Genomic DNA, 111708 nt, shown 5'->3' with positions numbered 1-111708 from the left:
TGGAAGGGCGCCTGGTGGATGATCCGCACGCCAATGTACGCTTGATCCGTCAGGCCATGGCTGAGGTGCTGGCCGAGTTGCCGCCGGCAGCCAGTCAGTTGCAGGGTATGCAGCGGGTGCTGCTGAGCCATGCCTGCAATGCCGATGTGGTGCTGGACCTGCATTGCGATGCCGAGGCCGCGCTGCACATGTATGCCTTGCCGCAGCACTGGCCGCAATGGCGTTCCTTGGCGGCGCACCTGGATGTGAAGGTCGGCCTGCTGGCGGAGGACTCCGGTGGCAGTTCGTTCGACGAAGCCTGCTCGCTGCCGTGGCTGCGCCTGTCGCGGCAGTTCCCTGACGCACAGATTCCCCTGGCCTGCCTGGCGACCACCTTGGAGTTGGGTGGCCAGGCCGACACCGGGCGCCCCCAGGCCGAGGCTTACGCCGAAGGCATCCTGGCGTTCCTGGCCGAACAGGGGCTGATTGCCGGTGAGTGGCCGGCGCCTGGGCGTGAAGCCTGTGAAGCCATGCCGTTTGAAGGCACCCAATTGCTGTATGCGCCGCACCCTGGCGTGGTGAGCTTTCTGCGTCCGGCCGGTAGCTGGGTGGAAGTGGGCGAACCGATTTTTGAAGTGATTGATCCCCTATCCGATCGGGTCAGTACGGTGTGTGCTGGCACCAGCGGCGTGTTGTTCGCCGTTGAGCGGCTGCGTTATGCCCAACCCGGTTTCTGGCTGGCCAAGGTGGCGGGGCGCGAAGCGCTGCGTCACGGGCGCTTGCTCAACGACTGACTGTTTTTGTGAGAACCGACCGCATGTACAAACTTGAAGTCCAAGACCTGCATAAGCGCTATGGCAGTCACGAAGTGCTCAAGGGCGTGTCCCTGAAGGCCGCCGCCGGCGATGTGATCAGCATCATCGGTTCCAGTGGCTCGGGCAAAAGTACCTTTTTGCGCTGCATCAACCTGCTGGAGCAGCCCCACGCCGGCAAGATCCTGCTGAACAACGAAGAGTTGAAGCTGGTGGCCAACAAGGACGGCGCGCTGAAGGCCGCTGATCCCAAGCAGCTGCAGCGCATGCGCTCGCGCCTGTCGATGGTGTTCCAGCACTTCAACCTGTGGTCGCACATGACTGCGATTGAAAACATCATGGAAGCACCGGTGCATGTGCTGGGGGTGTCCAAGGCTGAAGCTCGCGAGAAAGCCGAGCATTACCTGGCCAAGGTGGGCGTGGCACACCGCAAGGATGCCTACCCGGGGCACATGTCCGGTGGTGAGCAGCAGCGCGTGGCCATTGCCCGGGCGCTGGCCATGGAGCCGGAGGTCATGCTGTTCGACGAACCGACCTCGGCGCTCGACCCGGAGCTGGTGGGCGACGTACTGAAAGTCATGCAGGCCCTGGCCCAGGAAGGCCGCACCATGGTGGTGGTGACTCACGAAATGGGCTTTGCCCGTGAGGTGTCCAACCAGCTGGTGTTCCTGCACAAGGGTGTGGTGGAAGAGAGCGGCAACCCGCGGGAAGTGCTGGTGAACCCGCAATCAGAACGTTTGCAACAATTCCTCTCGGGCAGCCTCAAGTAATCACTGCCGTTATGCACCAAATTAGGTCATGCTGCGCACCGCGCGCCAGATGGTCTAACTTGGTGCTGCCGCCCTTGGCTTCTCACCTTAAGTTTTCGTTTCGGATTGCCCGCCATGACTGCCCATCGAATTGGTTTCCTGATTTGGCCCAGCACTAAAGCCTTGACGCTGGCGCTGGCCGAGGAGGCCTTGCGTGTTGCCCAGCGGGTGCACCCGGAAGTGGTTTATGAGCTGGCTTTCCTGCAGGCCGAGGCGCCAGCCGAAGGCGCCTGGCAACTGCCGGGTGAGCCTTGGGCGGGCAAGCTTGAAGGGTGTCAGAAGCTGTTCCTGCTGGCAGACGAACCGCCTGCGCCAATGAGCTCCGGGCTGAGCAGCGCCCTCAAGCAACTGGTGCGTGCCGGCTGTGTGATCGGCGGGCTGTCTGCCGGGGTGTACCCGTTGGCGCAACTGGGCTTGCTCGATGGTTATCGGGCAGCGGTGCACTGGCGCTGGCAGGACGATTTTGCCGAGCGTTTTCCCAAGGTCATCGCCACCAGCCACCTGTTTGACTGGGACCGTGATCGCCTGACCGCGTGCGGTGGCATGTCGGTACTGGACCTGTTGCTGGCGGTGCTGGCGCGGGATCACGGTGCCGAGCTGGCGGGCGCGGTGTCTGAAGAGCTGGTGGTGGAGCGCATCCGCGAAGGTGGCGAGCGCCAGCGCATCCCGCTGCAAAATCGCCTGGGCTCCAGCCATCCGAAGCTGACTCAGGCGGTGCTGCTGATGGAGGCCAATATCGAGGAGCCGCTGACCACCGACGAGATTGCCCAGCACGTCTGTGTATCGCGGCGTCAGCTGGAGCGGATCTTCAAGCAATACCTCAATCGCGTGCCCAGCCAGTACTACCTGGAGCTGCGCCTGAACAAGGCCCGGCAGATGCTGATGCAGACCAGCAAGTCGATCATTCAGATCGGCCTGTCCTGTGGTTTCTCCTCCGGCCCGCACTTCTCCAGCGCCTATCGCAACTTCTTTGGCGCCACCCCGCGCGAAGATCGCAATCAACGGCGCAGCAGCAGCCCGTTCGAACTCTCCTCCGTACCTTCCGAACGCGGTTGATCCGCCTTCTGTAGTCGCCGGTTGCCGGCGCAAGCGTCCTGACGCCCGCTCCCCGGGCCTGCACCACGGCTAACTACCTGGATAATGACCTTGGGCAAAATGCCCGCTGAATCTGCCGCTAGAGCCCTGCGCAGTTTAAACTGCGCCTTTGCGACGCTATTTGTCGCATTGCCATAAACCCGCTTAAAACCTGGGTTGGCGCTATAAGAAGTTGTCGCTTGGCGACAAGGCCGGGCACAAAACTGTCCTTACAATCCCTCCATCGCTCGCCAGTTTCAGGCGGGTGTTCCTCTTCAGGAGACTCCGATGTCCGTTGAGCAAGCTCCGGTGCAACGCGCCGATTTCGACCAGGTGATGGTTCCCAACTACGCACCTGCGGCCTTCATTCCTGTGCGTGGCGCGGGGTCCCGAGTCTGGGATCAGTCGGGTCGGGAACTGATCGACTTCGCCGGCGGCATCGCGGTCAACGTACTGGGGCATGCCCACCCGGCGCTGGTGGGGGCCCTGACCGAGCAGGCCAACAAGCTGTGGCATGTGTCCAACGTCTTCACCAACGAGCCGGCCCTGCGCCTGGCCCACAAGCTGATCGATGCCACCTTCGCCGAGCGTGCGTTCTTCTGTAACTCCGGTGCAGAAGCCAACGAGGCCGCCTTCAAGCTGGCCCGTCGCGTGGCTCACGATCGTTTCGGTGCCGAGAAGTACGAAATCATCGCCGCGCTGAACAGCTTCCACGGCCGCACCCTGTTCACCGTGAACGTCGGTGGCCAGTCGAAGTACTCCGACGGCTTCGGTCCGAAAATCACCGGCATCACCCATGTGCCGTACAACGACCTGGCTGCCCTGAAAGCCGCGGTTTCCGACAAGACCTGCGCGGTGGTGCTGGAGCCGATCCAGGGCGAAGGCGGCGTATTGCCGGCCGAGCTGGCTTACCTGCAGGGCGCCCGCGAGCTGTGCGACCAGCACAACGCGCTGCTGGTGTTCGACGAAGTGCAGACCGGCATGGGCCGCAGCGGCGAGCTGTTCGCCTATCAGTATTACGGCGTGACCCCGGACATCCTCACCAGCGCCAAGAGCCTGGGCGGCGGTTTCCCGATCGCGGCGATGCTCACCACCGAAGCGCTGGCCAAGCACCTGGTGGTTGGCACCCACGGCACCACCTACGGCGGCAACCCGCTGGCGTGCGCAGTGGCCGAGGCGGTGATCGACGTGATCAACACCCCGCAAGTGCTCAATGGCGTGAAAGCCAAGCACGACCGCTTCAAGACCCGTCTGCTGCAGATCGGTGAGAAGTACGGCCTGTTCACTGAAGTCCGCGGCCTGGGCCTGCTGCTCGGTTGCGTGCTCAGCGAGGCCTGGAAAGGCAAGGCCAAGGACGTGTTCAACGCGGCCGAGAAAGAAGGCCTGATGATTCTGCAGGCCGGTCCGGACGTGGTGCGTTTCGCCCCGAGCCTGGTGATCGAAGACGCTGACATCGATGAGGGCCTGGACCGCTTCGAGCGCGCCGTGGCGAAATTGACCCAAGCCTGATCCTGGGCCGCAGTACTCCTCGGCGCCGGCTTTGATGGCCGGCGTCGAGCCTAATTCCTGTGCCGGGCTGTCCCGGCATTTTTTTCCCTGAGTCGGACGGTTTCCGACCTGTTTTAGAGTAAGGAGTGACACCATGCTGGTGATGCGCCCCGCGCAAATGGCTGATCTGGGCGAGGTACAGCGTCTGGCTGCAGACAGCCCGATTGGTGTCACCTCCTTGCCGGATGATGTGGATCGCCTGAGCGACAAGATCGCCGCAAGCGAGGCTTCGTTCGCCGCTGAAGTGAGCTTCAACGGTGAAGAGAGCTACTTCTTCGTCCTGGAGGACACCGACAGCGGCAAGCTGGTGGGGTGTTCGGCCATCGTCGCGTCCGCCGGCTACTCCGAGCCGTTCTACAGCTTTCGCAACGAAACCTTCGTCCACGCTTCCCGCGAGCTGAAGATCCACAACAAGATCCACGTTCTGTCGCAGTGTCACGACCTGACCGGCAACAGCCTGTTGACCAGTTTCTATGTGGTGCCGGAGCTGGTGGGTTCGCCCTGGTCGGAGCTCAACTCCCGCGGCCGCCTGCTGTTCGTTGCCAGCCACCCGGAGCGTTTCTCCGACTCGGTGGTGACCGAGATCGTCGGTTACAGCGACGAGCACGGTGATTCGCCGTTCTGGGACGCCATCGGGCGCAACTTCTTCGACCTCAACTACGCCGAGGCCGAGCGCCTGTGCGGCCTGAAAAGCCGGACCTTCCTCGCCGAGTTGATGCCGCATTACCCGATCTACGTGCCGCTGCTGCCGGACGCGGCCCAGGAAGCCATGGGCCAGGTGCACCCGCGGGCGCAGATCACCTTCGACATCCTGATGCGCGAAGGTTTTGAAACCGATCATTACATCGACATCTTCGACGGTGGCCCGACCTTGCATGCGCGGGTCTCGGGGATCCGCTCGATCGCCCAGAGCCGCGTGGTGCCGGTGAAAATCGGTGAGGCCGTGAAGGGCGGTGGCCGTCAGTACCTGGTGTCCAACGGCCAACTGCAGGATTACCGCGCGGTGTTGCTGGAGCTGGATTACGCCCCGGGCAAACCCGTGACCCTGGATCTGCAAGCCGCCGAAGCCCTGGGCGTCGGCGAAGGTGCCAGCGTGCGTCTGGTGGCGGTTTAAAGCCTGCTTCCACGACCTGGAAAGCATGCCTGGAAAGCAGCGAGTTTCGCGCAGGCCATAAGCGGCCTGCGTCTGAGGAGATAGCATGATCGTTCGTCCCGTACGCAGCAGCGATTTACCCGCGCTGATCGACCTGGCCCGCAGCACTGGCACCGGCCTGACTACCTTGCCGGCCAACGAGGAACGCCTGACTCACCGAGTGGGCTGGGCGGAAAAGACCTTTCGCGGTGAGGCCGAGCGCGGTGATGCGGACTACCTGTTCGTGCTGGAAGACGACAACGGCCGGGTGGTGGGCATTTCCGCCATCGCCGGTGCCGTCGGCTTGCGTGAGCCCTGGTACAACTTCCGGGTCGGCCTGACGGTCAGCGCCTCCCAGGAGCTGAACATCTATCGCGAGATCCCCACGCTGTTCCTGGCCAACGACCTGACCGGCAACTCCGAGCTGTGCTCGCTGTTCCTTCACGCCGATTACCGCACCGGCCTCAACGGGCGCATGCTGGCCAAGGCGCGGATGCTGTTCATTGCCGAGTTCCCGCAGCTGTTCGGTAACAAGATCATTGCCGAGATGCGCGGCATGTCCGATGAGAATGGCCGCTCGCCGTTCTGGGAAAGCTTGGGCCGGCACTTCTTCAAGATGGAGTTCAGCCAGGCCGACTACCTGACCGGTGTCGGCAACAAGGCGTTCATCGCCGAGCTGATGCCCAAGTTCCCGCTGTACACCTGCTTCCTGTCCGAGGATGCGCGCAACGTGATCGGCAAGGTCCACACCGACACCGAGCCGGCGCTGGCCATGCTCAAGAGCGAAGGCTTCAGCTACCAAGGCTATGTCGACATCTTCGACGCCGGCCCGGCGGTGGAGTGCGAGACCAGCAAGATTCGCGCGGTACGTGACAGCCAGGCGCTGGTGCTGGCCATCGGCACCCCGGGTGACGACGCCACGCCGTTCCTGATCCACAACCGCAAGCGCGAGGATTGCCGTATCACCGCGGCGCCTGCGCGCTTTGCCGCGGGCACCCTGGTGGTCGATCCCCTGACCGCCAAGCGCCTGCAACTCAACGCCGGCGACCAGGTCCGTGCGGTTCCGCTGTCTGCTTCTCGGGAGTCGAAATAATGAGCACGCTGTACATCGCAGGCCAATGGCTGGCTGGCCAGGGCGAAGCCTTCACCTCGGTCAATCCGGTGACCCAGGCGGTTATCTGGTCCGGTAACGGCGCCACCGCCGCGCAAGTGGAAAGCGCCGTGCAGGCCGCCCGCCAGGCGTTTCCGGCCTGGGCCAAGCGTTCCCTGGAAGAGCGTATCGGTGTGCTCGAAGCTTTTGCCGCTGCGCTCAAGGCGCGTGCCGACGAACTGGCCCGCTGCATCGGTGAGGAAACCGGCAAACCGCTGTGGGAAGCCGCCACCGAAGTCACCAGCATGGTCAACAAGATTGCCATCTCGGTGCAGAGCTACCGCGAGCGCACCGGCGAGAAGAGCGGCCCGTTGGGCGACGCCACCGCTGTGTTGCGACACAAGCCCCACGGCGTGGTGGCGGTGTTCGGCCCTTACAATTTCCCTGGGCACCTGCCCAACGGGCACATCGTTCCTGCGCTGCTGGCCGGTAACAGCGTACTGTTCAAACCCAGCGAGCTGACGCCGAAAGTCGCCGAGCTGACGGTGCAGTGCTGGATCGAAGCCGGCTTGCCGGCAGGCGTTCTCAACCTGCTGCAAGGTGCCCGGGAAACCGGCATCGCGCTGGCCGCCAATCCAGGTATCGATGGGTTGTTCTTCACCGGTTCCAGTCGTACCGGCAATCACCTGCACCAGCAGTTCGCCGGGCGTCCGGACAAGATCCTGGCCCTGGAAATGGGTGGCAACAACCCGCTGGTGGTGGACCAGGTCGCCGACCTGGACGCAGCGGTGTACACCATCATTCAGTCGGCCTTCATCTCGGCCGGCCAGCGTTGCACCTGCGCCCGTCGCCTGCTGGTGCCGCAAGGCGCCTGGGGTGATGCGTTGCTGGCGCGCCTGGTGGGGGTCAGCGCGAGCATCGATGTCGGTGCGTATGACCAACAGCCGGCGCCGTTCATGGGGTCGGTGATTTCCCTGGGCGCCGCTCGCGCGCTGATGGAGGCGCAACAGCAACTGCTGGCCAATGGCGCCGTGGCCTTGCTGGAAATGACCCAGCCCCAGGCTCAGGCCGCCTTGCTGACCCCAGGTATTCTGGACGTTACGGCAGTGGCTGAGCGTCCCGATGAAGAGCTGTTCGGGCCGTTGCTGCAAGTGATCCGCTACGCTGATTTCGATGCGGCGATTGCCGAGGCCAACAACACTCAGTACGGCCTGGCTGCCGGTCTGTTGTCGGATTCCGCCGAGCGCTACCAGCAGTTCTGGCTGGAAAGCCGGGCGGGCATCGTCAACTGGAACAAGCAGTTGACCGGCGCCGCCAGCAGCGCGCCGTTCGGTGGTGTGGGTGCTTCGGGTAACCACCGGGCCAGTGCCTATTACGCGGCGGATTACTGCGCGTACCCGGTGGCTTCCCTGGAAACCCCGAGCCTGGTGCTGCCGAGCGCGTTGACGCCGGGCGTGCGCTTGTCCTGATTCGAGAGGCCTTCATGGTCTCTTCGCCGGCAAGCCGGCCCCTGCACAGATCCATAGGGGCCGGCTTGCCAGCGAACGAGCGCACTGCGTTCGCCATGTGTAGATACCGATGCCTATAACAAACAGATTCGTGGAGCCTCGCTGATGAAATCCTATGAAGTCAATTTTGACGGTCTAGTGGGGCCGACCCATAACTATGGCGGCCTGTCCTACGGCAACGTGGCCTCCCAGAGCAACAGCCAGCAGGGCTCCAACCCCAAGGAAGCGGCGCTGCAAGGCCTGGCGAAAATGAAGGCGCTGATGGAAATGGGCTTTCAGCAAGGCGTGCTCGCCCCGCAAGAACGCCCGGACGTAGCGGCTCTGCGCAACCTGGGGTTTGCCGGGACTGACGCCCAGGTCATCCAGCAAGCCGCCAAGCAGGCCATGCCATTGCTGGTCGCCAGTTGCTCGGCATCGAGCATGTGGGTGGCCAATGCCGCCACCGTCAGCCCGAGTGCCGACACGGCCGATGGCCGCGTGCATTTCACTGCTGCCAACCTGAACTGCAAGTACCACCGCAGCATCGAGCACCCGACCACCAGCCGCGTGCTGGGCGCGATGTTCGCCGACCAGAAGCACTTTGCTCATCACGCCGCCTTGCCGGCGGTGGCGCAATTCGGCGATGAAGGCGCGGCCAACCACACGCGCTTCTGCCGTGACTATGGCGAGGCCGGTGTCGAGTTCTTTGTCTTCGGTCGCAGCGCATTCGATACCCGTTACCCGGCGCCGCAGAAATACCCGGCACGCCAGACCCTGGAAGCGTCCCAGGCGGTCGCCCGGCTGCACGGCCTGAGCGAGGAGGGCGTGGTCTACGCCCAGCAGAACCCATCGGTGATCGATCAGGGGGTGTTCCACAACGACGTGATCGCGGTGGGCAATGGCGAGGTGCTGTTCTATCACGAGGATGCGTTCCTCGAGACCGAGAAGATGCTCGCCGAACTGCAGGGCAAGCTGGGCCGGCGCGGCGGCAACTTCCAGTCGATCTGCGTGCCGCGCGCGCAAGTGACGGTGGAAGACGCCGTGCGTTCCTATCTGTTCAACAGCCAGCTGCTGTCCCGCGCCGATGGTTCGATGCTGTTGATCGTGCCGGAAGAATGCCGCGGCAACGAGCGCGTCTGGCAGTACCTGCAAAGCCTCACCAGCTCCGGCGGGCTGATCCGCGAAGTGAAGGTCTTCGACCTCAAGCAGAGCATGCAGAACGGCGGTGGCCCGGCTTGCCTGCGCCTGCGCGTGGCCCTCAACGAAACCGAGCTGGCGGCGGTCAATCCCGGGGTTATCATGACCGCGCCGTTGTACGACACCCTGACCCAATGGGTTGGCAAGCACTACCGCGACCGCCTCAGCGAAAGCGATCTGGCGGACCCGCAGCTGTTGCTTGAGTGCCGGACGGCATTGGATGAACTGACGCAAATCCTTAAACTGGGCGCGGTTTATCCCTTCCAGATCAATTGAAAGCCCGCGCCCGGCTGATCCGGGCGCGCCGCTTCATCCCAGATGAGAACGACCCCCATGAGCGATACCCTGCAGCTGATCCTTGAAGACACCGACGGCACTCAACTGGAAACCTCCTGCACACGCTTCGCCGTGCTGTGGCAGGGCAAGGAAGTGTGGATCCAACAGGACGGCCGCGGCCAGCTGCTGATCGGCGTGGACGTGGAAGAAGGCGATGCGGAATACGCCAGCCTGCTGCTGCGTCCATTGGCGACCAACCTGGTCAGCCTGCAACTGGAAATGGAGCCGGCCGATGCCGGTGACGATGATCACGTGCACGGCCCTGACTGCGGCCACGCTCACTAAGGAAGCCGCGCTATGCTCGCCCTCGGCAAACTGCTTGAACTGACCCTCGCCGGCCGTGAACCGGCAGAGAAGACTCAACTGACTGTCGACGGCGTGCGCATGCGCTGGTTGAGCGAAGGCGCCCTTGAAGTGCGGCCGCCGGAAGCTCGTGACAACGGTCTGGACCTGCTGCTGTCGGCGGGCATCCACGGCAACGAGACGGCTCCCATCGAGCTGCTCGACCGTCTGTTGCACGACATCGCTCGGGGCGATCTGAAGCCTCGCGCACGTATCCTGTTCCTGTTCGGCAACCCCGAGGCCATGCGCCGCGGCGAGCGTTTCGTCGAGCAGGACGTCAACCGGCTGTTCAATGGCCGGCATGAATCGAGCAGTGGTGTTGAAGCCCTGCGCGCCTGCGAGCTGGAGCGCCTGGCGGCGAGTTTCTTCAGCCAGCCGGATCGCCAGCGCCTGCACTACGACCTGCACACCGCGATCCGCGGTTCGAAGATCGAGCAGTTTGCCCTCTATCCCTGGAAGCAGGGCCGCCCGCATTCGCGTCGTGAGCTGGGACGTCTGCGGGCGGCCGGCATGCAAGCGGTGCTGCTGCAGAACAAGCCGTCCATTGTCTTCAGCGCCTACACCTACGATCAGTTGGGGGCCGAGTCCTTCACCCTGGAGCTGGGCAAGGCACGGCCATTCGGGCAGAACCAGGGGGTCAATGTCGAGCGCCTGGAAACCCGTCTCAAACAGATCATCGACGGCAGCGAGCCCGCAGCGGAGCAGGACGGCCTCGACGGCTTGCAGCTGTTCAACGTGGCGCGGGAAGTCATCAAGCACAGCGACAGCTTCCACCTGCATCTGCCGGCGGATGTCGAGAACTTTTCCGAGCTGGAAGTGGGTTACCTGCTGGCCGAGGATATCGCCCAGACCCGCTGGGTGATCGAGGAGGAGGGGGCGCGGATCATTTTCCCCAACCCCAAGGTGAAGAACGGCCTGCGCGCGGGGATTCTGATTGTACCGACCACGGCCGACGGCCTGGCCTGAGGTTCGCCTGCAAGCCGGGCCCCCGCAGGAGCCGGCTTGCAGGCGATGCTGTTAACGCTTAGACCGCAACCGCACGCTGCTCGTTACGGCGCAGGGCGCGTACCTTCTGCAGGGTGTCGGCGCAGGTTTTTGCCGCTTCCTGACCCTTGTGCACGAAGTGCTCGAAGAAAAACTTCTGATGCTCTTCACCCGCATGGAAATGATGCGGGGTCAGCACGACCGAGAACACCGGCACTTCAGTTTCCAACTGCACCTGCATCAGGCCGCTGATGACCGACTGGGCGACGAACTCATGGCGGTAGATGCCGCCGTCCACCACCAGGCCTGCTGCAACGATGCCGCTGTAGCGACCGGTCTTGGCCAGCAGCTTGGCGTGCAGCGGAATTTCGAAGGCGCCACCGACTTCAAAGAAGTCGATATCGGATTCCTGGTAACCCTGAGCGAGCATTTCGGCGACGAAACCCTGGCGGCTCTGATCGACGATTTCCTTGTGCCAGCAGGCCTGGATAAACGCGACGCGCTCGTTGGGGTGGTGTTTGCTTTTGCTATCGATTGCGGTGGGTTGCATCTGTTCTGACTCCTGTTTGTATGAAAAACAGGGCGTATATGAATCGAATGGGATTTAAGGGTGCGCGCAGAACACTCGTGGATTTCCCACGAACTGCCCGGCAACGGCCCTTTGGCGCCAATCCCGTTCTCTCTTCATCCGGACTATGACCGTCGGCCCCGGAATCACACCGGGTCTGCTGACCTTGTCGTCACCAGTGGGCAAGCCACCCGTACCGCCAAGCGCTCGCGGGCTATGCGCATTGCGCGCAATTACCGCCGGTGGGGAATTGCACCCCGCCCTGAGAACGTTTGCCCGCAATTCGTTGCGGGCGGTGAGTTTTTAACACAGATTTGGCGGGGAAGCACCGCGCCTTTTGGATAATGTTCATCGGATTTTTCATCCTGTGACGCAAGGTTTTCTACAGTTGCTGCTTGATTAATCGCCCGTGGGGCCGCAGTAATTCGTTTCGAAAGGGAATTCCCCCTGTTCAAGCGTGGACCTTGGTGTCCCCCGTAGCCGGAGCCTGATGTGATGAGCGTGATCGATCTTCGTAGTGACACCGTGACCCAGCCGACCCTGGGCATGCTCGATGCCATGGCCAGCGCCCCCACTGGGGATGATGTGTACGGCGAAGATCCGACGGTCAATCGGCTGGAGGCCGAGTTGGCGCAGCGCCTGGGCTTTGCCAGGGCGCTGTTTGTGCCCTCGGGCACCATGAGCAATCTGTTGGCATTGATGGCCCACTGCGAGCGCGGCGACGAGTACATCGTCGGGCAGCAGGCCCACACCTATAAATATGAAGGCGGTGGTGCCGCGGTGCTGGGGTCGATCCAGCCCCAGCCGCTGGAAGTGCAGGGCGACGGCTCGCTGGACCTGTCCCAGGTCGCCGCGGCGATCAAGCCCGACGACTTCCATTTTGCCCGGACCCGCCTGCTGGCCCTGGAAAACACCATGCAAGGCAAGGTGCTGCCCCTGGCCTACCTGGCCCAGGCTCGTGCCTTTACCCGTGAGCACGGTTTGGCCCTGCACCTGGATGGCGCGCGGCTGTACAACGCGGCAGTCAAGCTGGGGGTCGATGCACGGCTGATTACCGAGCATTTCGATTCGGTGTCGGTGTGCCTGTCCAAGGGCCTTGGCGCACCGGTGGGTTCGGTGTTGTGCGGCTCCGTGGAACTGATCGCCAAGGCCCGGCGCCTGCGCAAGATGGTCGGTGGTGGCATGCGCCAGGCCGGCGGGTTGGCGGCGGCCGGCCTGTATGCGCTGGACCATCAGGTGCAGCGCCTGGCAGATGACCATGCTCATGCGCAGTGCCTGGCCGATGGTTTGCGGCAGCAGGGCTACAGTGTCGAGCCGGTGCAGACCAATATGGTCTATGTGCAGATGGGCGACCGGGCCGAGTCGCTCAAGGCGTTCGCCGCCGAGCGGGGGATCAAGCTCAGCGCCGCATCCAGGCTGCGCCTGGTCACTCATCTGGACGTCAGCTCCGGGCAAATTGAGCAAGTGCTGAGCACTTTTGCCGAGTTTTCCCGTAACTGACAGTGTTCTCCGTCCAATTGACTGTTTGTATCGTACAAACACGCTGTACCAAGTGATTAACGCCGATATAATGCGGCCCTTTGCCGTCGTTTCGTCTGTTGACGTTGCGCACAGGCCTTTGGCCGCAGTCTCCGTGGAAGAACCTAATGAAAAGCGCAGAAATCCGTGAAGCCTTCCTCCGCTTCTTCGAAGAGCAAGGCCACACCCGTGTAGCCTCCAGCTCCTTGATCCCAGGCAACGACCCCACCCTGCTGTTCACCAACGCGGGGATGAACCAATTCAAGGATTGCTTCCTGGGCCAGGAAAAGCGCGCTTATACCCGCGCTGTCAGCAGCCAGAAGTGCGTCCGCGCCGGCGGCAAGCACAACGACCTGGAAAACGTCGGTTATACCGCCCGTCACCACACTTTCTTCGAAATGCTGGGCAACTTCAGCTTCGGCGACTACTTCAAGCGTGATGCCATCACCTTCGCCTGGACCTTCCTGACTTCCGACAAGTGGCTGAACCTGCCGAAGGAAAAGCTCTGGGTCACGGTGTACGCCAGCGACGACGAGGCCTACGACATCTGGACGAAAGAGGTCGGGGTGCCGGCCGAGCGCATGGTGCGCATCGGTGACAACAAGGGCGCGCCATACGCTTCCGACAACTTCTGGACCATGGGCGATACCGGTCCATGCGGTCCATGCACCGAGATTTTCTACGATCACGGCGCCGATATCTGGGGCGGCCCACCCGGCTCGCCGGAAGAAGATGGTGACCGCTACATCGAAATCTGGAACAACGTGTTCATGCAGTTCAACCGCACCGCCGATGGCGTGTTGCACCCGCTGCCAGCGCCGTCGGTGGATACCGGCATGGGCCTGGAGCGGATCAGCGCGGTGCTGCAGCACGTGCATTCGAACTATGAAATCGACCTGTTCCAGAGCCTGCTGGACGCAGCGGCCAAGGCCATCGGTTGCACCAACGATGCCCAGGCCTCGCTGAAAGTGGTGGCTGACCATATCCGTTCCTGCGGTTTCCTGATTGCCGACGGCGTGCTGCCGTCCAACGAAGGTCGCGGTTACGTGCTGCGCCGGATCATTCGCCGCGCTTGCCGTCACGGCAACAAGCTGGGCGCCAAGGGCAGCTTCTTCTATCAGATCGTTGCCGCCCTGGTCGCCGAGATGGGGGAAGCCTTCCCTGAGCTGAAATCCCAGCAGGCGCATATCGAGCGCGTGCTCAAAGCCGAGGAAGAGCAGTTCGCCAAGACCCTGGAGCAGGGCTTGAAGATCCTCGAGCAGGACCTGGCCGAGCTCAAGGGCTCGGTGGTACCGGGCGACGTGGTGTTCAAGCTGTATGACACCTATGGCTTCCCGATGGACCTGACCGGCGATATCGCCCGCGAGCGCAACCTGACCCTCGACGAGGAAGGTTTTGAGCGCGAAATGGAAGCTCAGCGCGTGCGTGCTCGCTCCGCCAGCTCCTTCGGCATGGACTACAACAGCCTGGTCAAGGTCGACGTGGCCACCGAATTCACCGGTTACCACGCCACCAGCGGCTCGGCGAAAGTGGTTGCTCTCTATAAGGAAGGGCAATCGGTCGACGTATTGAGCGAAGGCGAAGAGGGCGTGGTGATTCTCGACCAGAGCCCGTTCTACGCCGAGTCGGGCGGCCAGATCGGTGATTGCGGTTACCTTCAGGCCGGCAATGCGCGTTTCGATGTGCGCGACACCACCAAGACTGGCGGCGCTTTCCTTCATCACGGCGTGCTGGCCAAGGGCAGCCTGATCGTGGGTGCTCCGGTAGAAACACAGGTCGACGCCGATGTGCGTCACGCAACGTCGCTGAACCACTCGGCCACCCACTTGCTGCACGCTGCGCTGCGCCAGGTACTGGGCGAGCACGTTCAGCAAAAGGGCTCGCTGGTGGACAGTCAGCGCCTGCGTTTCGACTTCAGCCACTTTGAAGCGATCAAGCCTGAGCAGATCAAGGCCCTGGAAGACATCGTCAACGCCGAGATTCGCAAGAATACGGCGGTGGAAACCGAAGAAACCGACATCGATACCGCCAAGAAGAAGGGCGCCATGGCGCTGTTCGGCGAGAAGTACGGCGACAGCGTGCGCGTGCTGAGCATGGGCGGCGACTTCTCGGTGGAGCTGTGCGGTGGCATCCACGCCAACCGTACCGGCGACATCGGCCTGCTGAAAATCACCAGCGAAGGTGGCGTGGCTTCGGGCGTACGGCGGATCGAAGCGGTCACCGGTGCGGCGGCCCTGGCGTACCTGAACGCGGCGGAAGAACAACTCAAGGAAGCGGCGACCCTGGTCAAGGGCAGCCGCGACAACCTGATCGACAAGCTGTCGGCAGTGCTGGAACGCAACCGCTTGCTGGAGAAGCAGCTCGAGCAGTTGCAGGCCAAGGCCGCCAGTGCGGCGGGCGATGACCTGTCTGCGCAAGCGGCAGACATCAAGGGCGTGAAAGTGCTGGCCGCGCGTCTCGACGGCCAGGACGGCAAGGCGCTGCTGGCGCTGGTGGATCAGTTGAAAAACAAACTCGGCCGCGCAGTGATCCTGCTCGGCAGTGTCCATGAGGAAAAGGTCGTACTGGTTGCCGGTGTAACCAAGGACCTGACTGGCCAACTCAAAGCCGGTGATTTGATGAAGCAAGCCGCTGCGGCAGTGGGCGGGAAGGGCGGTGGTCGTCCAGACATGGCGCAGGGCGGCGGTGTTGATGCTGCTGCACTGGATGCCGCACTGGCCCTGACCGTGCCGTTTGTCGAGCAGGGTATTTAAGGCGCCGAGCCGGGCCCGTCGTCTAGTGACGGGTCCTTGCGCTGTGCAGTTTGATTGTTTAACGGGCGCCCCTTTACGGGCTGAGGCGGCTTAGAAAATGGCTTTGATCGTACAGAAATTTGGAGGCACTTCGGTCGGCTCTGTCGAGCGGATCGAGCAGGTCGCCGACAAGGTGAAGAAGTTCCGCGAAGCCGGCGATGACCTGGTGATTGTGCTGTCGGCGATGAGCGGCGAAACCAATCGCCTGATCGATCTGGCCAAGCAGATCAGTGGCGAAGCCAAACCGGTTCCCCGTGAGCTGGATGTGATCGTCTCCACCGGCGAGCAAGTGACTATCGCTTTGCTGGCCATGGCGTTGATCAAGCGCGGTGTTCCTGCGGTGTCCTACACCGGTAACCAGGTGCGCATCCTCACTGATAGCGCTCACAATAAAGCGCGAATCCTGCAGATTGATGATCAGAAGATTCGTGGCGATCTGAAAGCCGGCCGTGTGGTTGTGGTTGCCGGTTTCCAGGGCGTTGACGAGAACGGCAACATCACCACGCTGGGGCGCGGCGGCTCCGATACCACCGGTGTGGCGCTGGCTGCGGCCTTGAAGGCTGATGAGTGCCAGATCTACACCGATGTGGACGGCGTCTACACCACCGATCCGCGAGTGGTGCCCAAGGCTCAGCGCCTGGACAAGATCACCTTCGAAGAGATGCTGGAAATGGCCAGCCTCGGTTCCAAGGTGCTGCAGATCCGTGCGGTCGAGTTTGCTGGCAAGTACAACGTTCCGCTGCGCGTGTTGCACAGCTTTCAGGAGGGTCCGGGCACCCTCATTACTATTGATGAAGAGGAATCCATGGAACAGCCGATCATTTCCGGCATCGCTTTCAACCGCGATGAAGCCAAGCTGACTATCCGTGGCGTGCCAGACAATCCTGGCGTGGCCTTCAAGATTCTTGGCCCGATCAGTGCGGCGAACATTGAAGTCGACATGATCGTGCAGAACGTTTCGCACGATAACACCACCGACTTCACCTTCACCGTACATCGCAATGACTACCTGGCGGCCCAGACCGTGCTGGAGAACACCGCACGTGAAATCGGTGCCCGTGAAGTGGTGGGTGATACAGACATTGCCAAGGTATCGATCGTTGGTGTCGGCATGCGCTCCCACGCGGGCGTTGCCAGCCGCATGTTTGAAGCCCTGGCGAAGGAAAGCATCAATATCCAGATGATCTCCACTTCCGAAATCAAGGTTTCAGTGGTGATTGAAGAGAAGTACCTGGAGTTGGCGGTGCGTGCCTTGCACACCGCGTTCGAACTCGACGCTCCAGCCCGACAGGGCGAGTGATGCGTGTTTGAAAGGGGCGCGGTCTGACCGCGCCCTTTGTGTTTTTGATCGGCGCGGGAGAAAACTGTTCTTTTGCCCGTGCTAGTCAATACTTAGGCGTGTAGGACTGCAGCCGACCCGGTTGTAGGCCGACACCCTTTTTTTTGCAGACTGTAGTCCCTGAAAATGTAATGCGTGAGGAGATAGGTATGCTGATTCTGACTCGTCGGTGCGCAGAAAGCCTGATCATTGGTGATGGCGAAATCACTGTGACCGTGCTCGGCGTCAAAGGTAATCAAGTGCGTATTGGTGTCAACGCCCCCAAAGAAGTGGCGGTTCACCGTGAGGAAATTTACCTGCGGATAAAGAAAGAGAAGGACGAAGAACCAAGCCATTAATTTTTATCGTTTTTTTTGTTTGCAAACGGGGAGAAAGCTGGTTAATATACGCCCCGTGTTGCGGAGAGCTGGCCGAGTGGCCGAAGGCGCTCCCCTGCTAAGGGAGTACACCTCAAAAGGGTGTCGGGGGTTCGAATCCCCCGTTCTCCGCCATTATTTGCTTAGTACGTTGTAATCTGGCTTCTTCTGTAAGTTGTTGAAATTACTAGAAAAAGTGCTTGACAAGAAGATTTAACGGCCTATAATGCGCGGCAACAAATGCACTCGTAGCTCAGCTGGATAGAGTACTCGGCTACGAACCGAGCGGTCACAGGTTCGAATCCTGTCGAGTGCACCATTTAAGAGTTAGTTGCAGCGATGTAGTTAACTTGGCTTCAACCAGTTGTGGTCTGGTCTAAAAACACAAAATGCACTCGTAGCTCAGCTGGATAGAGTACTCGGCTACGAACCGAGCGGTCACAGGTTCGAATCCTGTCGAGTGCACCATACATCAGGAAGCCCGCATCGAAAGATGCGGGCTTTTTGCTTTCCGGATTTTATTTCTTTCCTTTTTATCCTTTTGCCTGCTTGGGCAGGAACGGCTTTGCTCGGTGGAAGTCGAATGCACCGTCTGCAAGTCCGGCTGCCGACTTTTTTATGCGGCTGTGTGTTTTCTTTTTGGTGCGTCGCAGTTTCATAGATTCGGACGTTGCTCAGGTTTATGCCGCAAGCGCTTGTTCTTGCCGCGATTTTTTAACGTTTAAAACCGTCAAGCGGTGTATCATTGCGCCCGTCAGCCCCGCCGGGGCTTGTGGAATACCTCCATGGACTTACCCAGTAGTTACTCAGTATCCCGTTTTCACAATCATGAACTGACTGATTGATCCTTCCGGCGTGCTCCTCTGCTGGGAGTGGAGTTCGCCTATGACCGAAGTAGAAGTAAAGAAAACGCAGGAAAGCCTGCAAGACCGCCTCGCTCAAGTCGTTGAGCTGCTGCAGCGCCAGCGGGTGGTTGAAGACCTGACCCACCGTCAGGAAGGCCATCACCATGATCGGGTCGAGAACCTGGTCCATCGGCAAAATCTCGTCGAATTGCAGCGCAAGCTCGATGACCTGCACTCCGCCGACGTCGCTTATATCCTTGAAGCCTTGCCTCTGGAAGAGCGTCTGACCGTTTGGCAACTGGTCAAGGCCGAGCGCGACGGCGACATCCTTCTCGAAGTATCCGATTCCGTACGTGAAACCCTGATCGCCGACATGGACGATCATGAGCTCCTGGCGGCTGCCAAGGAGATGGACGCTGACGAACTTGCTGACCTGGCTCCCGAGCTGCCGCGAGACGTCGTCCATGAGCTGATGGAAGCCCTCGATGGCCAGCAGCGTGAGCGCGTCCGCTCCGCGCTGTCCTATGACGAGGAGCAGGTCGGCGCGCTGATGGACTTCGAGATGGTGACGATCCGCGAGGATGTCAGTCTCGAAGTGGTCCTGCGTTACCTGCGCCGACTCAAGGAGCTGCCAAGTCATACCGACAAACTGTTCGTGGTGGACTACGACGGTGTGCTCAAGGGGGTGCTGCCGATCAAGCGCCTGTTGGTCAATGACCCGGACAAGCAAGTCGCGGAAGTCATGGCCAGCGACCCGGTGAGCTTTCATCCGGATGAGGATGCCTATGATGCGGCCCAGGCGTTTGAGCGTTATGACCTGATTTCGGCCCCGGTAGTCGACAAGAACGACAAGCTTATCGGCCGTTTGACCATCGACGAAATGGTCGACCTGATTCGTGAGGAAAGCGAGACCGAAGTCCTGAATATGGCCGGTCTGCGTGAAGAGGAAGACATCTTTGCCTCGGTCTGGAAGTCCCTGCGCAACCGTTGGGCCTGGTTGGCAATCAATCTGATCACCGCATTTGTAGCATCCCGAGTCATTGGTCTGTTCGAAGGCTCTATCGAGAAATTGGTGGCCCTGGCGGCCTTGATGCCCATTGTTGCGGGCATTGGTGGCAACTCGGGCAATCAGACCATCACCATGATTGTCCGGGCGATGGCCCTGGACCAAGTGAGTACCGGTAATACCTCGCGCCTGATGCGCAAAGAACTGGCAGTGGCCTTGATCAATGGCCTGGTCTGGGGCGGCGTGATCGGTGCTGTGGCCTACATGCTCTACGGGAGCTGGTCGCTGGGGGTGGTGATGACCGCTGCCATGACCTTGAACCTGCTGCTGGCGGCGCTTATGGGAGTTTTGATCCCCATGACCTTGGCGCGTCTGGGGCGTGATCCGGCCATGGGTGCCAGCGTGATGATCACTGCGATGACCGACAGTGGCGGCTTTTTCATCTTTCTCGGTCTGGCGACGATCTTCCTGCTCTGAGCCATTCCCCCTACTGGTTTACCCACGAAGCGCCTAAATGGCGCTTCGCTGCTTTTGTGGGGCAAAAAAAAGCCAGCAACTAGGCTGGCTTGAGCTTGCGGTATGCAATCAGGTGGCGTCTGCGGCCATTTCAGCGTCATGGGCGATCAGCGAAACCAAAGCGTTTTGCTGGCGATGTGACAGTTGGCGGAAACGTTGAAGCAGTTCGCGTTCATGCAAGGACAACTCGGGGCTGTCCAGGCGCATGCTCAACTCTTCACCCAAAGCACCTTCCTGAATGAGACTCTGTTCCAGGCGCGCGATGATTTCGGAGTTCATGCTGCGGTGATGATTGCGAGCCACCTCGGCAATGCGTTCACGCATCCCGTCGGGTAGACGTACGACGAACTTGTCAGCCGTACGGCTGGAATAAATTGCCTGTTTCAATGGGCGCATATATTTAACCGGTTAGTTCAGGGGAGCGGTTCTCGGAATTGGCCGCGGGCTGTCTTTTAGGACAAGCCTGAATGCCAAATGTTCAACCTGAATTGTTAAGAGGCCCGCATCATGCCTCAAAATTGCCAGATCCTTGGCGTCAATTCTGTGACAAATATTGAACTGGATAAAGGCGTTATGCCAGCACCAATTATCAGAAATGCGGACTGGTTTGAAAAGCTCGCCGGGTCCGCGTGGTTGGCCGCATTCTTCCATCCATCGAGAGTGTCAGTGCATTGGCGAAGGTGCATGCTGTGCGGGTAAAGGTGTAGTCCCTACCTGTTAGAGAATAGTGGCAAATGGCCGATTTACTAGTTGTGCTGTGCGGAGCTGCGACTGATGCCGGGTAGATTGATCTATTTGATGGGGCCTTCAGGGGCCGGCAAGGATAGCCTGATTGATGCTGCCCGGCAGCCTTTAAGTGCATTGGGTTGTGAGGTGGCGAGAAGGGTGATCACGCGTTCGGCTGAATCCGTGGGGGAGGAGGCGCTGGAGGTTACAGCCAGGGAGTTCGAGCAACGTGAAGAACAGGGAGATTTTGCCTTGTCCTGGAAAGCCAATGGCCTGGGGTATGGGATTCCCGTGGTGATCGATAGCTGGTTGGAGCAGGGGCGCCATGTCTTGGTTAATGGCTCCAGAGGTTATTTACCCAAGGCGCGGCAGCGTTATCCAGATTTGATTCCGATAGTTCTGACGGTTGATGGCGAGGTATTGCGCCGTCGGCTACTGCGTCGAGCCAGGGAAAGCCTGCCGGAGATCGAGAAACGTCTACAGCGCAACCAGCAGTTCTCCAGTGCCAAATGGCTTGATGAGGAGGGCGTTGTGCGCCTGGACAACTCCACTGAGTTGGAAACGACCCTGGAGCACCTGCTGGGCATATTGCGTGAGCATGGGATCAGCGCAGTACCGGATCGAATTTGATCTTGCGTCCGGCCAGCAGTGCCAGCAGGAACAAGCCGAACAGTGAGCCGCTGATGATCAGCAGCGCGCTTCCGATGGGGTCTTCAGGCAGGAACAAAGCAGCAATAGTGCTGAGCAGTGTCAGAACAAGCAGGCTTTTGGCTGCGGTGGACATAAGTGGCTCCTGAAGTCTTGATCTCAAAATATCCAGCGTTCGATCGGTACGATGGCTGTTTGTTGCGCGACTTTACCCTGAGTTACCCGGGTCACTTCGCCCGGCTTGAGCGGGGTATTCATGACCGCCAACTGGGGCGTTGGGCGTAGCGGGTAATGGGTGACTGATGGCCCGGAAGGGGCAGCGTTTTCTGCAGGCTGAACGGAAAAGGCCACTAATACAGCGATGGCAATCGCATTCAAGAGCAACAGGGCGCTGTTCATGGGCGTCATCTCCTCAGTGGTGTACCCACTGATAAAGCAGCCCGCGTGCCAAGAGTTTACCTGGCAGTAAATCCTTTAAAAACAACAAGTTGTGTTGTTGTTAAAAGTTCTTCGAATTGCATTTTGCAATGATGGCTTTTTGCAGTGATGCAATTTGCACGATGCGCGCAGCAAGCTTGGGCGAGTGCCTGGCGCTTCGTGCAAAAAGCCCTATGGATCACATGACAAATGCAGCCTTGGCCGTTAACATGCACGCCGTCCTCCGCGCCATGCAGCACTTGATGCGCGCCGTTTTGTCTCAGTAGCTCAATTGGATAGAGCATCCCCCTCCTAAGGGGAAGGTTGGCAGTTCGAACCTGCCCTGGGACACCATCCATCCAATCCTCTTCACTGCGCCACCGGAGAAAACGCCGGTAATCCTTGCCAGGCCACCCCGGCCCAGGCTCCGCTGCCGGGCATCAGCAGCTGGCTCAGGTTCGCTTCATTGAACGCTTTACCCAGCGAGTCGGCTCGAAACGCCGCGACCCACTGGGCGCGCCCCTGCATGAAAGCCCGGCCGAAGTCTTCCCAGTCGTTGAAGCAGTCCTGGGCTCGTTGGGCGTTGAGGAGCATGATTCGCCAGCCGCACTCGGTGTCGATCCAGCCCATCAGCATGGCGCAACGAACAAAGAATGCGCTGCGTACACAGGCGAAGGCCATGGCCGCTCGTGGGGCGTCGCTGGCATTCAGGCTGTGCAGGTCAACACGAAACCACTGGCGTTCCAGGGTGCTGTTCAGGTGTGCACTGACTTCAGCGTCAGTAGCATTGCTGCGAAAGCCGATCTGATGCAGCAGTTGGGCCCTGAGGGTGCTTTTCGCCTCATCCGTGAAGTGCGTGGTATCGGGGTCGAAGAACCCGGTCATTCCGGTCGCGTCGACCATGGGTTGCGCCAGGGTCAGTGCCCAGCGCTTGCGTGGAGTGAACACCACCAGGGAGGTGGACGCCGGGCGGTGAAAGTGACGCCAGCCCAACCAGGCGGCAAATAGCACGACAATCGCCGTCATCATCTTGGTTTCACCTGCTTCTGCTGTGCCATGCCGTGATTTCTTCTGCTTGCTGAGGGGACATGTCGGCCCAGCTCACGCCTTCGGTCCTGAACAGCGGATCGTCGGCCTGGCGTTGTGGCCAGGGGCTTTTCTTGAAGATATGGCGGGTAGCGTACTTGACCGCCGGCGCCAGGGGCGCCACCTCCAGCAGCAAGTCGGACTGACGGGCCGCGACCAGCCATTCGACCATGGCCGAAGGCGCGTCCAGCCGGTTGAACAGCTGCGGGTAGCGCGCCACCAGGCGCGTCTGAGCCTCGGCGTCGTTGACCTCCTCGATGCGCAACCAGCCGGCCTCGGTGCGCACGATGCCGATGGCAATGCAGTCGGTCGGGGTCTGCTGGTCGGTATCCAGGCTGTTGAGAAAGCGCAGTAGGTCCTGGAAGTAGCGTTCGATGGGCGGGCGGTTCTGCTTGCCTTTGACTTGCTCCACGGTCAGGGCGCCGTCGTCCTGGATGATCAGGCTGATGGTGATGTGGGGCTGGCCCTGGGCATCGCGCAGGCTGAACACGCGCATGCCTTGTTGCTCCACCGCTTCGGCGTAACGTTCACCGTAGCCGCCGGTCAACGCCCGGCGGTTGGCGAACTGTCCCAGGCAGTGGCGCATCACGTAGCTTTCGAAGGCCATCTCGGCCCGCAGCAGCGGGCTCTCCGGACGCAGTTCGACCCAGGTGTGCTCTGTGCAGGTAACGGCGACATTCAGGGCTGCGGGAGAGCTCTGGCGCCAGCCCTGGTCGACCCGGGCGACCATCTGCGCGTGTTCTTTTTCCCACAGTGCCAGGGCTTGCGGGCAGGTGATGCGCTCCAGCTTGCCCTCCAGTGCCGTGCCTTTGCGCGAGGTCAGGAACTCCACCAGTTGCGCTTCCTGCTGCAGCAGCAATGGTGCCTGCGGGTCGACCCAGACCAGGGGCGCCACGGCCTTGCTGGCCTCTTCGGCTGCTGCCTTGGCGGCGCTGTCGAAATACCCGCTCACCCAGGCCGGCGGCGCATCGCTGCCCAGCGCCGCACAGGCGTCATCCAGGGTCTGGATGCGCCGCGCGGGTTCGAAGTTGCCCACCAGGTGGCGATAGAAGTGATTCAGCAGCCAGCTCTGCACGGCGTTTTCGTCGCCGCGCTCCTGGCTGCGCTGGGTGATGCCGCGTTTCAGCTGATCGGCATTCAGCAGGTTGCGCGGGGCGTAGCTGGGGCTGCGTTTGTCGGCGCTTACTTCCATATCTGCCACCAGTTTTTCTTGCCAGCCGGTTGGGCTGGGGCTTGCAGCTCGCTGAGGATTTCCTCGATCCGGGCGCGGCACTTGATGTCGTAGTCATCGTCCGGGGCGCACAGCGCCAGGGTGCGTGCGCAGTAGTCAATGGCTTCGGCCGTGCGCCCGCGGGCCTTGAGGAAGTCCACCGAGCAGGCCATGACCGAGACTTCGTTCAAGGACAGGACCGCCGGCTCGTAACGCTGCCAGAGGCTGTCGGCGTTGTCCGGATGGGCGTGGGCCAGGTAGCGCGCGACCTGGAGCCGGGCGAACAGCGCCGAGCTGTCCAATTGCGGGTCGCTGACACCTTGCTCTTCCTGCCACTTGAGCAGGCGTTCGAGCCAGATCAGGATTTCATTGTCGCGATCGAGCTTGTACAGGGCGAACGCCACCGAGGCGACGTACTCATTCGGGTCGTGGCGGCTGTAGCCGAACTCCGCCGAGTAATGCCAAAGCTGTTCGGCCGCATCGATGATGCCGGGCAGGTCTTCCAGGCTGATACGCGCACTGAGCAGGCCGTTGTAGTGCTCGGCAAACGGGCTGGCGGCGATGCCGCGGGTGTGCAGTTCGATGGCGTCTTCGTAGCGGATCTGGTTGTAGTAGCGATAGTTGATCGCCAGGTTGTTGCAGAGCATGGAATACAGGTGCGCACAGGCGTCATAGGGGTGGCCGCTGCCGCTGGCAAAGTAGCGTTCCATGTGGGCCTGGCCTTGCTCGTAGGCGTCTTTCTGCACCTCGCGCAGGAGCGAATAGGCTTGGTCTCGGGCGTCCCTGGGCAGCTTGTCGGCTTCGCTCTCTGCCAGATCTTCGATGCTCAATGCGTAGTTGTAGGCATATTTGCCGCACGACAACACCGGCTTGGGCGCTTTCAGTGCCTCGATCACCCCCAGGCTGTTGACCCGAGCGGCAAACAGCGAAAACGCGCTGCGGTTGTCCTGCATGCGGCCTGCCTGGATGGCGTTCTGCAGCAGGCTGGCCTCGGTGGCCGCGTCGATCAGGCCGCGCTCTGCGTCATGTACGGCGGCCAGGCGGGTGATCCAGGGCTGCTCGGGGGCACGCCGCAGGGCTTCGGCGCGGGCTTCGGCAAACAGTGCGTCGCGTGTCTCCAGATCGTCCATGGCCTGGTGCAGGGCGGCCAGGAGCGGGGTGGTAGCGGGCTCGGTGGTTTCGATGTTCGGCAGCGCCGCGAGAAAGCTCTGCAGTGCGTCCTCGGTGATGCAGGCGCGCATCACGCAGATCGGCCACCATGCACTGCGCTCTTCGGGGTCTTGCAGGCGGTTGAGAACCAGGCGGGCGGTGGCTGGCCAGAGCTCGGTCTGCCTGTCATAGATGTCGATGAAGGCTCGAAACCCGGCCTCGTCGATGCGTCCGGCTTCCATCAGCCAGGGCAGTTCGTACTCGATGAAGTTATTGCCGCCGTCGGAATCCAGGCTCAGGGCCGCGGCATGGCAGACTTTCAGCGCTCCGGCCAGGTCGCCCTGGGCGTGCAGGGCGCGAGCGGCCAGGCGCGCGGTGCGCACTTCCCACTCGCGGCGCTGGGGCAGTGAGCGGCCAGCCGTCAGCTGGGCGATGGGTTGTTCGAACAACGCCAGGCGCAACGGGATGATCTCGATCAGCGAGTTGCCCAGCCACAGCCAGTCACCTTCGTCGATGTCCTGGTCGGGGCCGGCAGTGCGTACCGCGTTGACGGCTTCCAGGGCGGCGCTGCGGGCTTCTTCATCGCGATCGTGGTAGGCCAGGACGCGGGCACGACGTTGGTACTGGTCGGCGGCATCCCAGGCTCGCAGCGCCACGCGGGCAGGGTTGCCCAGGGTCAGGGCGTAGCGCACCTCGATGGTTTTCAGTGCCACTTCGCAGCTACCGCCTTCCAGGTCGTCGAAGATCCGATAGCGACGGTAATGCTCGACATTGAAGTCCAGGGTTTGCGTGGCCATCTGCTCGAGTTGCCCGAGCACTTCCAGCAGGGTCGGCTGGTCATCGAGGTAGCTCGCGATCCGCAGGCGCAGGATGGCCAGGTTCATCGTCAGTTCGGCGCGGGCCGGCTCATGGGTGGCTTGCAGCAGGGCGCCGCCGTCCTGGTCGATGACTGCCCGGGCAGCGGCTGAATCACCGGCCTGCATCCACAGGGTATGCAGGCGATCGATGGAAACCAGGGAGTCGGCTTGCAGTGGTTGCGCCTGTAACTGGGCTAGCAGGGCATCGGTTTGCTGTTCCTGCTGTTGTGCTTCAAGGCGGTCCATGAACTGTTCCAGTTCAATGCCGGTAATCACACTGCTGTTATGCGCCATCGTTAACTCCATTTGATAATGACTTGCGCATCGTGTGATGCACTGCCTGGCAGACCGGCATTTCCTCGTCGATGGTGCCGCCGTCGGGGTCGTGCCGATCCTTCGACTCCCGGGTTGCAAGCTTGTGGTGCTTGTAACTGACGGACCTTTTGTTACCTGGCCGGCCCGCTGTATCACAGGGGCATTTGCGGCCAAAAACGAGTGAGGCTTTGAGGCGCAGCACGCTATCAGGTGATGTTTCAGAATCCAAGGTTTCAGCGTCAGAACGCGTCTCTTTTGCACAAGTTTTCACACGCCGGCAGACGTGTGCGCGGTCAGGCAGTAAATGCCGCTCGTCGCCTATAAGGGAATGCACAACCCGGCCGATAACTTCAGTGGACAAATGTGTACCCAACCACCGAACGGGATGACCGGCTGACTGGAAAGTGCTTGATAGCCCGTAGCCAGCAGCTATTATCTGCGCGCCAAAACAGGCTGCGAAGCGGGGTGGGGCCTGTTGTCTTTGGACTGATCTTTTTACTTGCCTGGAATCTTCGATGCTGGCGTACCACCAAAAGAGCTTTTTGATCGTCGATGATTTCTCGGACTTCCGCAGTTCGGTGCGTTCGATGTTGCGTGAGCTGGGCGTCAAGGATGTGGACACCGCCGACACCGGCGAGCAGGCCCTGCGTATGTGCGCGCAGAAACGCTACGACTTCATCCTCCAGGACTACCACCTGGGTGACGGCAAGAAAAACGGTCAGCAAGTGCTTGAAGACCTGATGCTGGAAAAGCTCATCAGTCATGAGAGCGTGTTCCTCATGGTGACTGCCGAGAGCAGCCAGGCCATGGTGCTCAGCGCTCTGGAACACGAGCCCGACGCCTACCTGACTAAGCCGTTCAATCGCTCCGGCCTAGCCCAGCGCCTGGAGCGCCTGCAGCAGCGCAAGACCCTGCTCAAACCGATTCTGCAAGCCCTTGACCGGGGGAAACCGGTGGAGGTGCTCAACGCCTGTATCGCCCTGTGCAAACAGGATCCGCGTTATGCGCCGTTGTGCCTGCGTTACCGGGCGGACGCCTTGCGCGATATGCATCAGAACGAAGCCCTGGAGCGTCTGTACAACAGCATCCTGGCCGACCGCCCGTTGCCCTGGGCCTACGTCGGGCTGGGGCGCCTGCTGTTCAAGCGCGGGCAGATTGGCGAGGCCAAGGCGGTGTATGAAAAAGCCCTGAAGGCCTTTCCGATGATGCCGGGCCTCTACGACGGGCTGGCGGATGTGCTGGTTGCCGAAGGCGATACCAAGCGCGCCCAGAGCGTGCTGGAAGAGGCGGTACGCCTGTCGCCCCTGGCCGTGCGGCGCCAAGCGCTGCTGGGCAAGCTGGCCATGGCCAACGAAGATTTTGATAGCGCTTCCCGGGCCTATCGTCAGGCGGTGTCCCAGGGGGCGCAGTCGCGCTTCAAGGACCCGGAAAGCAACCTCGGCCTGGCCCATGCGCTAATCAGCAAGGGCAGCGAGAAGGGCCTGGACACGCGCACCCGGCTGGAAATCAACCAGACCCTGAGTGCCGTGGCCAAGGAAAACCCGACTGACCCGGGCCTGCAGATTCGCGCGCGGCTGATGAAGGCCACCAGCCTGTTGCTCAATGATGCGGAAACCGCGGAGAAACTCACCGAGCAAGCGTTGCTGCGCCTGGACGGCATGGAGCAGTTCATGAGCCCGGAGGCCGCGCTGCTGGTGGCCAAGCAACTGCAGATGCTGGGGCAGGCCAGTGCTGGCGCGTCGATGCTGAAGAACTGCGCGGAGATCTACGGTGATGATCCCAAGGTCATGCAGAACATCGCCAAGCTGACTGACGACCCGACTATCCTCAGTTCCTCCAATGCGGCGGCGGATATCAACCGTCAGGGCGTGCGCAGCTACAAAGGTGGCAATCTGGTGGAGGCGCGGGAGCTGTTCCGCAAGGCGCTGGCCATGCAGCCGAAGAACATCAGTATTGCACTGAACATGGCTCAGTCGCTGTTGCATGGCGCCGACGCCAACCCGGATGCGGCACTCCTGGAAGAATGCCGGGCGTGTCTTAAATTGGTGGGCATGATGCCCGATACCGACGCGCGATATCCGCGCTATCAGAAGCTGCGAAGCAAGGCGTTTGGCGAATGATCGAACAGCAACAGGCACTCGACTTTTCCACGGTGATCGCCTCCACCGTACATGACATGAAAAACTCCCTGGCGATGCTGATGCAGGCCCACGCTCAATGGCTGGCCCGCTTGCCGGAACAGCAAGGTGCGGCGGAGCAAGGCGTGATCGACTTCCAGTTCGCCCATCTCAACGGCATGCTGGTGCAGTTGCTGGGGCTGTATAAGCTGGGGATCAACCAGTTGCCGTTGCAGCCGGCCTACCACGAGCTGGATGACTTCATCGAGGCGCAACTGGTGAGTCATCAGGATGTGTTCAAGAGTCGCGGCATTTCAGCTACCTATGAAGTCGATCCATTGAGCCCTCTGGGGTTTTTCGATCGGGAGCTGATTGCCTCGGTACTGGCCAACTGCATCAACAATGCGCTTCGTCATGCGCGCCATGCTCTGCTGATCACCGTCAGCGACGAGGAGGGGCAGGTGGTGCTGTCCATCAATGACGATGGCGAAGGCTATCCACAGGCGATGATCGAGCGTCAGGCCGACTACGTGCAGGGCATCAATCAAAGCAGTGGCAGCACCGGGCTGGGGCTGTACTTTGCCGGGCGTATCGCCGAGCTGCACCAGCGCAACGGCGTGTGTGGGCACACCCGCATCAGCAACGGCGGCCCGCTGGGCGGCGGTCTGTTCAAGCTCTACTTGCCCTGAGCGGCCAGTGCTGCGGGCCGTGCATCAGCCCAATGGCTGCCCGGCCCGGCACTCGAGTCAACTTGTCGATACCGCCTTGGCTTCCTGGCTCGGGGCGGCCAGCTGAAACCTGCCGGCGCCGCGCCAGTGCCGCAGTGAAACCCGTCGTTTCAACCCTGCGCAGAACACTTGCCGTGTCCGCTGGACGCCGGTGGCAAGGCCTCCCGCCGCGGGCTCTCCCTTCATTTGACGCAGGCAACCTGCCGAACCCGTTCGCTTGCCTCGAGCGCCGCACGGCATTGACCTGTAACAAGGTGGGGTGCCCGCTTGCCGGGCGGGCAGGGACGGGGTTGGGGATTTTGTTCGCGCCTGCTTGAAATCCTGAACGGGTGGTGCGTATTTTGTACGGGTCGCCGTTCGCGGCTCGTATAACAACAAGGATTGAGTCATGACAACCGATGGCCACAGTTCACTCGCCGAGCGATTGACGGGCATTGATGAGATCGAATGTGTCACCGCGGATTTGAATGGCGTGCCGCGGGGCAAGGTAATGACCGCCGAGGGGTTCCTCGAAGGGCGGCGCTTGCAGATGGCCCGGGGGGTGCTGCTGCAATGCATCATGGGCGGGTATCCGCCAGCACGTTTCTACGGCAGCGACGACGGCGACCTGGCGCTCAATGCCGACCCTCGACAGATCCATCGCCTGCCCTGGAGCGAGACGCCCCGGGCATTGGCCATTTGCGACGCCGATGAGCTGAGCGGCGAGAGTTCGCGGCTTTCTACCCGTGGCCAGCTCAAGCAGGTGATTGCGCGTTATGCGGCTCTGGGCCTGGCGCCAGTGGTGGCGACCGAGCTCGAGTTCTTCGTGTTCGCGCCCAATGACGATCCCGGCCAGGCGTTCCGGCCGCCGGTCGGCCTGGATGGTCGACGCGAGGACGGCCATTCGGCGTTCAGTGTCAGCTCCAACAACGGCCTGCGGCCGTTCTTCCAGGAAGTCTATGCAGGCATGGCCGCCCTGGGCCTGCCCCGCGATACCTTCATGCACGAGATGGGCGTCAGCCAGTTCGAGATCAACCTGCTGCACGGCGATCCGTTGCTGCTGGCGGATCAGACTTTCCTGTTCAAGCACCTGCTCAAGGAAGTGGCGCTCAAGCACGGTTTGATCGTGGTCTGCATGGCCAAGCCCTTGGCTCACACGCCGGGCAGCTCGATGCACATTCACCAGAGCCTGGTGGAGATGGGTAGCGGACGTAACGTTTTCAGTGATGACGCGGGGCAGCCCACGGCGATGTTCCGGCATTTCATCGGTGGCCTGCAGGCCGGGCTGGCGGAATTCACCGCCTTGTTCGCCCCCAACGTGAATTCCTATCAGCGCTTGTGCCATCCTTACGCGTCGCCGAACAATGCCTGCTGGTCCCACGACAATCGGGCCGCGGGCCTGCGGATTCCGGCCAGTTCACCGGTGGCGCGACGGGTGGAAAACCGCCTGCCGGGAGCGGATGCCAACCCGTACCTGGCCATTGCCGCAAGCCTGGCAGCAGGTTTGCATGGCATCGAGAACGAACTGGAGCCCACGGCGGCCATCCAGGGCGAGTTCGAAGTACCGGACCATCTTTCGCTGCCTTGTACCTTGCATGCGGCGCTGGAGCGTCTGAAGCGTAGTCAGTTGGCCAGGGAACTGTTCGGCAACGAGTTCATCGAAGGCTACATCGCTTCGAAGTCCATGGAGTTGACCAGTTTCTTTGATGAAATCACTCCCTGGGAGCGGCGTGTGTTAGCGGCCCAGGCATAACCGAACCGTCGCAGGTCGGGCCCCCGATTGCTGGGGCCCGACACCTCATTCAAGGAGCCGCTCGGAACGCCGATGCGCCAAATCTGGAAATCCTTTCGAGCGCTTTATTTCGCGTCGTTGATGATGCTGATCGGCTCCGGCCTGCTCAGCACTTATCTGGCCCTGCGCCTGGCTGCCGATCATGTCGACGGCCTGTGGGTGGGGGCCTTGATGGCGGCCAACTATTTCGGCCTGGTCTTGGGTGGCAAGCTGGGGCACCGGCTGATTGCCCGGGTCGGGCATATCCGCGCTTACGCCACCTGTGCCGGGATCGTCGGCGCGGCGGTGCTGGGGCATGGGCTGGTGGACTGGCTGCCGGCCTGGCTGGTGCTGCGGATGATCGTGGGCCTGGGAATGATGTGCCAATACATGGTCATCGAGAGCTGGCTCAATGAGCAGGCCGACGCCAAGCAACGTGGGCTGGTGTTCAGCGGCTACATGATCGCCTCTTACCTGGGGCTGGTGCTGGGGCAACTGATTCTGGTCATGCACCCGGCCCTGGGCCTGGAGCTGCTGATGCTGGTAGCACTGTGCTTCGCCCTGTGCCTGGTGCCGGTGGCCATGACTCGGCGCATCCACCCGGCTCCCTTGCGCCCGGCACCCATGGAGCCGCGCTTCTTTATCAAGCGCGTACCGCAATCCCTGAGCACGGTGCTGGGGTCGGGGTTGATCGTCGGTTCGTTCTACGGCCTGGCGCCGCTTTATGCGTCGCAGCAAGGCTTGAGTACCGAGCAGGTGGGCCTGTTCATGGGGAGCTGCATTTTCGCCGGGCTGGTGGTGCAGTGGCCGTTGGGCTGGCTCTCCGACCGTTATGACCGGGCGCTGCTGATCCGCTGTTTCGCCTTGTTCCTGGCCGTGGTGGCGCTGCCCCTGGCGATCCTGCCCTCGGTGCCGTTGGAGGTGCTGTTTGTCCTGGGCTTCCTGTGTTCACTGGTGCAGTTCTGTCTCTATCCGTTGGCGGTGGCCTTCTCCAATGACCATGTGGAAGGGGACCGACGGGTATCGCTGACGGCGATGCTGCTGGTGACCTATGGCGTCGGGGCGAGCATTGGTCCACTGGCGGCCGGGGTGCTGATGAAGCTCTTCGGCAGCCAGATGCTCTACGCCTTCTTCAGTTTCTTTGCCTTGGTGCTGGTCTGGCGAATCCGGCCGAAGGCCGTGACCAATATGCATCAAGTGGACGATGCGCCGCTGCACCACGTGGCGATGCCGGACAGCATGTCCAGTTCGCCCTTGGTGGCGGCCCTGGACCCGCGGGTGGACGAGCAGGTGGTGCAAGACCAGATGCAGACCGCGCCAGCAGTGGATACGGCGTCTGTCGAGCCTCAGGAGCCTGAGGCGGTCGATGAGCAGGAGCCACCAGAGGAGTGTGCTCGGGATCACCTCAGCGGGGGGCGCCCCTGAAACAAAAAAACGGGCAGTTGCCGCAAGGCGCTGCCCGTTTTCATTGGTGTCTGTTGATCTTGATCAGAGGTCGTCTTTGTCGAAGCGCCGTGCTTCACGCTGCAATTGATAGACGAAGCGCTCGACCTGACGCTGTACCAGGCCGCTCATGTTGTGAAAGCGTACACCGGCAAAGGTGGTGTCGATGCGTTCTTCGTGGTGCAGGTAACGCAGTTCAACCGGGGCTGTCATGCTGCCGAAGGGCAGGGCGGCGATGAAACGCTCGTAGACCTGGCCCAGTTGCAGGCGCGAGGAGATGTCGCCATCGAAGCGCAGCTTGCAGCCAGTGGCGGAAATATCCAGCAGCTTGCCGGTGAGGGGCGACTTCAGCTTTTCGCCGCTGAGTTCGATGTCTACCAACTGAGCCAGCTTGAGTGCGGCGCGAAAGGCATTGCGGCGCTGGTGGTAGACCACTTCGTCCGGCAGGGTGGTGCGATAGCAGCGACCGCCGTTGGATTCGTCGAGAGTTGGCAGGCCGTTGCTTTCCCAGGCGATGCGTACGCCTTCATGAAAGCCTTCGACGCGAAATGGCTCGCCCGCCAGCATGAAGCGCTCACCGTCGCGGGGAATCATTTCGTCGAGAGCGATCATGTTGCTGTCGCGGTCCACTTCCACCAGATAGCTTTGGAAGCGTTGGCTGCGCTCGTGGAAAGTGATGATCAGCGGGTCATGGCTCTCTTGCAGCAACCGCAGGTTGGAGGAAATTTCCAACGCAGTGGTGAGCACCTTGGGTGGCTGCGGAGCATCTTCCGCATTTGAGGCGTTGAACACGGTTCATCAATCTCCAGACAAAATACAACTACACGCAGGAGCTGGCATTTTGCCAGCATGTTTCACGGCTTGGTAGCGCGCGCTCATTTTTGAGGCTTAAGCCTGACTGAGTGGGCGGGGCTTCGCAAGCATTGAGGTAGAGCCGCGGGCGTCGTAAAGGGCTGGAGGTTCGCCGCCATTGAGGATTTTCAGCTGGTTGGCGGTGGTGGCCTGTTGAATCTGGATCGAGCGGCCATTGAGCTCGTTGGTGGCTTGGCAATCGGCTAGCAATCGGGTCAGCAGATCGCTCTGTTCGAGCAATTGCGCGCCCAGGCTGGAGTGGCTGGCGAGTTGCTCAAGACCTTCGCGATTGGTTGGCAGATTCAGGCTGGCGAGGATTTGCGTGCGCTTGCGGCCATGCTGTTCCAGCAAAATGACCAGGGATTGCTTCTGCGCCAGGATGTCTTCGAGCAGCGGCATGTCGCGACCGTGCAGGGCGATGGATTCGGCTCTGAGCAGCTCCAGCAATTGTTGCGCTGGAGCAAGGTCATCATTGATCAGTTGCAGTAGATTGGTGTCGTGCATGGCTGGCCTTGGGGATTAAGCGTCCAAAAGCCTGGCGCAAGCCTGGGGCTAGCGCTGGGCTTCGAAGTTAAGCAGTTTGCTGGCTACGCGGTTGCTGTCGACCTTATAGCTGCCATCGGCAATCGCTTGCTTCAACTCGGCCACTCGGGCTTTGTCGACAGCAGGCTGGTCGCGCAGCTTGTCAGTGACTTTCTGCAACTGTTGAGCCTCATTGCTCAGGTGTACCGATTCCCCGCTTTTGCTGGTTTCGGCTGCAGTCGTCAGCGGCACGGATTTGCCGGCATCACCGGTTTCCTTGCTAGTGCTGGTGCGCGTACTGCCTGTCAGTGAAGGGGAGCTGTTTAAACGGCTGAAGTCGATGACCATGATGAAGAAAACCTCTGGGTATTTGGACGCTTGCCATGTTTTCGGCCATACCCTGAAAAACTTTAGGCTCGATTATCGACAAGCCCGCGCAGGTATCTGCGACCCTTTAGCGGTCACAGTTTAGGGAACGAGTGGGTTGAACGCCAGCTATCTACATGGCTACTTCCACTTGCCCTGGGGCGGTGATGCGCGCCTTGATCACCCGTTGTGAATTGAGGTTCTTGACCCGAATCTGCTCGCTCATGCCGCCGTTGGACAGTGCTTCGCCCGGCATCCTGACATTCAGGGTGCCACTGCGGGCCGATATCACTACCTGATCACCCTTGCGCACGACTTCCGCCTGCTCCAGATGAGCCAGGGTAATGAGCTGATCGGCGACCATTGGTCGGACAAGTTTCTGACCAATGGCTTGCTCCACCGAGGTCAGGTATCCCTGATTGCTCTGGCTGATGTCCCGTTCACGCATCACTACGTCTTCCGGCTCGATGATGCCTGCGCGCTTGAGCGGACGCGTTGTCGTGACCACTTCACGAAACAGCTTGACCTGCGCCGGCACGAACACGGTCCAGGGCGAGGCGCCTTCACAGCGAACTTTGACGGTGACCCGTCCCAGCGGTTGGGCCGGACTTTCCAGGGTGGCTGTCAATTCCTTGTCGCAGGCAGGCATGTGCATCCGCGGATCCAGTTGGTTGACCTGGATTTCATAGCGACCTTCCGTTTGACTGGTAGCCAGGTAGTCTTCTACCGTGAATTCAAGAAACCCTTGAGTGACGCCGATAAGTAGATCAGGCAGGGTGACCGAATCAGCAACGGCAGGGCCGCCGGAGTTTAAGATGCATAGAGCTGACAGTCCGCACAGCAATCTGCGGTAGCGGGATGTCAGGCGTCGGAAAAATGTCGTTTTGGCGTTCATAACAGTTAAAAAGCAAGCGCCGTGCCGTTTAGCAATGAGCGTGCGTCGGATCTTAAAGCTTTGGGGAGTCTGGGCATGGCTGGTGTAATGGATTCGGTAAACCAGCGCACGCAATTGGTTGGGCAGAATCGCCTGGAGTTGCTGCTGTTCCGTCTGGACGGTGGGCAACTCTACGGGATCAACGTATTCAAGGTTCGCGAGGTGCTGCAATGCCCCAAGCTGACCTTGATGCCCAAATCCAGTCCTGTGGTGTGCGGTGTCGCGAATATTCGAGGGGCGACCATTCCGATCCTGGATCTGGCAATGGCGACGGGTTCTGGTGGGCTGCAGGATCAGAGCAATCCGTTCGTTATCATCACGGAGTACAACACCAAGACCCAGGGGTTCCTGGTGCGCTCGGTGGAACGCATCGTCAATATGAACTGGGAAGAAATTCACCCGCCACCCAAGGGGACCGGTCGCGATCACTACCTGACCGCGGTGACCCGGGTGGATAACCAGTTGGTCGAAATCATCGACGTGGAAAAGATATTGGCGGAAGTCGCGCCAACCTCGGAATCGATTTCGGCGGGCGTGGTGGATCTTGAAACGCAGCACAAGGCCGTTTCACTGCGAGTGCTGACCGTTGACGATTCGTCGGTAGCGCGCAAGCAGGTTACCCGCTGCCTGCAGACGGTGGGTGTCGAAGTCGTGGCGTTGAACGATGGCCGGCAAGCGTTGGATTACCTGCGCAAGCTGGTGGATGAGGGCAAGAAGCCGGAAGAGGAATTCCTCATGATGATTTCCGACATCGAGATGCCCGAAATGGACGGCTACACCCTCACGGCCGAGATACGTAACGATCCACGCATGCAAAAGCTGCATATCATCCTGCATACTTCGTTGTCAGGGGTGTTCAATCAGGCGATGGTGAAGAAGGTCGGTGCCGATGACTTCCTTGCCAAGTTCCGTCCTGATGACCTGGCATCCCGGGTGGTTGACCGGATCAAAGCAGCAGATCACAGCTAAGGGCGCGAGCCCTGGCGGACATAGATTTAAGAGGCGGCAGCAATTGTCTACGGGTAATTTGGATTTTGAACAGTTCCGGGTCTTCCTGGAAAAAGCCTGTGGTATTTTGCTCGGGGAAAATAAGCAATATCTGGTCTCGAGCCGTCTCAACAAACTGATGGAACAGCAAGGTCTAAAAACCTTGGGTGAGCTGGTTCAGCGGATTCAGAGCCAGCCGCGCAGCGGTTTGCGCGAGATGGTTGTGGATGCCATGACGACTAACGAAACCTTGTGGTTTCGTGACACCTATCCGTTCGAAGTGTTGAAGAACAAGGTGCTTCCCGAGGCTATCAAGGCCAGCCCCAACCAGCGTTTGCGAATCTGGTCGGCGGCTTGTTCTTCGGGGCAGGAACCGTACTCGCTGTCGATGTCCATCGATGAGTTCGAGCGCAGCAACATGGGGCAGTTGAAGATGGGGGTGCAGATCGTTGCCACCGACCTGTCCGGGACCATGCTCAATAACTGCAAGACCGGCGAATATGACAGCCTGGCTATTGGCCGTGGTTTGTCGGCCGAACGGCTGCAACGCTATTTCGACCCCAAGGGGCCGGGGCGCTGGGTGGTCAAGGCGCCAATCAAGAGTCGCGTGGAGTTCCGCTCGTTCAACTTGCTGGACAGCTACGCCAGTCTTGGCAAGTTTGACATCGTGTTTTGCCGCAACGTGTTGATCTACTTCTCGGCGGAGGTCAAGAAGGACATCCTGATGCGCATCCACAGTACCCTGAAGCCTGGCGGCTACCTGTTCCTGGGGGCCTCCGAAGCCCTCAATGGCCTGCCGGATCATTACCAGATGGTGCAATGCAGCCCGGGCATCATCTACCAGGCTAAATAGCCGGCACATCGCAGCACCGAAAAAGGAGGCCCATGGGCCTCTTTTTTTGTGCCTGCAATTGTTTGGCGCGCAGGGCTGAAAGCGGCAGGGCGGTTGCCGCTTTGCCGGTGTTTCGCGGAAATCCATTGCCGCTTTTCTGGCATTGCCGCTTTGCCGCCACCGGCAAAGCCTTGAAATACGGGGCTTGAGGACTTGGCACGTAGCTTGCTATATCCGAGTTACGAAAAATCAGGTCACCCAAAGGTTTCCGTCATGAGCATCAGCTTCGATAAAGCGCTCGGTATCCACGAACAGGCCCTTGGCTTTCGCGCCAAGCGTGCCGAAGTTCTGGCTAACAACATCGCCAACGCCGATACCCCGAACTACAAGGCTCGGGACCTGGACTTTTCTGCCGTGCTCGCCGAGCAGAATCAGAAGGCCCAGAACGGCACCTTCGCGTTGAACATGACCAACACCCGGCATATCGAAGCCCAGGGCTTGAGCAGTGGTGATGAGTCGCTGCTGTATCGCACCCCAATGCAACCCTCGATCGACCAGAACACCGTGGATGCACAGCTGGAGCAATCGAGCTATGCGCAGAACTCGGTGGATTTCCAGGCCAGCTTCACGCTGCTCAACAGCAAATTCAAAGGGCTGGTTGCAGCCCTGCGCGGAGAGTAATCCATGTCCCTCGCCAGTGTTTTCAATATTGCCGGTAGTGGCATGAGCGCTCAGACCACCCGTCTGAACACCGTCGCCAGTAACATCGCCAACGCCGAGAGCGTGTCGTCGAGCATCGATCAGACCTATCGTGCGCGTCATCCGGTATTTGCCACCATGTTCCAGGGCGCGCAGAGCGGCGGCAGCGATTCGCTGTTCCAGAACCAGGACGCTGCCGGTCAGGGCGTACAGGTCCTGGGTGTGGTCGAAGACCAGAGCAACCTTGAAGCCCGCTACGAGCCGAACCATCCAGCGGCTGACGCCAAGGGTTATGTCTACTACCCCAACGTCAACGTGGTGGAAGAGATGGCTGACATGATTTCCGCCAGCCGCTCGTTCCAGACCAACGCTGAAATGATGAACACCGCCAAAACCATGATGCAGAAGGTCCTGACCCTGGGTCAGTGATAAGGGGCGAAGACCATGAGCGTTACTGACACCACCAACGCCCCATCCCTCAAGGATGTACTGGCCAACTCGTCGAAGAAGACGGCCACTACCAGCGCCGACGGCCTGGCGGCAGCGACGAACAGCGCCACCGGCAAGCAGAGCCTGGGCAAGGATGCATTCCTCAAGCTGCTGGTGACCCAGCTGAACAACCAGAACCCGCTGGATCCGCAGGACAACAGTGCGTTCGTTGCCCAGTTGGCGCAGTTCTCCACCCTGGAAGGGATCACGACCCTCAATACCTCGGTGAACTCGATCACGGGTAACTACAAGTCTTCCCAGGCACTGCAGGCTTCGTCCCTGGTGGGGCGTTCGGTGATCGTGCAGACCGGCACTACCCAGGTCGACACCAGCAAGAGCATGACCGGCTCGGTCACCGTGCCATCCAGCGTCAGTTCGGTCACCGTGACCGTCACCGATAAAGATGGCAACACCATCAAGACCATCGACATGGGCAGCCAGAAGGCCGGCAACGCCAGCTTCGTCTGGGATGGCACCAAGACTGACGGCACCAAGGCGGATCCGGGCAGCTACAGCTTCAAGGCCAGCACCACCATCGATGGCAAGGGCACTGATTTGATCACCTACCTGCCGGCGACGGTTAACAGTGTGACCATCAGCCAGACCGGCGGCGAGTTGATGTTGAACCTTGCCGGCATGACCAGCCCGATTGGCCTGTCCAAAGTACAAACCATTGGTATCTAGAGCCGACTAACCGGCACAAGGAGTGGAATATGTCTTTCAATATCGGCCTTAGCGGTCTCTACGCTGCCAACAAACAGCTGGACGTTACCGGCAACAACATCGCCAACGTCGCCACCACCGGCTTCAAGTCCTCCCGCGCGGAGTTCTCCGACGTCTACTCGGCCACCAAGCTGGGCAGCGGCACTCAGGTGGTGGGTAACGGTGTGCGCCTGTCCAACGTTTCCCAGCAGTTCACCAACGGTGATATCAACAACACTGGCAACGTGCTGGACATGGGCATCCAGGGCCAGGGCTTCTTCGTGCTGAGCACCAACGGCTCCCTGACCTACACCCGTGCCGGTACGTTCAAGACCGACAAGGATGGCTTCATCACCAACAGCGATGGCACCGCTCGCCTGCAAGGCTATGCCGTGGACGCTAACGGCAAGATCATCAACGGTGTGTTGACCGACCTGCGGATCGATACCTCGAACCTGGCGCCCAAGCCAACCGACTCGATCTCGTCGACCATCAACCTGAACTCCGATGCCGATCCGATCAACGTCAACCCAGTGGCGCCAGCTCCGGCTTATGTGTTCGATCCGACCAAGAACACCACCTACACCAAGCAGTTCAGTACCCCGGTGTATGACACCCAGGGCAACAAGCACGTCATGGATCAGTACATGATCAAGACGCAGAACCCCAACGAATGGCAGACCTACACCCTGATCGATGGTCGCAACCCGGATGGTACGGCTTTCACCATGGCCAACCAGGCGCCGATCACTATCAAGTTTGACTCCTCGGGCAAGCTGCAGACCCTGACGCCGCCTGTTGCACCAGCCGTCAGCCAGTTCACTGTCAATGGCAACAATATCGCCATGACCGCCTGGACGCCGGGTGATGTGGTCAATGGTGTCTTCGTTCCCAATGGTGCGGCGCCTGCACCGGGCGGCGTGAAGATCGATATGACCAAAACCGGTTCGGTATTCGGCGATACCAACCGTTCTGTGATCGCGCAGAACGGTTACTCCACTGGTCAGATCTCCAGCCTGACCATCGACGGCACTGGCGTGATGCTGGCCAACTTCAGCAACGAGCAGACCAAGCCGATCGGCCAGATCTCTCTGGCCAGCTTCACCAACGAGCAAGGCCTGCAGCCAGTGGGCGGCACTCAGTGGAAAGAGACCTACGCGTCCGGCATTCCTGGTTATGACGCGCCGAAGACCGGCACCCTGGGAGCGATTCAGTCCAACTCCCTGGAAGAATCCAACGTCAACCTGACCAACGAGCTGGTCAACCTGATCAAGGCCCAAAGCAACTATCAGGCGAACGCCAAGACCATTTCTACCCAGAGCACCATCATGCAGACCATCATCCAGATGACCTGATGCCGGTTGCTTGAAGCGCTGTACCAAAAGCCCCTCATCGAGGGGCTTTTTTGTGCCTGCCCGATAACCCCTCGCCCTTGTGGAAGCTGGTTTGCCCGCGAAGGCGGCTCTGCATGGGGATGTGGTTGTTCACCGGCAAGCGGGCTGGAAGGGGGGGGCAAAAGAAAACCCCCGATAAACCGGAGGTCTATCGGGGGTTGTGGCAGGTGCCCGAGGGCACCTGTCAGCTCAGCTTATTGGCAAGCTTCGCAATCCGGCTCGTCGATGGCGCAAGCCTTCGGCACTGGAGCAGGGCCGGCAGGCGCGGCCAGGACCGAGTCGTCACCGTGGTTGCCGCCGCTGGAAACAGCGTTCAGCTTGCCGGTGTTGATGGTCGACTTCTCGGTGCTGGTGGCGGCCAGGGCGCGGAGGTAGTAGGTGGTTTTCAGGCCACGGTACCAAGCCATGCGGTAGGTCACGTCGAGCTTCTTGCCCGAAGCGCCGGCGATGTACAGGTTCAGCGACTGAGCCTGGTCGATCCACTTCTGGCGACGGCTGGCGGCGTCGACGATCCACTTGGTTTCCACTTCGAAGGCGGTCGCGTAGAGCTCTTTGAGCTCCTGCGGGATGCGCTCGATCTGCTGCACCGAACCGTCGTAGTACTTCAGGTCGTTGATCATCACCGAGTCCCACAGGCCGCGAGCTTTCAGGTCGCGAACCAGGTACGGGTTGATCACGGTGAATTCGCCCGACAGGTTGGATTTCACATACAGGTTCTGGTAAGTCGGTTCGATCGACTGCGATACGCCGGTGATGTTGGCGATGGTCGCGGTCGGTGCGATGGCCATGATGTTGGAGTTACGAATGCCTTTCTGCACGCGGGCACGTACCGGCGCCCAGTCCAGGGTTTCGTTGAGGTCCACATCGATGTACTTCTGGCCACGGGCCTCGATCAGGATCTGTTGCGAGTCCAGCGGCAGGATGCCTTTGGACCACAGCGAGCCCTGGAAGGTCTCGTAGGCGCCGCGCTCGTCGGCCAGGTCGCAGGAAGCCTGGATCGCGTAGTAGCTGACCGCTTCCATGGACTTGTCGGCGAACTCGACGGCAGCGTCGGAGCCGTAGGCGATGTGCTGCAGGTACAGCGCGTCCTGGAAGCCCATGATGCCCAGGCCGACCGGACGGTGCTTGAAGTTGGAGTTCTTCGCTTGCGGCACCGAGTAGTAGTTGATGTCGATCACGTTGTCGAGCATGCGCACGGCGGTGTTCACGGTGCGTTGCAGCTTGGCGGTGTCCAGCTTGCCGTTGACGATGTGGTTCGGCAGGTTGATCGAGCCCAGGTTGCAAACGGCGATCTCGTCCTTGTTGGTGTTCAAGGTGATCTCGGTGCACAGGTTCGAGCTGTGGACCACGCCCACGTGCTGCTGCGGGCTGCGCAGGTTGCACGGGTCTTTGAAGGTCAGCCATGGGTGGCCGGTTTCAAACAGCATGGAGAGCATCTTGCGCCACAGGTCTTTGGCCTGGATGGTCTTGAACAGCTTGACCTTGCCCGGGTACTCGGTCAGGGCTTCGTAGTACTCGTAGCGCTCTTCGAAGGCCTTGCCGGTCAGGTCGTGCAGGTCCGGTACTTCGGACGGCGAGAACAGGGTCCACTTGCCGTCGTCGAAGACACGCTTCATGAACAGGTCGGGGATCCAGTTGGCGGTGTTCATGTCGTGGGTACGACGACGATCATCACCGGTGTTCTTGCGCAGCTCGATGAACTCTTCGATGTCCATGTGCCAGGTTTCCAGGTAGGCACACACAGCGCCCTTGCGCTTGCCACCCTGGTTCACGGCTACAGCGGTGTCGTTGACCACTTTCAGGAATGGCACGACGCCCTGGGATTTGCCGTTGGTGCCCTTGATGTAGGAGCCCAGCGCGCGAACCGGTGTCCAGTCGTTGCCCAGGCCGCCGGCGAATTTCGACAGCATGGCGTTGTCGTGGATGGCGCCGTAGATGCCCGACAGGTCGTCCGGAACGGTGGTCAGGTAGCAGCTCGACAGCTGGGGACGCAGGGTACCGGCGTTGAACAGGGTCGGGGTCGAAGCCATGTAGTCGAAGGACGACAGCAGGTTGTAGAACTCGATGGCGCGGTCTTCACGCTGCTTCTCTTCGATCGCCAGGCCCATGGCCACGCGCATGAAGAAGATCTGCGGCAGTTCGAAGCGGATACCGTCCTTGTGGATGAAGTAACGGTCGTACAGGGTTTGCAGGCCCAGGTAGGTGAACTGCTGGTCGCGCTCGTGGTTGATCGCCTTGCCGAGTTTTTCCAGGTCGAATTCAGCCAGCACCGGGTTCAGCAGTTCGAACTCGATACCCTTGGCGACGTAGGCCGGCAGCGCCTTGGCGTACAGGTCGGCCATTTCGTGGTGGGTGGCGCTTTCGGCCACTTCGAGGAAGCCCAGGCCTTCGGCACGCAGGGTGTCCATCAGCAGGCGGGCGGTGACGAACGAGTAGTTCGGCTCGCGCTCGACCAGGGTGCGGGCAGTCATCACCAGGGCGGTGTTGACGTCTTTCAGGGCCACGCCGTCGTAGAGGTTCTTCAGGGTTTCGCGCTGGATCAGGTCGCCGTCGACTTCTTCCAGGCCTTCGCAGGCTTCGCTGACGATGGTGTTCAGGCGGCCCATGTCCAGGGGCGCGAAGCTGCCATCGGCGCGGGTGATGCGGATCGAAGGGTGGGCTTGCACCGGCTCTTCGCTGGTGGAGCGGGTCGCACGTTCCTTGGCGCGGGAGTCACGGTAGATCACGTAGTCACGGGCGACTTTCTGCTCGCCGGCGCGCATCAGGGCCAGTTCGACCTGGTCCTGGATTTCTTCGATGTGGATGGTGCCGCCCGAAGGCATGCGACGCTTGAAGGTTGCGGTGACCTGCTCGGTCAGGCGCGCCACGGTGTCGTGGATTCGCGACGAGGCGGCGGCGGTGCCGCCTTCAACTGCGAGGAACGCTTTGGTGATCGCGACGGTGATCTTGTCATCGGTATAAGGAACGACAGTGCCGTTACGCTTGATCACGCGCAATTGGCCAGGTGCGGTAGCAGACAGATCCTGAGTGGAATCGGCGGCCTGCGGCGCATTGGCCTGCGAGTTCTCGCGAGTTGTGTCGGTTTGCATGGGTGTCTCCACGTTCTCTATGTTTGTTTGGGCACCGTTTGGGTGCCCACCGTTCCGTCCTGAAGCACTACATCCGGCTGCGGCCGGGCATAACAACTTCGGGACAGTTCAGGAAGGGGGCTATAGGCGCCGCTTCCATGCCGAAGTCATGGGTGCCGAGCCGGAGCTCGGCACCTTATTCCTGGTGGGTGACAGTCTCGTTGCTGCAACACCCGTACCGCTTTCTCCTGGACAAGGTGGAAAACGGTGCCATCCGCACGCGCGGTGTTGGTCTTCTGAAATAGCGATTGGTTCCACCAAACGGGGCAAGAAAAGGGCTTGAGTTTCTCGTCTGAATTGTGTTTGGTTTTTTGTGCAAAACCCTAGATATAGGGATTTTTAGCCGCCGGGCTACAAGATAATGCGTTTTGGGGGCTGATTGCAACGTACTGCCTGTGGATAAGGTTGTGCGTAAATTGTGTATGGACTGGGTAAAACTCACGCAGCCCGCAGTCCCAGTGCATGGAACCGTTTGTCACTGTTTTTTACCGTCGAAAATTGCCTTGGGCGGATTTTTGCGGGCGCGAACCCTATCACAAAAAAACGCCCTGACCGAATCGTTTTAGCCGCTTGTGTGAGCGCCTGTGCCGGTTGCTACAATCCGCAGCGATCGACCGGGGTTGCCCGGCCGTTCCCATGGCAAACCAGCCCGCTTTCTCAACGAGTGTTATCCGCCTTTTTCATGACAGAAAGACGCGGCCTTTGTGGTCGACGGGAAGCTGGCAATAGAACAAGAAGAGGTCGTGTGTGGAACAGGAAGCCTGGCAGGTACTGATTGTCGAGGATGACCAGCGTCTGGCTGAGTTGACCCGTGAATATCTCGAAAGCAATGGTCTGCAGGTGGCGATCGAGGGCAACGGCGCCCGGGCGGCGGCGAGGATCATTGCCGAGCAGCCGGACCTGGTGATTCTCGACCTGATGCTGCCGGGTGAAGATGGCTTGAGTATCTGCCGCAAGGTCCGGGATCGTTATGACGGAGCCATCCTCATGCTCACCGCCCGTACCGATGACATGGACCAGGTCATGGGCCTGGACCTGGGCGCCGACGACTATGTCTGCAAGCCGGTGCGACCGCGGCTGTTGTTGGCGCGCATCCAGGCCCTGTTGCGGCGCAGCGAAGCGCTGGAGCCGGCCGTGGAGAAAACCCGCCGCCTGCAGTTCGGCCCGCTGGTGGTGGACAACGCCCTGCGCGAGGCCTGGCTGAGCGATGCCGGGATCGAGTTGACCAGCGCCGAGTTCGACCTGCTGTGGCTGCTGGTGGCGAATGCCGGGCGGATCCTCTCCCGCGAGGAAATCTTCACCGCCCTGCGCGGCATCGGCTATGACGGCCAGGACCGCTCCATCGATGTGCGAATCTCGCGCATCCGCCCGAAGATCGGCGATGACCCGGAACACCCGCGGTTGATCAAGACCATTCGCAGCAAGGGGTACCTGTTCGTTCCCGAAGCCGCTGCCGACCTGCTCTCGTGAACTCGATCTTCCTGCGTATCTATGGCGGCATGTGCGCCGCGCTGATCCTCGTGGCGCTGCTCGGGGTGCTGGCCCTGCACCTGTTGAACCAGGTACGCAGCGAGCAGTACCGCGAGCGGCTGGCTCACGGGACCTTTTCGTTGATGGCGGATAACCTGCAGCCGATGAGCGAGATCGAGCGGCGCCGGGCGTTGGCGGTGTGGGAGCGCCTGCTGGGCATTCCCCTGAGCCTCAAGACCTTCAGCCAGACCAGCCTGGACAGCAGCCAGCGTAGCCGGGTGCTGCGTGGCCAGGCACTGGTGGAACAGACCGGGCCATTCGCGGCACGGGTCTATCGCCTGGTCAGTGAAAAGGAACAGTTGCTGCTCAGCGCCGAGGTGCAGCAGATCAGCGAGCAACTGGCTCGGGCGACGATCTATCTGCTGGCGGACGAGCTGGTGCGTTATCCGGTGGCGGAGCAGCCCCAGCGCCTGGCTGCCTTGAAAGAGGCCAAGGGCTTTGGCTTCGGTATGCAGTTGTCGACCCTCGATGCCGCCGACATGGACGAGGATCAGCGGCGCCGGGTGGCAGAGGGCGACACGGTCATGGCCCTGGGCAAGGGCGGCGATTCGATCCGCGTCTTCGCCGGATTGGTGGGCACGCCCTGGGTGCTTGAGATCGGCCCGCTGTATCAGATGAATCCTTATCCACCGCAATGGTTGGTATTGATTGCCGTGCTGGGGCTGAGCCTGATCGGCCTGATCGTCTATTTATTGGTGCGGCAACTGGAGCGGCGGCTCAGGGGCCTGGAGTCGGCGGCCACGCGGATCGCCAAGGGCAGCCTGGAGACCCGGGTCCCGGCCCGTGGTGCAGACTCGGTCGGAAGGCTGGCGGCGGCCTTCAATGGCATGGCCGAGCACTTGCAGCGGTTGCTGGCGATCCAGCGCGAGCTGGTGCGGGCGGTCTCCCACGAGCTGCGCACACCGGTGGCGCGGCTGCGTTTCGGCCTGGAGATGATCGCCTCGGCGAGCACCGACCAGGCGCGGCAGAAGTACCTGGACGGCATGGACAACGACATTCAGGACCTCGACCGGCTGGTGGACGAGATGCTCACCTACGCCCGTCTGGAGCAGGGCTCGCCGGCCCTGAACTTCCAGCGCATCGACCTCGATGCCCTGATCAATCAGGTGATCAGCGAACTGGCCCCGCTACGGGCCAACCTCAAGGTTCAGCGTGGCCTGTGCCTGTCCGCTGCCGAGTGCGACGGCGCCTGGATCGAAGCGGAGCCACGCTACTTGCACCGGGCTTTGCAGAACCTGGTGAGCAACGCGATGCGCCATGCCGAGTCCCAGGTGACGGTGAGCTATCAGGTGGGCCAGTTGCGCTGCCGGGTGGATGTCGAGGACGACGGCCCCGGGGTGCCGGAACATGCCTGGGAAAAAATCTTCACCCCGTTCCTGCGCCTGGATGACAGCCGCACCCGCGCTTCCGGCGGGCACGGGCTGGGGCTGTCGATTGTGCGGCGGATCATCCATTGGCATGACGGCCGGGCCCTTATCAGCAGAAGCAAGAACCTTGGCGGCGCCTGCTTCAGCCTGACCTGGCCAAGGCACCAGGAACCCCGCTGAGGCGCTTCCTGGCTCAGGCCTTGATGGCGACCAGGCTCAGCAGGTGATGGTCGTTCACGGCGAATTGCCCTTGCAGTTCGCAGCCTTGTTGCCACTCCTCGGACAGGTCGGTCAGCAGGCGCATCCGTACCGGGCCTGCGGGGGACCATTCCAGTACCTCGGCATGCTCGAAGTAGAAGCGCTTCTGCACCAGCGGGTACAGGGCCTTGAACAGGCTTTCCTTGATCGAGAAGGTCAGGGTTACCGCCAGGGCGTGCAGCGCCGCTGGCAGCTGGTCGCGGCGCTGCAGTTCGGCTGGGGTCAAAATCTGCTCGGCCAGTTTGCTCGCGCGTTCGTCGCTGAGCAGGTGCTCCAGGTCCATTCCCAGGGCTCGCCAGTGTTGCTTGTCGGCGACGATGGCTGCGGCGTGCCCGTTGCTGTGGGTGATCGAGCCGCAGATATGTGCGGGCCAGATCGGCGCTCGGTCTTCGCCTATGGGCGGCACCCAGTCCAGTTGCTGCAAGCGCTGCAAGGCGGCCCGGGCGCACAGGCGTCCGGCGAGGAACTCGGCCTGGCGCTTGGCTACCGAGCGCTGGATGCTCGGTGGCGCCTCGATGCCAGCGCGCTGGAAATCATCCGCAGCCAGTTGCCCGGGGTCGAACCGGGTGCTCAGCCAAAGGGCTTGGGGCAAGACGTCCGGCAGCGGCCAGGCAGCGTCCAGTGGGGTGCAGCAAGCGGGGAGAGGGGGAAGAGCATTCATGGCCGCTAGTGTGCCGGGTTGCTGCGATCGAGGGTAGTCGCGCGTAGCGCAAAGGGTTGCCGCAGAGCATCGGCGGCAACCCATGGCAGGCTGTTCTGTCGCCCTGTTTGCTATTGAAGCGTGCGCTGGCGGCGGCACTGTCTTTGAGTGCGGCCTGCATGAAGGCCATGGCGTCCGTCGGGTGCTCGGTGTGCTTGCCTTCGCCGTACATGTCGATGGCCAGGGCGCTGTAGCCCAGGGCCGCGAGGTCGCGGGCCCGGCGCTTGGCGCAATCGTTGAGCCCCCACCAAGAGCAGGCGCATGGGCGGAACTCCAGTTGAAAAGGCGTCAGGACAGCCTAGTCGATCTGGTTCAGGCGAGGTTAAGGATGTGTTCAGGGGGAGTTCAGGGCGGGCTGTTTACTCTGGCCCGGTACCCAAATAGCCAATAGCGCAAAGGAAACTTCCTATGACTTCATTGAAAAAACTGTTCCTGGCCTTTACCGTTTTCGGCGCCAGCGCCGCCGCCCATGCCGCTGACAGCAACTTTGTCGGTTTGAGCTTCGGCCAGACCAGCAACAAGATCGATAAATCCAGCCAGCTCAACAGCAACCTTGGCCACCCCAACGCCGACGGCGTGATCGGCAAGGACAACACCTGGGGCATACGCGCTGGGCAGCAGAATGACCAGGCTCGCTACTACGCGACTTACGATTATGTTTCTGGCTCGCACAACGGCATTAAACTGCGTCAGCAAAACCTGCTGGGCAGTTACGATATGTTCCTGCCGGTGACCAGCAGCACCAAACTCTTTGGCGGCGGCACAGCCGGCCTGACCAAGCTGACTCAAGAATCCCCGGGTTTCAGCCGTGACAGCGATATCGGTTATGCGGTGGGGGTGCAGGCCGGTGTCCTGCAACAGGTTTCACAGAACACCTCGGTGGAGCTTGGCTACCGTTACCTGCGCAGCAATGCCGGGACCGAGATGAGCGAGCGCGGTGGCAGCAAGCAGGGTTCGCTGAGCCTGAACAGCAGCGCCCAGACCTACCTGTCGGCCAACTATGCTTTCTGAATAAGCGGCCTGGCCTGAACCGCGCCGGATCGTGCCTTGGGCACGGTCCGGCGTTGGCGCATTAATCATCCGGGCGCAAGGGCGCCCCTGGAGATGTCGAATTTTGCCTGGGAGAGCGTTATGAAGTTGCTGGTCGTCGAAGATGAGGCGCTGTTGCGTCATCACTTGCAAACCCGCCTCACCGACAGCGGTCATGTGGTCGAGTCCGTGGCTAACGCCGAGGAGGCGTTGTATCAGACCGAGCAGTTCAATCACGACCTGGCGGTGATCGACCTGGGCTTGCCGGGCATGGGCGGGCTGGACCTGATCCGCCAGTTGCGCGCCGCCGGCAAGACATTTCCGATCCTCATCCTCACTGCGCGCGGTAATTGGCAGGACAAGGTCGAAGGCCTGGCCGCCGGTGCCGATGACTATGTGGTCAAGCCGTTTCAGTTCGAGGAGCTGGATGCGCGGCTCAATGCGCTGCTGCGGCGTTCCTGCGGTTTTACCCAGTCGACCATCATTGCCGGGCCGTTGCTGCTGGACCTGAATCGCAAACAGGCTTCCCTGGATGAACAGCCCCTGGCCTTGACCGCCTACGAATACCGGATCCTCGAGTACCTGATGCGGCATCACCAGCAGGTGGTGGCCAAGGACCGGCTCATGGAGCAGCTGTACCCGGACGATGACGAGCGCGATCCGAATGTCATCGAGGTTCTGGTTGGGCGCCTGCGGCGCAAACTGGAAGGGCCGTCAGGCTTCAAGCCGATCGATACGGTGCGTGGCCTGGGCTACCTGTTCAACGAGCGTTGCCGATGATTCGATCGCTGCGCCTGCGCCTGATGCTGGCAGCCACGACCCTGGCGGTGCTGTTCATGCTGGCCTTGCTGCCAGCCATGCAGGGCGCCTTCAGCCTGGCGTTGCAGGACTCCATCGAGAAGCGCCTGGCTTCCGATGTCACCACCCTGATCAGCGCGGCGCGGATCGAGAACAACCGCTTGCAGATGCCCGCGCAGTTGCCCGACGAGCGCTTCAACCTCGCCGATAGCCGGCTGCTGGGCTACATCTATGACCGCGAAGGGCATCTTGTCTGGCGTTCGCGGGCGACCCAGGAAGAGAACATCAACTACCGGCCGCGGTATGACGGGCGCGGTAATGAGTTCGCCAGGATCCGCGAAGCCAATGGCCAGGAATTTTTCGTCTACGACGTCGAGATCAAGCTGCTGGGGGGCAAGAATGCCGCCTTCAGCATCGTGGCGCTGCAGCCGGTGCGCGAGTACCAGCAAACCCTGGAAGGGGTGCGAGAGAACCTCTACCTGGGCTTTGGCGCGGCCTTGCTGGTGCTTCTGGCGCTGCTCTGGCTGGGCCTGACCTGGGGCCTGCAAGCCTTGCGGCGCTTGAGCCAGGAACTGGACCAGATCGAAAGCGGCACCCGCCAGAGCCTCAGTGAGGAGCATCCGCGGGAGCTGTTGCGCCTGACCGGCTCGTTGAACCGCCTGCTGCAAAGCGAGCGTGAACAACGCAGCCGCTATCGTGACTCCCTGGATGACCTGGCCCACAGCCTGAAAACCCCGTTGACGGTGTTGCAGGGGGTCAGCGAGGACATGGCGCAGCGGCCTCAGGATCGTGAGCAGGCCTGGGTGCTGCAGGCGCAGATCGAGCGCATGAGCCAGCAGATCAGCTACCAGTTGCAGCGCGCCAGCCTGCGCAAGAGCGGTCTGGTGCGCCATCAGGTGCGCCTGCGGCCAGTGTTGCAAAGCTTGTGCGACACCCTGGACAAGGTCTATCGCGACAAACAGGTGCGGGTCTCGTTCGACCTGCCCGAGCGCTGCTACCTGCCGATCGAGCAAGGCGCCTTGCTGGAGCTGCTCGGCAACCTGTTGGAGAACGCCTATCGCCTGTGCCTGAGTTCAGTGCGCATCAGCGTGCGTGAGACCCTTGATGGTTCCGAGCTGTGCGTGGAAGACGACGGTCCTGGCGTGCCACCGGACCAGCGGGCGCGGATTCTCCAGCGTGGCGAACGCCTGGACCGCCAGCACCCGGGGCAGGGCATTGGCTTGGCAGTGGTCAAGGACATCATCGAGAGTTACGGCGCGCAATTGACCCTGGGAGATTCCGCCCTGGGGGGCGCGGCTTTCCGGATTCATTTTCCAGCCCTGTAGCGGGCGCCTTGGCTATTGCTCCCGGGCGCGATAGGCGCCCGGGGTCAGCCCGGTCCATTTCTTGAACGCTCGGTGAAAGGCCGAGGGTTCGGAAAAACCCAGCTGTTCAGCGATCTGTTGCAAGGACAGGTCGGCGCGGCCGAGGTGGTAGATGGCGATGTCACGGCGCAATTCATCCTTCAATTCCTGGAAGCTCGAGCCTTCTTCGCGCAGATGCCGGCGCAGGGTCTGTGGGCTGACGTGCAGGTGCTGGGCGACGCTTTCCAGATCCGGCCAGCGCTCACGGTCGCGGCTGAGCAGGCGCCGCAGTTGGCTGCTCAGGCTGTCGCCTTCGTCCGGGCGCGACAGCAGGTCGGCGGGCGAGCGTTCGAGGAAGTGCTTGAGGGTGCGTTCATCCTGCAACAGTGGCATGCCCAGGTAGCGGCTGTGGAACAGCAGGCTGCTGCGCTCTTGGGTGAACTGCAGCGGGCAGGGGAAAAGCAGGTCGTATTCCGCGCCGTGTTCGGGTTTCGGATAGCTGAAACAGGCCTGTTCCAGGCGGATGCGCTGGCCGATCAGCCAACTGCCGAGGCGATGCCAGATCACCAGCAGGCTTTCGCTGAGAAAGTGCTCAGGGTCCCATAGCTCGGAATCATCCAGGCTCAGCCGGGCCATTTCTCCTTCGCGCGTCAGACTCAGGCGCGGGGCCTGTGGAAACAGGCTATAAAATAATAAGCCGCGATTGAGCGCTTTCTCCAAGGTGCGACAGTGGATCAGCGCGTGGCACATCATGGCGAAGGTCCCGCGTTTGCTCGGAGCGCGGCCGAACCCGAGGTACTCGTCGTCCAGCTCCAGCCACAGTTGCTGCAACAGGCGGGTGAATTGCTCGGGAGCGATACGGGCCTTGGGCTGGTTCAGCAGCTCGAGGCTGATGCCCAGCTGATGCAGCAGGGGCGCGTAGTCGTAGCCGTGCCGACGTGCTCCGCCGAGGGCGGCACGGGCAAAGTGGCTGGCGATGGTGCGTTCGCGCATGCGGGCGGGTCCGTCCAGTGAGTGGCGGATCTTAGCCAGCCCTCTGTAGGGGAACAAGGCGGATATCCGCCAAATTGTAGGACGAGATTGGGCGAGTGGGCGGAAATCCGCCAGCCTCAGCCAGCGCAACGGATGCAAGGATCAGCCCGCACCCCTGATGTCTAAAGGCCTGCAAGGTTTTTTCACAAGGTGGCACGGGCTTTGCGATAGAGCCGGAAGATCTGCCAGCACGCAGCTCGACACAACAAATCCCTCCAGCGCAGGAGGGTTCGCACTTTAGGCACCGCATGCATCGACGGAAGCTGCATGCCGGGGCTCTTGAGGAAACTTGCAATGACGACTCGTCAGCCACTGTACAAATCCCTGTATTTCCAGGTGATCGTTGCCATCGCCATCGGCATCCTGCTCGGTCACTTCTATCCTCAGACCGGTGTGGCCCTCAAGCCCCTGGGCGACGGCTTCATCAAACTGATCAAGATGGTCATCGCCCCGATCATCTTCTGCACCGTGGTGAGTGGTATCGCCGGTATGCAGAACATGAAGTCGGTGGGCAAGACCGGCGGCTATGCGCTGCTGTACTTCGAGATCGTCTCCACCATCGCCCTGCTGATCGGCCTGATCGTGGTCAACGTGGTGCAGCCGGGTGCGGGCATGCACATCGACGCTTCGACCCTGGACGCCTCGAAAGTCGCCGCCTATGTAACGGCCGGTAATGACCAGAGCATCGTCGGCTTCATCCTCAACATCATCCCGGCGACCATCGTGGGTGCCTTCGCCAACGGCGACATCCTGCAAGTGCTGATGTTCTCGGTGATCTTCGGTTTCGCCCTGCATCGCCTGGGTGCCTACGGCAAGCCGGTGCTGGACTTCATCGACCGCTTCGCCCACGTGATGTTCAACATCATCAACATGATCATGAAGCTGGCGCCCCTGGGTGCGCTGGGCGCCATGGCGTTCACCATCGGTGCCTACGGCGTTGGCTCCCTGGTACAACTGGGCCAGCTGATGATCTGCTTCTACATCACCTGCGTGGTGTTCGTGCTGCTGGTCCTGGGGGCTATCTGCCGCGCCCACGGCTTCAGCGTGATCAAGCTGATCCGCTACATCCGTGAAGAACTGCTGATCGTGCTGGGGACTTCCTCTTCGGAATCGGCCCTGCCGCGCATGCTGATCAAGATGGAGCGCCTGGGTGCCAAGAAGTCGGTGGTCGGCCTGGTGATCCCTACCGGTTACTCGTTCAACCTCGACGGTACTTCGATCTACCTGACCATGGCCGCGGTGTTCATCGCCCAGGCCACTGATACCCACATGGACATCACCCACCAGATCACCCTGCTGCTGGTGCTGCTGCTGTCCTCCAAAGGCGCCGCTGGCGTGACCGGCAGCGGCTTCATCGTCTTGGCTGCAACCCTGTCGGCCGTGGGTCACCTGCCGGTGGCTGGCCTGGCACTGATCCTGGGTATCGACCGCTTCATGTCCGAAGCCCGCGCCCTGACCAACCTGGTGGGCAACGCCGTGGCTACCGTGGTGGTTGCCAAGTGGGTCAAGGAGCTGGACGAAGACAAGCTGCAGACCGAGCTGGCTTCCGGTGGTCGGCCGATTACCGACACCCGTGAAACCGATGACCTGGGCGTGGCCGAAGGCCCGGCGCCGAGCATCAAGTAAGGCTGGCTGAAGATAAAGAACCCGCTGCGGCGGGTTTTTTATTGCTCGGTTTTTGAGCGCAACGGTCAGTCCGGCTGACGCTTGCGGTGATTGTTGAGGGCATCGCGGCTGCCTACTCTGTGGGCAGCCGATCAAGAGGAGAGGGCATATGCAAGGGCCGTTGGCGTCACTCAAGGTACTGGATTTTTCCACCCTGTTGCCGGGGCCCTTCGCCTCGTTGCTGCTGGCGGACATGGGCGCCGAGGTGCTGCGCATCGAATCGCCGACTCGCATGGACCTGTTGCGGGTGTTGCCGCCCCACGATGCCGGGGTTTCCGCCAGCCATGCCTACCTCAACCGCAACAAGCGCAGCCTGGCCCTGGACCTCAAGCGGCCCGAAGCGCTGGAGGTGGTGCGGCAACTGGTGCAGGACTACGACATCCTTCTCGAACAGTTTCGCCCGGGCGTGATGGAGCGCCTGGGGCTGGGCTACGAGGCCCTGAAAGCGATCAACCCGCGGCTGATCTACGTCTCCATTACCGGCTACGGCCAGACCGGCCCCTACAGGGATCGCGCCGGGCATGACATCAACTACCTGGCCCTGGCCGGGCTGGCCAGCCAGACCGGGCGCCGCGAGCAGGGGCCGTTGCCCTTGGGAATCCAGGCGGCGGACATCGCCGGGGGCTCGTTGCACGGCGTGATCGGCCTGTTGGCGGCGGTGATCGCGCGTCAGCACAGCGGCCAGGGGCAGTCCCTGGATATCAGCATGACCGACTGTGTGTTCAGCTTGAATGCCATGGCCGGCGCGGGATATCTGGCCTGTGGGGTCGAGCCCGGAATGGAGCAGCAGGTGCTCAACGGCGGCAGCTTCTATGACTACTACCGCAGCCGGGATGGGCGCTGGCTGTCGGTGGGTAGCCTGGAGCCGGTGTTCATGCAGCAACTGTGTCAGGCCCTGGGGCGACCGGAACTGGCGGCCCAGGGCCTGTCCCCTTTGCCCGAGCAGCAACGGGCCCTCAAGGAGGCCCTGCAGGTCGAATTCGAAAAACATGATTTCGCCGAACTGTGCCAGTTGTTCGCCGGCCTCGATGCGTGCGTCGAACCGGTGCTGAGCCTGGGCGAGGCACTGCAGCATCCCCAGCTCAAGGCCCGCCAGCTGGTCAGCCAGGTGCCCCGTGAAGACGGCAGCCTGCAGGCGCAGATGGCCTGTCCGCTGAAATTCTCCGAGGGGTTGGCGCCACCGCGGCATATCGGCGCCAGGCTGGGGCAGCATTCCGAACAGGTACTGGCAGCGCTGGGCTACAGCGCCGAGCGCATCGAGGCGTTGCGCCGCGAGGGGATCATCGCGTAGGCGCCGGTTTGCTGGCGAAGCGCTTCAGCGTCTCTCACTCAACCCGGGTTTCGCCGCTGTAAACCAGGGTCTGCCGACAGCGCCGGCACAGGTAGCGGCGCCCCTGTGCCACCAGCTTGTGGCGTTGTGCGGAGAACGGAAAATCGCTCTCGGCGCAGGGGCAGCGGTAGATGTAGCGCGTCACGCTGCGGCGTTTGACGTCATAGGTATGGCAACGATTGGGGGGCAGCTCGTACACCCCGCGCATGATCAGTTGCCACTCTTCGCCATGGGGCTGGATGCGCTCGCCGAACAGTTGGTGGGCGATCAGGTGCGCCACTTCGTGAGCCACGGTCTGCTTGAGGAAGTCTTCGGTATTTTCCCGGTACAGCTGCGGATTGAAGCGCAGCAGGTTTTCGTGCAAATGGGCGACACCGGCTTTCTGGCCGCGCAACTTGAGGCTGACCACCGGGCGTTTGAAAGGACGTTTGAAAAAGGATTCAGCGAGTTGGAAACAATCTTCGACGCGGGTATTGAGTTGCTCGGGCATGCTTAACGGCTCTCCAGAGCAGGGGAGTATGCCGCAAACAGCGAGGATTCCGAATCGCCAAGGCGCCGAATGGTCATTCGGCCACCGCCGGTATAAGAAGGCCGCCTTGCGGCGGCCTGTGTGGGCAGACAGAGGATTATTGTTGGTGCGGCGTCAGTTGGTGTACACGGGGCCGACGCCCAGGCCCCAGACAATCACGGTGAAGGCCATGATCGCGACCAGTACCACCAGCCCGACTGCCAGTACCGAACTGGAAAACAGGAACCCTTCGTCCGACGGGATGTTCATGAAGGTCGGCAGCCCGACGTAGAGCAGGTAGACCGTGTAGCAGATAGCCGCGGTGCCGACGATCATGCCCAGCCACATGTGCGGATACAGTGCCGCCAGGCCGCCGACGAACAGCGGTGTAGCGGTGTAGGTGGCAAAGGCTACGCAGCGCGCCAGGCTTGGGCTGGCGTCATAGGTTCGGGCCATCCAGTGGATGAATGCGCCCATCACCGCCACGCCACCGAGCATGGCCAGGTACGACATGATGGTCATCCACAAGGCGCTTTCCATGGTCAGCATCACCGGCGCGCGACTGCCGATGACCCAGCCCACCTGGGTGGTGCCGATAAAAGCCGAAATGGCGGGAATCGCCGCGAGGATCAGCGTGTGGGTGAGGTACATGTGGCTGATGCTTTCCTCGGCATCGCCACGGATGTCTCGCCATTCCTGATCGGGGTGGGTGAAGAGTCCTACGACATGATGAATCATGGTCAGTCACTCCTTTATCGTTGCCATCGCCCCCCAACGGAGCGCTTACAGCCAAGTGGCACAGTCAGTATAGGTCTATAAGTGTGTGCGACCTTATGTCGCAGTATAGGGAGGAGTTTTCACCAGATGTGCGCACCTTTAGAGCAAATTGCGCTGTAAATCCCCCGGTTAATCGCTGGTGTGTCTGTCACTGCGGGCCCACCGCCGTTGCTCGGCGGCGCTTTCGCGGGGCAGGGGTTTTTGCGTAAAATGTTCGGCTTTTCGTCACATACCTCGCGGATTTCAAGCGCCATGGGCACTCTTACGGTCAACCAGAACAAACTGCAGAAACGCCTTCGCCGACTGGCGGGCGAAGCGGTCGCCGATTTCAACATGATCGAAGAGGGCGACAAGGTCATGGTCTGCCTGTCCGGCGGCAAGGACAGCTACACCATGCTCGACGTGCTGCTGCACCTGCAGAAGGTGGCGCCGATCAAGTTCGAGATCGTCGCGGTGAACATGGACCAGAAGCAGCCCGGCTTTCCCGAGCACGTGCTGCCGGCCTACCTCAAGGAGCTGGGGATCGAGTACCACATCGTCGAGAAGGACACCTACTCGGTGGTCAAGGAACTGATCCCCGAAGGCAAGACCACCTGCTCGCTGTGCTCGCGCCTGCGCCGTGGCACCCTGTACACCTTCGCCGACGAAATCGGCGCGACCAAGATGGCCCTGGGTCACCATCGCGATGACATCGTCGAGACCTTTTTCCTCAACATGTTCTACAACGGCTCGCTCAAGGCCATGCCGCCCAAGCTGCTGGCCGATGACGGGCGCAATGTGGTGATCCGGCCGCTGGCCTACTGCAGCGAGAAAGACATCCAGGCCTATTCCGACCTCAAGCAGTTCCCGATCATCCCGTGCAACCTCTGCGGTTCACAGGAAAACCTGCAGCGCCAGGTGGTCAAGGAGATGCTGCAGGAGTGGGAGCGCAAGACCCCGGGGCGGACCGAGAGCATTTTCCGTGGCTTGCAGAACGTGATCCCCTCGCAGTTGGCGGACCGCAACCTGTTCGACTTCACCAACCTGCGCATCGACGACAGCGCCACGCCACGTTTCGTCAATGTGCTGAACCTCTGATCCGGCCTCGGTGAATCCGGGCTGCGTTGGCGCAGCCCCGGCATTCAGTTCCCCGCCGCGCGTGGAATGAAGGCGATGCTGCCTTGCGCTGGTTTTTTCGCCAGGCGCTCGCCGTTGGTCGGTGTGGTGCGGATCAACTGATGATCATTGCCCAGATACTCGAGCATCTGCGGTTGGTCGTGGTCCTGCTGGACGAAAATCAGGGTGCGCTGCGGATCCCAGTGCTGGCCGCTGGTCTTGTCCAGCCAGGCCATGAAGTCTGCGCTGCTGCCGTGGCGGGGGAAGTCCTCGGTTTCTGCCACGTAGTAGAACGGGGCCCCCTGGTTCTGCAGGTACATCGGCAGTTTGTTATCGATCTCCACCATGACCATTCGCCATTGGTTCCAGGGCGCGATCCGGCTTGCGGCGGCTCGGGTGTCGGCGCTGAACTGCATCACTCCACCGCCACTGTTGCTCCAGGGATAAGCGACTCCCAGCACCAGCAGCAACAGCACCGCCGCGCAGGAAAAACCGATGGTCCAGCCGCGGGTGCCGGGTTTGCCGGCGGCCTGGCGTAGCTGCAGCCGACGGTTGAGCCACCAGGCGCCGAGCAATTGGGCAAAGGGCACCAGGGGCAGAACGTAATAGCTGCGCCGGCTGCCGCTGGCGGTGAAGAACAGGAACAGCAGCCCGAGGGCCCAGACCAGCCAGCGTTCGTTGGGTTGCAGCTGGCGCCAATGGCGAACCGCCAGCCACAGGCCGAGGATCCAGCAGGGCGCCCAGGGCAAGGTGTAGGCCGGCAGGTAGATCAGGTAGGTGTAGATCGGCCCGACATGGTCGAACGGGTCGAAGAAGCGCACCACGTTCTCGCGAAATACCAGGCTCAGGCCGCTTGCCCCGTAGCTGGGGGCGCCGTACAGGTGCGAAAGGATGAACGGCACCATGTAGAACAGCGCGGCGACGCCCAGCGCCAGCAGCAGGCGCAGGTTCAGGTGGCGTTTCCAGCGCCCCTGGCTCAACAGGTGCGGCAACAGGATCAGCCCGGGCAAGACGAAACCGATCAGCCCCTTGAGCAGCGAAGTGGCCGCCAGCATCAGGAAGAACACGATGTAGCGCCCCAGGCGGGTATCTTCCGGGCCCCGCCAGTACCACCAGACTGCGGCCAATACGCCACACACGGTGAGGATGTCGGCCGTGGCCACTCGTGCCCAGAAGGCGAAATAGAACGTGGTGGCGAGCATCCAGCCGGCGATCAGCCCGGTGCCCTTGTGGAACAGCCGTTCGCCGATCAGGTACACCAGCCAGATGCTCAGCCACGCGGCGATGACCGAGGACAGGCGCAGCGACCAGTGCCCCAGGCCCCCCATCAGCCAGGCGCTGGCGGTAATCAGCCAGTAGGAGGGCAGGGGCTTGTCGTAGTAGGGCGCGCCCTTGAGATAGGGGTCGAAGTAGTCGCCACTCTGCAGCATTTGCAGGGCAATGTTGGCCCAGCGGGTTTCTGGCCCCCAGAGCTCGCGAAAGCCCAGGCCCAGGCCCAGGATCAAGGCGGATACGCCGAGCAGGAGGGCCAGGGCTCCGCGTTCGCTGCGAAAGAGATTCATAAATGGATTTCCAGAGCGGCGGTGGGGAAAGTCGCAGCCATCCAGGGCATTGAAGAATCAAGAGAAGCCAGCGCCAACCATCGTCGGCGCTGTCGATCGAGTGTCAGTGGCGGGTGCCGGATCAGGGTTGGCTCTGTGGCAGGATCAGGATCAGCATGTTGCCTTCCTCATAGCGCTTGCCACCGGGTGGCAGTAGCGCCACTTCCTGGCTTTCCAGCACATCCTTGACCCGCATCACGATGCCGACCGAACCCTGTTTGCGTGCGTCGCTGACCCATTGCCCGACGTCGGCCATGCTCACCTTGCGCTGCGCCGAATCAGCATAAGCCAGGCCATATTTCAATTCGCCCTCGGTGTTGTACAGCGCCACTTCCGGACGTCGCAGGCGCCAGGCCAGGGCCGAGGCAGCGCCCAGGTCGTTGCTCAGCAGGCTCTTGGTCTGCTTGAGCTCCTCGACATGTTCCTTGATGAACTGGTCCGGCATCTGGTTATGCACGATGAGCCCGGGCATGCCCGCCGGCAGCAGGGCCACCAGCAACCAGATGCCCAGGGCCGGCGCCGCCCAGTAGTGCAGGGGCCGGGTGGCCGGCAGCAGGTTGGCGATGATCCAGCCCATCAGCATGAAGAACACCAGGGACAGGCTGAGCATTTCGTTGTGGCCATACACCGGCCGGGTGAGCTGGATGACCAGCAGGGCCACCATGGCCCCGACGCCGATCAGCAGGTTGAGCAGGCTGTTGATGCGAATGGCCCGGCTCTGATTGGCACTGATGCGCTCGATCAGGACGTTGCCCATGAGCACCGCCAATGGCAGTAGGCACGGCATGATGTAGGTCGGCAACTTGCCCCGGCTCAGGCTGAAGAAGGCCAGTGGCAGCAGGAACCACAGCAGCAGGTAGCCGGTTGAAGCCTGGCGCTTGTCTTTCCAGGCCTGCATGAATGTGCTCGGCAGCAGGGCTGCCCAGGGCAGGCTGGAAGCGACCAGCAATGGCAGGTAGAACCACCAGGGGCGGGTATGTTGAGCATTGTCGGCGGCAAAGCGGCGAATGTGCTCGTGCCAGAAGAAAAAGCGCCAGAAGTCCGGTTCATGGGCGTGGATGCTCAGCACCCAGGGCAGGCTGATGCCGATCGCCACCACGACCGCCACCAGGCCATAGCGCAGCAGCTCGCCCAGGCGACGTTGCCAGAGCATGTAGGGCAGGGCGATCAGTACCGGCAACAGCCAGGCCAGGAACCCCTTGGTCATGAAGCCCATGCCGCAGGCAACGCCCAGCGCGGCCCATGCCAGCAGGCGCTCGCGGGTGTTGCGGGCATCCAGGGCGAACCACAGCGCCACCAGGCTCAGGTTGACCCACAGGGTGAATTGCGGATCGAGGTTGGAATACCCGGCTTGCCCGGCAATCAGGCCAAAACTCATGTACAGCAAGGCTGCAGCGAAGCTCTTGCGCGGGTCGTTCCACATGCGGCGGGTGATCAGGTAGGCCAACAGCACGCTCAAGCCCGTGCTGATGGCCGAGGCAATGCGCACTCCAAAGAGGTTGTCGCCAAAGATCGCCTGGCCGATGGCGATCAACCAGTAGCCGGCGATCGGTTTCTCGAAGTAGCGGATCCCCATGAAGTGTGGGGATACCCAATCGCCATTGAGCAGCATCTCCTGGCTGATCTGGGCATAGCGGGTTTCATCGGGAATCCACAGGCCGTGACTGGTCAGTGGCAACAGGTAGAAAAGGCCGAAGGCCAGCAGCAGAAATGGTAACGCCCAGCGCTTGATCATGCTGTTGTCGCTCCTTCACGCAATGTAGTCGTCAGGCGAGGTGCTTGTTCCATAAGCTGGGGGCGTAAAGTGCGGTGCATTGCTGTCCTCGAAGTCAGATAAGGATTTCAACGTTTGAGTTCTATTACTGGAGGGCACGCGCAACTGCGCACTTGCCGTGTCAATAAGTTTGCTCGGGAAGTCCTATGTTTTTCCTCTGCCTGGCAGAGGGCTTTTCAGCTGGTTTTATAATTAAGACCTAATTGCTATTAGTACAAAGCCCGATAAAGTCAACTAATTGATGGGCGTTTATTCTGTCTGTTTGCTTAATGAATTCTATTGTTGTGTTGTTAAAAATAGTTACAGATTTTCCGGCGCATCTTTAAGTACCTGCGGCCAGTTCTTCGCATTCACGATTCCCAGTACTTGCATCTTTCCATCCGCGTTCAAAGTCAAGAACAGTGAGCTGGTGTACTCGCTGGCCAGAGCGTGGGCGAAGCCCAGGCGTTTTTCCAGATCGCTGATGCAACCGCTGTGGGTGACCAGGATCAGGTTGCGCCCCTGGAGCTTGTGAGCCTTGATGTCGCTCTCCAGGCTGCTGCCGCAGGTGACCAGCCATTCCTGCTGCTGGAAGGCTTGATTGAACATGTACTGCGTGGTTTGCAAGGTGCGGGTCATGGGGCTGCTGATGACGTCGGTGTGTTGCATGCCGATGCGACGAAATGCCTGGCCCAGGGCGCTTGCGGTAACGCTGCCAAGTTGTGTGATGCCGTCTGCGGGGCCCAGGCAGGGGTTGGCGGAGCGGTCGCAGCGCTCGGCATGGCGAACCAGGGCAATCACTTCGCCCGCTTGCCAGTGACGATAGACGCCGCTCTTGAGCATCTGGTGGTCCTCGGCCAGGTCTTGGGGGGTGGCAGGCCACAGGACAAAGCCGCTGACCAGGATCGTCATGGCAACGGCGATAAAGCTGAGCAGGAGCTTTGTACGGCGTCGCAGTCTGGCGCTTTTGGCTGGCGAGGCGGTTTGCACAATGTTGGCCACATCGATTACCTGAATATATTGTTCGAGGATTTTTAAATTCGGGTTGGAACCAGTGTCTTGTAATAGATCGACACGCACGCCGCTTCCCGTGCAGCCACCGCAGGCAAGTTAAAGAAAGCCAGGTGGGCGAATGGTGAAAGCAATGTGAAAAAAACGAATGGCGCGCACCTGCCTGTTTAAGAGCAGATGGTTACTGCTCAGGTCTTGGGTATTGAAAATGCGCTGTTACAGGCTTGGAGCCGGTCGTTGCAGACCGCTCCGGCAGTTACTGGGTGGCGCTGTTCTTATCGCTATGACAACCCGGTAGAACTGTAGCTGAGAAAAAACCGCGTGTGGAAAAACCGCGTTTTAGTTCAGCGTTCTGTCAGCTGCCGGCTGGCGCAGGGGGGGCTGCTGCCAGCCGGTATCCGGGGAACCACGGGTTGGCCTGGGAGGGGAGTGGAGGAGGCTCAGTGATTGACGGTGTAGGCAAGCATGGCTGAAAGCTGGCACAACGGCCTGCCACTTTCGGCCTGCCACTGGTTGAACACCTCTTGCACCAGGGCCTGGTCGCGTTTGCTGCTGGGAACCTTGTCGACGATGCCCTGGGCATTCAGGGCCGCAACCACATCCCAGGTTGGAATGAAGGTGTCCTTGCCGACCATGCGCAAGAAGCGTGGGGCCGACAGCCCGCCCATCTGGTTGCCGTGCTTGGCCAGGTACTGCCACAGCCCGGTGATGTCCTGGACCGGCCAGTCGGCGATGAAGGCACCGAAGCTGGTGTGCTGCTTTTCAACATCGAGGATCATCTGCGCGTTGCGCGGGACGCTCTTGAGCTTGCCCAGGTGCCGGATGATCCGGGTGTCCTGCATCAGCCGTTCCAGATGCTCGGCGCCCATCAGCACCACTTTGTCCGGGTCGAAGCCAAAGAACACTTCTTCGAACGCTGGCCACTTGGCGTCCACCAGGCTGTGTTTCAGCCCCGCGCGGAAAACCCGCAGGGCCAGGGTCGACAAGTAGCGATCGGCACTCAGGGAGCGCAGGTAGTCGTTGCTGGCCGGTGTCGGCAGCTGGGCTTCCAGGGCCGCAGCGGAGCCGAAGCGGTTGAGACAGTATTCATTCAGCCATTTGTAATCGTGCATGCCTGCTCCTGGAGGGGCGGTCAGAGAGTCGTTGACCAGGGTTGGGGTCGTTGGCGGCGATACAAGTTCCCCGGGGCCGGGGAACTTGTGCCCGCTTCAGGCCGGGCTGGCGCCTTCGCCGGCGAGCCTGCGATTGAGCTGGAAGCGCCAGCGCACATAGAGCAGCGCCGAGGTGAATACGGCCAGGCTGGCGAACATCTCCAGCAGGCCAAACAGCTGGCGGTTCGGATCGTAGGCGGCCAGCGCGCCCTTGATGAAGTACAGGTTGACCACGAAGCACATCCACGAATGCCCGCGGGCACTGCCGCTGAGCATGCCTGGCGCCATCAACAGCAGCGGTACCAGTTCGATCAGCAGGATCACCCAGGGCCGGGCACCGTGCAGGTCGGCCACCAGCAGGTAATACCCGCACAGCAGGCCCACCAGGCCGAAGAAACAGATCAGGCTGATGATCCGGGCCAGGCGCACCCGGGGTTCCAGCCATTCCACCGGGGGCAGGATCTTCGGCTTCTTAGCCACGGCCGTTCTCCAGTCGCAGGGCGGTCTTCGCCAGCCGCAGGCCCAGGGCCCGGCACAGCGCAATCTCATGCTCGTCCAGCGGGCTCTTGCCGTCTGCGCCGGCATGGTGGCTGGCGCCGTAGGGCGTACCGCCGCCACGGGTTTCCAGCAAGGCCGATTCGCTGTAGGGCAGGCCGGTGATCAACATGCCGTGGTGCAGCAGCGGCAGCATCATCGACAGCAGGGTCGCCTCCTGGCCGCCATGCAGGCTGGCGGTGGAGGTGAACACGCCGGCGGGCTTGCCCACCAGGGCGCCGGTCAGCCAGAGGTTGCTGGTGCCGTCGAGAAAATACTTCAGGGGCGCGGCCATGTTGCCGAAGCGGGTCGGGCTGCCCAGGGCCAGGCCCGAGCAATGCTGCAGATCGTCGAGGCTGGCGTACAGGGCTCCGCTGTCGGGGATGCTCGGGGCCACGGCTTCGCACTCGGTGGAGATCCCCGGGACGGTGCGCAGGCGGGCTTCCAGGCCGGCCTGTTCGACACCGCGGGCAATCTGCCGGGCCATCTCGTTGGTCGAGCCGTTGCGGCTGTAATACAGGACCAGGATATAGGGCGTGCTCAAGGCAGGATCTCCAGCACATTTTCCGGAGGCCGGCCGATGATGGCCTTGTCACCGGCTTCGAGAATGGGACGTTCCATGAGTTTCGGGTGCTCGGCGATGGCGGCGATCAGTTGCTCTTCGCTGAGGCTCTGGTCGGCCAGGTTGAGGCTCTTGTACTCGTCCTCGCCGGTGCGCAGCAGTTGGCGTGCGCTGAGGCCGAGCTTGGCCAGCAGGCTGCGCAGTTGGCTGGCGTCCAGCGGGGTTTCCAGGTAGCGGACCACGGTCGGGGCCAGGCCGCGTTGTTCCAGGAGTTCCAGCGCACCGCGGGATTTCGAGCAGCGCGGGTTGTGATAAAGCGTCAGATCGGTCATGTGCGGGTCGCATCTTGCGTAAGGTGGCGGCTATTCTACCCGCGCGACGGGCTCTCCTGAACCTTGGGAGTCGATAGGTCGCAGCGACCCAGGGTCGGCAGCGTTATTCAAGACATCTTTCAACACAGGAAACAGCGCATGGCAAGGCAATTGGCAGCGGCATTGGCGATCATTACAACCCTGCTGCTGGGCGGCTGTGGCAGCGACTATGGGGTCGACCAATATGGCCAGAAAGTCGCTGCCGAGCGTATCGACAAGCAGTGGCTGGTGCTGAATTACTGGGCCGAGTGGTGCGGGCCTTGCCGTACCGAGATCCCTGAATTGAACGCCCTGAACGAGCAGCTCAAGGGCCAGGCGGCGACCGTGCTGGGGGTCAATTTCGACAATGTGCAGGGGGAAGAGCTCAAGAGCGCCAGCGAGAAACTGGGGATCACGTTCACCGTCCTGGCGCAGAACCCCGCGGAGCGCTTCGAGCTGCCACGCAGCGAGGCGCTGCCGGTGACCTACATCATTGACGACAAGGGCAAGGTGCGTGAGCAGATGATGGGTGAGCAGACTGCCGCAGGCGTACTGGCGAAACTGCAGGCCCTGCGCGGGCATTGATGAGGGGCTGTAGCCGCTGCCGCGGGCACGTCCCGAAGGGGCGCTGGGATGTGAAGCGCCAGGAACACCCTGGTGTTCCTGTTCGCAGTCTCGGCAGTGGCTACCGAAATATCAGCCTTCTTCCAGCCACCAGCGCAACGGCTTGCCTTCGGCAGGCCAGAAGCGCACTTGTTCGATCGGCGAGACATCCCAGCGTTCGACGTTTTCCAGGGCCTGGAGGAAGCGACGTTCCTGTTCCATCAAGGCGGGGGCGCAGAGCTTGCGGGTGCTGCCGACCTTGCCGAAGCTGAGCTTTTCGCCGTCCAGGGAATAAGGCGCGAACCAGTGGTTGCAGCCGCCATTGCCGTAGGCGCGGCCATCCTCACCCAGGGTGATGGTCAAGTGGCTGTAGTCGATCAGCGGACGTTCGCCGATCCATTCCAGGACATAGCTGCGATCCTGCTGCAGCTTCAGCGGCTCGGCGGCGCAGCCCAGCAGGCCGGCCCCCAGTGCCACGGTCAGCATCAGGCGTTTCATTGGCCGGCCTGCTGGCATTTCGGGCAGCGGTGCTGCTCACCCTCGCTGCGCCAGCCAAGTTCGGCGATCCGCGCGCTGGCGGCTGGCTTCTGGGCCTTGTTGCCCAGCTTGGCATCCACCGCGAATTCGAAGTCGAGAGTGGCGTCGCAGCTGTCGCAGTTGACCTGCCACTGGTGAATCGCCAGTTCGCCGAATACCGGGCCACGCGCCACGGCGACCCACTGGCCAACCGGGTTGATCAGGTGGCGCACGGTGTCCACGGTCAGGCGCATGGACAAGTCCTTGCTGCCCTTGAGGGTGACCAGAAGCACATCGTCGGTACGGATCGAACCACCGTTGCCGGTGACTTGATAGCGGCCTGGCACCAGGGCGCGGCATTCGATGAGGGTGTGTTGCGGGTTCATCAGGTTGTAGCGGAAATCGTGTTCGACCATGGGTCCTCCAAATCTGCCGCGTATGCTAGCACGGGCCCCTGCGCCGCAGGTTGCGGGCAGGTGACCTTCGATCAGCCCGCGACGGGAATTTCAGCCGTGGACCCGATTCTGCGGCTGGCCTGCGGCCCAGCTGGCGATGTTGTGCAAGGTGGTGTCGGCAATGGCGGCCAGCGCTTCGCGGGTGAGGAAGGCCTGGTGCGCGGTGACGATCACGTTGGGAAAGGTCAGCAGCCGCGCCAGCACGTCATCCTGCAAGGGCAGGTCGGAGCGGTCCTCGAAGAACAGTTGCGCTTCCTCCTCATAGACATCCAGCCCCAGGTAGCCCAGTTGGCCGCTTTTCAGCGCTTCGATCAGGGCCGGGGTATCCACCAGGCCGCCGCGCCCGGTGTTGATCAGCATTGCCCCGGGCTGCATGTGAGCCAGGCTCTGCTGGTTGATCAGGTAGCGACTGTGCTCGGTGAGCGGGCAGTGCAGGCTGATGATCTGCGACTGGGCCAGCAGCTCCGGCAGCTCCAGGTACCGGGCACCGAGGGCTTCGACGGCCGGATTGGGGAAGGGGTCGTAAGCCAGTAGCTGGCAGCCAAAACCCGCCATGATCCGGGCGAAGGTGGCGCCTATCTGCCCGGTGCCGACAATGCCCACGGTCTTGCCCACCAGGTCGAAGCCGGTCAGGCCGTGCAGGGTGAAGTCACCTTCACGGGTGCGGTTGTAGGCTCGGTGCAGGCGGCGATTGAGTGCCAGGATCAGGGCCACGGCATGTTCGGCCACGGCATGTGGGGAGTAGGCCGGAACCCGCACCACGTCCAGGCCCAGGCGCTGCGCAGCCGGCAGGTCGACGTGGTTGTAGCCGGCCGAGCGCAGGGCAATCAGCCGGGTGCCACCGGCCGCCAGTTGTTCCAGCACCGGGGCGCTGAGGTCGTCGTTGATAAAGGCACAGACCACTTCATGACGTTCGGCCAGGGCCGCGGTGTCCAGGCTCAGTCGGGCGGCCTGGAATTGCAGTTCGATGCCCGCTGGCAGGTTGGCGCCGAGAAAACTTTCACGGTCATAGTTCTGGCTGCTGAAAAGAATCGTACGCATGGCTGCATCCTTGTTCGGGGCGCCCAGCATGCGGGCTGGGCGCCGGGCAGGTCTTGCCCTGGGTCAGGCGTTGATCCGCGCTTCGGTGGCGAGGCGGCCGATGGCGTGGTCCAGTTCATCCAGGGCGGCAAGGGCCTTGCTGTCTTCCTGCTTGAGCAGGGTTTCGCTGCGCTGGCAGGCAGCGCGCAATTGCGGGACTCCGCAGTAGCGGGTGGCGCCGTGCAGGCGATGGACCCGTTCGATCAGGGCGTTCTGGTCGTTGGCGGCTCGCGCGGCCTTGATGGCTTCGCGGTCGGCATCCAGGGACGCCAGCAACATGGCCAGCATGTCCGCCGCCAGATCCGCCTTGCCGGCAGCCAGGCGCAGGCCTTCGTCCTGGTCCAGTACCTGCAATTCCAGGCCCAGTTCAGGGCGGTCGCTGGCCCGCTCCGGGCCCTGATTGCGCAAGGCCAGTCCGGTCCATTTCAGCACCACTTGAGCCAGTTGCCGTTCGCTGATGGGCTTGGTCAGGTAATCGTCCATGCCGCTTTGCAGCAAGGCGCGTTTTTCGTTGGCCATGGCATGGGCGGTGAGGGCGACGATGGGCAGCGGCGTGCCGTGTCGTTCGCTTTCCCATTGGCGGATCGCCTCGGTGCTTTGCCGGCCGTCCATGCCGGGCATCTGCACGTCCATCATCACCAGGTCGAAGGGTTCGGTCTGGATCGCGTTCAGCGCGGCGTAACCGTTATCCACGGCCAGGACCTTGGCGCCCATGTCTTCCAGCAAGGTCTGGATCAGCAGCAGGTTGGCCGGGTTGTCATCGACACACAGGACTCGCGGCGCGCGGCTGGAGAGGGTTTCTTCCGGTTCGCTGCGGGCGCGGCGTGGAGTCACCAGGTCGGACAGGGCCCGGCGCAGCTTGCGGGTGCACGCCGGCTTGGCTTGCAACTGGCTGTGGGGGTTGGGCACCGACAGCTGGAACAGCGTCTGTTCGGTGGTCGGGCACAGCACCAGAACCTTGCAGCCCAGGTGTTCCAGGTCCCAGATATGTTGGCTCAGACGTTCCGGCGACATGTCGTTACTGGTGATGCCCAATACTGCCAGGTCAATCGCCTGGTCGCTCTGGTGCACCCCGGTAATGCCATTGGTCAGGGCTTCCAGGGTGTTGAACGGGGTCACCTCCAGGCCGCAGTCCTCCAACTGATGTTGCAAGGCCTGGCGTGCCAGCTCGTGGTTTTCCAGCACCGCCACGCGTCGCCCGAGCAGCGGCGGGCCGGGCAGGTCCTCGGCGTCATCGCGGGTTTTGGGCAGGTTGAGGCTGATCCAGAACTCCGAGCCTTCGCCGGGCGTGCTGTCGACCCCGATCTCGCCGCCCATCTGCTCGATCAGGCGCTTGGAAATCACCAGCCCCAGGCCGGTGCCGCCGGGTTGTCGCGACAGCGAGTTGTCGGCCTGGCTGAAGGCCTGGAACAGGGCGCGCACGTCCTGGTTCGACAGGCCAATGCCGGTGTCCTGGATGCTGATACGCAGTTGCACGCTGTCTTCGTGCTCTTCTTCCAGCATGGCCCGGGCAACGATGGTGCCTTCGCGGGTGAACTTGATGGCGTTGCTGACCAGATTGGTCAGGATCTGCTTGAGCCGCAGCGGGTCACCGACCAGCGACAACGGCGTATCGCGGTAGACCAGGCTCACCAGTTCCAACTGCTTGGCGTGGGCGGCCGGGGCCAGGATGGTCAGGGTGTCCTGGAGCAAGTCCCGCAGGTTGAACGGGATGCTGTCGAGCACCAGTTTGCCGGCTTCGATTTTCGAGAAGTCGAGGATCTCGTTGATGATCCCCAGCAGGCTGTCGGCGGATTTTTCGATGGTGCCCAGGTAATCCAGCTGGCGCGGCGTCAGCTCGCTTTTCTGCAACAGGTGGGTGAAGCCGAGGATGCCGTTGAGCGGTGTGCGGATCTCATGGCTCATGTTGGCCAGGAACTCCGACTTGATCCGGCTGGCTTCCAGGGCTTCCTTGCGCGCCAGGTCCAGTTCGATGTTCTGGATCTCGATGGTTTCCAGGTTCTGGCGCACGTCTTCGGTGGCCTGGTCGATGCTGTGCTGCAATTCTTCCTGGGCATTCTGCAGGGTGCTGGCCATGCGGTTGATGCCCGAGGCCAGTTCATCCAGCTCGTGGCTGCCCAGGGGCGGCAGGCGGGTTTCCAGGTTGCCGTCCTTGAGTTGCGCCACGGCCTGCTTGATCTGGGTCAGCGGGTTGTTGATGGTGCGGCCCATGCGCACCGCCAACAGCGCCGTGCCGGCCAGCCCGGCGGCGATCAACAGCAGGCTGGCGAACAGGCTGCGGTAGCCGCGCAATAGCATGCCGCTGTGGGACAGCTCCAGTTCCACCCAGCCCAGCAGCCGGTCGGACTCATCGGGAATCAGGTCGCCGGCCAGGTTGCGGTGCCGGCCGAAGACCGGCAATTGATAGCGGGTCGCGTCGCTGCCACTGCGTTGCAGCATGTGCGTGCCGTTACCGGAAGGGGCCGGATTGAGCATGCTGGGCCCGGCATGAGCCATGAGGGTGCGGTCGGGGGCGAGGAAGGATACGGCGCGCACGTCCTGTTGTTCCAGCGCCTGGGTGGCGATGCGTTCGAGCATCTGGGCGTTATGGTTGCCCATCGCCGGGGCCACCAGCGAGGCCAGTTGCTCGGCGATCATCTCCCCGCGCTGCAGTAACTGGGTCTGCAGGTCCGAGAGCTGCATCCAGGTGAAATAGCCGCCCAGCACCAGGGCCATGAGGCTGGTGGGCAACAAGGTCAGCAACAGTACGCGGCCTTTGATTCCCAGTTTCTTGAGCACGCAACTCTCCTGCTTCCACGCTGTTTTGAAAGGTCCACGGGCACGTCCGTGATGCGCCACCTGCGCAGTGTAACGATTTGCCGGGGGCTGATCTTGGCAAATTGCGCCCTGGCAGTCGGCGGCTGGAATGCCGGCCGTCAGGCTGCGACCAAGGCATTGGTTGCCGCGATCCGGGCAATCTTGAATAATCGCCCAACTGAGAATCACTTGCAGAAGCCAATGACTCCCGTATCTGTTGACGCGCCACGCATCCTGACCATCGAAGACGACCCTGTGCTCGGCGCCTATGTGCACGAACAACTGGAGCGCTGTGGCTTTGCCGTGACCTGGTGCCAGAACGGTCGGGAGGGCCTGGGGCTCGCCCGGCAACGGCCTTTCGATGTGGTGCTGATGGACATTCTGCTGCCGGGCATGGACGGCCTGGAGGTGCTCACGCACTTGCGCCAGAGCCATTCCACGCCGGTACTGCTGATGTCGGCCCTGGGCGCGGAAGCCGACCGTATCAGCGGTTTCCGCCTGGGCGCCGACGACTATCTGCCCAAGCCATTCAGCATGGCCGAGTTGCGAGTGCGCATCGAAGCCATCCTGCGCCGGGTCGCCCTGGATCGGCGACCGACACCGCCGGCGCCCAGCAGCCTGGTCCAGAGCCTGCGTTTTGACGATGAGCTGTGCGATGTCTACTTCGCCGGGCAATGGGCCGGCTTGACCCGCAGCGAATACCGCCTGCTGGAAACCTTGCACCGCAACGCCGACGAGGTACTGAGCAAAGCCTTCCTTTATCAGCACGTGCTGCAACGCGGCTACGCGGCTCATGATCGCAGCCTGGACATGCATGTCAGTCAGATCCGCCGCAAGCTCAAGGCACTGGGCTACGGCGAGCGCGAGTTGCGCACCGTGTGGGGCAAGGGGTATGTGCTGAGCGCCTTCGATGAACTGGCCTGAGCTGCCCGGGCGCCACTCGCTGTTCTGGAAGCTGGCGTGCCTACTGGTCGCTTTCTGCTTGCTGATGATCTGGCTGAGCTGGTCCTGGGGGCGCTATGTGGAGCAGAAGAACCTCTATCTCTCGGATGAAGCCAGAGCCACCCTGGGCAGCTATGCGCGCGAGGCCGAGCAGGCCTGGAAGCATGGCCAGAACGCCGGTGTCGATGCCTGGATCCAGCAGATCGCCAGCCGCGAGAAAACCTGGATCGGGGTCATCGGCAGCGACCTGCAATCCCTGAGCAGCTACCCGTTGACGCCGGCCGAGGCCCAGCACCTGACTTTCCTGCGTGGCGCGGACTGGCCGGTAAGCCGGCACAGCCGTGGCCTGCCGTGGTTGAAAGTGCCTTTTCCCGAAGACGCGTCCCTGGGCAGCCTGGTCATCGAGTTACCACCGCGATTCATGCCGGGACGCTACCGGGTGTTCTGGCAGGTGATGACCAATGCCGTGATTCCGGGGTTGTTCACTCTGCTGCTGTGTGTCGGCCTGTACCGCTTGCTGGTGGTGCCGCTGAACCAGTTGCGTGAGCAGGCCAACGCCTGGCGGGCAGAGCAGTTGAATGCGCGGCTGTCCAGCGAGACCACCCAGCGCCGGGACGAGCTGGGCGAGTTGGGGCGGGCATTCGATCAGATGTCCGAGCGCTTGCAGAGCACCGTGGCCGTGCAGCAGCAGTTGCTGCGCGATCTGTCCCACGAGTTGCGTACTCCGCTGAGCCGCCTGCGGGTGGCCTGTGAGGGGGAGCAGGACCTTGCCGCATTGCGTGAGCGGCTGGCCCGGGAAGTCGATGGCATGCAGCGCCTGGTGGAAGACAGCCTGCAATTGGCCTGGCTGGACACCGAGCGGGCGCCCTTGCCGGAGGAACAGATCCAGGTCCAGGCGTTGTGGGAGATGCTCAGCGAGAACGCCTGTTTCGAAAGCGGCTGGTCCGCGGAGCAGTTGCGCTGTGAACTGGGCGCCGATTGCTGGGTGCGCGGGCACCTCAACAACCTGGCCCAAGCCCTGGAAAACATCCTGCGCAATGCCATCCGCCACTCACCTGCCGGTGCCCGGGTCTGCCTGGGTGGCCGGCGCGACGGCCAATACTGGCACCTGTGGCTGGATGACCAGGGGCCAGGGGTGGCGGAGCAAGAGCTGGAGCGGATCTTCGACCCCTTCATCCGCCTGGACGGATCACGGCCGGGAGATGGTGGATTCGGCTTGGGCCTGAGCATTGCCCGCAATGCGGTCAGGCGCCAGGGCGGGCAATTGTGGGCGCAGAACCGGGCCCAGGGCTTGCGCATCCATTTACGCCTGCTGGCGGCCTGAATCCTGCGGTTTGACGCCTTATGCCAATAAGCCATAAGGCCCGCACTTTGCGTGATATGGCGCTCGGACGTTTGCCGGTATGATAGGCGCCCCCGCAGTCTGGATTGCGAATACGCCATGACCTTGCAGTACCCCACCATCGCCGATTGCGTCGGCAACACCCCGCTGGTTCGTTTGCAGCGCCTGCCTGGCGCCACCAGCAATACCTTGCTGCTCAAGCTCGAGGGCAATAACCCGGCGGGTTCGGTCAAGGACCGCCCGGCACTGTCGATGATCACCCGCGCCGAACTGCGCGGGCAGATCCAGGCCGGCGATACCCTGATCGAAGCGACCTCGGGCAATACCGGCATCGCCCTGGCCATGGCCGCGGCGATCAAGGGCTACAAGATGATCCTGATCATGCCCGACAACTCCAGCGCCGAGCGCAAGGCGGCGATGACCGCCTATGGCGCCGAGCTGATCCTGGTCAGCCAGGAAGAGGGCATGGAAGGTGCTCGTGACCTGGCCGAGCGGATGCAAGCCGAAGGCCGTGGCAAGGTGCTCGACCAGTTCGCCAACGGCGACAACCCCGAGGCCCACTACACCGGCACCGGTCCGGAAATCTGGCGCCAGACCCAGGGCAGCATCACCCACTTCATCAGCTCGATGGGCACCACTGGCACCATCATGGGCACCTCGCGCTACCTGAAAGAGCAGAACCCGGCGGTGCAGATCGTGGGTCTGCAACCCATGGAAGGCTCGGCCATTCCCGGCATCCGCCGCTGGCCCGAGCAATACCTGCCGAAGATCTACCAGGCCAGCCGGGTCGATCGCATTGTCGACATGGCCCAGAGCGAAGCCGAAGACGTGACCCGGCGCCTGGCCCGTGAAGAAGGCATCTTCTGCGGCGTGTCTTCCGGCGGTGCGGTGGCAGCGATGCTGCGCCTGTCCCGGGAAGTGGAAAACGCGGTCATGGTCGCGATCATCTGTGACCGTGGCGATCGTTACTTGTCGACCGGCATTTTCGATGCGCCCAACTGATGGCTAAGCACGAGAGAGGCCTGCGCTTCCAGCCTGCGGGCGGCAGCCGGGCCCCGCAGATTCCCCTGGGCAAGAAACAGCGCTTGAACATCCAGCGCCTGGCCAACGATGGGCGCGGTATCGCTTTTCTTGAGGGGCGTACCTGGTTCGTCAGTGGCGCCCTGGCCGGTGAAGAGGTCGAGGCGCGAGTGCTGGGCACCCACGGCAAAGTGGTGGAAGCCCGTGCCGAGCGGATCTTCAGCGCCAGCGAGCTGCGTCGTCCGGCGGCCTGTGCCCACGCCGGGCGTTGCGGCGGCTGCAGCGTCCAGCATCTCCCCCGTGACGAACAGCTTGCCCTGAAACAGCGCATGCTCGCCGAGCAGTTGTCCAAGGTCGCGGGTGTCGAGCCCGAAGCCTGGGCCGCGCCCCTGAGTGGCCCGGAGTTCGGTTATCGGCGCCGCGCCCGGGTGGCGGTGCGCTGGGACGCCAAGGGCAAGCAGCTTGAGGTCGGCTTTCGGGCGGGCGGTAGCCAGGACATCGTCGCCATCGACGACTGTCCGGTGCTGGTACAGGCCTTGCAACCGATCATGAGTCGCTTGCCGGCGATGCTGCGGCGCTTGAGCAAGCCTCAGGCGCTGGGGCATGTCGAGTTGTTCAGTGGTTCGGCCCTGGCTGTGCTGTTGCGGCACATGGCCCCGCTGTCTGAAGGCGACCTGGCGATCCTCAAGGATTTCTGCGATTTCCATCAGGCGCAGCTGTGGTTGCACGGTGAAGGCGAGCCGCAACCGGTTGATCCGTCACAGGCCCTGGGCTATCGCCTGGCGTCCTGGGACTTGCACTTGGCCTATCGGCCGGGGGATTTCGTCCAGGTCAACGCCGGGGTCAACGAAGCCATGGTGGCCCAGGCCCTGGAGTGGCTGGCGCCGCAAGCCGATGAGCGGGTGCTGGATCTGTTTTGCGGCCTTGGCAACTTTGCCCTGCCACTGGCCAGGCAGGCCCGGGAAGTGGTGGCGGTGGAAGGTGTGGCGACCATGGTGGCGCGTGCCGCTGACAATGCCGCCAGCAACAATTTGCATAACACGCGCTTTTTTCAAGCCGATTTATCCCAACCTCTGGGTGCTGCCCAGTGGGCGAATGAAGGCTTTTCTGCGGTACTCTTGGACCCGCCCCGCGACGGTGCTTTCGAGGTGGTTCGCCACTTGGCGAGCCTGGGTGCCAAGCGGTTGGTTTATGTGTCATGCAATCCGGCAACTTTGGCCCGTGACACGGTCGAACTGATCAAGCAGGGCTACAGGTTAAAACGTGCCGGGATCCTCGATATGTTTCCTCAGACGGCGCATGTCGAGGCCATGGCGTTATTCGAAGCGAGCTAGGATGGCTTGTCTAATCCGACTGATCTTTCAGCTGTGGTTCGCTGGCCCTGCGAGCCACAGCTGAGCGTTGAAGGTCAGCGATTTGACGCATTGAATGTGCGTCGTAGGGAAGGTAAAGCAAGATGGTACAGGTGAGAGCGCACCAGCCGATCAACACCGACGGCAGTATCAATCTCGAGGCATGGCTCGATCATACGGTCAGCGTCGACATGGCACTGGACCGTGAAGCCTTGAAAGAAGCCTGCGAGTTTGCTCGCGAGGCCGAGCTAAAACACATTGCCGCCAAGGGGCTGAGCGCCGAGGACGTGTCGAGTTTCAGCACGGGCCTGGAGATCGCGGAGATCCTTGCCGATCTCAAGCTGGACCAGGATTCCCTGGTCGCTGCGGTCCTCTACCGTGGCGTCCGCGAGGGCCAGATCCAGTTGCCGGCGGTCAGCCAGCGTTTTGGTCCGGTGGTGGCCAAGCTGATCGATGGCGTGCTGCGCATGGCCGCCATCACGGCCAGCCTCAGCCCTCGTCAATCCCTGGTGCTCGGCACTCAGGCGCAGGTGGAGAACCTGCGCAAGATGCTGGTGGCCATGGTCGATGACGTGCGTGTGGCACTGATCAAGCTGGCCGAGCGGACCTGCGCCATTCGTGCGGTGAAAAGCGCCGACGAAGAGAAGCGCAACCGGGTCGCCCGCGAGGTCTTCGACATCTATGCGCCGCTGGCTCACCGCCTGGGCATCGGCCATATCAAGTGGGAGCTGGAGGACCTGTCCTTCCGTTACCTGGAGCCTGAGCAATACAAGCAGATCGCCAAGCTCCTGCACGAGCGGCGCCTGGATCGCGAGCGCTTCATCAGCGACGTGATGAACCAGCTGCAGAACGAACTGAAGGCCACCGGGGTCAACGCCGACATCAGTGGGCGGGCCAAGCACATCTATTCCATCTGGCGCAAAATGCAGCGCAAAGGCCTGGAGTTCAGCCAGATCTACGATGTGCGCGCGGTGCGGGTACTGGTGCCGGAAATGCGCGACTGCTACACCGCGCTGGGCATCGTGCACACCTTGTGGCGGCACATCCCCAAAGAGTTCGACGACTACATCGCCAACCCCAAGGAGAATGGCTACCGCTCGCTGCACACCGCGGTGATCGGCCCCGAGGGCAAGGTGCTGGAAGTGCAGATCCGTACCCACGCGATGCACGAGGAAGCGGAGCTGGGGGTTTGCGCCCACTGGAAATACAAGGGCACCGACGTCAAGTCCGGCTCCAACCATTACGAAGAGAAAATCTCCTGGCTGCGCCAAGTGCTGGAATGGCACGAAGAGCTGGGGGACATCGGCGGCCTGGCCGAACAGTTGCGGGTCGATATCGAGCCGGACCGGGTCTACATCTTCACCCCCGACGGCCACGCCATCGACCTGCCCAAGGGCGCCACGCCGCTGGACTTCGCTTACCGGGTGCACACCGAGATCGGTCACAACTGCCGGGGCGCGAAGATCAACGGGCGCATCGTGCCGCTCAACTACAGCCTGCAGACCGGCGAGCAGGTGGAGATCATCACCAGCAAGCACGGTACGCCGAGCCGTGACTGGCTGAACCCGAACCTGGGCTACGTCACCACGTCGCGGGCGCGGGCGAAGATCGTCCACTGGTTCAAGCTGCAGGCTCGCGATCAGAACGTGGCCGCTGGCAAGACCTTGCTGGAGCGCGAACTGAGCCGTCTCGACTTGCCTCAGGTGGACTTCGACAAGCTGGCGGACAAGGCCAACATGAAGACCGCCGAGGACATGTTCGCCGCCCTGGGCGCGGGTGACCTGCGCCTGGCGCAACTGGTCAACCTGGCCCAGCAACTGGTGGAGCCGGAGCGCGGCAACGAGCAGCTGGAGCTGATTCCACGCAAGGCCGCCGGCTACAAGCCAGGCAAGCGCGGCGACATCCAGATCCAGGGCGTGGGCAACCTGATGACCCAGATGGCCGGTTGCTGCCAGCCACTGCCGGGGGATGCGATCGTCGGTTACATCACCCAGGGCCGTGGCGTGAGCATTCACCGCCAGGACTGTGCCTCGGTGCTGCAACTGGCCGGGCGCGAGCCGGAGCGGATCATCCAGGTCAGCTGGGGGCCGGTGCCGGTGCTCACCTATCCGGTGGACATCATCATCCGCGCCTACGACCGTTCCGGCCTGCTGCGTGACGTGTCCCAGGTGCTGCTCAACGAGCGGATCAACGTGCTGGCGGTCAACACCCGCTCGAACAAGGAGGACAACACCGCGTTGATGTCCCTGACCATCGAGATTCCGGGGCTGGACGCGTTGGGTCGCCTGCTGGGGCGAATTTCCCAATTGCCGAACATCATCGAGACCCGGCGCAACCGGACCCCCTGATGCCTGTATGAAATGGATGAACTGATGCACAGCCTTGAAGACCTGCTCCACCTCATGGCGCGCCTGCGCGACCCGCAGTACGGCTGCCCCTGGGATATCAAGCAGAACTACGCGAGCATCGTCCCCCATACCCTGGAAGAGGCCTATGAAGTGGCCGACGCCATCGAGCGCGGCGACTTCGACCACTTGCAGGGCGAACTGGGGGACCTGCTGTTCCAGGTGGTGTATTACAGCCAGCTGGCCCGGGAAGAAGGGCGTTTCGAGTTCGACGCGGTGGTGGACGGCATCACGCGCAAGTTGATCCGTCGGCATCCCCACGTGTTTCCCACCGGGGATCTGTATGCGCCGCTGGATATCCCGCGGCTCGATGAAGAGCAGGTCAAGGAGCGCTGGGAGCAGATCAAGGCCGAGGAGCGCGCGGAGAAATCCGCTGCCCCGCAGCAGTTGTCGCTGCTCGATGATGTGCCGGTGGCCTTGCCGGCTTTGTCCCGCGCCGCCAAGTTGCAGAAGCGCGCGGCTCAGGTCGGCTTCGACTGGCCGGAAGCCCTGCCGGTGGTGGACAAGGTTCGCGAAGAGCTGGATGAGGTGCTGGAAGCCATGGCCGACAACGATACAGCGGCGATCACCGATGAAATCGGTGACTTGCTGTTTGTCGTGGTCAACCTGGCCAGGCATCTCAAGGTAGACCCGGAAACCGCCTTGCGCGGTGCCAACGCCAAGTTTGACCGACGCTTCCGATTTATCGAGCAGGCATTGCGCGACACCGCCCGTCCCATGGAAGATTGCACCCTCGAAGAGTTGGATGCCCTGTGGGGCGAAGCCAAACGTCAGGAAAAGAATTTGCCCAGCTGCGGCTGAGGCCGTTGCCTAAGTGAGTAAGCACCATGAGCCTTTCCCTTCGCGACCAGTTGCTCAAAGCAGGGCTGGTCAACCAAAAGCAGGCCAAGCAGGTCAGCAAAGACAAGCAGAAGCAGCAGCGTCTGGCGCATAAAGGCCAGATCGAACTTGATGACTCCCAGCAACGCGCGGCTCAGGAAGCCATGGCTGAAAAGGTCAAGCGTGACCAGGAGCTCAACCGTCAGCAGCAGGAGAAGGCCGAGCAGAAGGCCCGTGCGGCGCAGATCAAGCAACTGATCGAAGTCTCGCGCCTGCCCAAGCTGAACACCGAGGACTACTACAACTTCGTCGACGACAAGAAGGTCAAGCGCCTGTCGGTGAACACCCTGATGCGCAACAAGCTCAGCAGCGGTTCCCTGGCGATTGTCCACCACGGTGGCGGCTATGAGGTGATCCCGCGGGAAGCGGCGCTGAAGATCCAGGAGCGCGACCCGCGCCGTATCGTGCAGCTCAATACGCCGACCGAGGCGCCGGATGAAGATGATCCGTACGCGGCCTACCAGATCCCTGACGATCTGATGTGGTAAGCATCCGCTAACGACAAACCCCGCTCATGGCGGGGTTTGTCGTTTATGGGGGGGAGGGCGGGGTCCGCGTGGAGATCCCGGCGCTCCTGTGCTGAGGTCGATTCAGGAGCTCTGCGGAGCGCGGTTCTGCTCGAGTTTTTCCAGTTCGGCCTTGTAGCTGTGGGCATCGCTCTCGGAGTGGAACATCCCCACCAGCATGTCTTGTTGATGTACATCCCAGATACGTACACCCGCGGCTACGCCTTCATGGGACATATGTGAATCGTCGCGTTCAGTTACTTTTACAGTCATCTGCTAGCTCCAATCTCTGTTGATCTGCAGCAAGGCGTGTGCAGGACTTCGTTATATATTTTGTTAGCTTGCTAAGTAAATTGCTTGAGCCTGCAACAAACCTTTGCAGAATCGAAGACAATCCTGCAGCCCGCGTAAACCGTGACATTTTGCCGCGGCTGGCGAAGTTTCATGACAAAAGTTTCATCTTGAAAGGCTTGCCCGGGCGTCTGGCAGGCGGGCGTGGAGTGAAATTCCGGGCAAAAAAAAGCCCCGCTTTCGCGAGGCTTCGATTGTGCTGCGGCTTAGTTGCCCTTGACTGTCTTGCCGTCGACGGTGCCGTTGAGGAGCATGATGTTGTACTCCTTGCCGTCGGTTTCAACTTGTTGCAAGCGCACCAGCAGGTAGTCCCAGTCCTTGGCGAACCACATCACGGTGATGCGTTTGCTTTGTGTCGGGTCGCGGACGCGCTCGACCTTCATCGCATCGATCTGGCCTGCCTTGGTGTCGACTTTTTCCGAGCCCAGGACACGGAAATCGTATGTATCGACTTCACCGCCGTCGACCACTTGGTAGCTCATGGTCTTCTTGCCGGCTGCCACATCGTGCTGCAGCGCCAGTTGGTAGGTGGATTTATCCACCATGCCGGTATTCAGTGGCAGCTTGACCGCATCGCCACGGTCGGTGCCGGTGACCATCTTGGCGTTCCAGTCGAAATCCAGATCGGCTTTCTTGGCTTTGCCCAGGCCGCCCCGCTCGAAGCGATAGGACTGGGGCACCAGGGTGTCCTTGTCCAGGGTCAGGGTGCTTTCCTCGCTCAGGCTGGCGATCATCATCGATGCCTTGAAGCTGAGCTTCCACACGCCATTGGCGGTTTTTTCCAGGCTGCGTTCAGCCGTACCGCTCATGGGCAGTTGCTTCCAGTCGGCGGTGTAGCTGGCGGAGAACGGGTGAAGGTCTGCCGCCTGCACAGCCGGCAGGGCGAACAGAGCGCAAGCGAAGAGCAGGGCGCGACGCATAAAATCTCCTAGGTTCGAATCAAATAGCCGCTGGCGGCCAGTAATTGACCATCCAGTAAAGCACCCTGATCGCCGAGCGTCAGTCGACCTTCGGCAAACCAGCGTACGGCCATGGGGTAAATCCGGTGTTCCTGGACGTGTACTCGCTGCGCCAGGCTCTGCGGCGAGTCGTGCAACTCTACCGGGATCACAGCCTGTACGACCAGAGGGCCGCCATCGAGTTCCTCGGTCACGAAGTGCACGCTGCAGCCATGCTCCGTATCTCCGGCTTCCAGCGCCCGCTGATGAGTGTGTAACCCTTTGTATTTGGGGAGCAGCGAAGGGTGAATATTCAGCAGGCGGCCCTGGTAGTGACGGACGAATCCAGCGCTGAGAATGCGCATGAAGCCGGCCAGGACCACCAGTTTGGGTTGGAAGGTGTCGATCAATTCGATCAGCCCCTGATCGAAGGCCTCGCGGCCTTCGAAGGTGGTGTGATCGAGGAAGCGGGTTGCGATGCCCGCATCCTTGGCGCGCTGCAGCCCATAGGCGTCAGCGCGGTTAGAGATCACGGCAGCGATGCGCACCGGACTGTCGTCGGTGCGCGCGTTGTCGATCAGGGCTTGCAGGTTACTGCCGGTGCCGGACAGCAGCACCACAACATCACAGGTCGGCGACATCCGCTCTTGCATCAGTGAGCCTTGAGGTTCTTCAGCTCGACCTGGGCCGCGCCTTCGGCTGCGGTGGCGATCTGGCCGATGACCCAAGGCTGCTCGCCCGCTTCGCGCAGAACGTTCAGGGCATTTTCAACCTGATCCTGAGCCACGCAGATGACCATGCCCACGCCGCAGTTCAGAACGCGGTGCATTTCGTGTTCGTCGACGTTGCCTTGCTCTTGCAGCCAGTCGAAGACCGCCGGGCGTTTCCAGCTCGCCACGTCGACCACCGCCTGGGCGCCTTTGGGCAGGACGCGCGGGATGTTGTCCAGCAGGCCACCACCGGTGATGTGAGCCATGGCCTTGACCGCGCCGGTGTCCTTGATCAGCTTCAGCAGCGGCTTGACGTAGATGCGGGTCGGGGCCATCAGCAGGTCGGTCAGTGGCTTGCCGTCCAGCTGGATGCTTTCGATGTCGGCGCCGGCGACTTCGATGATCTTGCGGATCAGCGAGTAGCCGTTGGAGTGCGGGCCGGAGGACGGCAGGGCCAGCAACGCATCGCCTGCGGCCACTTTCGAGCCGTCGATGATTTCGGCCTTTTCCACCACGCCGACGCAGAAGCCGGCCAGGTCGTAGTCTTCGCCTTCGTACATGCCGGGCATTTCAGCGGTTTCACCGCCGACCAGCGAGCAGCCGGACAGTTCGCAGCCGGCACCGATGCCGGTCACTACCTGGGCGGCGGTGTCGACGTTGAGCTTGCCGGTGGCGTAGTAGTCGAGGAAGAACAGAGGCTCGGCACCGCAGACCACCAGGTCGTTGACGCACATGGCCACCAGGTCGATGCCGATGCTGTCGTGCTTGTTCAGGTTCAGGGCCAGGCGCAGCTTGGTGCCGACGCCGTCGGTGCCGGAAACCAGCACAGGTTGCTTGTAGCCGGCCGGGATTTCGCAGAGGGCGCCGAAACCGCCCAGGCCGCCCATGACTTCCGGGCGCGCAGTGCGCTTGGCGACGCTCTTGATGCGTTCGACCAATGCTTCACCGGCGTCGATGTCTACACCGGCGTCTTTGTAGCTCAGGGAGGGTTGCTTGCTCATGATCCAGGCCTTTAGGGGGGATTCAGGGGTATCGACCGAATCAGAGAGCCTGCCCGAGCACTGGGAAAGTGTTTCAGGATGCCCAGCTGATGCCGGTCTGCGAAGGCGCGCGATTTTATCAGGCTTGAGGGGCAGCGGCCATCCTCGGGCCGACGGGTAGAGGCATATCCGCCTAAAAAAACCACGATCGGCTGTGTTGGTGCTCTTGCCCATGCCTGTATAAGGTATAGCGCTCAAGTGGCTATCGTTATGACAGCGCGAAAACTGTCGGGTATCGGGTGAATGTTTTACCGGGGCTTGTGGTCACAGCCTTGCTCGCAGTGGTTCATGCGCGCTGTTTCAATCGTTTTTTGTCGTTGGGAATCTTCCATGCGTCTGGGTAAATTTCTGTTTGTGGGCTGTTTGTCATTGTTCAGCCTGGCGAGTCATGCCGAAACCCTCAATGGCCTGTATCAAGTGCGCGAACCGGTGGCCAGCCAATCGCCCGAAGAACGCGATCAGGCCACGCAGCGTGCCCTGGAAACCCTGGTGCTGCGCCTCACCGGCGACGCCAAGGCGGCGCAGGGGCCGGGGCTGGCGGCAATCCGCAAGGACCCGCAGCAGATCATCAGCCAGTACGGCTACGACGCCGGCCCGCCGGAAAGCCTGCAAGTGGACTTCGATCCTGTGACCACCGATCGTGCATTGCGTCAGGCGGGGTTGTCGCTGTGGGGCAGTAACCGGCCGTCGATCCTGGGCTGGTGGCTGAGCGATTCCACGGAAGGCTCAAGCCTGGTGGGGGATGGTCAGGCCAGCGCCGCGCCTTTGCGGCGTGCGGCTCAACACCGTGGCCTGCCCTTGCGTCTGCCGCTGGGGGACCTGGACGAGCAGATTGTTGCCACTGCGCCGAATCTGGAAGGTTCCGACCCGGCGCCACTGCGTGAAGCCTCGGAGCGTTATGGCGCTGATGCGTTGTTGGCGGTGCACGCCCGTGAAGAGGCCGGCCAATGGCAGGCCAAGTGGCGGCTGTGGCTCGGCGATCAGAAAGAGCAGGGCACTGTCCAGGGTGCCGATACGGCAGCGCTGGCCGATGCGGTGTTGCTGGCGGTGAGCCAGCGTCTGGCGCCGCGCTTTGTCACGCGCCCGGGTGTCTCCAGCGAGCAATTGCTGGAAGTGCAGGGTATGACCCTGGAGCACTACGCGGCATTGGGGCATTTGCTCGAGCCTTTTGGCGCGCAACTGCAGAGCGTCGAGGGTGATCGGATCATCTATCGGGTCAATGGCAGTGCCGAGCAATTGCGGGCGCAACTGGCGCTGGCCAAGCTGCAAGAAATTCCCGCTGGCGAAGCCCTTGCCCCGCAAGCCCCGGTGCAGGCTGCTGAGGGTGGCGCGCCGGCTGTTGCGCCGACGCCTCAGGCGCAGCTGCGTTTTCGTTGGTAGCAGGTTGTTTTCTTCTATATAGAAGCAGGAGTGGTATATGGCCGATACGCGTCGCTGGGTCTGGTTGGGTGTAGCGCTCCTGGCTTGTGGGTTCGTTTACCTGTTGCACCCGATCCTCAGTCCGTTTCTGGTAGCGCTGTTGCTGGCCTATCTGTTCGATCCGCTGGTGGACCGCCTGGAGCATTGGGGGCTATCGCGTACCTGGGGAGTGGTAGCGGTATTCGCGCTGTTCACCTTGATCGTCATGACCCTGTTGCTGGTGCTGGTGCCCATGCTGGCCAAGCAACTGGTGCGGCTCTATGAGTTGGCGCCGCAGATGCTCGATTGGGTCCAGCACAGCGCCATGCCCTGGGTGCAGTCGAAACTGGGCCTGGCGGACGGCTTCTGGAAGTTCGACAAGGTCAAGGCCGCCATCAGCGAGCATATGGGGCAGACCACCGATATTGTCGGTGTGGTGCTGAGCCAGGCCACGGCCTCGGGGCTGGCGCTGATCGGCTGGCTGGCCAACCTGGTGCTGATCCCGGTGGTCAGTTTCTATCTGCTGCGCGATTGGGACTTGATGATGGCCAAGATCCGCAGCCTGCTGCCGCGCAGTCGCGAAGAACAGGTGCTGTCCCTGGCTGGAGAGTGTCATGAGGTGCTGGGGGCGTTTGTCCGCGGGCAGTTGCTGGTGATGCTGGCTCTTGGGGTGATCTACGCGGCGGGCCTGATGTTGGTGGGGCTTGAGCTGGGCCTGTTGATCGGGTTGATTGCCGGGTTGGCGGCGATTGTGCCGTACATGGGGTTTGTCATCGGTATTGGTGCGGCGCTGGTTGCCGGGCTGTTTCAGTTTGGTGGCGACTTGTACCCGATGATCGGCATTGTCGCGGTGTTCATGGTCGGGCAGGCCCTGGAAGGCATGGTGCTGACGCCGTTGCTGGTGGGGGACCGCATCGGCCTGCACCCGGTGGCGGTGATCTTTGCGATTCTCGCCGGCGGCGAACTGTTCGGCTTTACCGGGGTGCTGCTGGCCCTGCCGGTGGCGGCGGTGATCATGGTGCTGGTGCGCCACGTGCATGATCTGTACAAGGACTCCGATCTCTACAGCGGCGCCGAAGACCCCGAGCTGTAAAGGGCTGAGTGAGCCCAAGTGGCGGTCGGTGGCGGTCCACTGGCTGTCACAGGGGCTGTCAAAGAACCCCCTTTGATTGCTTTCGACAGACGCAAACCTTTGATTTTGCTTGTGGTCTGCTGCATTGTGCGCTCGGCGTCACGGGTATAAACTTTGCAAACTTTACACAGAGGCCACTAACGGTTCGTTTGGAACTGTTCAGTCAGCATGAAACCGATTCAGCTGCCCCTAGGTGTGCGTCTGCGTGATGACGCCACCTTCATCAACTACTACCCAGGCGCCAATGCCGCAGCACTCGGCTACGTCGAGCGCCTATGCGAAGCCGACGCCGGCTGGACCGAAAGCCTGATCTATCTCTGGGGCAAGGATGGCGTGGGCCGCACGCACTTGCTGCAGGCGGCGTGCCTGCGTTTCGAGCAGTTGGGGGAGCCTGCGGTGTACCTGCCGCTGGCAGAGCTTCTGGATCGTGGTATCGAGATTCTCGACAACCTGGAGCAGTACGAGCTGGTGTGTCTGGATGACCTGCAGGCCGTCGCCGGCAAGGCGGACTGGGAAGAGGCGCTGTTCCATCTGTTCAACCGCTTGCGTGACAGTGGCCGGCGCTTGCTGATTGCTGCCTCGACTTCGCCTCGGGAGCTGCCGGTAAAACTGGCGGACTTGAAATCCCGCCTGACCCTGGCGCTGATCTTCCAGATGCGCCCACTCTCCGATGAAGACAAATTGCGAGCCTTGCAGTTGCGAGCTTCCCGTCGCGGGCTGCATCTGACCGATGAGGTCGGGCATTTTATTCTGACCCGCGGTACCCGCAGCATGAGTGCCTTGTTCGAGCTTCTGGAGCGTCTTGACCAGGCCTCGCTGCAGGCCCAGCGCAAGCTGACCATTCCCTTTCTGAAAGAAACCCTGGGCTGGTAAAAACAAGGGCTCCAGGAGTTTTCAAGGCGGCCTTCGGCATATTCCAGGCGCCAGAAAACGCACCTTTGGAAGGGTTTCCAAAGGCGGGCGGACTTTAAATGGGCTTAAAGCCTTAGATGTACGCAAGAAACTCATAAGTCACATTCTGATCGATTGAATTTGCAAATGAGGGCGATAGAAGGCATAGTCGCGTCGTCATTTATTTCAAGCCACGGTCGTGCCCATGCTAAATCGCTTCGCACCCCTCGTGCCTCTCGCACTCGTTACCCTGTTATTTGGTTGCGCTTCCCACACTCCGGTGTCGCAGCAGCAGTCCGTGCAACAGGCTCAAGTCTCCGCAAAAAACCAATCTTCCGCTGTTTATCAGGAAGAGCTGGCAACTGAAAAGGAACTGGCAGAGTTCTCTGACAGCAAGCCTTACCAGTTGCCAGTTCTGGCTGACAGCATCCTCGAGCGCGGTATGTCGCTGATCGGTACCCGCTACCGTTTCGGTGGTACCTCGGAAGCCGGCTTCGATTGCAGCGGTTTCATTGGTTACCTGTTTCGTGAAGAGGCGGGCATGAACCTGCCGCGTTCCACTCGCGAAATGATCAACGTTAAGGCTCCTCTGGTCGCGCGCAACAACCTCAAGCCGGGTGATTTGCTGTTCTTCAGCACCAATGGCCGTGGGCGCGTCAGCCACGCGGGTATCTACCTGGGGGATGACCAGTTCATCCACTCCAGCAGCCGTCGCAGTGGCGGTGTGCGGGTCGACAGCCTGGGCGACAGCTACTGGAGCAAGACCTTCATCGAAGCCAAGCGTGCACTCGCCATGGCACCGACGGTGGTCACTGCACGCAAATAAGCGGACTATTTGTAAGGCGAACTTAAAGTCTTACTTGAAGTTTGGCGTGTAGACGCTAGAATCCTGATCTATTGTTGAAACTAACCGCGTAAGCCCTGCTTACGCGGTTTTGTTTTCAGTGCCACGGCAGAGAAAGCCGCATCCCGATCAGGATTGTCCAGCTTATGTCGACCTCAGCCCGTCTCGCTCTAATTGTCCTCGCAGCGCTGCTCAGCGCCTGCGCCAGCCGTACCCCGCCACCTGCGCCTGTGGTACGTGCTCCTGTATTCAACGCCTCCCAAGCCTTCTCTCCGGTTGCCGAAGACGTGCTGTTCCGCGCCCTGGGGCTGGTGGGCACGCCTTACCGCTGGGGCGGCAACACTCCGGATTCCGGTTTCGACTGCAGCGGCCTGATCGGCTACGTCTACCGTGATGCGGCCGGTATTTCCCTGCCGCGTTCGACCCGGGAAATGATCGGCATGCAGGCACCTGACGTGGGTAAGAACGCCCTGCAGACCGGCGACCTGATCTTCTTTGCCACCAATGGCGGCTCCCAGGTCAGCCATGCCGGGATCTATGTCGGCGAGGGGCGCTTCGTGCATGCGCCGGCCACGGGCGGCACGGTGAAGCTCGACAGCCTGTCCAAGGCCTATTGGCAGAAAGCCTACCTGAGCGCCAAGCGCGTCCTGCAGCCAGAACACCTGGCGCATAACCCCTAGTCTTATCTGGTCGAGGTGCCTGTGACCGCTCGGACGCTGAACCTCGACGATGCCCTTTACCACTACCTGCTGGACGTTTCCCTGCGTGAAACGCCGCTGCTGCGCCGCCTGCGGGATGAAACCCAGGCATTGCCCACGGCTCGCTGGCAGGTCGCGCCCGAACAGGGCCAGTTTCTCGCGCTGCTGGTGAAGTTGATCGGTGCCCGTCAGGTGCTGGAGGTCGGGACGTTTACTGGCTACAGCGCGCTGTGCATGGCCCAGGCGCTGCCCGAAGATGGATCGTTGATCTGTTGCGACATTCCCGGTGACTACAACGCTACCGCCTTGCGCTATTGGCAAGAGGCAGGGCTTGAGCAGCGTATCGATCTGCGTCTGGCTCCGGCCCTGGATACCCTCGCCAACCTGGAGCGAGCGGGGCGGCTCGGCTGTTTCGACCTGATCTTCATCGATGCCGACAAGGCCAATTACCCGGCTTACCTGGAGGCTGCGCTAGGTCTGCTGCGAGTCGGTGGGTTGCTGGTGTTCGATAACACCCTGTGGAGCGGGCGTGTGCTGGAGGCCGATGCCCTTAGCGAAGATACCCGAGCCATCCAGGCGCTCAATCGTGCCTTGAAGGATGACTCGCGTATCGACCTGTCACTTCTGCCATTGGGGGATGGCTTGACGCTGTGCCGCAAGCGTTGAGCTTAAGCGGCCTTGGTCAAGGGGCCTTGGCGGCGGATACCCGCCAGATCTTGTTGCCGACATCGTCGGCCACCAGTAACCCGCCTTGCTGGTCGATCACCACCCCGACCGGGCGGCCCAGGGCTTTCTCGTCGGCGTTGAGAAAGCCGCTGAGCACATCGATCGGTGTGCCCTTGGGTTTGCCGGCGCTGAATGGCACGAAAATCACCTTGTAGCCACTGTGGGGCTTGCGGTTCCAGGAGCCGTGCTGGCCAATGAAGGCGCCTTCGGTGAAGGGCGCGGGGAGTTTGCTGCCCTCGGCGAAGGTCAACCCCAGTGAAGCCGTGTGCGGGCCGACGGCATAGTCCGGGGCGATGGCTTTGGCCACCTGCTCGGGGTTCTGCGGCTTGACCCGTACATCCACGTGTTGTCCGTAATAGCTGAAGGGCCAGCCATAGAAGGCGCCATCCTTGACCGAGGTGATGTAGTCCGGCACCAGGTCGCTGCCGATTTCATCCCGCTCGTTCACTGCCGTCCAGAGCGCCCCGCTGACCGGCTCCCAGGCCAGGCCGTTGGGGTTGCGCAGGCCGGTGGCGAACAATCGATGCTGGCCGCTCTGGCGATCCACTTCCCAGATCGCGGCCCGGCCTTGCTCCTGGTCCAGGCCGTTTTCACCGACGTTGCTGTTGGAGCCCACGGTGACGTAGAGCTTGCTGCCGTCCTTGCTGGCGATGACGTTCTTGGTCCAGTGATGGTTGAGTGTGCCGCCGGGCAGGTCGACCACCTTGGTGGCCGCCGCGCTGATGTGGGTATCGCCGTTCTGGTAAGGGAGGCGCAGCAGCTTGTCGGTGTCGGCTACATACAGGTCATTGCCCACCAGGGTCATGCCGAAGGGAGAGTTGAGGTTTTCCAGAAACACCGTGCGGGTCTCCGCCACGCCGTCGTGATCCTGGTCGCGCAGCAGGGTGATGCGGTTGGCGCTGGGGACCGCCGCACCGGCGCGGCCCATGATCTTGCCGGCAATCCAGCCGCGAATGCCCCGGCTGTCATCCGGCTTGGGCGGGGCGTTGGTTTCCGCCACCAGCACGTCGCCATTGGGCAGTACGTAGAGCCAGCGCGGGTGGTCGAGGTTCTCGGCGAAGGCGTTGACCTGGGTGCCGGCGGCGGCCAGCGGTTTTGTGCCGGGTGGCCAGCCGATGGCCGGGGCGATGTTGACCGTGGGGATCAGCGTTGGGTTAGGTTCCGGCAGCCTGGGGTTGGGCCCGGTGCCCTCGGAAACCTGCAGGCTGGAGGTTTCGCCGCAGGCGGCGAGGCTGGCGGCGATGGCGAGCAGGAGGCTGTGTTGAAGCTTGAGCATGCGTATTTCCCTATGAGTGCACAGACGTCGTCATAGAGAAGCATAGTCAGCCGATGGTTCCACCCGGTCAGCGGGCTTCCTTGAAGAGTACGGCGATGCCCGGATGGTAGTTGCCGGCTTCGTTGTGCAGCTTGCGATAGGCGTAGGGGAAGTACCAGGCCACTGCGCAGCAGAGTTCCTTCTGCAGTTCGTCGAGCATGTCCTGGAGCTCTTCCGGGGTGGCGCTGTGCTGGGCTTTCTGCGGGGCGACGAACAGGCAGCCGAGCCTCAGATCGCTGGAGTAGCTGATCTTCTTCGCGTCATGGCTGATGTCCAGCAGGGCCTGGGTCAGGTTCAGGCTGTTGACCCGCGGCCAGCGTTGGGTGGCCTGGATGTAGGCGCGTTCTTCCCGGGTGGCCAGGTACAGGTCGGTACGGGCGTTGCGAGCGCCTTCTTCCTGCTGTTTTCTGCTGGGGCTGTGCTCCAGGCTGACCATCTCCGCCGCCCAGGCGGCCGCGGAGAGCAGGCCCAGGTTGGCCTGTTCGTCGAACCAGTAGGGCGTTTCGTTATCGCCGCGCACTGCGTTGTAGCGGTCGATGCAGTCGAACCAGCGTTCCAGCATCGGGCGCAGGAACTCCAGCTTCGGGTTGTTGATGATCATGCCTTGCATTGAGCTCACTCCTTGTTGTTGTGTGGTGCGACCTTGGGCGTGCAAAGTGGCAGTTTGATATCACTGCTCTGAGTGTGGCACAAGATTGGCGTCAGCTTATTGATGCAGTGCAATTTTGTGCGGTGTGCCACGGCCGGCTTTAATTGACGCTCCACCCCCAACCCTCTAACCTTCGCGACTTGTTTCAGGTGCTCTGTGGCCGGTGGTCGACAGAGTGAAACAGGGAAGCCGGTCAGGGCCTTTTCCAGTGATGGAACAGGCGACAATTCCGGCGCTGCCCCCGCAACGGTAGATGAGTCAAGACTGCGCCTGATGCCACTGTGTCAACGACATGGGAAGGCGCGCGGTCCGGCAGCCATGCCGCTCATGAGCCCGGAGACCGGCCTGATCCATCCAACGGCATCACGGTGGGCGATGCCAGGCTTGCGCCGTCTATTCCTTTTCTTGCCCCCCGTTTCCCAGCCCCAACGGAGAGCTGCCCCATGAGTGAATCCCCCGATCGTGACGAGCGCCATCTGGCGCGCATGTTGCGCAAAAAAGCCGTGATCGATGAGCGCATTGCCAACTCGCCCAATGAATGCGGCCTGCTGCTGGTACTGACCGGCAATGGCAAAGGCAAGAGCAGTTCCGCCTTCGGCATGCTGGCGCGAGCCATGGGCCACGGCATGCGTTGCGGCGTGGTGCAGTTCATCAAGGGGCGTAACAGCACCGGTGAGGAGTTGTTTTTCCGGCGTTTCCCGGAGCAGGTGCGGTTTCATGTGATGGGCGAGGGCTTTACCTGGGAAACCCAGGACCGCCAGCGCGATATCGCTGCTGCCGAAGCGGCGTGGGCGGTCTCCAGGGAGCTGCTGAGCGACCCGGATATGGGGCTGGTGGTGCTCGACGAGCTGAACATCGCGCTCAAGCACGGCTACCTGGACCTGGATCAGGTGCTCAGCGACCTGCAGGCCCGCCCACCCATGCAGCACGTGGTGGTGACCGGCCGCGGTGCCAAGCCGGAGCTGATCGATCTGGCGGATACCGTTACCGAAATGGGCATGCTCAAGCACGCCTTCCAGGCCGGTATCAAGGCGCAGAAAGGTGTCGAGCTGTGAGCGTGAATTCATGACTGATGTTCGTCATTGCCCGGCGGTGTTGATCGCCGCACCGGCTTCCGGCCAGGGCAAGACCACCGTGACGGCGGCCCTGGCTCGCCTGCACCGCAATCAGGGGCGCAAGGTTCGGGTGTTCAAATGTGGCCCGGACTTTCTCGACCCGATGATCCTTGAACGTGCCAGCGGTGCTGCGGTGTACCAGCTGGACATGTGGATGGTCGGCGAGCAGGAAAGCCGGCGCCTGTTGTGGGAAGCGGCGGGCGAGGCCGACCTGATTCTGATCGAAGGGGTCATGGGGTTGTTCGATGGCACCCCTTCCAGTGCTGATCTGGCCCGGCATTTCGGCGTTCCGGTGCTGGGCGTCATCGATGGCACTGCCATGGCCCAGACTTTTGGCGCCTTGGCCCTGGGCCTGGCGCGCTACCAGCCGGACCTGCCGTTTGCCGGTGTGCTGGCGAACCGGGTCGGCACCTTGCGCCATGCCCAGCTGCTGGAGGGCAGCCTCACCGAAGGCCTGCGCTGGTATGGCGCCTTGTCTCGCGAGACCGATATTGAGCTGCCCAGTCGCCACCTGGGGCTGGTTCAGGCCCGCGAGCTGAATGATCTGGACCTGCGCCTGGATGCCGCCGCCGAGGCGCTGGCCAGCAGTTGCCAGGTGGAACTGCCGCCTGCGGTGAGTTTCGCCGCGCCAACACCGGTGGCTTGCGAGCCGCTGCTGGATGGCGTGTGCATTGCCGTGGCACGTGACGAGGCGTTTGCCTTCACCTATGGCGCCAACCTGGACCTGTTGCGGGCCATGGGCGCGCAGTTGAGCTTTTTCTCGCCGATCCACGATAGCCAGCTGCCCCCGGCGGACAGCGTGTACCTGCCCGGCGGCTATCCCGAATTGCACCATCAGGCGCTGGCGCAGAACAGCGCCATGCTGCAGGCCATCCGTGCCCATCATGCGGCCGGCAAGCCGCTGCTCGCCGAGTGCGGCGGCATGCTCTACCTGTTGGACGCGCTGACCGATGTCGAAGGCCAGTGCGCCGAACTGCTGGGCTTGCTGCCCGGCACCGCGGTGATGCAGAAACGTCTGGCGGCCCTGGCCTTGCAGGCCGTGGAACTGCCGGAAGGCAGCTTGCGCGGCCACACCTATCACCATTCCCTGACCAGCACCGAGCTGCTGCCCATCGCCCGTGGGGTCAGCCCCAACGGTGGACGCGGTGCGGAAGCGGTGTATCGCGATGGGCGGATGACGGCCTCCTATGTGCACTTCTACTTCCCGTCCAACCCAGCGGCGGTGGCCGCGTTGTTGGCACCGGGCATGGCGGCCGCAGGCATTGGCCAGGCGGTTCCAGCAGAGGGTGTGAGGGGTGAGTGAGCAAGGGTTTTCTGCGGCGCAGCGCGAAGGGGTTTACCGAGCCATCGCCGAGCGTCGCGACATGCGCCATTTCGCCGGTGGCAGCGTCGAGCCGGCATTGCTGCGGCGCTTGCTGGAAGCCGCGCATCAGGCGCCCAGCGTCGGGCTGATGCAGCCCTGGCGCTTCATCCGCATCAGCGACCGCCCGTTGCGGGGGAAAATCCAGCAGTTGGTGGAAGAGGAGCGGGTACGCACCGCTGAAGCCTTGGGGGAGCGCTCCGAGGCGTTCATGAAACTCAAGGTCGAAGGCATCAACGATTGTGCCGAGGTGCTGGTGGCCGCCCTGATGGATGGCCGCGAGCGGCACATCTTCGGGCGCCGGACTTTGCCGGAAATGGATCTGGCGTCGTTGTCCTGCGCCATCCAGAACCTGTGGCTGGCGGCACGCAGCGAAGGCCTGGGAATGGGCTGGGTCTCGCTGTTCGAGCCCCAGGCCCTGGCCGACCTGCTGGGGCTGCCGACCGGTGCCAAACCCCTGGCGGTGTTGTGCCTGGGGCCGGTCACCGAGTTCTACCCGGCGCCGATGCTGGCGCTGCAAGGCTGGGCGCAACCGCGGCCATTGAGTGAGTTGTTGTATGAGAATTACTGGGGAGTGAGTCAATGAGTGTGGCGTTGCTGAGTGTCGCCGGGGTTGCGCTGGATGCGCTGCTGGGCGAGCCCAAGCGCTGGCATCCGCTGGTGGCGTTCGGCCGCGTGGCCGATCGTATCGAGCAACGTTTCAACTCCGCCGGCCGTGGCTGGCGCAGCCACGGCGTTACCGCCTGGGTACTGGCGGTGCTGCCCTTGACTCTGCTGGCCACCGCTCTTTCCTGGTTGCCCTACGTGGGCTGGCTGGTGGACGTCCTGGCGCTGTATGGCGCCCTGGGCTTGCGCAGCCTCGGCGAACACGTCGAGCCCGTGGCCCAGGCGCTGCGCAGTGATGATCTGGATGAGGCGCGGCGCCGGGTGGGGTTTCTGGTCAGCCGCCAGACCAGCGAACTGGATGCCACCGAAGTGGCCCGGGCGGCTACCGAGTCCGTGCTGGAGAACGGCAGCGACGCCGTGTTTGCCGCGCTGTTCTGGTTTGCCGTGGCCGGCGCGCCGGGGGTGGTGCTCTATCGTCTGAGCAACACTCTGGATGCTATGTGGGGTTACCGTAACGAGCGCTTCGAGCGCTTCGGCTGGGCGGCCGCGAAGATCGACGACCTGCTCAACTACCTTCCTGCGCGCCTGGTGGCCCTGACTTACGCCTTGCTCGGCAAGACCCGGCTGGCGTTGAAATGCTGGCATCGCCAGGGCCCGACCTGGGATAGCCCGAATGCCGGCCCGGTGATGGCGGCCGGGGCGGGTGCCCTGGGCGTGGAACTGGGCGGCGCGGCGATTTATCACGGCCAATTGCACCAGCGTCCGTCGCTGGGTGAGGGCGAACCGGCCAGTGCCGGTTCCATTGATCGTGGCTGGCAGCTGGTGCAGCGGGGCGTCTGGCTGTGGCTGCTGATTCTTTGCCTGGGGGCTGAATTCTATGCTTGAGCACGGCGGACGGCTGCGCAAGGCGGCCGAGCAATACGGGATTGCCGAAGAGTCCTGGCTGGACCTGTCCAGTGGGCTTGCCCCTTGGCCGTTTCCCCTGCCTGAGATTCCGTTGCGTGCCTGGGCACGCCTGCCGGAAACCGATGATGGGCTGGAACAGGCGGCCCGCGATTACTACGGCGCCAGCGAGGTATTGCCGGTGGCCGGCTCCCAGGCGGCGATCCAGTTGCTGCCGCGTTTGCGCCGGGCGGGCAAGGTCGGCGTGCTGTCCCCCTGTTATGCCGAACATGCCGAAGCCTGGCGCCGCAGCGGCTATCGGGTGCGCGAGGTGCTGGAGCAGGAGGTGGATTTCTTTCTCGACAGCCTCGATGTGCTGGTGGTGGTCAACCCGAACAACCCTACCGGCCTGAGCCTGACCCCGGAGCGCCTGCTGGACTGGCACGCGCGTCTGGCTCAGCGTGGCGGCTGGCTGGTGGTGGACGAAGCCTTCATGGACAACACCCCGCAGTTGAGCCTGGCCCGCCATGCCCATCAAGTGGGGCTGATTGTGTTGCGTTCGTTCGGCAAGTTCTTCGGCCTGGCCGGGGTACGCCTGGGCTTTGTCCTGGCCGAGCGGCGCCTGCTCAAGCTGCTGGCGGAGCAGGTCGGGCCCTGGGCCGTCAGCGGCCCGACCCGGGTCCTGGGGCAGGCCTGCTTGCGCGATACCCAGGGGCATGCCCGGCAGCGGGCACGCAGCGAGGCGGCGAGCGAACGCCTGGTCGACGTCCTGCAGCGCCATGGCCTCAAGCCTCAGGGGGGCTGTGCGCTGTTTCAATGGTTGATCAGTGCCGAGGCCGAGTCGCTTTATCACTTCATGGCCCGCCGCGGCATCCTCCTGCGGCTGTTCACCCATAACAGCAGCCTGCGCTTCGGCCTGCCCGCCGAGGAGGCCGACTGGGCTCGGCTGGAGCAGGCGCTGCTGGCCTATCGCAAGGAATATCCATGAGCACCCTGATGGTCCAAGGCACCACCTCGGATGCCGGCAAGAGCACCCTGGTGACGGCCCTGTGCCGCTGGCTGCTGCGCCAGGGGGTCAGCGTGGTGCCGTTCAAGCCGCAGAACATGGCCCTCAACAGTGCGGTGACCGCGGATGGCGGCGAAATCGGCCGGGCCCAGGCGGTCCAGGCCCAGGCGGCCAACCTGGCGCCCCACACCGACATGAACCCGGTGCTGCTCAAGCCTAACAGCGACACCGGTTCCCAGGTGATCATCCACGGCCGCGCCGTGACCAGCATGAACGCCGTGGCCTATCACGACTACAAGGCCATCGCCATGCAGGCGGTGCTGGCCTCTCATGAGCGCCTGAAAGGCGCTTACCAGGTGGTCATGGTGGAAGGCGCCGGCTCGCCGGCGGAGATCAATCTGCGGGCCGGCGATATTGCCAACATGGGGTTTGCCGAGGCGGTGGATTGCCCGGTGCTGCTGATTGCCGACATCAACCGCGGTGGCGTCTTCGCCCATCTGGTGGGCACCCTGGAGTTGCTGTCGCCCAGCGAACAGGCGCGGGTCAAGGGTTTCATCATCAACCGTTTCCGTGGCGACCTGGCGTTGCTGCAACCGGGCCTGGACTGGCTGGAAGCCCGTACTGGCAAGCCGGTGATCGGTGTGCTGCCCTACGTCATGGACCTGCACCTGGAAGCCGAGGATGGCATCGACCAGCGCCAGGCCGGCAAGGTCGAACAGTTGCTGAAGGTGGTGGTGCCGGTGCTGCCGCGCATCAGCAACCACACGGATTTCGACCCGCTGCGCTTGCATCCCCAGGTCGACTTGCAATTCATCGGGCCCGGGCAGGCGATTCCTGCCGCCGACCTGATCATTCTCCCCGGTTCGAAAAGCGTGCGCGGCGACCTGGCCTACCTGCGCGGCAACGGCTGGGAGCAAGCCCTTGCCCGGCACCTGCGCTACGGCGGCAAGGTGCTGGGCATTTGCGGCGGCCTGCAGATGCTCGGCGAGCAGTTGCATGACCCGCTGGGGCTCGAGGGCGCAGCCGGTTCCAGCCCAGGCCTGGGCCTGCTGGCCTTTGAAACCGTGCTTGAAGAGGAGAAGCAGCTGCGCAACGTCAGTGGCCGCCTGACCTTGGAGAATGCAGCGGTCAGTGGCTATGAAATTCACGCCGGGGTCACTCGTGGGCCGGCCCTGGAGCAGGCCGCCGTGCAGTTGGACGATGGTCGCCGCGACGGTGCCTTGAGCGCTGACGGGCAGATTCTCGGCACCTACCTGCATGGTCTGTTCGAAACCCCGGCGGCCTGCAGCGCGCTGTTGCGCTGGGCCGGTCTTGAGGCGGTGCAGGAGGTGGATTACCACGCCTTGCGCGAGCGCGATATCGAGCGTCTGGCGGACCTGGTGGAGAATCATCTGGACACCGCTGCGCTGCGCCGGCTCTGTGGTCTCTAGCGCGGCGGCCCAAGCCGCATTTCCTATCAAAGGTGCTCAAGCATGTTGCAACTGATCCTCGGCGGTGCGCGTTCCGGCAAGAGCCGACTGGCTGAAAAGCTCGCCGGCGACAGCGCCCTGGCGGTGACCTATATCGCCACCAGCCAGCCTCTGGACGGCGAGATGAACCAACGCATTGCCCATCATCGCGAGCGTCGTCCGGCGCACTGGGGGTTGATCGAAGAGCCAGTGGAATTGGCTCGGGTGCTGCAACAGGCCGCCGGCGAGGGGCGCTGCCTGCTGGTGGACTGCCTGACCCTGTGGCTGACCAACCTGCTGATGCTCGAGGACGCCGAGCGCCTGGCCGCTGAGCGCGATGCCTTGTTGCAGTGTGTGGCGACGCTGCCGGGGGAAATCATTTTTGTCAGCAACGAAACCGGAATGGGTGTCGTGCCGCTGGGCGAATTGACTCGCCGCTATGTGGATGAAGCCGGTTGGCTGCATCAAGCCCTGGCCGAGCGTTGTCTGCGCGTGGTGCTGACGGTCGCTGGCCTGCCCCTGACTTTGAAAGGAACTGCGTTATGAGTAACTCCTGGTGGCTGAACCCGTGCAAGGCAATCGATGCATCGATGGTGGAGCAAGCGCTGGCACGGCAGCAGCAACTGACCAAGCCGGCCGGCTCTCTCGGCCGGCTGGAGCCGCTGGCGGTGCGTCTGGCGGGCCTGCAAGGTCGGCTCAAGCCGGGTATCGAACGGCTGTGGGTCACGATCTTCGCCGGCGATCACGGGGTGGTGGCCGAGGGGGTTTCCGCCTACCCGCAGGAAGTCACCGGGCAGATGCTGCTGAACTTCGTTAGTGGTGGCGCGGCCATCAGTGTGCTGGCCCGGCAACTGCAGGCGCAGCTGGAAGTGGTGGACCTGGGCACGGTGACGCCAGGCTTGAACCTGCCGGGAGTGCGCCACCTGAACCTGGGGGCCGGCACGCAGAACTTTGTCAAGGGGGCGGCCATGACCCGCGCCCAGGGCGAACAGGCCCTGCAAGCCGGTCGTGACAGTGCGTTGCGCGCCCAGGCCGACGGCGCCCAGTTGTTCATCGGCGGTGAGATGGGTATCGGTAATACCACAGCGGCCAGCGCCATTGCCTGTGCCTTGCTGGGTATTGCGGCGGCGCAACTGGCCGGGCCGGGCACAGGCCTGAATGCCGACGGGGTCAATCACAAGGCGCAGGTCATCGAGCGTGCCCTGGTCCTGCATGGCGCTTCTCGTGGCGACGCCCTGCAAACCCTGTTCAATCTGGGCGGCTTTGAAGTGGCGGCGCTGGTGGGGGCTTACTTGGCCTGTGCCCAGGAAGGCATCGCGGTGCTGGTGGACGGCTTCATCTGCAGCGTCGCGGCCCTGGTCGCGGTGCGCCTGAATCCGGCCTGCGCGCCCTGGTTGCTGTTTGCCCACCAGGGCGCCGAACCCGGGCATCGGCATGTACTGCAGACGCTGCACGCGGAACCCTTGCTGGACCTCGGTCTGCGCCTGGGCGAAGGCAGTGGCGCCGCGTTGGCCGTGCCGTTGCTGCGGCTGGCCTGTGACCTGCACGGGCAGATGGCGACGTTTGCCGAGGCCGCCGTGGCGGATCGCCCGGCATGACCTTGCGCCTGGAGCTCTTGCGTCATGGCGAAACCGAACTGGGCGGCGGCTTGCGCGGCAGCCTGGACGATGCGCTGACCGCAAAGGGCTGGCAGCAGATGCGTGATGCGGTGCAGGGGCGTGGGCCCTGGGATCGGGTACTGAGCTCGCCGTTGCAGCGCTGCGCGCGTTTTGCCGAGGAGCTGGCGGGGCAATTGCAGTTGCCGCTGAGCCTTGAGCCTGATCTGCAAGAGCTGCACTTTGGCGCCTGGGAAGGGCAGAGCGCTGCGGCGCTGATGGAATCCGACGCTGACGATCTGGGACGTTTCTGGGCCGACCCCTATGGTTTCACACCGCCTGGCGGTGAGCCGGTGGAGCAGTTTTCCCGGCGTGTGCTGGGGGCGATCGAGCGCGTGTACCGGACCTGTGCCGGGCAGCGCGTGCTGCTGGTCAGTCATGGCGGCGTGATGCGCCTGCTGCTGGCCCGGGCGCGTGGGCTGCCGCGAGAGCAGCTGTTGAATGTCGAAGTGGGCCATGGCGCGCTGTTCAGGCTGAAAGTCGCCGCTGAAGGCCAGATGAGCGAGGAAGGCTGAAATGTTGCCGTTCTGGATTGCCCTGCAGTTTCTCAGCAGCCTGCCGATCCGCCTTCCGGGCATGCCCCGGCCTGAAGAGCTGGGCCGCTCCTTGCTGTTCTATCCGCTGGTGGGCTTGCTGTTCGGCGTATTGCTGTGGGGGCTGAATGCCTTGCTCGCTGGCGTGCCCTTGCTGGTGCACGCGGCACTGCTGCTGACTGCCTGGGTCTTGCTCAGCGGCGGCTTGCACCTGGATGGTCTGGCGGACAGCGCTGATGCCTGGCTGGGCGGTTTTGGCGACCGTGAACGGACCCTGAGCATCATGAAGGACCCCCGTAGCGGAGCGATTGCGGTGGTGACCCTGGTGCTGGTGCTGGTGCTCAAGTTCAGCGCGCTGGTGGCGCTGATTGAACAGCAACGGGGCTTTGCTTTGCTGCTGGCGCCGCTGATCGGGCGTGCGGCACTGCTCGGGTTGTTTCTCTGCACACCTTATGTACGCGCCGGCGGGCTGGGGCAGGCGCTGGCCGATCATCTGCCGCGTGTGACGGGGCGGCAAGTGCTGGGCTTGAGCGTGCTGGCCTGTTTGCTGCTGGGCGGTTACAGCGGCCTATGGGCGGTGCTGCTGGCCACCGTGCTGTTCTTCTGGCTGCGGCAAGTGATGATGCGGCGCCTGGGCGGCACCACCGGAGATACAGCCGGGGCGCTGCTAGAGTTGCTGGAAACTGTCGTATTGCTTGGGCTGGTGCTGTTTTGAGCGGAGCATCGTCGTGACGATTGTTCGGAAAAATCTTGCCTTGGAATAATCGCGGGTATATACACGCACCATGCTTCCCTCTCAGTGTTTGTGCACCAACCTGCGGCGTGCCGCTCGCGGCGTCAGCAGGTACTACGACGGCGCCCTCGACGGCTTCGGCATCAACGTTGCCCAGTATTCCTTGCTGAACAATCTGTTGCGTCTCGATCAGCCGAGCATTTCCAGCCTGGCGGAAGCCATGGGCCTGGATCGCAGTACGCTGGGGCGCAATGTGCGGGTCCTCGAGGCTGCGGGGCTGGTACGCCTGCAGGAAGGCGACGATCAGCGTAACCGGTTGGTGCTGTTGACCGAGGCCGGGCATGAGCGGCTGGTTGCGGCCTTGCCCGCCTGGGAAGCAGCCCAGCAGCGCTTGATTGATCGCCTGGGTGTAGAGAAGCGTGAAACCTTGTTGGCCTTGCTGAACGAGCTCGCCTGACGGTGCTTCGTTCGACTACAAGCGGGTATATACCCGCAACTGGAGAATAAAAATGTCATCGATGTGGCGCACCAGCGGCTGGGTCCTTCTCGGCAGCGCATTGATCCTGGCGCTGTCGCTGGGTGTTCGGCACGGTTTCGGTCTGTTCCTGCCGCCCATGAGTGCGCAGTTTGGTTGGGGACGCGAGGTGTTCGCCTTCGCCATTGCCCTGCAGAACCTGATCTGGGGGCTGGCCCAGCCTTTTACCGGGGCCTTGGCCGATCGCTTTGGCGCCGCCAAGGTGGTGTTGATCGGTGGCGTGCTGTACGCAATCGGGCTGGTGTTCATGGGGCTCTCGGACTCGGCCTTGACGTTGTCCCTGAGCGCCGGCTTGCTGATCGGCATCGGTTTGTCGGGCACTTCTTTCTCGGTAATCCTCGGTGTTGTCGGCCGGGCTCTGCCAGCGGAGAAGCGCAGCATGGGCATGGGGATCGCCAGCGCGGCCGGCTCTTTTGGCCAGTTCGCCATGCTTCCCGGGACCCTGGGCCTGATCGGCTGGCTGGGCTGGTCGACGGCGTTGCTGGTGCTGGGCTTGCTGGTGGCTTTGATCGTGCCGTTGGTGAGCATGCTCAAGGACAAGCCGTTGCCGGTGCTGGGGCATGAGCAGAGCCTCACGGAGGCCCTGCGGGAAGCCTGTTCCCATTCGGGATTCTGGCTGCTGGCATTCGGCTTTTTTGTCTGCGGCTTCCAGGTGGTGTTCATTGGCGTACACCTGCCGGCGTACCTGGTGGATCAGCATCTGCCAGCAACCGTCGGCACGACGGTGCTGGCACTGATTGGCCTGTTCAATATCTTCGGCACCTATACCGCCGGCTGGTTGGGTGGGCGGATGTCCAAACCGCGTCTGCTCACGGCCCTGTATCTGCTGCGGGCGGTGGTGATCGGGCTGTTCCTGTGGCTGCCGGTGACTCAGACCAGCGCCTATCTGTTTGGCATGGCCATGGGCTTTCTCTGGCTGTCTACCGTGCCCTTGACCAACGGCACGGTGGCGACCCTGTTTGGCGTGCGCAACCTGTCGATGCTGGGTGGTATTGTTTTCCTGTTCCACCAACTGGGGTCTTTCCTTGGCGGCTGGCTGGGGGGCGTGGTGTATGACCGTACCGGGAGTTACGACTTGATCTGGCAGGTGGCTATTCTCCTCAGTCTGCTGGCTGCGGCCCTCAACTGGCCGGTGCGTGAGCGTCCAGTCGCGCGTTTGCAGGCCAGTGCGGCATGAAGCGTTTTTTGTGGTCCGGTGTTGGCCTGCTCATTGGCGTTCTGCTGTTGCTGCTGGCGTGGTGGGGCTGGCATCGAGGTGGGCTGGCGCTGATGCAGTTGGGCATGGGCGCTTGCTAGCCGGTCGAGGGGGCGAGTAACGTCGTAACCCGACATTTCGACAAGGATTCTGGACATGGCTATGCGCTGGTTTGCTGTTTCAGCTTTACTCGCAACCCTGGCCGGCCCGGCATGGGCGGCAGATTGCCCGGCGCTGTTGCAGGGTTCCTTGACCAAGCTGCACGCCAAGGAGTCCATCGAACTGTGCCAGCGCTTTGCCGGCAAGCCGCTGGTGGTGGTCAACACCGCCAGTTTCTGCGGCTTCGCGCCGCAGTTCAAAGGCCTTGAGGCGCTCTACCAGCATTACCGCGAGCAAGGGCTGGAAGTGTTGGGCGTGCCCTCCAATGACTTTAAGCAAGAGTCCAGGGATGGCGCGGAAACCGCCAAGGTCTGCTACGTCAATTACGGTGTGACCTTCACCATGACCGAGCCGCAGAAGGTGCGTGGGGCGGATGCCGTGCATCTGTTCAAGGTGCTGGCGCAGCAGAGCAGCGCGCCGAAGTGGAATTTCTACAAGTACGTGGTGGATCGCCAAGGCAATGTGGTTGCCAGCTTTTCCAGCCTGACCAAGCCGGATAACCCGGAATTCATCGAAGCGGTGGAGAAGGCGTTGGCGTCGAAGCCTTGAGCCAGCACCCATTGCCCATAAAAAACCCGCAAGTGCGGGTTTTTTATGGGCTTGAAGCTAGGCGATCTACCGTTCGTTAGAACTTGTAGGTAGCGCCCAGGCCGTAGCCCCACGCGCTGTTCTGGTAGGTGGCGCTGTAAGCGTTGCCCTTGCCAGTTCTGTTGACGTTGACGTCTTCTTCCTTGAGGTAGGAAACCGCCAGGTCCAGGGTCAGGTCATCAGTCGGGCTGTAGCCGGCACCGAAGCTGATGGCCTTACGGTCACCGGTAGGAATACGTACGGAACGATCGGTGTTGTTGGTTGGTGCCTGGTCAACCGAGAGGCCGCTGCGCAGAACCCACTCTTTGTTGACCTTGTAGGAAACACCAATCGCCGAGGCCCAGGTATCGTGCCAGTTCTGTGGCTCGGAAATGGTGCCGATCGGACCGGCAGAGCCACCGAGCAGGGCTGGAACGCCTTGGTTGTTCACGGTGATGTCTTTCAGGCGGCTCCAGCGAGTCCAGGTGCTACCTGCGTAGACGGTCCACTGGTCATCCAGTTTCTGGGTGACCGAGAAGTCGACGACTTCCGGGGTGGTGATGTCCAGCGAGGCATCGTAGCGGCCGCCGTTGAACGGACCGAAGCCCGGGCCGGCGATGTCGGTGTGGCCGTCCAGCTTGTACTTGACCTTCGAGTGGTAGGTCAGGCCCAGGCGAGTGGTTTCGGTAGGCTGGACGATGATGCCGACGTTGTAGCCGATGGCTGTGTCGTCACCCTTGATCTTCACGCTGCCGTCATTGCGGCCGAAGAGTGCAGGGTTTGGAAACGGGGTCGCGGAAGTCAGTTCACCGCTCAGGCGGTTGATGGTCGGGCCAAAACCGATCGATACCATGTCGTTGAAGGCATAGCTGACGGTGGGTTGCAGGGTAATGACCTTGACTACGCTCTTGTCGCCGTAATAACGGCTGGCAGAGGTGGACTCATAGTTGGTAACCAGGCCGAAAGGGGCGTAGGCGCCCAGACCCAATGCCCAGCCGTTGCCCAGTTGTTTGACGAAGAAACCCATAGGAACGCTGGTGAATGGAACCATGTCGCCATCGCTGGTGCCGCCGGGAGGGCCACCCTTGACGTTTTTCAGGTTGGTCTTGGCGTCGATTGCTGCTACCCCGACAGTCACTTGGTCGCGTTTCAGCAGGGACATGCCGGCAGGGTTACCGTAAACAGTGCTGGCATCTTCGGCAGAAGAAGAACGACCCGCGAAGCCGGTACCCATGCCGCTGATGCTTTGTTCGTTAAGAGCAAAACCGCTGGCAAAGAGTTGGGTAGAGGCAAGTGCAACCGCGAGACTGATGGTGGATTTGAGCATTACTTTTTTCATTATTAGAACTCCTGGTGATCACCGAGGCGAAAATTACCAACATTTCAGTCTCGGCGCTATAGGCTGCAACAGTTGATTTAGGTGCATTTTGTAGGACAATCCGACCAAAATCGGCTTCTTTCTCCGATTTTGTAAAAGTCGTTGTCAGCAGGCGACCTGGTTTAACGGTGCGATACAGGTTTGCCAGGCGCAGGCGAAATCTCTTAGACGTCCTTGTGGTTGGAAGGTCTTCCTCCAGATGCGGGCCATGCCGAGCAGATCGTCGGCGGCAGGGAGCGGGGTGTGTTGTTCTTCTACCAGTAGCCAGGCGATGGCCGTGGCGTAGCGCAGATTGACGGTCAGCTCCAAGTGCGGCCCGCTGAGGAATGCATGCTGGCTGGCCAGCCCGCGCACCAGGCTGGCGCGTTCCGGATCCAGGGCCAGGTACTGGTCCCAGAGCGCCTGGTGGCGCAGTTCGGTAATGCGGTACAGGCCGTGGCCGCGACGGTCGTGCAGGGCCGAACCCAGTGCCGATTGGCTGGCGGCAATGCCCAGCAACAAGGCTTCAGCGGTTTTGCTATGGCTGCCCAGGTACATCAACGTCGGGCGTATCACATAGCGGCACAACTCGCTGGCGGCGATACCCATAAACCCCTCGAACAGTGTGATGGCCGGCGAAACCTGACGGGAGCTTGGCAGCAAAAAGGATCAGGTTTGCCGGAAGCGGTTCGGGCCGCTTGAGTTGAAGTTTAGTGTCATATCTGTGCTGTAAAGGACTGTTTTTAAAATATTTCCGTCCTCTAGTTATAAGCGTTATATCGATTGGGACTTTGTTCTGTCGGGCAAACAGGTAAATCACGGGCAATAAAAAGCCCCGCGATCAGGCGAGGCTTTTCAGGGTTTTCAGCGGCTTGGCGTCTCAGGCAACAAGGGCCTGGCGCGTACGCTCGATCACTGCTTGCAGTGGTTCGGCGCTGGAGTACTGGTCGGGATACAGGCGCTCGCTGTGACGGGCGATTCCATGTTCGTTGACCAGGGTGAAGCTGAAGCAGCCTTTGCGAGTGGCCATGATCAGGCAGTTCAAAGGTGCAAAAGCGTGGGTTAGGGTGCGAATGGCATCCTGAGTCTGGATTTGAGTAGACATAATTATTAGGTGTTCCTACAAATGACACGGTTAAGAACCGTGCAACGTTAAAACGTTCCAGTAACGTCGACCACTATTGGTCAAACGAAGAACCCGACTGGAACAAAGCAGCCAGTTGCAGCGCTTTAATTAAGTTGCGCTAGGGCTGGCAGGTAGGTACTTAGGAGGGCAGGCAACACAGCAGGGGCAAAGGTTCTGGGCCCAGGGTGGAGATCCTGATCAATTTGCAGGTTGGTTCGGTCAGAGTAAATAACCCGATCACTGCCTTTGAATTCGTTTCAAGGGCGGTATCTGTACGAGTCTTACCTGGAAACCAGCGAGGTGGTCGGTCCTTGGTGTTCGACGTTGTGCTCGCTTGGAGACGCTGTCGGTGGGACTTGTTCGACCAGAATTGACTTTCAGCTTGGTACTAACGGCGAGGATTCTATTGAGTTGAACGAGATAATGCAAGTGTGCTAGGAAATTTATTCGCGGCGAAGAGAAACGCTCCAATGTCCTGTGTGTAACCTTCGACATTGTGGCGTGTACGAAAACACGGCGTTACCGGCGCTAATCTGCGCAAGGTTGTGCACACTTGTTGTGCAGCATGTCACCCCGGTGTCACCTTCCCCGAGGCCTGCCCCTTAGCCTGTCTTGAGAATTTAAGTCAATGATAAACATCGCTTTTTTTTACTGGTGAAAAAATCGTCAGTTTGACTGCAGGGCCCGTCTCACGCGGCTTTGGGAGGGTTGTGGAGGGGTTGTCCACTGAGTTATCCACAGCTTCTGTGGATTGTCCCAAGCGCTTGCTCTAGCACGGGCGTGCTGGCTCTTCTGGACTTTACCCGGGCGAAAAAAGGAGTAGAGTGGCGCGCCTTCCGATCTGCCCCACAGTGCTTTATGAAGTTTCGCTCAGTATCACCCTCTGTTACCTCTACCCCTGCCAGTGTTACCGAACCCAAGCGGTTCTCCCTGCGTGTTGCCCTCTGGCTGCTGGACAATCCGCGCCTGGGCCACAACCCCAACATCAAGCATTTTGCCGGTCGCCTGCTCAAGCAGCCGGCCCGGGAAGGTGTAGTGGCCGCGCAAAGTCGCCTGGGCCAATTGATGTGCCGTGAGTGCGGCAATGCCCGCGACCGTCGCATTGGTCAGGACCTGCTGCGGCAGGCGGCCCGTGCCGGCGACCGCCGTGCGCAACGGGAGTTGGGCCAGATCGAAGACTGAGCTGTCCAACATCCGGTGGCTTGGTTAACCTTCATTTCTTCTTTTTACCGCAGGAATCGCTATGGCTATGGACTTGACCAGCTTGCTGCTTGGCCTGGCGGGAGCGGCGCTGCCGCTGTTGGCGCTGGCCTGGCAACTGCAGCGTCGTGCCAGTTCCAGCCAGAGTGACCTGAGCCTGCTGGAAGAGCGCCTGGCCACCGCCCAACTGGCCCAGGAGGGGCTGACGGCGCAGTTGGACGCCAGCCGCGATGAAGTCAGCGACCTGAGCCAGGCCAATGCCCTCAAGCAGGCAGAACTGGCGGCCTTGCGCCGCGAGGTCGAGCTGCTGCAGATAGAACGGGACAATGCCCGTGATGCCGCCCACGCCTGGAACCTGGAGCGCGCAGCCAAGGAGAACGAGTTGCGCCGGCTGGATGCCCAGGCGGCATCCTTGAATGCCGAGCTGCGCGAGCAGCAGGAAAGCCACCAGCAGCGTCTGACCGACCTGCAGGGCTCGCGCGATGAGTTGCGGGCCCAGTTCGCCGAGCTGGCGGGCAAGATCTTCGATGAGCGCGAACAGCGTTTCGCCGAGACCAGCCAGCAGCGGCTCGGGCAGTTGCTGGACCCGCTGAAGGAACGTATCCAGTCTTTCGAGAAACGCGTCGAGGAAAGCTATCAGGCCGAGGCTCGGGAGCGCTTCTCCCTGGCCAAGGAACTGGAGCGCCTGCAACAGTTGAACCTGCGTTTGAGTGACGAAGCCACCAACCTGACTCGCGCGCTCAAAGGCCAGAAGACCCAAGGCAACTGGGGTGAGCTGATTCTTGAGCGGGTGCTGGAGCACGCCGGCCTGGAGAAGGGCCGCGAGTATCAGACTCAGGTCAGCCTCAAGGGGCCGGACGGCGAGCGTTTCCAGCCCGATGTCTTGATCATGCTGCCCGGCGACAAGCAGGTCGTGGTGGATTCCAAGGTCAGCCTCACCGCTTACCAGCAATATGTCGGCAGCGATGACCCACAGGTCGCCCAGGCAGCCCTGAAGCAGCATGTACTGTCCCTGCGCAATCATGTCAAAGGCCTGGCCGGCAAGGACTACAAGCGTCTTGAGGGGTTGCACAGCCTCGACTTCGTGCTGCTGTTCGTGCCCATCGAAGCGGCGTTTTCCGCGGCGCTGCAGGCCGAGCCCAATCTGTTCCAGGAAGCCTTCGACCGGCATATCGTGATTGTCAGCCCGACCACCTTGTTGGCTACGCTGCGGGTGATCGACAGCTTGTGGAAGCAGGAACGGCAGAGCCAGAACGCCCGGGAAATCGCCGAGCGCGCCGGCTGGCTGTACGACAAGTTCGTGCTGTTTATCCAGGACCTGGATGAGGTCGGCAATCGCTTGCAGCAGTTGGACAAGGCCTACGCCGCGGCACGCAACAAGCTGACCGAAGGGCGCGGCAATCTGGTCAGCCGCAGCGAACAGCTCAAGCTGCTCGGCGCCCGAGCCAGCAAGAGCTTGCCGGCAGACTTGCTGGAGCGGGCCATGACCGACGCCGAAGGGCGTGAGCTGGAGCTGCCGGAGTAACTTGCCAAAGGGCCATTAGCCCAGGGGCAGGTGCCGGCTCAGCAGGGCACGCAACGCCGCGGGTTTCACCGGTTTGGCCAGATAGTCCAGGCCCGCCGCGTGAACCTGGGCGAGCATTTCAGGGCGCCCATCGGCGCTGATCACCACCCCCGGTACCGGTTCACCCAGTTGCGTGCGCAGCCAGGCCATGACTTCGGTTCCGGTTTCGCCATCGTCCAGGTGGTAGTCCACCAGGGCCAATTGCGGGCGAATGCCTTCCTTGAGCAGTGCCGCGCACTCCTCGCGGTTGCGCGCGGTCCAGACCTGGCAGCCCCAGCGGGTGAGCAGGCTGTTCATGCCAATCAGAATGCTGTCTTCATTGTCGACGCAGAGCACTTGCCCGCCGTTGAGGGATTGACCGTTGAGCTCGGCTGCCTTGCCTGGGGCGGCCACGCTGCTGCGGGCCAGGGGTACGCTGACGCTGAACACGCTGCCTTTGCCGGGCCAGGAGCGCACCTGCAGGGGGTGGCCGAGCACCCGGCACAGGCCATCGGCAATCGCCAGGCCCAGGCCCAGGCCCTTTTCGGCGCGGGTCTGATGGCTGTCCAGGCGCTTGAATTCCTCGAAGATCACCTGCTGTTTGTCCTGGGGGATGCCCGGTCCTCGGTCCCAGACTTCCAGGCTCAATGAGTCGCCGCGACGGCGCACTCCGAGCAGCACCGGCCCCTTGGCGTAGCGGAAGGCGTTGGTCAGGAAATTCTGCAGCACCCGGCGCAGCAGCTTGCTGTCGCTGTCGATGCGCAGGTGGCTGCCGCGCACTCGGAATTGCAGGCCCTGTTCCTGAGCCAGGGCCTTGAATTCGGCGCCCAGGGTGTCGAACAGTTCGTTGAGGGCGAAGGGCTTGCGGTCCGGGGTGATCTTGCCGTTTTCCAGGCGCGAAATGTCCAGCAGGTCGCTGATCAGGTCCTCGGCCGAGCGCAGGGAACTGTCCAGGTGCTGGACCAACTGCTGGGCTTCGGCGGACAGGCCATCGTCCTGATGGGACAGGGCGGCGGAGAATAGGCGGGCGGCGTTCAGGGGCTGCATCAGGTCGTGGCTGACGGCCGCCAGAAAGCGTGTTTTCGACTGGTTGGCCGCTTCCGCCGTGCCTTTGGCCTCGGTCAGCGCGGCGTTGAGCTGCGACAGCTCGTGGGTCCGTTCGGCGACCCGTTGCTCCAGGCCTTCATTGGCTTCGGTGAGCGCCTGTTCGGCTTCGCGGAACGGGGTGATGTCGGTGAAACTCATGACGAAGCCGCCCCCGGGCATCGGGTTGCCGATCAGCTCGATGACCCGGCCATTGGGGAACAGCCGCTCGGAGGTATGGGCCCGGCCCTGGCGCATCCAGTGCAGGCGCCGGGCCACGTGGACTTCCGCTTCGCCGGGGCCGCACAGGCCGCGTTCGGCATTGTGGCGAATGATGTCGGCAATCGGCCGGCCGACGCTGATCAGGCCTTCGGGATAATTGAACAGTTCCAGATAGCGGCGGTTCCAGGCCACCAGTTTGAGCGACTGGTCGACCACGCTGATGCCCTGGGTAATGTTTTCAATCGCCCCTTGCAACAGGGCGCGGTTGAACTGCAGCACCTCGGACGCTTCGTCGGCGATGCGCACCACGTCCTCGAGTTGCATCTCCCGGCCTTCAATGGCGGCCTTGACCACCGCGCGGGTCGAGGAGGCGCCGAGTACGCCGGCCAGCAGGCGTTCGGTGTGGGCGATCCATTCGCCGTCGGCGTTCTGGTTCGGGTTGAACCCCTTGCCCTGGCGGTAGGCGAAGCGGATGAAGCTCTGGCGTGCGCGTTCCTCGCCGACAAAGCGTGCGGCGAGCTTCAGCAGGTCGTCGATCTGTACCGCCAGCATCGAACGGGAGCTGAGGCGGCCGGTGATTTCCTGGCCGATGAAACGCCCGGCCTGCCAGTGCTCGGAGACCCGGGTACGCGATAGCACCGAGACCCAGGCGAACAGGGTGAAGTTGCCGGCCAGGGACAGCACCACGCCCTGGGTCAGCGGGGTGATTGGCAGGTTCAGCGGGTTGCCGTGCAGCCAGGCCAGGCCGGGGAAGCTGCTCAGCGACCAGCCCATGCTATGGGCGGCGATGGGCAGGATCAGGGTGTAGAACCAGATGAAGGTGCCGGCCGCCAGGCCGGCGAATACACCGCGGCGGTTGGCCTGCTTCCAGTACAGCGCGCCAAGCATGGCCGGTGCCAGTTGGGTCACGGCGGCGAAGGCAATCTGGCCGATGGTGGCCAGGCTGGCGGTGGAGCCCAGCAGGCGATAGCTGACGTAGGCCAGCAGCAGAATGGCGACGATGCTGACCCGGCGTACCGAGAGCATCCAGTGGCGGAACACCTCGAAAGGTCGCTCGGCGTTTTTGCGGCGCAACAGCCAGGGCAGCAGCATGTCGTTGGAAACCATGGTCGACAGCGCCACGGCAGCGACGATCACCATGCCGGTCGCCGCCGAGGCGCCGCCGATGAATGCCAGCAGGGCCAGGGCCGGATGGGCCTGGGCCAGGGGCAGGCTGATGACGAAGGAGTCCGGCAATACGCTGCTGGGTAGGAGCATCTGCCCGGCCAGGGCAATGGGCACCACGAAGAGTGCGGCCAGGGCCAGGTAGGCGGGGAATACCCACTTGGCCAGGCGCAGGTCCTGGGGCTCGATGTTCTCGACCACGGTGACATGGAACTGTCGGGGCAGGCAGATGATCGCCATCATTGCCACCCCGGTCTGCACCACCATCGACGGCCAGTTGATGGTTTCCTTCCAGTACTGCTCCAGGCGGGGCGCGAGCATGGCCTGGTTGAACAGGTCGTCGAAGCCGTCATAGAGGCCAAACGTGACGAAGGCGCCGACGGCCAGAAAAGCAAACAGCTTGACCAGGGATTCGAAGGCAATCGCCAGCACCATGCCCCGGTGGTGCTCGGTGGCGTCGAGGTTGCGGGTACCGAAGACGATGGTGAACAAGGCCAGGATCAGCGACACGATCAGGGCGGTGTCCTGGGCACGGGTGCCCATGGCGTCGGCTCCGGCACCGATCAGCAGGTTGACCCCGAGCACGATGCCCTTGAGCTGCAGGGCGATGTAGGGCAGCACGCCCACCAGGCAGATCAGCGCCACCACCACCGCCAGGGACTGGGACTTGCCGTAGCGGGCGGCAATGAAGTCGGCGATCGAGGTGATGTTCTCCTGCTTGCTGATCATCACCATCTTCTGCAGCACCCAGGGGGCGAACACCAGCAGCAGGATCGGGCCGAGGTAGATCGGCAGGAAGGCCCAGAGTTGCTCGGCGGCCTGGCCGACTGCGCCGAAAAAGGTCCAGCTGGTGCAATAGACGGCCAGCGACAGGCTGTATACCCAGGCCCTTACCCGCGGTGGAAGCGGCGCGCTGCGACGGTCACCGTAGAAGGCGATGGCGAACATGATGGCCATATAGGCCAGGGCAACGGCGGCAATCAGCCCGCTGGACAACGACATGGAAACTCCACAACAAAGACGCCGGGCACCTCAGCCCGGCTCGACAGTCTGGCACGATGTTGGATTGGCGTCAGTGTCGACCAAGGTATCAGCGCGGCCTGATGTCGCAGGCCGGGGCGAGGGCTGGGAAAGAGCTACGGCCGCAGAGCGATCTCGATCAGTTCATGCAGTTCCTGCACCGGCAGCGGCGCGGCGGAAAACAGGATGCGGAACACCGTGGGCGCGACCAGCAGGTTCAGCAGGCGGTCGATGTCCGGCAGTGTTTCCTGCTGGTCCTGATAGCGCGCAATGATGCACTGCAACTGCGCGCTGAGGATGCTCACGCAGTAGCCCGGGGTCGCGCTGCATTGCACGTCACGCATCATGTTGCGCCCGGGCTCCGAGCTCATTTCATCCAGGTACTGTTCGGCCCAGGCTTGCAGGTCGCCGCGCAGGCTGCCGGTCGTGGCCGGCTCGGTATCCGGGCGCATGCGTTGCAGGGCGACATCGGCCAGCAGTGCCGACAGATCGCCCCAGCGACGATAGATGGTCGACGGGGTGACGCCGGCGCGGGCGGCGATCTGCGGCACGGTCAGGGTCGAGCGTTCCTGTTCTTCGAGGAGCTCGCGGACCGCCGTATGAATGGATTCCTGGACCCGGGCGCTACGGCCGCCAGGGCGCAAACCTTCTTTGATAGCCATGGGGCGGCACCTTAACACAAAGAATTTGCTTTAAGCGTTAGCCAGTCGCACACTGCGCAAAAGCAAAATATTAGCTTTAGTGGAGCGTGCTTATGCCCGGTGCTATCGATACTTGCGTGTCCAGGCGTCGCCGCCTGGTGTTTCTGGCCATTACCTTGCTGACTTTCCTGGCTGCTTCCAGCGTGCCGACTCCGTTGTATCACCTGTATCAGGAAGCCATGCATTTCTCCCCGGCGGTGCTGACCCTGGTGTTCGGGGTCTATGCCATGAGCCTGTTGGCGGCTTTGCTGACTGTGGGCTCGCTGTCGGATTACCTGGGGCGCCGACCGGTGATTTTTGTCGCTCTGGTCCTGAATATCCTGGCGATGCTGCTGTTCATCAATGAAAGCGGAGTGCCGTGGCTGATTGCCGCGCGGGTGATGCAAGGCTTTGCCACCGGCATGGCCACCAGTGTGCTGGGCGCCGCCTTGTTGGATACGGACCGTCAGCAGGGGCCGTTGATCAATAGCGTTGCGCCACTGCTGGGCATGGCGTTTGGCGCGTTGGGCGCCAGCTTGCTGGTGGAGTTCGCGCCCTTGCCGCTGCAGTTGAGCTACTGGCTGCTGCTCGGCGTGTTCGTGGCCCAGGCTCTGTATGTCTGGCGCTTGCCGGAAAGCGTCAGCCCGCAACCCGGTGCCTGGGCGTCGCTGAAGCCCACGTTGCATGTCCCGCCGCAAGCACGGCGGGCGTTGTGGCTGGCATTGCCGGTGGATGTGGCGGTGTGGGCGGTGGGCGGCTTTTATCTGTCGCTGGCGCCATCCCTGGTGCGTGCCGCTACCGGTTCCACCTCGAACCTGGTCGGCGGTGCCCTGGTGGCGGTGCTGACACTCAGTGGGGCGCTGATGATTTTTTCCCTGCGCCAGCGTCCCGCAGACAAGGTGCTGCGTCTGGGGGCCGGATTGCTGGCGCTGGGGATGCTGCTGATTCTTGGCGCGGTACACAGTGCCAGCCTGCTGCTGTTTTTCGTGGGCACCCTGGTGCTGGGCAGCGGCTTTGGCGCCGGTTTCCTGGGGGCGTTGCGCAGCGTCGTGCCCCTGGCCTTGCCCCATGAGCGTGCGGGCCTGATGTCGGCCTTTTACGTGTTGAGCTATCTGGCCTTTTGCCTGCCGGCGCTGCTGGCAGGCAACTTGACTCGCAGCTTTGGCCTGATTGCCACTACTGATGGTTATGGCGCAGTGCTGATCCTCTTGGCCCTGGGGGCCTTGCGGGTCCTGGTGCGCCAGCGTCCGGTCCTGGCTTGTGGGGCGCCTGGGCACTGAGCCCGGTGTTTCAAGGGCGCCGGTACTGTGCCCGGTAAGCCGAAGGGGAGAGGTGCAACACCGCGGTGAAATGCTGGCGTATCGACAGGGGCCGGCAAAACCCGATGCCTGGGCTGGAGCAGGTGCTGCTGCTGGAGGTGGACGATATCTTCCATGCCGGTGTGGGTACCGAGCATGTGGCCCGCTCCCTGGGGGTTGCCCGGGTCTTGGTGATCGAGTTCTGGAGCCGTGTTTAGCTGCTTATCTGAGAAATAGATAACAGATAGAGAAATTACCCGTTATATAGATATTCGTTTAGGTTCTACCCTGTTCTCTACCTCACCGGAGGACAGGAGACACGACCATGACATGCCCCAATAGCGTTAAAACCGGCCACTGGCCATTGAGCCATCTGCCGCACCCCCTCGAAGCCATTCGCCAGTTCACCCCCAACTGGTTCGCCGCCACCATGGGCACCGGAGTGCTGGCCCTGGCCCTGGCTCAGTGGCCCGCCGAGGTTCGCGGCTTGCACCAAGTGGCAGAAGGCTTCTGGTGGCTGACCATCGCCTTGTTCCTGCTGTTTACCGCGATGTATACCGCGCGCTGGGTGCTGTTCTTCGATGAGGCACGGCGGATTTTCGGCCACTCCACGGTCTCGATGTTTTTCGGCACCATTCCCATGGGCCTGGCGACCATCATCAATGGCTTGCTGCTGTTCGGCCTTCCCCGTTGGGGCGATGGGGTGGTGGCGTTCGCGCAAGTGCTGTGGTGGCTGGACGTAGCCATGTCCCTGGCGTGCGGGGTGCTGATTCCCTACATGATGTTCACTCGCCAGGAGCACAGCATTGACCAGATGACCGCCGTCTGGCTGTTGCCGGTCGTCGCGGCAGAGGTGGCGGCGGCCAGTGGCGGCCTGCTGGCGCCCCATCTGCAGGATGCCCATGGGCAATTGGTGATGCTCAGCACCAGCTATGTGCTGTGGGCGTTCTCGCTGCCGGTGGCGTTCAGCATCCTGACCATCCTGTTGCTGCGCATGGCGTTGCACAAACTGCCCCATGAAAGCATGGCGGCTTCGAGCTGGCTGGCCTTGGGGCCGATCGGCACCGGTGCCCTGGGCATGCTGGTGCTGGGGGGCGATGCGCCGGCGATTTTTGCCGCCAATGGCCTGCCGGGCGTCGGTGAAATTGCTGCCGGCCT

107 protein-coding genes, 4 tRNA genes, 1 pseudogene and 2 riboswitches (2 of these 114 cut by a window edge) are annotated in these 111708 nt (G+C 62.1%); of the genes and pseudogenes, 71 read left to right on the top strand and 41 right to left on the bottom strand.

All coding sequences use genetic code 11. The features are described from left to right. The 10 genes from LXM55_RS10175 to astE form a co-directional block, all read left to right on the top strand. A protein-coding gene (locus LXM55_RS10175; protein WP_233320256.1) for a succinylglutamate desuccinylase/aspartoacylase family protein crosses the window boundary here: on the top strand, nucleotides 1-773 show its 3' portion. 340 nt of this gene lie to the left of the window's left edge; the window shows 773 of its 1113 coding nt (coding positions 341-1113); its start codon lies off the left edge, out of view; its stop codon occupies nucleotides 771-773. Between the two features lie 23 nt (nucleotides 774-796). Next, nucleotides 797-1561, top strand: coding sequence for an ABC transporter ATP-binding protein (locus LXM55_RS10170; protein WP_011062773.1), 765 nt, complete (start codon nucleotides 797-799; stop codon nucleotides 1559-1561). Nucleotides 1562-1675: 114 nt separating this feature from the next. Continuing rightward, complete coding sequence (argR, locus tag LXM55_RS10165; protein ID WP_011062772.1) at nucleotides 1676-2656, top strand: transcriptional regulator ArgR; 981 nt, start codon at nucleotides 1676-1678, stop codon at nucleotides 2654-2656. 306 nt (nucleotides 2657-2962) lie between these two features. Continuing rightward, the gene (locus LXM55_RS10160) at nucleotides 2963-4183 is read left to right on the top strand and encodes an aspartate aminotransferase family protein (RefSeq protein WP_102860682.1); all 1221 of its coding nucleotides are present in this window, start codon (nucleotides 2963-2965) and stop codon (nucleotides 4181-4183) included. Between the two features lie 133 nt (nucleotides 4184-4316). After that, entirely contained in the window at nucleotides 4317-5336 is a 1020-nt protein-coding gene (gene aruF / locus LXM55_RS10155) for an arginine/ornithine succinyltransferase subunit alpha (protein ID WP_233320255.1), read from the top strand. Nucleotides 5337-5421: 85 nt separating this feature from the next. After that, nucleotides 5422-6447 carry an arginine N-succinyltransferase gene (gene astA, locus LXM55_RS10150; RefSeq protein WP_016968175.1) on the top strand — a complete coding sequence of 342 codons (1026 nt, stop codon included), beginning with the start codon at nucleotides 5422-5424 and terminating at the stop codon, nucleotides 6445-6447. Further along, nucleotides 6444-7913 carry a succinylglutamate-semialdehyde dehydrogenase gene (astD, locus tag LXM55_RS10145; RefSeq protein WP_233320514.1) on the top strand — a complete coding sequence of 490 codons (1470 nt, stop codon included), beginning with the start codon at nucleotides 6444-6446 and terminating at the stop codon, nucleotides 7911-7913. Before astA ends, astD begins: the two co-directional genes overlap by 4 nt. 144 nt (nucleotides 7914-8057) lie before the next feature. Then, on the top strand, nucleotides 8058-9404 hold the full coding sequence (gene astB / locus LXM55_RS10140; RefSeq protein WP_233320254.1) for an N-succinylarginine dihydrolase: 1347 nt from the start codon (nucleotides 8058-8060) through the stop codon (nucleotides 9402-9404). Between the two features lie 57 nt (nucleotides 9405-9461). After that, on the top strand, nucleotides 9462-9749 hold the full coding sequence (locus LXM55_RS10135; RefSeq protein ID WP_011062766.1) for a hypothetical protein: 288 nt from the start codon (nucleotides 9462-9464) through the stop codon (nucleotides 9747-9749). Nucleotides 9750-9761: 12 nt separating this feature from the next. Further along, nucleotides 9762-10772, top strand: a complete 1011-nt coding sequence (astE, locus tag LXM55_RS10130; RefSeq protein WP_233320253.1) for a succinylglutamate desuccinylase — start codon at nucleotides 9762-9764, stop codon at nucleotides 10770-10772. A gap of 58 nt (nucleotides 10773-10830) precedes the next feature. Here the strand turns inward: astE and LXM55_RS10125 are convergent, their stop codons facing one another. Next, entirely contained in the window at nucleotides 10831-11340 is a 510-nt protein-coding gene (locus tag LXM55_RS10125; protein ID WP_233320252.1) for a 6,7-dimethyl-8-ribityllumazine synthase, read from the bottom strand. Between the two features lie 121 nt (nucleotides 11341-11461). Then, nucleotides 11462-11632, bottom strand: a riboswitch (FMN riboswitch). 221 nt (nucleotides 11633-11853) lie between these two features. Here LXM55_RS10125 and ltaE point away from each other — a divergent pair. From ltaE to mgtE, 8 genes are all read left to right on the top strand, one after another. Beyond that, nucleotides 11854-12858 carry a low-specificity L-threonine aldolase gene (gene ltaE / locus LXM55_RS10120; protein ID WP_233320251.1) on the top strand — a complete coding sequence of 335 codons (1005 nt, stop codon included), beginning with the start codon at nucleotides 11854-11856 and terminating at the stop codon, nucleotides 12856-12858. Between the two features lie 146 nt (nucleotides 12859-13004). After that, nucleotides 13005-15629, top strand: coding sequence for an alanine--tRNA ligase (gene alaS / locus LXM55_RS10115; protein WP_233320250.1), 2625 nt, complete (start codon nucleotides 13005-13007; stop codon nucleotides 15627-15629). A 97-nt stretch (nucleotides 15630-15726) separates the two neighbouring features. Then, complete coding sequence (locus LXM55_RS10110; protein ID WP_233320249.1) at nucleotides 15727-16968, top strand: aspartate kinase; 1242 nt, start codon at nucleotides 15727-15729, stop codon at nucleotides 16966-16968. 188 nt (nucleotides 16969-17156) lie between these two features. After that, nucleotides 17157-17345 (top strand): carbon storage regulator CsrA, encoded by a 189-nt coding sequence (csrA, locus tag LXM55_RS10105; protein WP_002554426.1) that lies wholly within the window; start codon nucleotides 17157-17159, stop codon nucleotides 17343-17345. 62 nt (nucleotides 17346-17407) lie between these two features. Further along, nucleotides 17408-17498 (top strand) — tRNA-Ser (locus LXM55_RS10100). Between the two features lie 107 nt (nucleotides 17499-17605). Beyond that, nucleotides 17606-17682, top strand: a tRNA-Arg gene (locus LXM55_RS10095). 72 nt (nucleotides 17683-17754) lie between these two features. Beyond that, nucleotides 17755-17831: transfer RNA gene (locus tag LXM55_RS10090), tRNA-Arg, on the top strand. Nucleotides 17832-18248: 417 nt separating this feature from the next. Further along, a complete protein-coding gene (gene mgtE, locus LXM55_RS10085; protein ID WP_233320248.1) occupies nucleotides 18249-19691 on the top strand; it encodes a magnesium transporter in 1443 nt (480 codons plus the stop codon). Nucleotides 19692-19799: 108 nt separating this feature from the next. Here mgtE and LXM55_RS10080 read toward each other — a convergent pair whose 3' ends face one another. After that, a complete protein-coding gene (locus LXM55_RS10080; protein ID WP_003204761.1) occupies nucleotides 19800-20126 on the bottom strand; it encodes an Arc family DNA-binding protein in 327 nt (108 codons plus the stop codon). A gap of 378 nt (nucleotides 20127-20504) precedes the next feature. On the opposite strand from LXM55_RS10080, the gene phnN reads away from it, so the two are divergent. After that, the gene (phnN, locus tag LXM55_RS10075; RefSeq protein WP_233320247.1) at nucleotides 20505-21086 is read left to right on the top strand and encodes a phosphonate metabolism protein/1,5-bisphosphokinase (PRPP-forming) PhnN; all 582 of its coding nucleotides are present in this window, start codon (nucleotides 20505-20507) and stop codon (nucleotides 21084-21086) included. Here phnN and LXM55_RS10070 read toward each other — a convergent pair. Genes LXM55_RS10070 through LXM55_RS10060 form a run of 3 tightly spaced genes read right to left on the bottom strand, consistent with a single transcriptional unit; the run spans nucleotide 21061 to nucleotide 21826 of the window. Continuing rightward, entirely contained in the window at nucleotides 21061-21240 is a 180-nt protein-coding gene (locus LXM55_RS10070) for a PA3371 family protein (protein WP_233320246.1), read from the bottom strand. The genes phnN and LXM55_RS10070 overlap by 26 nt on opposite strands. Nucleotides 21241-21263: 23 nt before the next feature. Next, the gene (locus LXM55_RS10065) at nucleotides 21264-21503 is read right to left on the bottom strand and encodes a hypothetical protein (protein ID WP_233320245.1); all 240 of its coding nucleotides are present in this window, start codon (nucleotides 21501-21503) and stop codon (nucleotides 21264-21266) included. 56 nt (nucleotides 21504-21559) lie between these two features. Beyond that, nucleotides 21560-21826 carry a hypothetical protein gene (locus LXM55_RS10060; RefSeq protein WP_233320244.1) on the bottom strand — a complete coding sequence of 89 codons (267 nt, stop codon included), beginning with the start codon at nucleotides 21824-21826 and terminating at the stop codon, nucleotides 21560-21562. Between LXM55_RS10060 and LXM55_RS10055 the strand changes: the two genes are divergently transcribed. Then, nucleotides 21799-21875, top strand: a tRNA-Arg gene (locus LXM55_RS10055). The two genes, LXM55_RS10060 and LXM55_RS10055, sit on opposite strands and share 28 nt — an antisense overlap. A 15-nt stretch (nucleotides 21876-21890) precedes the next feature. On the opposite strand, the gene LXM55_RS10050 is transcribed toward LXM55_RS10055, so the two are convergent. From LXM55_RS10050 to LXM55_RS10040, 3 genes are read right to left on the bottom strand one after another with little or no spacing between them, the layout of a single operon-like run. Beyond that, complete coding sequence (locus tag LXM55_RS10050; RefSeq protein ID WP_233320243.1) at nucleotides 21891-22550, bottom strand: DUF1266 domain-containing protein; 660 nt, start codon at nucleotides 22548-22550, stop codon at nucleotides 21891-21893. 7 nt (nucleotides 22551-22557) lie between these two features. After that, nucleotides 22558-23799 carry a hypothetical protein gene (locus LXM55_RS10045; protein WP_233320242.1) on the bottom strand — a complete coding sequence of 414 codons (1242 nt, stop codon included), beginning with the start codon at nucleotides 23797-23799 and terminating at the stop codon, nucleotides 22558-22560. Continuing rightward, on the bottom strand, nucleotides 23790-26117 hold the full coding sequence (locus tag LXM55_RS10040) for a hypothetical protein (protein ID WP_233320241.1): 2328 nt from the start codon (nucleotides 26115-26117) through the stop codon (nucleotides 23790-23792). The genes LXM55_RS10045 and LXM55_RS10040 overlap by 10 nt, the downstream gene beginning before the upstream one ends. A 536-nt stretch (nucleotides 26118-26653) precedes the next feature. Here LXM55_RS10040 and LXM55_RS10035 point away from each other — a divergent pair. The 4 genes from LXM55_RS10035 (at nucleotide 26654) to LXM55_RS10020 (ending at nucleotide 32158) form a co-directional block, all read left to right on the top strand. After that, nucleotides 26654-28258: a tetratricopeptide repeat-containing response regulator gene (locus tag LXM55_RS10035; protein WP_233320240.1), complete on the top strand. Its 1605-nt coding sequence runs from the start codon at nucleotides 26654-26656 to the stop codon at nucleotides 28256-28258. Beyond that, a complete protein-coding gene (locus LXM55_RS10030; RefSeq protein ID WP_233320239.1) occupies nucleotides 28255-28944 on the top strand; it encodes a sensor histidine kinase in 690 nt (229 codons plus the stop codon). Before LXM55_RS10035 ends, LXM55_RS10030 begins: the two co-directional genes overlap by 4 nt. A gap of 529 nt (nucleotides 28945-29473) precedes the next feature. After that, the gene (locus LXM55_RS10025; RefSeq protein WP_233320513.1) at nucleotides 29474-30715 is read left to right on the top strand and encodes a glutamine synthetase family protein; all 1242 of its coding nucleotides are present in this window, start codon (nucleotides 29474-29476) and stop codon (nucleotides 30713-30715) included. A 72-nt stretch (nucleotides 30716-30787) separates the two neighbouring features. After that, complete coding sequence (locus LXM55_RS10020) at nucleotides 30788-32158, top strand: MFS transporter (RefSeq protein WP_233320238.1); 1371 nt, start codon at nucleotides 30788-30790, stop codon at nucleotides 32156-32158. A 63-nt stretch (nucleotides 32159-32221) separates the two neighbouring features. On the opposite strand, the gene LXM55_RS10015 is transcribed toward LXM55_RS10020, so the two are convergent. The 4 genes from LXM55_RS10015 to flgA form a co-directional block, all read right to left on the bottom strand. Continuing rightward, nucleotides 32222-32968, bottom strand: coding sequence for a flagellar brake protein (locus tag LXM55_RS10015; RefSeq protein ID WP_233320237.1), 747 nt, complete (start codon nucleotides 32966-32968; stop codon nucleotides 32222-32224). 96 nt (nucleotides 32969-33064) lie between these two features. Then, nucleotides 33065-33532: a flagella synthesis protein FlgN gene (locus LXM55_RS10010; RefSeq protein WP_233320236.1), complete on the bottom strand. Its 468-nt coding sequence runs from the start codon at nucleotides 33530-33532 to the stop codon at nucleotides 33065-33067. 48 nt (nucleotides 33533-33580) lie between these two features. Further along, nucleotides 33581-33898 carry a flagellar biosynthesis anti-sigma factor FlgM gene (gene flgM, locus LXM55_RS10005; protein ID WP_233320235.1) on the bottom strand — a complete coding sequence of 106 codons (318 nt, stop codon included), beginning with the start codon at nucleotides 33896-33898 and terminating at the stop codon, nucleotides 33581-33583. Nucleotides 33899-34049: 151 nt separating this feature from the next. Next, nucleotides 34050-34811 (bottom strand): flagellar basal body P-ring formation chaperone FlgA, encoded by a 762-nt coding sequence (flgA, locus tag LXM55_RS10000; protein WP_233320234.1) that lies wholly within the window; start codon nucleotides 34809-34811, stop codon nucleotides 34050-34052. A gap of 75 nt (nucleotides 34812-34886) precedes the next feature. Between flgA and LXM55_RS09995 the strand changes: the two genes are divergently transcribed. After that, the gene (locus tag LXM55_RS09995; RefSeq protein ID WP_233320233.1) at nucleotides 34887-35819 is read left to right on the top strand and encodes a chemotaxis protein CheV; all 933 of its coding nucleotides are present in this window, start codon (nucleotides 34887-34889) and stop codon (nucleotides 35817-35819) included. A gap of 43 nt (nucleotides 35820-35862) precedes the next feature. Then, nucleotides 35863-36690, top strand: a complete 828-nt coding sequence (cheR, locus tag LXM55_RS09990) for a protein-glutamate O-methyltransferase CheR (protein ID WP_233320512.1) — start codon at nucleotides 35863-35865, stop codon at nucleotides 36688-36690. Here cheR and LXM55_RS09985 read toward each other — a convergent pair. Then, the gene (locus LXM55_RS09985) at nucleotides 36683-36931 is read right to left on the bottom strand and encodes a hypothetical protein (protein ID WP_233320232.1); all 249 of its coding nucleotides are present in this window, start codon (nucleotides 36929-36931) and stop codon (nucleotides 36683-36685) included. The two genes, cheR and LXM55_RS09985, sit on opposite strands and share 8 nt — an antisense overlap. Before the next feature lie 11 nt (nucleotides 36932-36942). Between LXM55_RS09985 and flgB the strand changes: the two genes are divergently transcribed. The 4 genes from flgB to flgE are packed head-to-tail and all read left to right on the top strand — an operon-like array spanning nucleotide 36943 to nucleotide 39914. Further along, complete coding sequence (flgB, locus tag LXM55_RS09980; protein ID WP_233320231.1) at nucleotides 36943-37350, top strand: flagellar basal body rod protein FlgB; 408 nt, start codon at nucleotides 36943-36945, stop codon at nucleotides 37348-37350. 3 nt (nucleotides 37351-37353) lie between these two features. Then, on the top strand, nucleotides 37354-37797 hold the full coding sequence (gene flgC, locus LXM55_RS09975) for a flagellar basal body rod protein FlgC (RefSeq protein WP_011062742.1): 444 nt from the start codon (nucleotides 37354-37356) through the stop codon (nucleotides 37795-37797). A 15-nt stretch (nucleotides 37798-37812) separates the two neighbouring features. Next, nucleotides 37813-38541: a flagellar hook assembly protein FlgD gene (flgD, locus tag LXM55_RS09970; protein WP_233320230.1), complete on the top strand. Its 729-nt coding sequence runs from the start codon at nucleotides 37813-37815 to the stop codon at nucleotides 38539-38541. A gap of 29 nt (nucleotides 38542-38570) precedes the next feature. Next, on the top strand, nucleotides 38571-39914 hold the full coding sequence (gene flgE / locus LXM55_RS09965; RefSeq protein WP_233320229.1) for a flagellar hook protein FlgE: 1344 nt from the start codon (nucleotides 38571-38573) through the stop codon (nucleotides 39912-39914). Between the two features lie 233 nt (nucleotides 39915-40147). On the opposite strand, the gene LXM55_RS09960 is transcribed toward flgE, so the two are convergent. Continuing rightward, the gene (locus LXM55_RS09960) at nucleotides 40148-43042 is read right to left on the bottom strand and encodes a ribonucleoside-diphosphate reductase subunit alpha (protein ID WP_233320228.1); all 2895 of its coding nucleotides are present in this window, start codon (nucleotides 43040-43042) and stop codon (nucleotides 40148-40150) included. 786 nt (nucleotides 43043-43828) lie between these two features. Here LXM55_RS09960 and LXM55_RS09955 point away from each other — a divergent pair. Further along, complete coding sequence (locus LXM55_RS09955; protein ID WP_233320227.1) at nucleotides 43829-44551, top strand: response regulator; 723 nt, start codon at nucleotides 43829-43831, stop codon at nucleotides 44549-44551. Then, nucleotides 44548-46158, top strand: coding sequence for an ATP-binding protein (locus tag LXM55_RS09950; protein WP_233320226.1), 1611 nt, complete (start codon nucleotides 44548-44550; stop codon nucleotides 46156-46158). Before LXM55_RS09955 ends, LXM55_RS09950 begins: the two co-directional genes overlap by 4 nt. Nucleotides 46159-46171: 13 nt before the next feature. On the opposite strand, the gene LXM55_RS09945 is transcribed toward LXM55_RS09950, so the two are convergent. Next, nucleotides 46172-46897, bottom strand: coding sequence for a 4'-phosphopantetheinyl transferase family protein (locus tag LXM55_RS09945; RefSeq protein ID WP_233320225.1), 726 nt, complete (start codon nucleotides 46895-46897; stop codon nucleotides 46172-46174). Between the two features lie 115 nt (nucleotides 46898-47012). After that, nucleotides 47013-47186, bottom strand: a pseudogene (locus LXM55_RS09940) (dienelactone hydrolase family protein); the annotation flags it as partial. Between the two features lie 158 nt (nucleotides 47187-47344). Here LXM55_RS09940 and LXM55_RS09935 point away from each other — a divergent pair. The 3 genes from LXM55_RS09935 to LXM55_RS09925 all read left to right on the top strand — a co-directional run bounded on the left by LXM55_RS09935 (nucleotide 47345) and on the right by LXM55_RS09925 (nucleotide 50088). Then, a complete protein-coding gene (locus tag LXM55_RS09935; RefSeq protein WP_233320224.1) occupies nucleotides 47345-47947 on the top strand; it encodes a hypothetical protein in 603 nt (200 codons plus the stop codon). A 120-nt stretch (nucleotides 47948-48067) separates the two neighbouring features. Next, the gene (locus LXM55_RS09930; protein WP_233320223.1) at nucleotides 48068-48745 is read left to right on the top strand and encodes a response regulator; all 678 of its coding nucleotides are present in this window, start codon (nucleotides 48068-48070) and stop codon (nucleotides 48743-48745) included. After that, nucleotides 48742-50088, top strand: a complete 1347-nt coding sequence (locus tag LXM55_RS09925; protein ID WP_233320222.1) for an ATP-binding protein — start codon at nucleotides 48742-48744, stop codon at nucleotides 50086-50088. Before LXM55_RS09930 ends, LXM55_RS09925 begins: the two co-directional genes overlap by 4 nt. Nucleotides 50089-50100: 12 nt before the next feature. Here LXM55_RS09925 and LXM55_RS09920 read toward each other — a convergent pair whose 3' ends face one another. Then, a complete protein-coding gene (locus LXM55_RS09920) occupies nucleotides 50101-51099 on the bottom strand; it encodes an AraC family transcriptional regulator (RefSeq protein ID WP_233320221.1) in 999 nt (332 codons plus the stop codon). A gap of 333 nt (nucleotides 51100-51432) precedes the next feature. Between LXM55_RS09920 and LXM55_RS09915 the strand changes: the two genes are divergently transcribed. Continuing rightward, on the top strand, nucleotides 51433-52764 hold the full coding sequence (locus LXM55_RS09915; protein WP_233320220.1) for a dicarboxylate/amino acid:cation symporter: 1332 nt from the start codon (nucleotides 51433-51435) through the stop codon (nucleotides 52762-52764). Nucleotides 52765-52912: 148 nt separating this feature from the next. Beyond that, nucleotides 52913-54094 carry a CaiB/BaiF CoA transferase family protein gene (locus LXM55_RS09910; RefSeq protein WP_233320219.1) on the top strand — a complete coding sequence of 394 codons (1182 nt, stop codon included), beginning with the start codon at nucleotides 52913-52915 and terminating at the stop codon, nucleotides 54092-54094. Nucleotides 54095-54128: 34 nt separating this feature from the next. On the opposite strand, the gene LXM55_RS09905 is transcribed toward LXM55_RS09910, so the two are convergent. Beyond that, nucleotides 54129-54623, bottom strand: coding sequence for a SprT family zinc-dependent metalloprotease (locus LXM55_RS09905; protein WP_011062728.1), 495 nt, complete (start codon nucleotides 54621-54623; stop codon nucleotides 54129-54131). Nucleotides 54624-54776: 153 nt separating this feature from the next. Further along, on the bottom strand, nucleotides 54777-55379 hold the full coding sequence (locus tag LXM55_RS09900; protein WP_047288496.1) for a Yip1 family protein: 603 nt from the start codon (nucleotides 55377-55379) through the stop codon (nucleotides 54777-54779). 291 nt (nucleotides 55380-55670) lie between these two features. Here LXM55_RS09900 and ttcA point away from each other — a divergent pair, with 291 nt between their 5' ends. Then, nucleotides 55671-56495, top strand: a complete 825-nt coding sequence (gene ttcA, locus LXM55_RS09895) for a tRNA 2-thiocytidine(32) synthetase TtcA (RefSeq protein WP_233320218.1) — start codon at nucleotides 55671-55673, stop codon at nucleotides 56493-56495. A 44-nt stretch (nucleotides 56496-56539) separates the two neighbouring features. Here ttcA and LXM55_RS09890 read toward each other — a convergent pair whose 3' ends face one another. The 7 genes from LXM55_RS09890 to arsC form a co-directional block, all read right to left on the bottom strand. After that, complete coding sequence (locus tag LXM55_RS09890; protein WP_233320217.1) at nucleotides 56540-58075, bottom strand: ArnT family glycosyltransferase; 1536 nt, start codon at nucleotides 58073-58075, stop codon at nucleotides 56540-56542. A gap of 121 nt (nucleotides 58076-58196) precedes the next feature. Continuing rightward, on the bottom strand, nucleotides 58197-59849 hold the full coding sequence (gene arnT / locus LXM55_RS09885) for a lipid IV(A) 4-amino-4-deoxy-L-arabinosyltransferase (RefSeq protein ID WP_233320216.1): 1653 nt from the start codon (nucleotides 59847-59849) through the stop codon (nucleotides 58197-58199). A gap of 339 nt (nucleotides 59850-60188) precedes the next feature. Beyond that, a complete protein-coding gene (locus tag LXM55_RS09880; protein WP_442799751.1) occupies nucleotides 60189-60947 on the bottom strand; it encodes a histidine phosphatase family protein in 759 nt (252 codons plus the stop codon). A gap of 371 nt (nucleotides 60948-61318) precedes the next feature. Then, the gene (locus LXM55_RS09875; RefSeq protein WP_233320215.1) at nucleotides 61319-61990 is read right to left on the bottom strand and encodes a DNA-3-methyladenine glycosylase I; all 672 of its coding nucleotides are present in this window, start codon (nucleotides 61988-61990) and stop codon (nucleotides 61319-61321) included. 96 nt (nucleotides 61991-62086) lie between these two features. Beyond that, nucleotides 62087-62509 carry a DUF2069 domain-containing protein gene (locus LXM55_RS09870; RefSeq protein ID WP_233320214.1) on the bottom strand — a complete coding sequence of 141 codons (423 nt, stop codon included), beginning with the start codon at nucleotides 62507-62509 and terminating at the stop codon, nucleotides 62087-62089. Next, the gene (gene wrbA / locus LXM55_RS09865; RefSeq protein ID WP_233320213.1) at nucleotides 62502-63107 is read right to left on the bottom strand and encodes an NAD(P)H:quinone oxidoreductase; all 606 of its coding nucleotides are present in this window, start codon (nucleotides 63105-63107) and stop codon (nucleotides 62502-62504) included. Before wrbA ends, LXM55_RS09870 begins: the two co-directional genes overlap by 8 nt. Further along, nucleotides 63104-63457 carry an arsenate reductase (glutaredoxin) gene (arsC, locus tag LXM55_RS09860; RefSeq protein WP_233320212.1) on the bottom strand — a complete coding sequence of 118 codons (354 nt, stop codon included), beginning with the start codon at nucleotides 63455-63457 and terminating at the stop codon, nucleotides 63104-63106. Before arsC ends, wrbA begins: the two co-directional genes overlap by 4 nt. A 138-nt stretch (nucleotides 63458-63595) precedes the next feature. On the opposite strand from arsC, the gene LXM55_RS09855 reads away from it, so the two are divergent. Next, the gene (locus LXM55_RS09855) at nucleotides 63596-64060 is read left to right on the top strand and encodes a TlpA disulfide reductase family protein (protein WP_233320211.1); all 465 of its coding nucleotides are present in this window, start codon (nucleotides 63596-63598) and stop codon (nucleotides 64058-64060) included. Nucleotides 64061-64171: 111 nt separating this feature from the next. On the opposite strand, the gene LXM55_RS09850 is transcribed toward LXM55_RS09855, so the two are convergent. The 4 genes from LXM55_RS09850 to LXM55_RS09835 all read right to left on the bottom strand — a co-directional run bounded on the left by LXM55_RS09850 (nucleotide 64172) and on the right by LXM55_RS09835 (nucleotide 68907). Continuing rightward, nucleotides 64172-64576: an META domain-containing protein gene (locus LXM55_RS09850; protein WP_233320210.1), complete on the bottom strand. Its 405-nt coding sequence runs from the start codon at nucleotides 64574-64576 to the stop codon at nucleotides 64172-64174. Next, nucleotides 64573-65010, bottom strand: a complete 438-nt coding sequence (locus LXM55_RS09845; RefSeq protein ID WP_233320209.1) for a hypothetical protein — start codon at nucleotides 65008-65010, stop codon at nucleotides 64573-64575. The genes LXM55_RS09850 and LXM55_RS09845 overlap by 4 nt, the downstream gene beginning before the upstream one ends. A 90-nt stretch (nucleotides 65011-65100) precedes the next feature. Beyond that, nucleotides 65101-66090: a 2-hydroxyacid dehydrogenase gene (locus LXM55_RS09840; RefSeq protein ID WP_233320208.1), complete on the bottom strand. Its 990-nt coding sequence runs from the start codon at nucleotides 66088-66090 to the stop codon at nucleotides 65101-65103. Nucleotides 66091-66153: 63 nt separating this feature from the next. Continuing rightward, nucleotides 66154-68907, bottom strand: coding sequence for a response regulator (locus LXM55_RS09835; RefSeq protein WP_233320207.1), 2754 nt, complete (start codon nucleotides 68905-68907; stop codon nucleotides 66154-66156). Between the two features lie 219 nt (nucleotides 68908-69126). Between LXM55_RS09835 and LXM55_RS09830 the strand changes: the two genes are divergently transcribed. The 7 genes from LXM55_RS09830 (at nucleotide 69127) to LXM55_RS09800 (ending at nucleotide 77353) form a co-directional block, all read left to right on the top strand. Beyond that, on the top strand, nucleotides 69127-69849 hold the full coding sequence (locus LXM55_RS09830) for a response regulator transcription factor (protein WP_233320206.1): 723 nt from the start codon (nucleotides 69127-69129) through the stop codon (nucleotides 69847-69849). Further along, nucleotides 69836-71191, top strand: a complete 1356-nt coding sequence (locus LXM55_RS09825; protein ID WP_233320205.1) for a sensor histidine kinase — start codon at nucleotides 69836-69838, stop codon at nucleotides 71189-71191. Before LXM55_RS09830 ends, LXM55_RS09825 begins: the two co-directional genes overlap by 14 nt. A gap of 117 nt (nucleotides 71192-71308) precedes the next feature. Beyond that, entirely contained in the window at nucleotides 71309-72211 is a 903-nt protein-coding gene (gene cysM, locus LXM55_RS09820) for a cysteine synthase CysM (protein ID WP_233320204.1), read from the top strand. Beyond that, nucleotides 72211-73563: a 23S rRNA (uracil(1939)-C(5))-methyltransferase RlmD gene (gene rlmD, locus LXM55_RS09815; RefSeq protein WP_233320203.1), complete on the top strand. Its 1353-nt coding sequence runs from the start codon at nucleotides 72211-72213 to the stop codon at nucleotides 73561-73563. Before cysM ends, rlmD begins: the two co-directional genes overlap by 1 nt. 122 nt (nucleotides 73564-73685) lie before the next feature. Then, nucleotides 73686-75929: a GTP diphosphokinase gene (gene relA, locus LXM55_RS09810; protein ID WP_233320202.1), complete on the top strand. Its 2244-nt coding sequence runs from the start codon at nucleotides 73686-73688 to the stop codon at nucleotides 75927-75929. A gap of 24 nt (nucleotides 75930-75953) precedes the next feature. Beyond that, a complete protein-coding gene (gene mazG / locus LXM55_RS09805) occupies nucleotides 75954-76787 on the top strand; it encodes a nucleoside triphosphate pyrophosphohydrolase (protein ID WP_233320201.1) in 834 nt (277 codons plus the stop codon). A gap of 26 nt (nucleotides 76788-76813) precedes the next feature. Further along, nucleotides 76814-77353: a DUF2058 domain-containing protein gene (locus LXM55_RS09800; RefSeq protein ID WP_060840548.1), complete on the top strand. Its 540-nt coding sequence runs from the start codon at nucleotides 76814-76816 to the stop codon at nucleotides 77351-77353. Nucleotides 77354-77455: 102 nt separating this feature from the next. Here the strand turns inward: LXM55_RS09800 and LXM55_RS09795 are convergent, their stop codons facing one another. The 4 genes from LXM55_RS09795 to purM all read right to left on the bottom strand — a co-directional run bounded on the left by LXM55_RS09795 (nucleotide 77456) and on the right by purM (nucleotide 80371). Then, nucleotides 77456-77644 carry a hypothetical protein gene (locus LXM55_RS09795; RefSeq protein ID WP_011062706.1) on the bottom strand — a complete coding sequence of 63 codons (189 nt, stop codon included), beginning with the start codon at nucleotides 77642-77644 and terminating at the stop codon, nucleotides 77456-77458. Between the two features lie 284 nt (nucleotides 77645-77928). Then, nucleotides 77929-78642, bottom strand: a complete 714-nt coding sequence (locus tag LXM55_RS09790) for a DUF3108 domain-containing protein (protein WP_233320200.1) — start codon at nucleotides 78640-78642, stop codon at nucleotides 77929-77931. An 8-nt stretch (nucleotides 78643-78650) separates the two neighbouring features. Then, nucleotides 78651-79301, bottom strand: coding sequence for a phosphoribosylglycinamide formyltransferase (gene purN / locus LXM55_RS09785; RefSeq protein WP_233320510.1), 651 nt, complete (start codon nucleotides 79299-79301; stop codon nucleotides 78651-78653). A gap of 11 nt (nucleotides 79302-79312) precedes the next feature. After that, nucleotides 79313-80371 (bottom strand): phosphoribosylformylglycinamidine cyclo-ligase, encoded by a 1059-nt coding sequence (gene purM / locus LXM55_RS09780; RefSeq protein WP_233320199.1) that lies wholly within the window; start codon nucleotides 80369-80371, stop codon nucleotides 79313-79315. A 369-nt stretch (nucleotides 80372-80740) separates the two neighbouring features. Between purM and LXM55_RS09775 the strand changes: the two genes are divergently transcribed. The 6 genes from LXM55_RS09775 to LXM55_RS09750 all read left to right on the top strand — a co-directional run bounded on the left by LXM55_RS09775 (nucleotide 80741) and on the right by LXM55_RS09750 (nucleotide 86039). Then, nucleotides 80741-81790, top strand: a complete 1050-nt coding sequence (locus LXM55_RS09775) for a DUF2066 domain-containing protein (RefSeq protein WP_233320198.1) — start codon at nucleotides 80741-80743, stop codon at nucleotides 81788-81790. Nucleotides 81791-81827: 37 nt separating this feature from the next. Further along, the gene (locus tag LXM55_RS09770) at nucleotides 81828-82901 is read left to right on the top strand and encodes an AI-2E family transporter (RefSeq protein WP_233320197.1); all 1074 of its coding nucleotides are present in this window, start codon (nucleotides 81828-81830) and stop codon (nucleotides 82899-82901) included. A 207-nt stretch (nucleotides 82902-83108) separates the two neighbouring features. Next, entirely contained in the window at nucleotides 83109-83813 is a 705-nt protein-coding gene (hda, locus tag LXM55_RS09765) for a DnaA regulatory inactivator Hda (protein ID WP_007898944.1), read from the top strand. A gap of 223 nt (nucleotides 83814-84036) precedes the next feature. Beyond that, nucleotides 84037-84657 carry a C40 family peptidase gene (locus LXM55_RS09760; RefSeq protein ID WP_233320196.1) on the top strand — a complete coding sequence of 207 codons (621 nt, stop codon included), beginning with the start codon at nucleotides 84037-84039 and terminating at the stop codon, nucleotides 84655-84657. A 164-nt stretch (nucleotides 84658-84821) separates the two neighbouring features. Continuing rightward, the gene (locus LXM55_RS09755; RefSeq protein WP_233320195.1) at nucleotides 84822-85355 is read left to right on the top strand and encodes a C40 family peptidase; all 534 of its coding nucleotides are present in this window, start codon (nucleotides 84822-84824) and stop codon (nucleotides 85353-85355) included. 21 nt (nucleotides 85356-85376) lie between these two features. Continuing rightward, complete coding sequence (locus LXM55_RS09750) at nucleotides 85377-86039, top strand: class I SAM-dependent methyltransferase (RefSeq protein WP_233320194.1); 663 nt, start codon at nucleotides 85377-85379, stop codon at nucleotides 86037-86039. 16 nt (nucleotides 86040-86055) lie between these two features. Here the strand turns inward: LXM55_RS09750 and LXM55_RS09745 are convergent, their stop codons facing one another. Further along, nucleotides 86056-87375 (bottom strand): PQQ-dependent sugar dehydrogenase, encoded by a 1320-nt coding sequence (locus tag LXM55_RS09745; protein ID WP_233320193.1) that lies wholly within the window; start codon nucleotides 87373-87375, stop codon nucleotides 86056-86058. 67 nt (nucleotides 87376-87442) lie between these two features. Continuing rightward, a complete protein-coding gene (locus LXM55_RS09740) occupies nucleotides 87443-88024 on the bottom strand; it encodes a hypothetical protein (protein ID WP_233320192.1) in 582 nt (193 codons plus the stop codon). A 169-nt stretch (nucleotides 88025-88193) separates the two neighbouring features. Beyond that, nucleotides 88194-88426, top strand: a riboswitch (cobalamin riboswitch). An 80-nt stretch (nucleotides 88427-88506) separates the two neighbouring features. Here LXM55_RS09740 and cobO point away from each other — a divergent pair. The 14 genes from cobO (at nucleotide 88507) to LXM55_RS09675 (ending at nucleotide 99839) form a co-directional block, all read left to right on the top strand. Then, a complete protein-coding gene (cobO, locus tag LXM55_RS09735; RefSeq protein WP_233320191.1) occupies nucleotides 88507-89118 on the top strand; it encodes a cob(I)yrinic acid a,c-diamide adenosyltransferase in 612 nt (203 codons plus the stop codon). Between the two features lie 10 nt (nucleotides 89119-89128). Beyond that, nucleotides 89129-90481 (top strand): cobyrinate a,c-diamide synthase, encoded by a 1353-nt coding sequence (locus LXM55_RS09730; protein ID WP_233320190.1) that lies wholly within the window; start codon nucleotides 89129-89131, stop codon nucleotides 90479-90481. Further along, a complete protein-coding gene (gene bluB, locus LXM55_RS09725; RefSeq protein WP_233320189.1) occupies nucleotides 90474-91124 on the top strand; it encodes a 5,6-dimethylbenzimidazole synthase in 651 nt (216 codons plus the stop codon). Before LXM55_RS09730 ends, bluB begins: the two co-directional genes overlap by 8 nt. Next, on the top strand, nucleotides 91121-92029 hold the full coding sequence (gene cbiB / locus LXM55_RS09720) for an adenosylcobinamide-phosphate synthase CbiB (protein ID WP_233320188.1): 909 nt from the start codon (nucleotides 91121-91123) through the stop codon (nucleotides 92027-92029). The genes bluB and cbiB overlap by 4 nt, the downstream gene beginning before the upstream one ends. Beyond that, nucleotides 92022-93014 (top strand): threonine-phosphate decarboxylase CobD, encoded by a 993-nt coding sequence (gene cobD, locus LXM55_RS09715; RefSeq protein ID WP_233320187.1) that lies wholly within the window; start codon nucleotides 92022-92024, stop codon nucleotides 93012-93014. The genes cbiB and cobD overlap by 8 nt, the downstream gene beginning before the upstream one ends. Further along, entirely contained in the window at nucleotides 93011-94462 is a 1452-nt protein-coding gene (locus LXM55_RS09710; protein ID WP_233320186.1) for a cobyric acid synthase, read from the top strand. Before cobD ends, LXM55_RS09710 begins: the two co-directional genes overlap by 4 nt. Nucleotides 94463-94504: 42 nt before the next feature. Beyond that, nucleotides 94505-95026 (top strand): bifunctional adenosylcobinamide kinase/adenosylcobinamide-phosphate guanylyltransferase, encoded by a 522-nt coding sequence (gene cobU / locus LXM55_RS09705; protein WP_233320185.1) that lies wholly within the window; start codon nucleotides 94505-94507, stop codon nucleotides 95024-95026. Beyond that, a complete protein-coding gene (gene cobT / locus LXM55_RS09700; RefSeq protein ID WP_233320184.1) occupies nucleotides 95023-96078 on the top strand; it encodes a nicotinate-nucleotide--dimethylbenzimidazole phosphoribosyltransferase in 1056 nt (351 codons plus the stop codon). Before cobU ends, cobT begins: the two co-directional genes overlap by 4 nt. Beyond that, nucleotides 96075-96650 carry an alpha-ribazole phosphatase family protein gene (gene cobC, locus LXM55_RS09695; protein WP_233320183.1) on the top strand — a complete coding sequence of 192 codons (576 nt, stop codon included), beginning with the start codon at nucleotides 96075-96077 and terminating at the stop codon, nucleotides 96648-96650. The genes cobT and cobC overlap by 4 nt, the downstream gene beginning before the upstream one ends. A gap of 1 nt (nucleotide 96651) precedes the next feature. Further along, entirely contained in the window at nucleotides 96652-97383 is a 732-nt protein-coding gene (locus tag LXM55_RS09690; RefSeq protein ID WP_233320182.1) for an adenosylcobinamide-GDP ribazoletransferase, read from the top strand. 70 nt (nucleotides 97384-97453) lie between these two features. Continuing rightward, nucleotides 97454-97858: a MarR family winged helix-turn-helix transcriptional regulator gene (locus LXM55_RS09685; RefSeq protein WP_073857857.1), complete on the top strand. Its 405-nt coding sequence runs from the start codon at nucleotides 97454-97456 to the stop codon at nucleotides 97856-97858. Between the two features lie 52 nt (nucleotides 97859-97910). Further along, a complete protein-coding gene (locus LXM55_RS09680; protein ID WP_442799749.1) occupies nucleotides 97911-99113 on the top strand; it encodes an MFS transporter in 1203 nt (400 codons plus the stop codon). Next, nucleotides 99110-99232 carry a hypothetical protein gene (locus tag LXM55_RS32425; protein WP_267924200.1) on the top strand — a complete coding sequence of 41 codons (123 nt, stop codon included), beginning with the start codon at nucleotides 99110-99112 and terminating at the stop codon, nucleotides 99230-99232. The genes LXM55_RS09680 and LXM55_RS32425 overlap by 4 nt, the downstream gene beginning before the upstream one ends. 55 nt (nucleotides 99233-99287) lie before the next feature. After that, complete coding sequence (locus LXM55_RS09675; protein WP_233320181.1) at nucleotides 99288-99839, top strand: glutathione peroxidase; 552 nt, start codon at nucleotides 99288-99290, stop codon at nucleotides 99837-99839. 76 nt (nucleotides 99840-99915) lie between these two features. On the opposite strand, the gene LXM55_RS09670 is transcribed toward LXM55_RS09675, so the two are convergent. The 3 genes from LXM55_RS09670 to LXM55_RS09660 all read right to left on the bottom strand — a co-directional run bounded on the left by LXM55_RS09670 (nucleotide 99916) and on the right by LXM55_RS09660 (nucleotide 102319). Then, entirely contained in the window at nucleotides 99916-101196 is a 1281-nt protein-coding gene (locus LXM55_RS09670) for an OmpP1/FadL family transporter (protein ID WP_233320180.1), read from the bottom strand. 144 nt (nucleotides 101197-101340) lie between these two features. Then, nucleotides 101341-101823, bottom strand: coding sequence for a hypothetical protein (locus LXM55_RS09665; protein ID WP_047288436.1), 483 nt, complete (start codon nucleotides 101821-101823; stop codon nucleotides 101341-101343). 271 nt (nucleotides 101824-102094) lie between these two features. After that, on the bottom strand, nucleotides 102095-102319 hold the full coding sequence (locus tag LXM55_RS09660) for a hypothetical protein (protein ID WP_025127035.1): 225 nt from the start codon (nucleotides 102317-102319) through the stop codon (nucleotides 102095-102097). Between the two features lie 879 nt (nucleotides 102320-103198). On the opposite strand from LXM55_RS09660, the gene LXM55_RS09655 reads away from it, so the two are divergent. Together LXM55_RS09655 and rmuC are read left to right on the top strand one after the other, a co-directional pair. Beyond that, nucleotides 103199-103522, top strand: coding sequence for a sel1 repeat family protein (locus LXM55_RS09655; protein ID WP_233320179.1), 324 nt, complete (start codon nucleotides 103199-103201; stop codon nucleotides 103520-103522). Between the two features lie 175 nt (nucleotides 103523-103697). Beyond that, entirely contained in the window at nucleotides 103698-105065 is a 1368-nt protein-coding gene (gene rmuC, locus LXM55_RS09650; RefSeq protein WP_233320508.1) for a DNA recombination protein RmuC, read from the top strand. Between the two features lie 15 nt (nucleotides 105066-105080). On the opposite strand, the gene LXM55_RS09645 is transcribed toward rmuC, so the two are convergent. Both LXM55_RS09645 and LXM55_RS09640 read right to left on the bottom strand, forming a co-directional pair. After that, the gene (locus tag LXM55_RS09645) at nucleotides 105081-108554 is read right to left on the bottom strand and encodes a hybrid sensor histidine kinase/response regulator (protein ID WP_233320178.1); all 3474 of its coding nucleotides are present in this window, start codon (nucleotides 108552-108554) and stop codon (nucleotides 105081-105083) included. A gap of 134 nt (nucleotides 108555-108688) precedes the next feature. Beyond that, entirely contained in the window at nucleotides 108689-109234 is a 546-nt protein-coding gene (locus LXM55_RS09640; protein WP_233320177.1) for a TetR/AcrR family transcriptional regulator, read from the bottom strand. A gap of 92 nt (nucleotides 109235-109326) precedes the next feature. Between LXM55_RS09640 and LXM55_RS09635 the strand changes: the two genes are divergently transcribed. From LXM55_RS09635 to LXM55_RS09630, 3 genes are all read left to right on the top strand, one after another. Next, nucleotides 109327-110532: an MFS transporter gene (locus tag LXM55_RS09635; RefSeq protein ID WP_233320176.1), complete on the top strand. Its 1206-nt coding sequence runs from the start codon at nucleotides 109327-109329 to the stop codon at nucleotides 110530-110532. 104 nt (nucleotides 110533-110636) lie between these two features. Continuing rightward, nucleotides 110637-110768, top strand: a complete 132-nt coding sequence (locus LXM55_RS32420; RefSeq protein ID WP_267924342.1) for a hypothetical protein — start codon at nucleotides 110637-110639, stop codon at nucleotides 110766-110768. A gap of 107 nt (nucleotides 110769-110875) precedes the next feature. Beyond that, nucleotides 110876-111708: the 5' portion of a TDT family transporter gene (locus LXM55_RS09630; protein WP_233320175.1), read on the top strand. It continues 319 nt past the right edge of the window; 833 of the gene's 1152 nt are visible here — the first part of the coding sequence; its start codon is at nucleotides 110876-110878; the stop codon falls past the right edge of the window.

The sequence above is a fragment of the Pseudomonas sp. Au-Pse12 genome (assembly GCF_021341665.1).
GTDB lineage: Bacteria > Pseudomonadota > Gammaproteobacteria > Pseudomonadales > Pseudomonadaceae > Aquipseudomonas.
This window is presented reverse-complemented; position numbering and strand designations above follow the sequence as displayed.

Excerpts from the sequence above, each read along its gene's own strand:
- LXM55_RS10170 (WP_011062773.1), top strand. The coding sequence starts at position 797 with ATGTACAAACTTGAAGTCCAAGACCTGCATAAGCGCTATGGCAGTCAC.
- argR (WP_011062772.1), top strand. The coding sequence starts at position 1,676 with ATGACTGCCCATCGAATTGGTTTCCTGATTTGGCCCAGCACTAAAGCC.
- LXM55_RS10160 (WP_102860682.1), top strand. The coding sequence starts at position 2,963 with ATGTCCGTTGAGCAAGCTCCGGTGCAACGCGCCGATTTCGACCAGGTG.
- aruF (WP_233320255.1), top strand. The coding sequence starts at position 4,317 with ATGCTGGTGATGCGCCCCGCGCAAATGGCTGATCTGGGCGAGGTACAG.
- astA (WP_016968175.1), top strand. The coding sequence starts at position 5,422 with ATGATCGTTCGTCCCGTACGCAGCAGCGATTTACCCGCGCTGATCGAC.
- astB (WP_233320254.1), top strand. The coding sequence starts at position 8,058 with ATGAAATCCTATGAAGTCAATTTTGACGGTCTAGTGGGGCCGACCCAT.
- LXM55_RS10135 (WP_011062766.1), top strand. The coding sequence starts at position 9,462 with ATGAGCGATACCCTGCAGCTGATCCTTGAAGACACCGACGGCACTCAA.
- astE (WP_233320253.1), top strand. The coding sequence starts at position 9,762 with ATGCTCGCCCTCGGCAAACTGCTTGAACTGACCCTCGCCGGCCGTGAA.
- LXM55_RS10125 (WP_233320252.1), bottom strand. The coding sequence starts at position 11,340 with ATGCAACCCACCGCAATCGATAGCAAAAGCAAACACCACCCCAACGAG.
- ltaE (WP_233320251.1), top strand. The coding sequence starts at position 11,854 with ATGAGCGTGATCGATCTTCGTAGTGACACCGTGACCCAGCCGACCCTG.
- alaS (WP_233320250.1), top strand. The coding sequence starts at position 13,005 with ATGAAAAGCGCAGAAATCCGTGAAGCCTTCCTCCGCTTCTTCGAAGAG.
- LXM55_RS10110 (WP_233320249.1), top strand. The coding sequence starts at position 15,727 with ATGGCTTTGATCGTACAGAAATTTGGAGGCACTTCGGTCGGCTCTGTC.
- csrA (WP_002554426.1), top strand. The coding sequence starts at position 17,157 with ATGCTGATTCTGACTCGTCGGTGCGCAGAAAGCCTGATCATTGGTGAT.
- mgtE (WP_233320248.1), top strand. The coding sequence starts at position 18,249 with ATGACCGAAGTAGAAGTAAAGAAAACGCAGGAAAGCCTGCAAGACCGC.
- LXM55_RS10080 (WP_003204761.1), bottom strand. The coding sequence starts at position 20,126 with ATGCGCCCATTGAAACAGGCAATTTATTCCAGCCGTACGGCTGACAAG.
- phnN (WP_233320247.1), top strand. The coding sequence starts at position 20,505 with ATGCCGGGTAGATTGATCTATTTGATGGGGCCTTCAGGGGCCGGCAAG.
- LXM55_RS10070 (WP_233320246.1), bottom strand. The coding sequence starts at position 21,240 with ATGTCCACCGCAGCCAAAAGCCTGCTTGTTCTGACACTGCTCAGCACT.
- LXM55_RS10065 (WP_233320245.1), bottom strand. The coding sequence starts at position 21,503 with ATGAACAGCGCCCTGTTGCTCTTGAATGCGATTGCCATCGCTGTATTA.
- LXM55_RS10060 (WP_233320244.1), bottom strand. The coding sequence starts at position 21,826 with ATGCTCTATCCAATTGAGCTACTGAGACAAAACGGCGCGCATCAAGTG.
- LXM55_RS10050 (WP_233320243.1), bottom strand. The coding sequence starts at position 22,550 with ATGATGACGGCGATTGTCGTGCTATTTGCCGCCTGGTTGGGCTGGCGT.
- LXM55_RS10045 (WP_233320242.1), bottom strand. The coding sequence starts at position 23,799 with ATGGAAGTAAGCGCCGACAAACGCAGCCCCAGCTACGCCCCGCGCAAC.
- LXM55_RS10040 (WP_233320241.1), bottom strand. The coding sequence starts at position 26,117 with ATGGCGCATAACAGCAGTGTGATTACCGGCATTGAACTGGAACAGTTC.
- LXM55_RS10035 (WP_233320240.1), top strand. The coding sequence starts at position 26,654 with ATGCTGGCGTACCACCAAAAGAGCTTTTTGATCGTCGATGATTTCTCG.
- LXM55_RS10030 (WP_233320239.1), top strand. The coding sequence starts at position 28,255 with ATGATCGAACAGCAACAGGCACTCGACTTTTCCACGGTGATCGCCTCC.
- LXM55_RS10025 (WP_233320513.1), top strand. The coding sequence starts at position 29,474 with ATGACCGCCGAGGGGTTCCTCGAAGGGCGGCGCTTGCAGATGGCCCGG.
- LXM55_RS10020 (WP_233320238.1), top strand. The coding sequence starts at position 30,788 with ATGCGCCAAATCTGGAAATCCTTTCGAGCGCTTTATTTCGCGTCGTTG.
- LXM55_RS10010 (WP_233320236.1), bottom strand. The coding sequence starts at position 33,532 with ATGCACGACACCAATCTACTGCAACTGATCAATGATGACCTTGCTCCA.
- flgM (WP_233320235.1), bottom strand. The coding sequence starts at position 33,898 with ATGGTCATCGACTTCAGCCGTTTAAACAGCTCCCCTTCACTGACAGGC.
- flgA (WP_233320234.1), bottom strand. The coding sequence starts at position 34,811 with ATGAACGCCAAAACGACATTTTTCCGACGCCTGACATCCCGCTACCGC.
- LXM55_RS09995 (WP_233320233.1), top strand. The coding sequence starts at position 34,887 with ATGGCTGGTGTAATGGATTCGGTAAACCAGCGCACGCAATTGGTTGGG.
- flgB (WP_233320231.1), top strand. The coding sequence starts at position 36,943 with ATGAGCATCAGCTTCGATAAAGCGCTCGGTATCCACGAACAGGCCCTT.
- flgC (WP_011062742.1), top strand. The coding sequence starts at position 37,354 with ATGTCCCTCGCCAGTGTTTTCAATATTGCCGGTAGTGGCATGAGCGCT.
- flgD (WP_233320230.1), top strand. The coding sequence starts at position 37,813 with ATGAGCGTTACTGACACCACCAACGCCCCATCCCTCAAGGATGTACTG.
- flgE (WP_233320229.1), top strand. The coding sequence starts at position 38,571 with ATGTCTTTCAATATCGGCCTTAGCGGTCTCTACGCTGCCAACAAACAG.
- LXM55_RS09960 (WP_233320228.1), bottom strand. The coding sequence starts at position 43,042 with ATGCAAACCGACACAACTCGCGAGAACTCGCAGGCCAATGCGCCGCAG.
- LXM55_RS09945 (WP_233320225.1), bottom strand. The coding sequence starts at position 46,897 with ATGAATGCTCTTCCCCCTCTCCCCGCTTGCTGCACCCCACTGGACGCT.
- LXM55_RS09935 (WP_233320224.1), top strand. The coding sequence starts at position 47,345 with ATGACTTCATTGAAAAAACTGTTCCTGGCCTTTACCGTTTTCGGCGCC.
- LXM55_RS09930 (WP_233320223.1), top strand. The coding sequence starts at position 48,068 with ATGAAGTTGCTGGTCGTCGAAGATGAGGCGCTGTTGCGTCATCACTTG.
- LXM55_RS09925 (WP_233320222.1), top strand. The coding sequence starts at position 48,742 with ATGATTCGATCGCTGCGCCTGCGCCTGATGCTGGCAGCCACGACCCTG.
- LXM55_RS09920 (WP_233320221.1), bottom strand. The coding sequence starts at position 51,099 with ATGCGCGAACGCACCATCGCCAGCCACTTTGCCCGTGCCGCCCTCGGC.
- LXM55_RS09915 (WP_233320220.1), top strand. The coding sequence starts at position 51,433 with ATGACGACTCGTCAGCCACTGTACAAATCCCTGTATTTCCAGGTGATC.
- LXM55_RS09910 (WP_233320219.1), top strand. The coding sequence starts at position 52,913 with ATGCAAGGGCCGTTGGCGTCACTCAAGGTACTGGATTTTTCCACCCTG.
- LXM55_RS09905 (WP_011062728.1), bottom strand. The coding sequence starts at position 54,623 with ATGCCCGAGCAACTCAATACCCGCGTCGAAGATTGTTTCCAACTCGCT.
- LXM55_RS09900 (WP_047288496.1), bottom strand. The coding sequence starts at position 55,379 with ATGATTCATCATGTCGTAGGACTCTTCACCCACCCCGATCAGGAATGG.
- ttcA (WP_233320218.1), top strand. The coding sequence starts at position 55,671 with ATGGGCACTCTTACGGTCAACCAGAACAAACTGCAGAAACGCCTTCGC.
- LXM55_RS09890 (WP_233320217.1), bottom strand. The coding sequence starts at position 58,075 with ATGAATCTCTTTCGCAGCGAACGCGGAGCCCTGGCCCTCCTGCTCGGC.
- arnT (WP_233320216.1), bottom strand. The coding sequence starts at position 59,849 with ATGATCAAGCGCTGGGCGTTACCATTTCTGCTGCTGGCCTTCGGCCTT.
- LXM55_RS09875 (WP_233320215.1), bottom strand. The coding sequence starts at position 61,990 with ATGCACGATTACAAATGGCTGAATGAATACTGTCTCAACCGCTTCGGC.
- arsC (WP_233320212.1), bottom strand. The coding sequence starts at position 63,457 with ATGACCGATCTGACGCTTTATCACAACCCGCGCTGCTCGAAATCCCGC.
- LXM55_RS09855 (WP_233320211.1), top strand. The coding sequence starts at position 63,596 with ATGGCAAGGCAATTGGCAGCGGCATTGGCGATCATTACAACCCTGCTG.
- LXM55_RS09850 (WP_233320210.1), bottom strand. The coding sequence starts at position 64,576 with ATGAAACGCCTGATGCTGACCGTGGCACTGGGGGCCGGCCTGCTGGGC.
- LXM55_RS09845 (WP_233320209.1), bottom strand. The coding sequence starts at position 65,010 with ATGGTCGAACACGATTTCCGCTACAACCTGATGAACCCGCAACACACC.
- LXM55_RS09840 (WP_233320208.1), bottom strand. The coding sequence starts at position 66,090 with ATGCGTACGATTCTTTTCAGCAGCCAGAACTATGACCGTGAAAGTTTT.
- LXM55_RS09830 (WP_233320206.1), top strand. The coding sequence starts at position 69,127 with ATGACTCCCGTATCTGTTGACGCGCCACGCATCCTGACCATCGAAGAC.
- LXM55_RS09825 (WP_233320205.1), top strand. The coding sequence starts at position 69,836 with ATGAACTGGCCTGAGCTGCCCGGGCGCCACTCGCTGTTCTGGAAGCTG.
- cysM (WP_233320204.1), top strand. The coding sequence starts at position 71,309 with ATGACCTTGCAGTACCCCACCATCGCCGATTGCGTCGGCAACACCCCG.
- rlmD (WP_233320203.1), top strand. The coding sequence starts at position 72,211 with ATGGCTAAGCACGAGAGAGGCCTGCGCTTCCAGCCTGCGGGCGGCAGC.
- relA (WP_233320202.1), top strand. The coding sequence starts at position 73,686 with ATGGTACAGGTGAGAGCGCACCAGCCGATCAACACCGACGGCAGTATC.
- mazG (WP_233320201.1), top strand. The coding sequence starts at position 75,954 with ATGCACAGCCTTGAAGACCTGCTCCACCTCATGGCGCGCCTGCGCGAC.
- LXM55_RS09800 (WP_060840548.1), top strand. The coding sequence starts at position 76,814 with ATGAGCCTTTCCCTTCGCGACCAGTTGCTCAAAGCAGGGCTGGTCAAC.
- LXM55_RS09795 (WP_011062706.1), bottom strand. The coding sequence starts at position 77,644 with ATGACTGTAAAAGTAACTGAACGCGACGATTCACATATGTCCCATGAA.
- LXM55_RS09790 (WP_233320200.1), bottom strand. The coding sequence starts at position 78,642 with ATGCGTCGCGCCCTGCTCTTCGCTTGCGCTCTGTTCGCCCTGCCGGCT.
- purN (WP_233320510.1), bottom strand. The coding sequence starts at position 79,301 with ATGTCGCCGACCTGTGATGTTGTGGTGCTGCTGTCCGGCACCGGCAGT.
- purM (WP_233320199.1), bottom strand. The coding sequence starts at position 80,371 with ATGAGCAAGCAACCCTCCCTGAGCTACAAAGACGCCGGTGTAGACATC.
- LXM55_RS09775 (WP_233320198.1), top strand. The coding sequence starts at position 80,741 with ATGCGTCTGGGTAAATTTCTGTTTGTGGGCTGTTTGTCATTGTTCAGC.
- LXM55_RS09770 (WP_233320197.1), top strand. The coding sequence starts at position 81,828 with ATGGCCGATACGCGTCGCTGGGTCTGGTTGGGTGTAGCGCTCCTGGCT.
- hda (WP_007898944.1), top strand. The coding sequence starts at position 83,109 with ATGAAACCGATTCAGCTGCCCCTAGGTGTGCGTCTGCGTGATGACGCC.
- LXM55_RS09760 (WP_233320196.1), top strand. The coding sequence starts at position 84,037 with ATGCTAAATCGCTTCGCACCCCTCGTGCCTCTCGCACTCGTTACCCTG.
- LXM55_RS09755 (WP_233320195.1), top strand. The coding sequence starts at position 84,822 with ATGTCGACCTCAGCCCGTCTCGCTCTAATTGTCCTCGCAGCGCTGCTC.
- LXM55_RS09745 (WP_233320193.1), bottom strand. The coding sequence starts at position 87,375 with ATGCTCAAGCTTCAACACAGCCTCCTGCTCGCCATCGCCGCCAGCCTC.
- LXM55_RS09740 (WP_233320192.1), bottom strand. The coding sequence starts at position 88,024 with ATGCAAGGCATGATCATCAACAACCCGAAGCTGGAGTTCCTGCGCCCG.
- cobO (WP_233320191.1), top strand. The coding sequence starts at position 88,507 with ATGAGTGAATCCCCCGATCGTGACGAGCGCCATCTGGCGCGCATGTTG.
- LXM55_RS09730 (WP_233320190.1), top strand. The coding sequence starts at position 89,129 with ATGACTGATGTTCGTCATTGCCCGGCGGTGTTGATCGCCGCACCGGCT.
- cbiB (WP_233320188.1), top strand. The coding sequence starts at position 91,121 with ATGAGTGTGGCGTTGCTGAGTGTCGCCGGGGTTGCGCTGGATGCGCTG.
- cobD (WP_233320187.1), top strand. The coding sequence starts at position 92,022 with ATGCTTGAGCACGGCGGACGGCTGCGCAAGGCGGCCGAGCAATACGGG.
- LXM55_RS09710 (WP_233320186.1), top strand. The coding sequence starts at position 93,011 with ATGAGCACCCTGATGGTCCAAGGCACCACCTCGGATGCCGGCAAGAGC.
- cobU (WP_233320185.1), top strand. The coding sequence starts at position 94,505 with ATGTTGCAACTGATCCTCGGCGGTGCGCGTTCCGGCAAGAGCCGACTG.
- cobT (WP_233320184.1), top strand. The coding sequence starts at position 95,023 with ATGAGTAACTCCTGGTGGCTGAACCCGTGCAAGGCAATCGATGCATCG.
- cobC (WP_233320183.1), top strand. The coding sequence starts at position 96,075 with ATGACCTTGCGCCTGGAGCTCTTGCGTCATGGCGAAACCGAACTGGGC.
- LXM55_RS09690 (WP_233320182.1), top strand. The coding sequence starts at position 96,652 with ATGTTGCCGTTCTGGATTGCCCTGCAGTTTCTCAGCAGCCTGCCGATC.
- LXM55_RS09685 (WP_073857857.1), top strand. The coding sequence starts at position 97,454 with ATGCTTCCCTCTCAGTGTTTGTGCACCAACCTGCGGCGTGCCGCTCGC.
- LXM55_RS09680 (WP_442799749.1), top strand. The coding sequence starts at position 97,911 with ATGTCATCGATGTGGCGCACCAGCGGCTGGGTCCTTCTCGGCAGCGCA.
- LXM55_RS32425 (WP_267924200.1), top strand. The coding sequence starts at position 99,110 with ATGAAGCGTTTTTTGTGGTCCGGTGTTGGCCTGCTCATTGGCGTTCTG.
- LXM55_RS09675 (WP_233320181.1), top strand. The coding sequence starts at position 99,288 with ATGGCTATGCGCTGGTTTGCTGTTTCAGCTTTACTCGCAACCCTGGCC.
- LXM55_RS09670 (WP_233320180.1), bottom strand. The coding sequence starts at position 101,196 with ATGAAAAAAGTAATGCTCAAATCCACCATCAGTCTCGCGGTTGCACTT.
- LXM55_RS09665 (WP_047288436.1), bottom strand. The coding sequence starts at position 101,823 with ATGGGTATCGCCGCCAGCGAGTTGTGCCGCTATGTGATACGCCCGACG.
- LXM55_RS09660 (WP_025127035.1), bottom strand. The coding sequence starts at position 102,319 with ATGTCTACTCAAATCCAGACTCAGGATGCCATTCGCACCCTAACCCAC.
- LXM55_RS09655 (WP_233320179.1), top strand. The coding sequence starts at position 103,199 with ATGAAGTTTCGCTCAGTATCACCCTCTGTTACCTCTACCCCTGCCAGT.
- LXM55_RS09645 (WP_233320178.1), bottom strand. The coding sequence starts at position 108,554 with ATGTCGTTGTCCAGCGGGCTGATTGCCGCCGTTGCCCTGGCCTATATG.
- LXM55_RS09640 (WP_233320177.1), bottom strand. The coding sequence starts at position 109,234 with ATGGCTATCAAAGAAGGTTTGCGCCCTGGCGGCCGTAGCGCCCGGGTC.
- LXM55_RS09635 (WP_233320176.1), top strand. The coding sequence starts at position 109,327 with ATGCCCGGTGCTATCGATACTTGCGTGTCCAGGCGTCGCCGCCTGGTG.
- LXM55_RS32420 (WP_267924342.1), top strand. The coding sequence starts at position 110,637 with ATGCCTGGGCTGGAGCAGGTGCTGCTGCTGGAGGTGGACGATATCTTC.